This window comes from Pseudomonas sp. IPO3778, from assembly GCF_013386825.1.
Classification (GTDB): Bacteria; Pseudomonadota; Gammaproteobacteria; order Pseudomonadales; family Pseudomonadaceae; genus Aquipseudomonas.
This window is the reverse complement of sequence record NZ_JACARC010000017.1, coordinates 114,303-225,951: the sequence shown is the minus strand read 5'-3', so window position 1 is coordinate 225,951 and position 111,649 is coordinate 114,303. Positions and strand designations below refer to the sequence as shown.

114 protein-coding genes and 7 pseudogenes (2 of these 121 only partly in view) are annotated in these 111,649 nt (G+C 56.1%); 72 read left to right on the top strand and 49 right to left on the bottom strand.

From position 1 onward, the window contains the following. The 34 genes from rpsL to bfr form a co-directional block, all read left to right on the top strand. A protein-coding gene (gene rpsL, locus HX855_RS07560; RefSeq protein ID WP_002555494.1) for a 30S ribosomal protein S12 crosses the window boundary here: on the top strand, positions 1 to 95 show its end. 277 nt of this gene lie to the left of the window's left edge; only the last 95 of its 372 coding nucleotides appear in the window; the start codon falls outside the window, past its left edge; the stop codon is at positions 93 to 95. A gap of 118 nt (positions 96 to 213) precedes the next feature. Beyond that, positions 214 to 684 (top strand): 30S ribosomal protein S7, encoded by a 471-nt coding sequence (gene rpsG / locus HX855_RS07555; RefSeq protein WP_002555493.1) that lies wholly within the window; start codon positions 214 to 216, stop codon positions 682 to 684. Between the two features lie 30 nt (positions 685 to 714). Further along, positions 715 to 2,820, top strand: coding sequence for an elongation factor G (gene fusA, locus HX855_RS07550; RefSeq protein WP_177082987.1), 2,106 nt, complete (start codon positions 715 to 717; stop codon positions 2,818 to 2,820). Positions 2,821 to 2,850: 30 nt separating this feature from the next. Further along, positions 2,851 to 4,044, top strand: a complete 1,194-nt coding sequence (gene tuf, locus HX855_RS07545; RefSeq protein ID WP_048724879.1) for an elongation factor Tu — start codon at positions 2,851 to 2,853, stop codon at positions 4,042 to 4,044. 141 nt (positions 4,045 to 4,185) lie between these two features. Continuing rightward, a complete protein-coding gene (gene rpsJ, locus HX855_RS07540) occupies positions 4,186 to 4,497 on the top strand; it encodes a 30S ribosomal protein S10 (protein ID WP_003210084.1) in 312 nt (103 codons plus the stop codon). An 81-nt stretch (positions 4,498 to 4,578) separates the two neighbouring features. Then, positions 4,579 to 5,214, top strand: a complete 636-nt coding sequence (gene rplC, locus HX855_RS07535) for a 50S ribosomal protein L3 (protein WP_003194649.1) — start codon at positions 4,579 to 4,581, stop codon at positions 5,212 to 5,214. Positions 5,215 to 5,226: 12 nt separating this feature from the next. Next, positions 5,227 to 5,829, top strand: a complete 603-nt coding sequence (rplD, locus tag HX855_RS07530; protein ID WP_003210082.1) for a 50S ribosomal protein L4 — start codon at positions 5,227 to 5,229, stop codon at positions 5,827 to 5,829. Continuing rightward, a complete protein-coding gene (gene rplW / locus HX855_RS07525) occupies positions 5,826 to 6,125 on the top strand; it encodes a 50S ribosomal protein L23 (protein ID WP_002555488.1) in 300 nt (99 codons plus the stop codon). Before rplD ends, rplW begins: the two co-directional genes overlap by 4 nt. 14 nt (positions 6,126 to 6,139) lie before the next feature. Continuing rightward, on the top strand, positions 6,140 to 6,964 hold the full coding sequence (gene rplB / locus HX855_RS07520; protein ID WP_003210080.1) for a 50S ribosomal protein L2: 825 nt from the start codon (positions 6,140 to 6,142) through the stop codon (positions 6,962 to 6,964). A 16-nt stretch (positions 6,965 to 6,980) separates the two neighbouring features. Beyond that, a complete protein-coding gene (gene rpsS / locus HX855_RS07515) occupies positions 6,981 to 7,256 on the top strand; it encodes a 30S ribosomal protein S19 (protein ID WP_002555486.1) in 276 nt (91 codons plus the stop codon). Between the two features lie 13 nt (positions 7,257 to 7,269). Then, positions 7,270 to 7,602: a 50S ribosomal protein L22 gene (gene rplV / locus HX855_RS07510; protein WP_003210077.1), complete on the top strand. Its 333-nt coding sequence runs from the start codon at positions 7,270 to 7,272 to the stop codon at positions 7,600 to 7,602. A gap of 13 nt (positions 7,603 to 7,615) precedes the next feature. After that, on the top strand, positions 7,616 to 8,302 hold the full coding sequence (gene rpsC, locus HX855_RS07505) for a 30S ribosomal protein S3 (protein ID WP_003176422.1): 687 nt from the start codon (positions 7,616 to 7,618) through the stop codon (positions 8,300 to 8,302). 12 nt (positions 8,303 to 8,314) lie between these two features. After that, entirely contained in the window at positions 8,315 to 8,728 is a 414-nt protein-coding gene (gene rplP / locus HX855_RS07500; protein ID WP_003210075.1) for a 50S ribosomal protein L16, read from the top strand. Then, complete coding sequence (gene rpmC, locus HX855_RS07495; protein ID WP_002555481.1) at positions 8,728 to 8,919, top strand: 50S ribosomal protein L29; 192 nt, start codon at positions 8,728 to 8,730, stop codon at positions 8,917 to 8,919. Before rplP ends, rpmC begins: the two co-directional genes overlap by 1 nt. 2 nt (positions 8,920 to 8,921) lie before the next feature. Further along, the gene (gene rpsQ / locus HX855_RS07490) at positions 8,922 to 9,188 is read left to right on the top strand and encodes a 30S ribosomal protein S17 (protein WP_003176419.1); all 267 of its coding nucleotides are present in this window, start codon (positions 8,922 to 8,924) and stop codon (positions 9,186 to 9,188) included. Between the two features lie 23 nt (positions 9,189 to 9,211). After that, positions 9,212 to 9,580: a 50S ribosomal protein L14 gene (gene rplN / locus HX855_RS07485; RefSeq protein ID WP_002555479.1), complete on the top strand. Its 369-nt coding sequence runs from the start codon at positions 9,212 to 9,214 to the stop codon at positions 9,578 to 9,580. 11 nt (positions 9,581 to 9,591) lie between these two features. Further along, a complete protein-coding gene (gene rplX, locus HX855_RS07480; RefSeq protein WP_007896770.1) occupies positions 9,592 to 9,906 on the top strand; it encodes a 50S ribosomal protein L24 in 315 nt (104 codons plus the stop codon). Between the two features lie 20 nt (positions 9,907 to 9,926). Then, positions 9,927 to 10,466: a 50S ribosomal protein L5 gene (gene rplE / locus HX855_RS07475; protein WP_003210069.1), complete on the top strand. Its 540-nt coding sequence runs from the start codon at positions 9,927 to 9,929 to the stop codon at positions 10,464 to 10,466. Between the two features lie 13 nt (positions 10,467 to 10,479). Next, positions 10,480 to 10,785, top strand: a complete 306-nt coding sequence (gene rpsN, locus HX855_RS07470) for a 30S ribosomal protein S14 (RefSeq protein ID WP_003176414.1) — start codon at positions 10,480 to 10,482, stop codon at positions 10,783 to 10,785. 208 nt (positions 10,786 to 10,993) lie between these two features. Next, complete coding sequence (gene rpsH, locus HX855_RS07465) at positions 10,994 to 11,386, top strand: 30S ribosomal protein S8 (protein ID WP_003186040.1); 393 nt, start codon at positions 10,994 to 10,996, stop codon at positions 11,384 to 11,386. 12 nt (positions 11,387 to 11,398) lie between these two features. Continuing rightward, on the top strand, positions 11,399 to 11,932 hold the full coding sequence (gene rplF, locus HX855_RS07460; protein ID WP_010174584.1) for a 50S ribosomal protein L6: 534 nt from the start codon (positions 11,399 to 11,401) through the stop codon (positions 11,930 to 11,932). A gap of 10 nt (positions 11,933 to 11,942) precedes the next feature. Then, complete coding sequence (gene rplR, locus HX855_RS07455; RefSeq protein ID WP_003186037.1) at positions 11,943 to 12,293, top strand: 50S ribosomal protein L18; 351 nt, start codon at positions 11,943 to 11,945, stop codon at positions 12,291 to 12,293. Positions 12,294 to 12,296: 3 nt separating this feature from the next. Next, positions 12,297 to 12,797, top strand: coding sequence for a 30S ribosomal protein S5 (gene rpsE, locus HX855_RS07450; protein WP_003186035.1), 501 nt, complete (start codon positions 12,297 to 12,299; stop codon positions 12,795 to 12,797). Positions 12,798 to 12,799: 2 nt separating this feature from the next. Beyond that, entirely contained in the window at positions 12,800 to 12,976 is a 177-nt protein-coding gene (rpmD, locus tag HX855_RS07445; protein WP_003186033.1) for a 50S ribosomal protein L30, read from the top strand. Between the two features lie 4 nt (positions 12,977 to 12,980). After that, positions 12,981 to 13,418 (top strand): 50S ribosomal protein L15, encoded by a 438-nt coding sequence (gene rplO / locus HX855_RS07440; protein WP_003210066.1) that lies wholly within the window; start codon positions 12,981 to 12,983, stop codon positions 13,416 to 13,418. Beyond that, positions 13,419 to 14,747, top strand: coding sequence for a preprotein translocase subunit SecY (gene secY, locus HX855_RS07435; RefSeq protein WP_003210064.1), 1,329 nt, complete (start codon positions 13,419 to 13,421; stop codon positions 14,745 to 14,747). A gap of 27 nt (positions 14,748 to 14,774) precedes the next feature. Continuing rightward, the gene (gene rpmJ / locus HX855_RS07430) at positions 14,775 to 14,891 is read left to right on the top strand and encodes a 50S ribosomal protein L36 (RefSeq protein WP_002555468.1); all 117 of its coding nucleotides are present in this window, start codon (positions 14,775 to 14,777) and stop codon (positions 14,889 to 14,891) included. Positions 14,892 to 15,020: 129 nt separating this feature from the next. Then, on the top strand, positions 15,021 to 15,377 hold the full coding sequence (gene rpsM / locus HX855_RS07425; RefSeq protein WP_003210063.1) for a 30S ribosomal protein S13: 357 nt from the start codon (positions 15,021 to 15,023) through the stop codon (positions 15,375 to 15,377). Between the two features lie 30 nt (positions 15,378 to 15,407). Further along, positions 15,408 to 15,797, top strand: a complete 390-nt coding sequence (gene rpsK / locus HX855_RS07420; protein ID WP_002555466.1) for a 30S ribosomal protein S11 — start codon at positions 15,408 to 15,410, stop codon at positions 15,795 to 15,797. Between the two features lie 18 nt (positions 15,798 to 15,815). Then, a complete protein-coding gene (gene rpsD / locus HX855_RS07415; RefSeq protein WP_003210056.1) occupies positions 15,816 to 16,436 on the top strand; it encodes a 30S ribosomal protein S4 in 621 nt (206 codons plus the stop codon). Between the two features lie 22 nt (positions 16,437 to 16,458). Then, positions 16,459 to 17,460 carry a DNA-directed RNA polymerase subunit alpha gene (locus HX855_RS07410; RefSeq protein WP_003176403.1) on the top strand — a complete coding sequence of 334 codons (1,002 nt, stop codon included), beginning with the start codon at positions 16,459 to 16,461 and terminating at the stop codon, positions 17,458 to 17,460. A 41-nt stretch (positions 17,461 to 17,501) separates the two neighbouring features. After that, on the top strand, positions 17,502 to 17,888 hold the full coding sequence (rplQ, locus tag HX855_RS07405; RefSeq protein ID WP_003210053.1) for a 50S ribosomal protein L17: 387 nt from the start codon (positions 17,502 to 17,504) through the stop codon (positions 17,886 to 17,888). A gap of 248 nt (positions 17,889 to 18,136) precedes the next feature. Then, positions 18,137 to 19,585, top strand: coding sequence for a catalase (locus tag HX855_RS07400; RefSeq protein WP_177082986.1), 1,449 nt, complete (start codon positions 18,137 to 18,139; stop codon positions 19,583 to 19,585). Positions 19,586 to 19,740: 155 nt separating this feature from the next. Beyond that, entirely contained in the window at positions 19,741 to 20,205 is a 465-nt protein-coding gene (gene bfr, locus HX855_RS07395) for a bacterioferritin (RefSeq protein ID WP_177082985.1), read from the top strand. Positions 20,206 to 20,273: 68 nt separating this feature from the next. On the opposite strand, the gene uvrA is transcribed toward bfr, so the two are convergent. Continuing rightward, positions 20,274 to 23,108 (bottom strand): excinuclease ABC subunit UvrA, encoded by a 2,835-nt coding sequence (gene uvrA, locus HX855_RS07390; RefSeq protein WP_177082984.1) that lies wholly within the window; start codon positions 23,106 to 23,108, stop codon positions 20,274 to 20,276. A 178-nt stretch (positions 23,109 to 23,286) separates the two neighbouring features. On the opposite strand from uvrA, the gene HX855_RS07385 reads away from it, so the two are divergent. Together HX855_RS07385 and HX855_RS07380 are read left to right on the top strand one after the other, a co-directional pair. After that, the gene (locus tag HX855_RS07385) at positions 23,287 to 24,681 is read left to right on the top strand and encodes an MFS transporter (protein ID WP_177082982.1); all 1,395 of its coding nucleotides are present in this window, start codon (positions 23,287 to 23,289) and stop codon (positions 24,679 to 24,681) included. A 9-nt stretch (positions 24,682 to 24,690) separates the two neighbouring features. Beyond that, entirely contained in the window at positions 24,691 to 25,209 is a 519-nt protein-coding gene (locus HX855_RS07380; protein ID WP_003210042.1) for a single-stranded DNA-binding protein, read from the top strand. A gap of 90 nt (positions 25,210 to 25,299) precedes the next feature. On the opposite strand, the gene HX855_RS07375 is transcribed toward HX855_RS07380, so the two are convergent. Then, positions 25,300 to 26,208 (bottom strand): LysR family transcriptional regulator, encoded by a 909-nt coding sequence (locus tag HX855_RS07375; protein ID WP_177082980.1) that lies wholly within the window; start codon positions 26,206 to 26,208, stop codon positions 25,300 to 25,302. Positions 26,209 to 26,311: 103 nt separating this feature from the next. Between HX855_RS07375 and tam the strand changes: the two genes are divergently transcribed. Then, positions 26,312 to 27,073 carry a trans-aconitate 2-methyltransferase gene (tam, locus tag HX855_RS07370; protein WP_177082978.1) on the top strand — a complete coding sequence of 254 codons (762 nt, stop codon included), beginning with the start codon at positions 26,312 to 26,314 and terminating at the stop codon, positions 27,071 to 27,073. 11 nt (positions 27,074 to 27,084) lie between these two features. On the opposite strand, the gene HX855_RS07365 is transcribed toward tam, so the two are convergent. After that, entirely contained in the window at positions 27,085 to 27,636 is a 552-nt protein-coding gene (locus HX855_RS07365) for a cysteine hydrolase family protein (protein ID WP_177082976.1), read from the bottom strand. Between the two features lie 96 nt (positions 27,637 to 27,732). Here HX855_RS07365 and HX855_RS07360 point away from each other — a divergent pair. The 3 genes and pseudogenes from HX855_RS07360 to HX855_RS07350 form a co-directional block, all read left to right on the top strand. Beyond that, positions 27,733 to 28,689, top strand: a pseudogene (locus HX855_RS07360) (GlxA family transcriptional regulator); the annotation flags it as partial. Between the two features lie 194 nt (positions 28,690 to 28,883). After that, entirely contained in the window at positions 28,884 to 29,993 is a 1,110-nt protein-coding gene (locus tag HX855_RS07355; RefSeq protein WP_177082974.1) for a DUF3182 family protein, read from the top strand. Continuing rightward, positions 29,983 to 30,735 (top strand): S9 family peptidase, encoded by a 753-nt coding sequence (locus HX855_RS07350; protein WP_169386431.1) that lies wholly within the window; start codon positions 29,983 to 29,985, stop codon positions 30,733 to 30,735. Before HX855_RS07355 ends, HX855_RS07350 begins: the two co-directional genes overlap by 11 nt. Here the strand turns inward: HX855_RS07350 and HX855_RS07345 are convergent. The 4 genes from HX855_RS07345 to HX855_RS07330 all read right to left on the bottom strand — a co-directional run bounded on the left by HX855_RS07345 (position 30,722) and on the right by HX855_RS07330 (position 35,182). Beyond that, positions 30,722 to 31,702, bottom strand: a complete 981-nt coding sequence (locus HX855_RS07345) for a lysylphosphatidylglycerol synthase domain-containing protein (protein WP_177082972.1) — start codon at positions 31,700 to 31,702, stop codon at positions 30,722 to 30,724. The two genes, HX855_RS07350 and HX855_RS07345, sit on opposite strands and share 14 nt — an antisense overlap. Beyond that, the gene (clsB, locus tag HX855_RS07340) at positions 31,680 to 32,978 is read right to left on the bottom strand and encodes a cardiolipin synthase ClsB (RefSeq protein WP_177082970.1); all 1,299 of its coding nucleotides are present in this window, start codon (positions 32,976 to 32,978) and stop codon (positions 31,680 to 31,682) included. The genes HX855_RS07345 and clsB overlap by 23 nt, the downstream gene beginning before the upstream one ends. After that, positions 32,975 to 33,751: an endonuclease/exonuclease/phosphatase family protein gene (locus HX855_RS07335; RefSeq protein ID WP_177082968.1), complete on the bottom strand. Its 777-nt coding sequence runs from the start codon at positions 33,749 to 33,751 to the stop codon at positions 32,975 to 32,977. Before HX855_RS07335 ends, clsB begins: the two co-directional genes overlap by 4 nt. A gap of 228 nt (positions 33,752 to 33,979) precedes the next feature. Next, entirely contained in the window at positions 33,980 to 35,182 is a 1,203-nt protein-coding gene (locus HX855_RS07330) for an MFS transporter (RefSeq protein ID WP_177082966.1), read from the bottom strand. A gap of 286 nt (positions 35,183 to 35,468) precedes the next feature. On the opposite strand from HX855_RS07330, the gene HX855_RS07325 reads away from it, so the two are divergent. Beyond that, positions 35,469 to 37,583 carry a mechanosensitive ion channel family protein gene (locus HX855_RS07325; RefSeq protein ID WP_177082964.1) on the top strand — a complete coding sequence of 705 codons (2,115 nt, stop codon included), beginning with the start codon at positions 35,469 to 35,471 and terminating at the stop codon, positions 37,581 to 37,583. Between the two features lie 116 nt (positions 37,584 to 37,699). Here the strand turns inward: HX855_RS07325 and HX855_RS07320 are convergent, their stop codons facing one another. After that, positions 37,700 to 41,980: a DEAD/DEAH box helicase gene (locus tag HX855_RS07320; RefSeq protein ID WP_177082962.1), complete on the bottom strand. Its 4,281-nt coding sequence runs from the start codon at positions 41,978 to 41,980 to the stop codon at positions 37,700 to 37,702. A 369-nt stretch (positions 41,981 to 42,349) separates the two neighbouring features. Between HX855_RS07320 and HX855_RS07315 the strand changes: the two genes are divergently transcribed. Next, entirely contained in the window at positions 42,350 to 43,234 is an 885-nt protein-coding gene (locus HX855_RS07315; protein WP_177082960.1) for a sugar nucleotide-binding protein, read from the top strand. Positions 43,235 to 43,400: 166 nt separating this feature from the next. Here HX855_RS07315 and HX855_RS07310 read toward each other — a convergent pair whose 3' ends face one another. The 5 genes from HX855_RS07310 to HX855_RS07290 all read right to left on the bottom strand — a co-directional run bounded on the left by HX855_RS07310 (position 43,401) and on the right by HX855_RS07290 (position 47,468). Further along, positions 43,401 to 44,099 (bottom strand): OmpW family protein, encoded by a 699-nt coding sequence (locus tag HX855_RS07310; protein WP_177082958.1) that lies wholly within the window; start codon positions 44,097 to 44,099, stop codon positions 43,401 to 43,403. A gap of 96 nt (positions 44,100 to 44,195) precedes the next feature. After that, entirely contained in the window at positions 44,196 to 44,717 is a 522-nt protein-coding gene (locus tag HX855_RS07305; RefSeq protein WP_010174646.1) for a DUF3299 domain-containing protein, read from the bottom strand. 11 nt (positions 44,718 to 44,728) lie between these two features. Continuing rightward, positions 44,729 to 45,994: an ABC transporter permease gene (locus HX855_RS07300; RefSeq protein WP_003210004.1), complete on the bottom strand. Its 1,266-nt coding sequence runs from the start codon at positions 45,992 to 45,994 to the stop codon at positions 44,729 to 44,731. A 1-nt stretch (position 45,995) separates the two neighbouring features. Then, positions 45,996 to 46,706, bottom strand: coding sequence for an ABC transporter ATP-binding protein (locus HX855_RS07295; RefSeq protein WP_177046118.1), 711 nt, complete (start codon positions 46,704 to 46,706; stop codon positions 45,996 to 45,998). A 150-nt stretch (positions 46,707 to 46,856) separates the two neighbouring features. Then, positions 46,857 to 47,468 (bottom strand): DUF2796 domain-containing protein, encoded by a 612-nt coding sequence (locus HX855_RS07290; RefSeq protein ID WP_177082957.1) that lies wholly within the window; start codon positions 47,466 to 47,468, stop codon positions 46,857 to 46,859. A gap of 135 nt (positions 47,469 to 47,603) precedes the next feature. Between HX855_RS07290 and HX855_RS07285 the strand changes: the two genes are divergently transcribed. Further along, positions 47,604 to 47,951 (top strand): hypothetical protein, encoded by a 348-nt coding sequence (locus HX855_RS07285; protein ID WP_177082955.1) that lies wholly within the window; start codon positions 47,604 to 47,606, stop codon positions 47,949 to 47,951. Positions 47,952 to 47,954: 3 nt separating this feature from the next. On the opposite strand, the gene trxA is transcribed toward HX855_RS07285, so the two are convergent. From trxA to HX855_RS07270, 3 genes are all read right to left on the bottom strand, one after another. After that, positions 47,955 to 48,827, bottom strand: a complete 873-nt coding sequence (trxA, locus tag HX855_RS07280) for a thioredoxin (protein ID WP_177082953.1) — start codon at positions 48,825 to 48,827, stop codon at positions 47,955 to 47,957. A gap of 154 nt (positions 48,828 to 48,981) precedes the next feature. Further along, complete coding sequence (locus HX855_RS07275; protein WP_177082951.1) at positions 48,982 to 49,638, bottom strand: methyltransferase; 657 nt, start codon at positions 49,636 to 49,638, stop codon at positions 48,982 to 48,984. After that, complete coding sequence (locus HX855_RS07270) at positions 49,635 to 50,093, bottom strand: YbaY family lipoprotein (RefSeq protein WP_177082949.1); 459 nt, start codon at positions 50,091 to 50,093, stop codon at positions 49,635 to 49,637. The genes HX855_RS07275 and HX855_RS07270 overlap by 4 nt, the downstream gene beginning before the upstream one ends. 139 nt (positions 50,094 to 50,232) lie before the next feature. On the opposite strand from HX855_RS07270, the gene nrdR reads away from it, so the two are divergent. From nrdR to HX855_RS07220, 10 genes are all read left to right on the top strand, one after another. Next, positions 50,233 to 50,703 (top strand): transcriptional regulator NrdR, encoded by a 471-nt coding sequence (nrdR, locus tag HX855_RS07265; RefSeq protein WP_010174661.1) that lies wholly within the window; start codon positions 50,233 to 50,235, stop codon positions 50,701 to 50,703. Further along, positions 50,700 to 51,836, top strand: coding sequence for a bifunctional diaminohydroxyphosphoribosylaminopyrimidine deaminase/5-amino-6-(5-phosphoribosylamino)uracil reductase RibD (gene ribD, locus HX855_RS07260; protein ID WP_177082947.1), 1,137 nt, complete (start codon positions 50,700 to 50,702; stop codon positions 51,834 to 51,836). The genes nrdR and ribD overlap by 4 nt, the downstream gene beginning before the upstream one ends. A gap of 34 nt (positions 51,837 to 51,870) precedes the next feature. Further along, positions 51,871 to 52,533 (top strand): riboflavin synthase, encoded by a 663-nt coding sequence (locus HX855_RS07255; RefSeq protein ID WP_010174663.1) that lies wholly within the window; start codon positions 51,871 to 51,873, stop codon positions 52,531 to 52,533. Positions 52,534 to 52,549: 16 nt separating this feature from the next. Beyond that, positions 52,550 to 53,641 (top strand): bifunctional 3,4-dihydroxy-2-butanone-4-phosphate synthase/GTP cyclohydrolase II, encoded by a 1,092-nt coding sequence (gene ribBA / locus HX855_RS07250; RefSeq protein WP_003209987.1) that lies wholly within the window; start codon positions 52,550 to 52,552, stop codon positions 53,639 to 53,641. A 90-nt stretch (positions 53,642 to 53,731) separates the two neighbouring features. Beyond that, positions 53,732 to 54,208: a 6,7-dimethyl-8-ribityllumazine synthase gene (gene ribE, locus HX855_RS07245; protein ID WP_003209986.1), complete on the top strand. Its 477-nt coding sequence runs from the start codon at positions 53,732 to 53,734 to the stop codon at positions 54,206 to 54,208. Continuing rightward, a complete protein-coding gene (gene nusB, locus HX855_RS07240; RefSeq protein ID WP_088424451.1) occupies positions 54,205 to 54,705 on the top strand; it encodes a transcription antitermination factor NusB in 501 nt (166 codons plus the stop codon). The genes ribE and nusB overlap by 4 nt, the downstream gene beginning before the upstream one ends. A gap of 18 nt (positions 54,706 to 54,723) precedes the next feature. Next, positions 54,724 to 55,677, top strand: a complete 954-nt coding sequence (thiL, locus tag HX855_RS07235) for a thiamine-phosphate kinase (RefSeq protein ID WP_177082945.1) — start codon at positions 54,724 to 54,726, stop codon at positions 55,675 to 55,677. A gap of 128 nt (positions 55,678 to 55,805) precedes the next feature. Continuing rightward, positions 55,806 to 56,423, top strand: coding sequence for a GTP cyclohydrolase II (gene ribA, locus HX855_RS07230; RefSeq protein ID WP_177082943.1), 618 nt, complete (start codon positions 55,806 to 55,808; stop codon positions 56,421 to 56,423). Next, a complete protein-coding gene (locus HX855_RS07225) occupies positions 56,420 to 56,839 on the top strand; it encodes a nuclear FMR1 interacting 1 family protein (RefSeq protein ID WP_177082941.1) in 420 nt (139 codons plus the stop codon). Before ribA ends, HX855_RS07225 begins: the two co-directional genes overlap by 4 nt. Then, a complete protein-coding gene (locus HX855_RS07220) occupies positions 56,839 to 57,636 on the top strand; it encodes a cobalamin-binding protein (protein ID WP_177082939.1) in 798 nt (265 codons plus the stop codon). Before HX855_RS07225 ends, HX855_RS07220 begins: the two co-directional genes overlap by 1 nt. A 107-nt stretch (positions 57,637 to 57,743) precedes the next feature. Here HX855_RS07220 and HX855_RS07215 read toward each other — a convergent pair whose 3' ends face one another. The 15 genes from HX855_RS07215 to HX855_RS07145 all read right to left on the bottom strand — a co-directional run bounded on the left by HX855_RS07215 (position 57,744) and on the right by HX855_RS07145 (position 74,750). Beyond that, a complete protein-coding gene (locus tag HX855_RS07215; RefSeq protein ID WP_177082937.1) occupies positions 57,744 to 59,636 on the bottom strand; it encodes a TonB-dependent receptor domain-containing protein in 1,893 nt (630 codons plus the stop codon). Between the two features lie 134 nt (positions 59,637 to 59,770). After that, positions 59,771 to 61,669 (bottom strand): 1-deoxy-D-xylulose-5-phosphate synthase, encoded by a 1,899-nt coding sequence (dxs, locus tag HX855_RS07210; RefSeq protein ID WP_177082935.1) that lies wholly within the window; start codon positions 61,667 to 61,669, stop codon positions 59,771 to 59,773. Between the two features lie 110 nt (positions 61,670 to 61,779). Continuing rightward, positions 61,780 to 62,667 (bottom strand): (2E,6E)-farnesyl diphosphate synthase, encoded by an 888-nt coding sequence (gene ispA, locus HX855_RS07205; protein ID WP_177082933.1) that lies wholly within the window; start codon positions 62,665 to 62,667, stop codon positions 61,780 to 61,782. Beyond that, complete coding sequence (locus HX855_RS07200) at positions 62,664 to 62,906, bottom strand: exodeoxyribonuclease VII small subunit (RefSeq protein ID WP_010174693.1); 243 nt, start codon at positions 62,904 to 62,906, stop codon at positions 62,664 to 62,666. The genes ispA and HX855_RS07200 overlap by 4 nt, the downstream gene beginning before the upstream one ends. 88 nt (positions 62,907 to 62,994) lie before the next feature. Next, positions 62,995 to 64,134 carry a Fic family protein gene (locus tag HX855_RS07195; RefSeq protein WP_177082999.1) on the bottom strand — a complete coding sequence of 380 codons (1,140 nt, stop codon included), beginning with the start codon at positions 64,132 to 64,134 and terminating at the stop codon, positions 62,995 to 62,997. An 89-nt stretch (positions 64,135 to 64,223) separates the two neighbouring features. Continuing rightward, a complete protein-coding gene (locus HX855_RS07190; protein WP_177082932.1) occupies positions 64,224 to 65,156 on the bottom strand; it encodes a FecR domain-containing protein in 933 nt (310 codons plus the stop codon). Further along, the gene (locus HX855_RS33820; protein WP_375140065.1) at positions 65,153 to 65,296 is read right to left on the bottom strand and encodes a hypothetical protein; all 144 of its coding nucleotides are present in this window, start codon (positions 65,294 to 65,296) and stop codon (positions 65,153 to 65,155) included. Before HX855_RS33820 ends, HX855_RS07190 begins: the two co-directional genes overlap by 4 nt. Before the next feature lie 29 nt (positions 65,297 to 65,325). Next, positions 65,326 to 65,523, bottom strand: coding sequence for a hypothetical protein (locus HX855_RS07180; RefSeq protein ID WP_177082930.1), 198 nt, complete (start codon positions 65,521 to 65,523; stop codon positions 65,326 to 65,328). A gap of 236 nt (positions 65,524 to 65,759) precedes the next feature. Continuing rightward, positions 65,760 to 66,149, bottom strand: coding sequence for a hypothetical protein (locus HX855_RS07175; protein WP_177082929.1), 390 nt, complete (start codon positions 66,147 to 66,149; stop codon positions 65,760 to 65,762). A gap of 62 nt (positions 66,150 to 66,211) precedes the next feature. Then, a complete protein-coding gene (locus HX855_RS07170) occupies positions 66,212 to 66,520 on the bottom strand; it encodes a hypothetical protein (protein ID WP_177082928.1) in 309 nt (102 codons plus the stop codon). 61 nt (positions 66,521 to 66,581) lie between these two features. Next, positions 66,582 to 67,217 (bottom strand): hypothetical protein, encoded by a 636-nt coding sequence (locus HX855_RS07165; protein ID WP_177082927.1) that lies wholly within the window; start codon positions 67,215 to 67,217, stop codon positions 66,582 to 66,584. Between the two features lie 3 nt (positions 67,218 to 67,220). Then, entirely contained in the window at positions 67,221 to 71,813 is a 4,593-nt protein-coding gene (locus HX855_RS07160; protein WP_177082926.1) for an RHS repeat-associated core domain-containing protein, read from the bottom strand. A gap of 159 nt (positions 71,814 to 71,972) precedes the next feature. After that, the gene (locus HX855_RS07155) at positions 71,973 to 72,596 is read right to left on the bottom strand and encodes a transcriptional regulator (RefSeq protein WP_177082924.1); all 624 of its coding nucleotides are present in this window, start codon (positions 72,594 to 72,596) and stop codon (positions 71,973 to 71,975) included. A gap of 58 nt (positions 72,597 to 72,654) precedes the next feature. After that, complete coding sequence (locus HX855_RS07150) at positions 72,655 to 73,623, bottom strand: ornithine cyclodeaminase family protein (RefSeq protein ID WP_177082922.1); 969 nt, start codon at positions 73,621 to 73,623, stop codon at positions 72,655 to 72,657. After that, positions 73,620 to 74,750, bottom strand: coding sequence for an aminotransferase class I/II-fold pyridoxal phosphate-dependent enzyme (locus HX855_RS07145; protein ID WP_177082920.1), 1,131 nt, complete (start codon positions 74,748 to 74,750; stop codon positions 73,620 to 73,622). Before HX855_RS07145 ends, HX855_RS07150 begins: the two co-directional genes overlap by 4 nt. A gap of 608 nt (positions 74,751 to 75,358) precedes the next feature. Here HX855_RS07145 and HX855_RS07140 point away from each other — a divergent pair. Continuing rightward, positions 75,359 to 75,670, top strand: a complete 312-nt coding sequence (locus HX855_RS07140) for a DUF6124 family protein (protein ID WP_177082918.1) — start codon at positions 75,359 to 75,361, stop codon at positions 75,668 to 75,670. A gap of 123 nt (positions 75,671 to 75,793) precedes the next feature. On the opposite strand, the gene fic is transcribed toward HX855_RS07140, so the two are convergent. The 7 genes and pseudogenes from fic to HX855_RS07105 all read right to left on the bottom strand — a co-directional run. Then, positions 75,794 to 76,915 (bottom strand): protein adenylyltransferase Fic, encoded by a 1,122-nt coding sequence (gene fic, locus HX855_RS07135; RefSeq protein ID WP_177082916.1) that lies wholly within the window; start codon positions 76,913 to 76,915, stop codon positions 75,794 to 75,796. 184 nt (positions 76,916 to 77,099) lie between these two features. Continuing rightward, positions 77,100 to 77,405 (bottom strand): hypothetical protein, encoded by a 306-nt coding sequence (locus HX855_RS07130; RefSeq protein ID WP_177082915.1) that lies wholly within the window; start codon positions 77,403 to 77,405, stop codon positions 77,100 to 77,102. A 142-nt stretch (positions 77,406 to 77,547) separates the two neighbouring features. Beyond that, positions 77,548 to 78,636, bottom strand: coding sequence for a macro domain-containing protein (locus HX855_RS07125; RefSeq protein WP_177082913.1), 1,089 nt, complete (start codon positions 78,634 to 78,636; stop codon positions 77,548 to 77,550). Further along, entirely contained in the window at positions 78,633 to 79,277 is a 645-nt protein-coding gene (locus HX855_RS07120; RefSeq protein WP_177082911.1) for a DUF4433 domain-containing protein, read from the bottom strand. The genes HX855_RS07125 and HX855_RS07120 overlap by 4 nt, the downstream gene beginning before the upstream one ends. Continuing rightward, positions 79,274 to 79,855, bottom strand: a complete 582-nt coding sequence (locus tag HX855_RS07115; protein WP_177082909.1) for a DarT ssDNA thymidine ADP-ribosyltransferase family protein — start codon at positions 79,853 to 79,855, stop codon at positions 79,274 to 79,276. Before HX855_RS07115 ends, HX855_RS07120 begins: the two co-directional genes overlap by 4 nt. Positions 79,856 to 80,055: 200 nt before the next feature. Beyond that, positions 80,056 to 80,391, bottom strand: a complete 336-nt coding sequence (locus tag HX855_RS33815) for a restriction endonuclease (RefSeq protein WP_305729400.1) — start codon at positions 80,389 to 80,391, stop codon at positions 80,056 to 80,058. 156 nt (positions 80,392 to 80,547) lie between these two features. Further along, positions 80,548 to 81,309: pseudogene (locus HX855_RS07105) on the bottom strand (tyrosine-type recombinase/integrase); the annotation flags it as partial. Between the two features lie 452 nt (positions 81,310 to 81,761). On the opposite strand from HX855_RS07105, the gene HX855_RS07100 reads away from it, so the two are divergent. From HX855_RS07100 to HX855_RS07090, 3 genes are all read left to right on the top strand, one after another. After that, positions 81,762 to 82,094: a hypothetical protein gene (locus HX855_RS07100; RefSeq protein WP_177082907.1), complete on the top strand. Its 333-nt coding sequence runs from the start codon at positions 81,762 to 81,764 to the stop codon at positions 82,092 to 82,094. A gap of 200 nt (positions 82,095 to 82,294) precedes the next feature. Next, positions 82,295 to 82,705, top strand: coding sequence for a VOC family protein (locus HX855_RS07095; RefSeq protein WP_177082905.1), 411 nt, complete (start codon positions 82,295 to 82,297; stop codon positions 82,703 to 82,705). Between the two features lie 87 nt (positions 82,706 to 82,792). Beyond that, positions 82,793 to 84,166: a transposase gene (locus tag HX855_RS07090; RefSeq protein ID WP_177082903.1), complete on the top strand. Its 1,374-nt coding sequence runs from the start codon at positions 82,793 to 82,795 to the stop codon at positions 84,164 to 84,166. Positions 84,167 to 84,598: 432 nt separating this feature from the next. Here HX855_RS07090 and HX855_RS07085 read toward each other — a convergent pair whose 3' ends face one another. Next, on the bottom strand, positions 84,599 to 85,078 hold the full coding sequence (locus tag HX855_RS07085; protein WP_177082901.1) for a DUF6882 domain-containing protein: 480 nt from the start codon (positions 85,076 to 85,078) through the stop codon (positions 84,599 to 84,601). Positions 85,079 to 85,494: 416 nt separating this feature from the next. On the opposite strand from HX855_RS07085, the gene HX855_RS07080 reads away from it, so the two are divergent. The 3 genes and pseudogenes from HX855_RS07080 to HX855_RS07075 form a co-directional block, all read left to right on the top strand. After that, a protein-coding gene (locus tag HX855_RS07080) for an IS3 family transposase (protein ID WP_177082899.1) occupies positions 85,495 to 86,657 on the top strand; the annotation gives its coding sequence in 2 pieces (ribosomal slippage) (positions 85,495 to 85,750 and positions 85,750 to 86,657; 1,164 coding nt in all). A 7-nt stretch (positions 86,658 to 86,664) separates the two neighbouring features. Then, a pseudogene (locus tag HX855_RS33205) lies at positions 86,665 to 86,811 on the top strand (IS5/IS1182 family transposase); the annotation flags it as partial. Beyond that, positions 86,805 to 87,350 (top strand): annotated as a pseudogene (locus HX855_RS07075) (methyl-accepting chemotaxis protein); the annotation flags it as partial. The pseudogenes HX855_RS33205 and HX855_RS07075, both read left to right, overlap by 7 nt. 74 nt (positions 87,351 to 87,424) lie before the next feature. On the opposite strand, the pseudogene HX855_RS07070 reads toward HX855_RS07075, so the two are convergent. Then, a pseudogene (locus HX855_RS07070) lies at positions 87,425 to 87,757 on the bottom strand (IS4 family transposase); the annotation flags it as partial. A gap of 815 nt (positions 87,758 to 88,572) precedes the next feature. On the opposite strand from HX855_RS07070, the gene HX855_RS07065 reads away from it, so the two are divergent. Together HX855_RS07065 and HX855_RS07060 are read left to right on the top strand one after the other, a co-directional pair. After that, the gene (locus tag HX855_RS07065) at positions 88,573 to 89,229 is read left to right on the top strand and encodes an inovirus Gp2 family protein (RefSeq protein WP_177082897.1); all 657 of its coding nucleotides are present in this window, start codon (positions 88,573 to 88,575) and stop codon (positions 89,227 to 89,229) included. Positions 89,230 to 89,302: 73 nt separating this feature from the next. Then, a pseudogene (locus HX855_RS07060) lies at positions 89,303 to 89,473 on the top strand (transposase domain-containing protein); the annotation flags it as partial. A 78-nt stretch (positions 89,474 to 89,551) separates the two neighbouring features. On the opposite strand, the gene HX855_RS07055 reads toward HX855_RS07060, so the two are convergent. Then, positions 89,552 to 90,517: a DUF4365 domain-containing protein gene (locus HX855_RS07055; RefSeq protein ID WP_177082895.1), complete on the bottom strand. Its 966-nt coding sequence runs from the start codon at positions 90,515 to 90,517 to the stop codon at positions 89,552 to 89,554. A gap of 453 nt (positions 90,518 to 90,970) precedes the next feature. Between HX855_RS07055 and HX855_RS07050 the strand changes: the two genes are divergently transcribed. Then, entirely contained in the window at positions 90,971 to 91,654 is a 684-nt protein-coding gene (locus tag HX855_RS07050; protein ID WP_177082893.1) for a hypothetical protein, read from the top strand. A 265-nt stretch (positions 91,655 to 91,919) separates the two neighbouring features. Here the strand turns inward: HX855_RS07050 and HX855_RS07045 are convergent, their stop codons facing one another. Continuing rightward, the gene (locus HX855_RS07045; RefSeq protein WP_177082891.1) at positions 91,920 to 92,399 is read right to left on the bottom strand and encodes a hypothetical protein; all 480 of its coding nucleotides are present in this window, start codon (positions 92,397 to 92,399) and stop codon (positions 91,920 to 91,922) included. A gap of 354 nt (positions 92,400 to 92,753) precedes the next feature. Continuing rightward, positions 92,754 to 93,293: a DUF4339 domain-containing protein gene (locus HX855_RS07040; protein ID WP_177082889.1), complete on the bottom strand. Its 540-nt coding sequence runs from the start codon at positions 93,291 to 93,293 to the stop codon at positions 92,754 to 92,756. Positions 93,294 to 93,426: 133 nt separating this feature from the next. Between HX855_RS07040 and HX855_RS07035 the strand changes: the two genes are divergently transcribed. Further along, entirely contained in the window at positions 93,427 to 93,774 is a 348-nt protein-coding gene (locus HX855_RS07035; protein ID WP_177082886.1) for a helix-turn-helix transcriptional regulator, read from the top strand. 414 nt (positions 93,775 to 94,188) lie between these two features. On the opposite strand, the gene HX855_RS07030 is transcribed toward HX855_RS07035, so the two are convergent. Both HX855_RS07030 and HX855_RS07025 read right to left on the bottom strand, forming a co-directional pair. Then, positions 94,189 to 95,157, bottom strand: coding sequence for a DUF932 domain-containing protein (locus HX855_RS07030; protein ID WP_177082884.1), 969 nt, complete (start codon positions 95,155 to 95,157; stop codon positions 94,189 to 94,191). A gap of 35 nt (positions 95,158 to 95,192) precedes the next feature. Further along, entirely contained in the window at positions 95,193 to 95,576 is a 384-nt protein-coding gene (locus tag HX855_RS07025; RefSeq protein WP_375140064.1) for a hypothetical protein, read from the bottom strand. 391 nt (positions 95,577 to 95,967) lie between these two features. Between HX855_RS07025 and HX855_RS07020 the strand changes: the two genes are divergently transcribed. Continuing rightward, positions 95,968 to 96,198 (top strand): AlpA family phage regulatory protein, encoded by a 231-nt coding sequence (locus tag HX855_RS07020; RefSeq protein WP_177082882.1) that lies wholly within the window; start codon positions 95,968 to 95,970, stop codon positions 96,196 to 96,198. A gap of 30 nt (positions 96,199 to 96,228) precedes the next feature. After that, positions 96,229 to 97,710, top strand: a complete 1,482-nt coding sequence (locus HX855_RS07015) for a YfjI family protein (RefSeq protein ID WP_177082880.1) — start codon at positions 96,229 to 96,231, stop codon at positions 97,708 to 97,710. A gap of 52 nt (positions 97,711 to 97,762) precedes the next feature. Here the strand turns inward: HX855_RS07015 and HX855_RS07010 are convergent, their stop codons facing one another. Together HX855_RS07010 and HX855_RS07005 are read right to left on the bottom strand one after the other, a co-directional pair. After that, positions 97,763 to 98,455: a hypothetical protein gene (locus HX855_RS07010; RefSeq protein WP_177082878.1), complete on the bottom strand. Its 693-nt coding sequence runs from the start codon at positions 98,453 to 98,455 to the stop codon at positions 97,763 to 97,765. A gap of 514 nt (positions 98,456 to 98,969) precedes the next feature. After that, positions 98,970 to 99,608, bottom strand: a complete 639-nt coding sequence (locus HX855_RS07005; RefSeq protein WP_177082876.1) for a response regulator transcription factor — start codon at positions 99,606 to 99,608, stop codon at positions 98,970 to 98,972. Here HX855_RS07005 and HX855_RS07000 point away from each other — a divergent pair. Next, entirely contained in the window at positions 99,589 to 103,920 is a 4,332-nt protein-coding gene (locus HX855_RS07000; protein ID WP_256352943.1) for an ATP-binding protein, read from the top strand. The two genes, HX855_RS07005 and HX855_RS07000, sit on opposite strands and share 20 nt — an antisense overlap. Positions 103,921 to 104,079: 159 nt before the next feature. On the opposite strand, the pseudogene HX855_RS06995 reads toward HX855_RS07000, so the two are convergent. Then, positions 104,080 to 105,066, bottom strand: a pseudogene (locus HX855_RS06995) (IS5 family transposase). A 489-nt stretch (positions 105,067 to 105,555) separates the two neighbouring features. Between HX855_RS06995 and HX855_RS06990 the strand changes: the two are divergent. From HX855_RS06990 to HX855_RS06975, 4 genes are all read left to right on the top strand, one after another. After that, positions 105,556 to 106,101, top strand: coding sequence for a fimbrial protein (locus HX855_RS06990; protein ID WP_177082874.1), 546 nt, complete (start codon positions 105,556 to 105,558; stop codon positions 106,099 to 106,101). A gap of 54 nt (positions 106,102 to 106,155) precedes the next feature. Further along, positions 106,156 to 106,908 (top strand): molecular chaperone, encoded by a 753-nt coding sequence (locus HX855_RS06985; protein WP_177082872.1) that lies wholly within the window; start codon positions 106,156 to 106,158, stop codon positions 106,906 to 106,908. A gap of 56 nt (positions 106,909 to 106,964) precedes the next feature. Continuing rightward, a complete protein-coding gene (locus HX855_RS06980; RefSeq protein WP_177082870.1) occupies positions 106,965 to 109,526 on the top strand; it encodes a fimbria/pilus outer membrane usher protein in 2,562 nt (853 codons plus the stop codon). 91 nt (positions 109,527 to 109,617) lie between these two features. Next, positions 109,618 to 110,595: a fimbrial protein gene (locus tag HX855_RS06975; protein WP_177082868.1), complete on the top strand. Its 978-nt coding sequence runs from the start codon at positions 109,618 to 109,620 to the stop codon at positions 110,593 to 110,595. Between the two features lie 79 nt (positions 110,596 to 110,674). Here HX855_RS06975 and HX855_RS06970 read toward each other — a convergent pair whose 3' ends face one another. After that, positions 110,675 to 111,304, bottom strand: coding sequence for a response regulator transcription factor (locus HX855_RS06970; RefSeq protein ID WP_177082866.1), 630 nt, complete (start codon positions 111,302 to 111,304; stop codon positions 110,675 to 110,677). A 322-nt stretch (positions 111,305 to 111,626) separates the two neighbouring features. Between HX855_RS06970 and HX855_RS06965 the strand changes: the two genes are divergently transcribed. Beyond that, positions 111,627 to 111,649: the 5' portion of an ATP-binding protein gene (locus tag HX855_RS06965; protein WP_177082864.1), read on the top strand. The gene runs 2,683 nt beyond the window's last position; the window shows 23 of its 2,706 coding nt (coding positions 1-23); it begins with the start codon at positions 111,627 to 111,629; its stop codon lies off the right edge, out of view.

The window sequence follows — 111,649 nt, the reverse complement described above, 5'->3', positions numbered from 1 at the left end:
TTCGTTACCACACCGTACGCGGCTCCTTGGATACTTCCGGCGTTAAAGGTCGTAACCAGGGTCGTTCGAAGTACGGTACCAAGAAGCCTAAGTAGTAGCGGCTTTTTGTAAAACTGAATCATCTTATTTTCTGAGTCGATAAGAGTAAGGTCGGAGGCGTCCCGAAAGGGCACTAATTCCGAGCGAACCTGAAGACCGTTTGAGGGCTTATCCATGCCAAGAAGACGCGTAGCAGCCAAGCGCGAAGTGCTTGACGATCCAAAATACGGAAGCCAAATTCTGGCCAAGTTCATGAACCACGTGATGGAAAGCGGCAAGAAAGCCGTTGCCGAGCGTATCGTTTATGGCGCGCTGGAAAAGGTTAAAGAACGCAAGAACAGCGACCCCCTGGAAATCTTCGAGAAAGCTCTCGACGCCATCGCTCCGCTGGTCGAAGTGAAGTCGCGCCGTGTAGGCGGTGCTACTTACCAGGTTCCGGTTGAAGTTCGCCCGTCCCGTCGTAACGCTCTGGCAATGCGCTGGTTGGTAGACTTCGCCCGTAAGCGCGGCGAGAAGTCTATGGCCCTGCGTTTGGCTGGCGAACTGTTGGACGCTGCTGAAGGTAAAGGTGCTGCTGTTAAGAAGCGTGAAGACGTGCACCGTATGGCTGAAGCTAACAAAGCTTTCTCGCACTACCGCTTCTAATTCTAGCTTCACTAATTTTGCGAGGGCTTTATGGCTCGTACTACTCCGATTAGTCGCTACCGTAACATCGGTATCGTCGCTCACGTGGATGCTGGTAAAACCACCACCACCGAGCGCGTCCTTTTTTACACCGGCAAAAGTCACAAGATGGGCGAGGTGCATGACGGCGCCGCGACCACAGACTGGATGGTTCAGGAGCAGGAGCGTGGTATTACCATTACTTCTGCTGCCATTACCGCCTTCTGGAAAGGTTCCGAGAAGCAGTACAAGGATGAGCACCGCTTCAACGTCATCGATACCCCGGGTCACGTAGACTTCACCATTGAAGTTGAACGTTCCCTGCGTGTGCTCGACGGCGCTGTCGTTGTGTTCTGCGGTACCTCGGGTGTTGAGCCTCAGTCGGAAACCGTATGGCGTCAAGCCAACAAATACGGCGTTCCACGTCTTGTTTACGTAAACAAGATGGACCGTGCTGGTGCCAACTTCCTGCGCGTGATCGGTCAGATCAAGCAGCGTCTGGGTCACACCCCGGTGCCAATCCAGTTGGCTATCGGTTCCGAAGACAACTTCCAGGGGCAGATCGATCTGCTGACCATGGAAGCTGTTTACTGGAACGATGCTGACAAAGGTATGGTTCCTCGTCGCGAAGCTATCCCTGCTGAGCTGCAGGAATTGGCTGACGAGTGGCGCAACAACATGGTTGAAGCTGCGGCTGAAGCCAACGAAGAGCTGATGAACAAGTACCTCGAAGGTGAAGAACTCACCAACGTGGAAATCAAGGCCGCTCTGCGTCAGCGTACTATCGCTGGTGAGATCGTCTTGGCTGTTTGCGGTTCCTCGTTCAAGAACAAGGGTGTTCCCCTGGTTCTCGATGCTGTGATCGACTACCTGCCGGCACCAGTTGATATTCCTGCCATCAAGGGTACTGACCCGGATGACGAGACTATCGAGCTGGAGCGTCATGCAGACGACGCAGAACCGTTCTCCGCTCTGGCATTTAAAATTGCCACTGACCCATTCGTGGGTACCTTGACCTTCGTCCGTGTTTACTCGGGCGTGTTGAACTCCGGCGACGGCGTAATCAACTCGGTTAAAGGCAAGAAAGAGCGCGTGGGTCGTATGGTGCAAATGCACGCAAACGCCCGTGAAGAGATCAAGGAAGTACGCGCTGGTGACATCGCGGCCTTGATCGGCATGAAGGACGTCACCACTGGCGAAACCTTGTGCAACGCTGACAAGCCAATCATCCTGGTTCGCATGGACTTCCCGGAGCCGGTTATTTCGGTTGCCGTTGAGCCTAAGACCAAGGATGACCAGGAAAAAATGGGTATCGCTCTGGGCAAACTTGCTCAGGAAGATCCATCTTTCCGCGTCAAGACTGATGAAGAGACTGGTCAAACGATCATCTCCGGCATGGGCGAACTTCACCTGGACATCCTGGTTGACCGGATGCGCCGTGAGTTCAACGTCGAAGCCAACATCGGTAAGCCTCAGGTTTCCTATCGTGAGCGCATCACGAAGAACTGTGAAATCGAAGGCAAATTCGTTCGTCAATCCGGCGGTCGTGGCCAGTTTGGTCATTGCTGGATCCGTTTTGCTCCTGCTGATGAAGGTCAGGAAGGTCTGCAATTCGTGAACGAAGTAGTGGGCGGTGTTGTTCCTAAGGAATACATCCCGGCTATCCAGAAGGGTATCGAAGAGCAGATGAAGAACGGTGTTGTTGCCGGCTATCCGCTCATCGGCCTGAAGGCGACCGTTTTTGACGGTTCTTACCACGACGTCGACTCCAACGAGATGGCGTTTAAGGTGGCTGCTTCCATGGCTACCAAGCAACTGGCCCAGAAGGGCGGTGGTGAGTTGCTTGAGCCAATCATGGCAGTAGAAGTCGTTACGCCTGAAGACTACATGGGTGACGTGATGGGCGACCTTAACCGTCGTCGCGGCATGATCTTGGGTATGGAAGATACGGTTTCCGGCAAAGTGATTCGTGCCGAGGTTCCGTTGGGCGAGATGTTCGGTTATGCGACCGACGTTCGTTCCATGTCTCAGGGTCGCGCAAGCTACTCTATGGAATTCAAAAAATACAACACAGCTCCGGCGCACATCGCTGAAACTGTATCCAAAAAACAAGGCTGATTCAGTCCTTTAGGCAAGGAGTTAATTGTCGTGGCTAAAGAAAAATTTGATCGTTCCCTACCGCACGTCAACGTTGGCACCATTGGTCACGTTGACCACGGTAAAACTACGCTGACTGCTGCTCTGACTCGTGTTTGCTCCGAAATTTTCGGTTCGGCTATCGTTGACTTCGACAAGATCGACAGCGCGCCAGAAGAAAAAGCTCGTGGTATCACCATCAACACCGCTCACGTTGAATACAACTCGCTGATCCGTCACTACGCTCACGTTGACTGCCCAGGTCACGCTGACTACGTGAAGAACATGATCACCGGTGCTGCCCAGATGGACGGCGCGATCCTGGTTTGTTCGGCCGCTGATGGTCCGATGCCACAAACCCGTGAGCACATCCTGCTGTCCCGTCAGGTTGGCGTTCCGTACATCGTGGTTTACCTGAACAAGGCTGACCTGGTAGACGACGCTGAGCTGCTGGAACTGGTTGAGATGGAAGTGCGCGATCTGCTGAGCACTTACGACTTCCCAGGCGACGACACTCCGATCATCATCGGTTCTGCTCGTATGGCTCTGGAAGGCAAAGACGACAACGAAATGGGCACCACTTCCGTACGGAAACTGGTTGAGACTCTGGACAGCTACATTCCAGACCCAGTTCGTGTTATCGACAAGCCGTTCCTGATGCCAATCGAAGACGTATTCTCGATCTCCGGCCGCGGTACTGTTGTAACTGGTCGTATCGAGCGCGGTATCGTTAAGGTTCAGGATCCACTGGAAATCGTTGGTCTGCGTGACACTACCGTCACCACCTGCACCGGTGTTGAAATGTTCCGTAAACTGCTCGACGAAGGTCGTGCAGGCGAGAACTGCGGCGTTCTGCTGCGTGGTACCAAGCGTGACGACGTTGAGCGTGGCCAGGTTCTGGTCAAGCCAGGTTCGGTTAAGCCGCACACCACCTTCGAAGCTGAAGTGTATGTGTTGAGCAAAGAAGAAGGCGGTCGTCACACTCCGTTCTTCAAAGGCTACCGTCCACAGTTCTACTTCCGGACCACTGACGTGACCGGTAACTGCGAACTGCCGGAAGGCGTTGAAATGGTAATGCCAGGCGACAACATCAAAATGGTTGTCACCCTGATCAAAACCATCGCAATGGAAGATGGTCTGCGTTTCGCTATCCGTGAAGGCGGTCGTACCGTCGGCGCCGGCGTCGTAGCCAAAATCATCGCTTAATAAGTGATGTCTTGAAAAAGCCCCCGCTCAGCGGGGGCTTTTTTATTGAGTTGACACCCATATGGGGCGTCTATAGAATTGCGCCTCCTTTTAACGGGCGTGTTGCGCTCGCTGGGAATAGCAGCCGGAGTCTGAAATCCAATGGCAAATCAGCAAATTCGTATCAGGTTGAAGGCTTTTGACCACAAACTGATCGACCAATCCACCCAGGAAATCGTGGAAACCGCGAAACGTACTGGTGCTCAAGTGCGTGGTCCAATTCCACTGCCTACCCGTAAAGAACGGTTCACCGTTCTGGTCTCCCCGCACGTCAACAAAGACGCGCGTGACCAGTACGAGATCCGTACTCATAAGCGCGTGCTGGACATCGTCCTGCCAACGGATAAAACCGTTGATGCACTTATGAAGCTTGATCTGGCGGCCGGTGTGGAAGTACAGATCAGCCTCGGCTAAGACTTGGGTCTTAGTCGTGTAACGCTCTGAAATGGGCGGCCATAGCGGGTGAAAGCCCCGTACACTCATGAGGTTTACAACATGACTATTGGTGTAGTCGGTCGTAAATGCGGTATGACCCGTATTTTCACCGAAGAAGGTGTCTCCATTCCGGTCACGGTCATTGAGATCGAACCGAATCGCGTCACCCAGTTTAAAACTGAAGAAACCGATGGCTATCGTGCAGTGCAAGTCACTGTCGGCGAGCGTCGTGCTTCGCGTGTGACTGCTGCTCAAGCAGGTCACTTCGCTAAAGCAAACGTTGCAGCTGGTCGTACTGTTATGGAGTTCCGTCTTGAAGATGGCGACTACCAGGCAGGCGATCTGATCAACGCTGAAATCTTCGCCGCTGGTCAACTGGTTGATGTAACCGGTCAGTCCAAGGGTAAAGGCTTCCAGGGTACGATCAAGCGTTGGAATTTCCGTGGCCAAGACAACACTCACGGTAACTCCGTTTCCCACCGCGTCCCGGGCTCTATTGGCCAGTGCCAGACTCCTGGTCGTGTATTCAAGGGCAAAAAAATGTCCGGTCATATGGGCGCTGAGCGCGTGACCGTGCAGTCCCTCGAAGTAGTGCGCGTCGACGCTGAACGCAATCTGTTGTTGGTCAAGGGTGCTGTTCCTGGCGCTACTGGCGGCAACCTGGTTGTACGTCCAGCGGCCAAGGCTCGCGGTTAAGGGGAAGCTGACATGCAATTAAATGTAAATGACGCTCAAGCGATCGAAGTTTCCGAACTGACATTTGGCGGCGAATTCAACGAGACGCTGGTTCACCAAGCAGTCGTGGCCTACATGGCCGGCGGCCGTCAAGGTAGCAAGCAGCAAAAGACCCGTTCCGACGTTCGTGGTGGCGGTAAGCGCCCTTGGCGTCAGAAAGGTACTGGCCGCGCTCGTGCCGGTACTATCCGTAGCCCAATCTGGCGTGGCGGCGGTACCACTTTCGCAGCACGTCCACAGGATCACACCCAGAAGCTCAACAAGAAGATGTATCGCGCAGCACTGCGCTCCATCCTTGCTGAGCTCGTGCGTACTGATCGTCTGGTCGTGGTTCAGGACTTCGCTGTTGAAGCGCCGAAAACCAAAGATCTGCTGAACAAGCTGAACGGCATGGGCCTGACTGACGTCCTGATCGTGTCCGAAGCTGTTGATCAGAACCTGTACCTGGCTGCTCGCAACCTGCCACACGTTGATGTACGTGACGTGCAAGGTTCCGATCCAGTTAGTCTGATCGCATACGACAAGGTGTTGATCACCGTGTCGGCCGTGAAGAAATTCGAGGAGCTGCTGGGATGAACCAGGAACGCGTATTTAAAGTTCTGCTTGGCCCGCACGTTTCCGAAAAGGCTACGGTTCTGGCTGACAAGAAAGGCCAGTTCGTTTTCAAGGTTGCAACTGACGCAACCAAGCTGGAAATCAAGAAGGCCGTCGAAAGCCTGTTCAGCGTGAAAGTAGAGCGTGTTACTACCCTGAATGTTCTGGGTAAGAGCAAGCGCACTGCTCGCGGTCTGGGCAAGCGTAATGACTGGAAGAAGGCAGTTATCTCCCTTCAGCCAGGCCAAGATCTCGATTTCAGCAGCAGTGCTGAGTAAGGAAGGGGTGCATCATGGCAATCGTTAAATGCAAACCGACTTCCCCTGGCCGCCGTTTTGTGGTCAAGGTGGTCAACCAGGAGCTGCATAAAGGCGCTCCTCACGCACCGCTGCTCGAGAAGAAATCGAAGACTGGTGGTCGTAACAACAATGGTCGTATTACCACTCGTCACATCGGTGGTGGCCATAAGCAGCATTATCGTCTGGTCGATTTCCGTCGCAACGACAAAGATGGCATCGCTGCCACTGTCGAGCGTATCGAATACGATCCAAACCGTACTGCTCACATCGCTCTGCTGCTGTACGCAGATGGCGAGCGTCGCTACATCATCGCCCCTAAAGGCGTGAGTGCTGGTGACCAGCTGATCGCAGGTGCTTTGGCGCCGATCAAGCCGGGCAACGCTCTGCAACTGCGCAACATTCCAGTTGGTAGCACCGTACACGGCATCGAATTGAAGCCGGGTAAAGGCGCGCAAATCGCTCGTTCCGCTGGTGCTTCGGCTCAGCTGATCGCTCGTGAAGGTGTCTACGTGACCCTGCGTCTGCGCTCTGGTGAGATGCGTAAAGTACTGGCTGAATGCCGTGCGACCCTGGGCGAAGTCTCGAACTCCGAGCACAGCCTGCGTTCGCTGGGTAAAGCTGGTGCCAAACGCTGGCGTGGCGTTCGCCCAACCGTTCGTGGTGTTGCCATGAACCCGGTTGACCACCCACACGGTGGTGGTGAAGGTCGTACCTCTGGTGGTCGTCATCCGGTATCGCCATGGGGCTTCCCGACTAAGGGCGCGAAGACTCGTGGTAATAAGCGTACCGACAAAATGATCGTCCGTCGTCGCAAGTAAATAGAGGGATACGACAGTGCCACGTTCTCTGAAAAAAGGTCCTTTTATTGATCTTCACCTACTGAAGAAGATCGAAGTGGCGGCGGAAAAGAACGATCGCAAACCGGTGAAAACCTGGTCGCGTCGTTCGATGATCCTGCCACAAATGGTCGGTTTGACCATTGCAGTGCATAACGGTCGTCAACATGTTCCAGTTCTCGTGAACGAAGACATGGTCGGCCACAAACTAGGCGAGTTTGCCGGTACCCGCACATATCGTGGGCACGTGGCAGACAAGAAAGCCAAGCGTTAAGGGGTAAGGAACGATGGAAGTAGCCGCTAAGTTGTCGGGCGCTCGAATCTCCGCCCAGAAAGCCCGCTTGGTCGCCGACCAGATCCGCGGGAAGAAGGTGGGCGAAGCGCTCAACCTGTTGGCTTTCAGCAGTAAGAAAGCCGCCGAGATCATCAAGAAAGTGCTGGAGTCGGCCGTAGCCAACGCCGAGCACAACGAAGGCGCAGACGTTGATGACCTTAAGGTCAGCACCGTTTTCGTCAACGAAGGGCGTTCGCTGAAGCGCATCATGCCTCGTGCCAAAGGCCGAGCTGATCGCATCGTCAAGCGGTCTTGCCATATCACTGTCAAGGTTGCTGACAAGTAACGGAGTCGAAGAGATGGGTCAGAAAGTACATCCCATTGGCATTCGCCTGGGAATCGTCAAGGAGCACACCTCCGTCTGGTACGCAGACGGTCGGACTTATGCGGACTACTTGTTCGCTGATCTGAAGGTGCGTGAGTATCTCCAAGACAAACTAAAAAGCGCGTCCGTGAGCCGTATCGATATCCATCGTCCTGCTCAAACTGCACGTATCACCATCCACACCGCTCGTCCAGGTATCGTTATCGGGAAGAAAGGTGAAGATGTTGAGAAACTGCGTCAGGACCTGACCAAGCAAATGGGTGTGCCTGTGCACATCAATATCGAAGAGATCCGCAAGCCGGAGCTCGACGGTATGCTGGTTGCGCAGAGCGTAGCTCAGCAGCTGGAGCGTCGCGTAATGTTCCGTCGCGCTATGAAGCGCGCAGTACAGAACGCCATGCGCATTGGTGCCAAAGGCATCAAAATCCAAGTGAGCGGTCGTCTCGGCGGTGCTGAAATCGCACGTACTGAATGGTATCGCGAAGGTCGTGTGCCACTGCACACCCTGCGTGCCGACATCGACTATGCCAACTACGAAGCTCACACCACTTACGGTGTGATCGGTGTAAAGGTTTGGATCTTCAAAGGCGAAGTAATTGGTGGTCGCCAAGAAGAACTGAAACCACAAGCACCAGCGCCTCGTAAAAAAGCTGCTAAGTAAGGGGTACGCCAAATGTTGCAACCAAAGCGTACGAAGTTCCGCAAGCAGATGACAGGCCACAACCGTGGTCTGGCTCAGCGCGGTAGCAAAGTCAGCTTCGGCGAATATGCGCTGAAGTCTGTAGCTCGTGGTCGTCTCACCGCTCGTCAGATCGAGTCAGCGCGTCGTGCTCTGACCCGTCACGTTAAACGTGGCGGCAAGATCTGGATCCGTGTATTCCCGGACAAGCCTATCTCCAAAAAGCCCCTCGAAGTTCGGATGGGTAAAGGTAAGGGTAACGTGGAATATTGGGTTGCCCAGATTCAGCCAGGCAAAGTCCTGTATGAAATCGAGGGTGTTACTGAAGAGCTGGCGCGTGAGGCTTTCGCCCTGGCTGCTGCAAAGCTGCCGCTCGCCACCTCCTTTGTTAAACGGACGGTGATGTGATGAAAGCGAATGAACTTCGTGAAAAATCCGCACAGCAGCTGAACGAGCAACTGCTCGGCCTGCTGCGCGACCAGTTCAATCTGCGTATGCAGAAAGCAACTGGCCAGTTGGGGCAGTCTCATCTGCTCTCGCAAGTTAAGCGTGACATTGCTCGCGTGAAGACTGTGCTCAACCAGCAGGCAGGTAAGTGATCATGGCTGAAGCCGAAAAGACTGTCCGTACGCTGACTGGCCGTGTTGTCAGCGACAAGATGGACAAAACCATCACCGTTTTGATCGAGCGTCGCGTTAAGCACCCGATCTACGGTAAATACGTTAAGCGTTCGACTAAGCTGCACGCGCACGACGAAACCAATCAGTGCCACATCGGCGACAAAGTCACTATTCGTGAAACTCGTCCGCTGGCCAAGACCAAGTCTTGGGCACTGGTTGATGTTCTCGAACGCGCTGTGGAAGTCTAAGGACTAGGGGTCGGAGAAATTATATGATTCAGACTCAATCCATGCTCGATGTGGCCGATAACAGCGGCGCACGCCGCGTTATGTGCATCAAGGTGCTGGGTGGCTCCCATCGTCGTTACGCTGGTATCGGTGACATCATCAAAGTTACCGTGAAGGAAGCAATTCCTCGCGGTAAAGTGAAAAAAGGCCAAGTGATGACTGCTGTTGTAGTCCGCACTCGTCACGGCGTACGCCGTGCAGATGGCTCCATTATCCGCTTTGATGGCAACGCTGCTGTTCTTCTGAACAACAAGCAAGAGCCGATCGGCACCCGTATCTTTGGGCCAGTGACCCGTGAACTTCGTACCGAGAAGTTCATGAAGATCGTCTCGCTCGCCCCAGAAGTGCTGTAAGGAGATCCGACATGCAAAAGATTCGTCGTGACGACGAGATCATCGTGATCGCCGGCAAAGACAAAGGTAAGCGCGGTAAGGTGCTGAAGGTTCTTGCTGATGACCGTCTGGTCGTTGGTGGTCTGAACCTGGTCAAGCGCCATACCAAGCCTAACCCGATGTCGGGCGTACAAGGCGGTATCGTCGAGAAAGAAGCGCCACTGCACGCTTCTAACGTCGCCATCTTCAACGGCGAAACCAACAAGGCTGACCGCGTTGGTTTCAAAGTAGAAGACGGTAAGAAAATTCGTGTCTTCAAGTCGACCCAAAAAGCGGTTGATGCTTGAACACTGCTAGGTAGAAGACCATGGCACGACTAAAAGAGATTTACCGGAAGGAAATCGCACCGAAACTTAAGGAAGAACTTAAGCTTTCGAACGTGATGGAAGTTCCGCGCGTTACCAAAATCACCCTGAACATGGGTCTGGGCGAAGCGATCGGCGACAAAAAAGTCATCGAGCACGCTGTTGCTGACCTGGAAAAGATCACCGGCCAAAAAGTCGTTGTGACCTACGCTCGGAAATCCATCGCTGGCTTTAAAGTCCGTGAAGGTTGGCCGATCGGCGTCAAAGTGACTCTGCGCCGTGAGCGTATGTACGAATTCCTGGATCGTCTGCTGTCGATCTCCCTGCCTCGGGTCCGCGACTTCCGCGGCCTGAATGCCAAGTCCTTTGATGGTCGTGGTAACTACAGCATGGGCGTTAAAGAGCAGATCATCTTCCCGGAAATCGACTACGACAAGATCGATGCTCTCCGCGGTCTGGACATCACCCTGACCACCACTGCCAAGAACGATGATGAAGGCCGCGCTCTGCTGCGTGCGTTCAAATTCCCGTTCCGCAACTGATTGGAGTAGGACCATGGCCAAGATGAGCATGAAAAACCGCGAGCTGAAACGTCAGCTCACGGTTGCCAAGTACGCCAAGAAGCGTGCAGCACTGAAAGCAATCATCGTTGATCTGAACGCAAGTCCAGAAGCACGTTGGGAAGCTACAGTTGCTCTGCAGAAGCAGCCACGTGACGCAAGCGCTTCGCGCATGCGTAACCGCTGCCGCCTGACCGGTCGTCCACACGGCGTTTACCGCAAGTTCGGCCTCGGCCGTAACAAACTGCGTGAAGCGGCAATGCGTGGTGACGTACCAGGTCTGGTTAAAGCCAGCTGGTAAGTACTTTCGAAGTCTCGGTGGCCAGGATCGCAAGATACTGACCACCGGTGGCCTAGAATCTGGAACAAGCCCCTATTGGGGCTTGTTTCATTTCCGGAGTGTGTCTAAAATACGCGGCTCGCCTGAGCCCGTGTGTTTTATGCCCGGAGATTCTCGGTGACATATGTAGCCGCAAGGCTAATTTTTTTGTATTAGGAGCGTCTAGCCCATGAGTATGCAGGACCCGTTAGCGGACATGCTAACTCGTATCCGTAATGCCCAGATGGCTGAAAAGTCCGTCGTAAGCATGCCATCTTCCACGTTGAAGGTTGCTGTTGCCAAAGTCCTGAAAGACGAAGGCTACATTGCGGGTTATCAGATCAGCAGCGAAATCAAGCCACTGCTGTCCATCGAGCTGAAGTACTTCGAAGGCCGTCCGGTCATCGAGGAAGTGAAGCGCGTTAGCCGTCCAGGCCTGCGTCAGTACAAGTCCGTCGATGATCTGCCAAAAGTTCGTGGCGGTCTCGGTGTGTCTATCGTCTCCACCAACAAAGGTGTGATGACGGATCGTGCTGCGCGCGCTGCCGGTGTCGGCGGCGAAGTTCTTTGCACAGTGTTCTAAGGGGGGATAAGCATGTCACGCGTCGCTAAGAACCCCGTTAAGCTGCCAGCCGGTGTCGAAGTAAAATTCGCAGGTGGCCAGCTTTCGGTGAAGGGTGCCAAGGGCACTCTGGAACTGAACATCCATTCGTCCGTTGAGGTCGTTGAAGAAGCTGGTGAGCTGCGTTTTGCTGCTCGCAATGGCGATCAACAAACTCGCGCAATGGCCGGTACCACTCGTGCGTTGGTAAACAACATGGTCCAAGGCGTAAGCCAAGGCTTCGAGCGTAAGCTCCAGCTGGTCGGTGTTGGTTACAAAGCGCAAGCAAAAGGCACGGTTCTGAACCTGGCCCTTGGCTTCTCGCACCCAGTGGATTACGAACTGCCGGAAGGCATCACCGCTGAGACCCCTAGCCAAACCGACATCCTGATCAAGGGTATCGATAAGCAGCTGGTAGGTCAGGTGGCCGCTGAGATCCGCGACTTCCGTCCACCAGAGCCGTACAAAGGCAAAGGTGTGCGCTACGCGGACGAAGTCGTCCGTCGTAAAGAAGCCAAGAAGAAGTAGGGCATAGCAAATGACCGACAAAAAAGTTACTCGACTGCGTCGCGCTCGCAAAGCACGCCTGAAAATGCACGAACTCGAAGTCGTGCGTCTCTGCGTGTTCCGCTCGTCGCAGCACATCTACGCCCAGGTCATCTCGGCCGACGGCAACAAAGTCCTGGCAAGCGCCTCGACTTTGGATAAAGAACTGCGTGATGGTGCCACTGGCAACATCGACGCGGCCACTAAGGTTGGCCAGCTGGTCGCTACGCGTGCTAAGGCCGCTGGCGTCTCGCAAGTGGCTTTCGACCGCTCTGGCTTCAAGTACCACGGTCGCGTGAAAGCGCTGGCTGATGCTGCTCGTGAAGCTGGGCTGGAGTTCTAAGTTATGTCAAATAACGACCAAAAGCGCGACGAAGGCTACATTGAGAAGCTGGTTCAAGTTAACCGCGTAGCCAAAACCGTTAAAGGCGGCCGTATCTTCACTTTCACCGCGTTGACCGTGGTGGGTGATGGTAAAGGGCGCGTTGGCTTCGGCCGTGGCAAGTCACGTGAAGTGCCTGCTGCGATCCAGAAGGCAATGGAAGCTGCTCGTCGCAACATGATCCAAGTTGATCTGAACGGCACCACTCTGCAGTACGCAATGAAGTCCGCTCACGGCGCTTCGAAGGTGTACATGCAGCCTGCTTCTGAAGGTACCGGTATCATCGCTGGCGGCGCTATGCGTGCTGTCCTCGAAGTTGCTGGCGTTCAGAACGTTCTGGCCAAGTGCTACGGCTCGACTAACCCGGTAAACGTGGTTCACGCCACTTTCAAGGGTTTGAAAGCAATGCAGTCTCCTGAATCCATTGCCGCCAAGCGTGGCAAAAGCGTCAAGGAGATCTTCTGATCATGGCTACCGTTAAAGTAACGCTGATCAAAAGCATGACCGGCCGCATCCCTAACCACAAATTGTGCGTTAAGGGTTTGGGTCTGCGTCGCATCGGTCACACTGTAGAAGTACTTGATACTCCCGAGAATCGCGGGATGATCAACAAGGCTTACTACATGCTGCGTGTCGAGGGTTAATTCGATGAAACTCAATGATCTGAGTCCAGCGCCGGGTTCCCGTCGCGAAAAGCATCGTCCGGGCCGTGGTATCGGTAGTGGTTTGGGCAAGACCGGTGGCCGTGGCCACAAAGGTCAGTCCTCCCGCTCCGGTGGCACCATCGCTCCAGGCTTTGAAGGCGGTCAACAGCCGCTGCATCGTCGCCTGCCGAAGTTCGGTTTCGTTTCCCTGAAAGCCATGGATCGCGCAGAAGTGCGTTTGTCCGAGCTGGCCAAAGTGGAAGGCGACATCGTTACCGTGCAGACCCTGAAAGATGCCAACGTGATCAACGTCAACGTACAGCGTGTGAAAATCATGCTGTCCGGTGAAGTGACTCGCGCTGTCACTATCGGCAAGGGAATCGGCGCCACCAAAGGTGCGCGTTCGGCTATCGAAGCAGCTGGCGGCAAGTTCGAGGAATAAATGGCTAAGCAAGGTGCTCTCTCAGCGCTCGGCAAAGGCGGTATGTCTGAACTTTGGGCTCGTCTGCGTTTTCTGTTCCTGGCGATTATCGTCTACCGAATAGGCGCACACATCCCGGTTCCAGGTATCAACCCGGACCGACTCGCAGACCTGTTTCGACAGAATGAGGGGACCATTCTTAGCTTGTTCAACATGTTTTCCGGCGGCGCGCTGGAACGGATGAGCATCTTTGCACTGGGGATCATGCCGTACATCTCGGCATCGATCATCATGCAACTGATGACCGCCGTCAGCCCGCAGCTGGAGCAGTTGAAGAAGGAAGGTGAAGCTGGCCGTCGCAAGATAAGCCAGTACACCCGCTACGGCACTGTCATCCTCGCCCTGGTCCAAGCTATCGGCATGTCCGTTGGCCTGGCTGGGCAGGGTGTTGCGTTCACTGGTGACTTTGGCTTCCATTTCGTCGCGGTATCCACTTTTGTGGCTGGTGCGATGTTCATGATGTGGCTGGGTGAGCAGATTACTGAGCGTGGTGTTGGTAACGGTATCTCGATGTTGATTTTCGCAGGTATCGTCGCCGGTCTTCCGAGAGCGATTGGGCAGTCTTTCGAGTCTGCGCGTCAGGGTGATATCAATATCTTCGCCCTGGTTGCAATCGGTTTGTTGGCAGTAGCGATTATCGGTTTTGTGGTGTTCATTGAGCGTGGCCAGCGTCGTATTGCTGTTCACTACGCCAAGCGTCAGCAGGGCCGTAAGGTCTTTGCCGCGCAGACCAGCCACTTGCCGCTGAAAGTGAACATGGCCGGGGTTATTCCTGCCATTTTTGCGAGCAGCATTTTGCTGTTCCCGGCTTCGTTGGGTGCCTGGTTCGGTCAGTCTGAAGGTATGGGCTGGTTGCAGGACATCTCGCAGTCGATCGCTCCTGGTCAGCCGTTGAATATTCTGCTGTTTAGTGCAGGGATTATTTTCTTCTGCTTCTTCTATACGGCGTTGATGTTCAATCCGAAAGACGTAGCGGAAAACCTGAAGAAGTCCGGTGCCTTTATTCCGGGTATTCGTCCAGGTGAGCAGTCTGCGCGCTACATTGATGGCGTTCTGACTCGCTTGACCATGTTCGGTGCTCTATATATGACGGCCGTGTGCTTGCTGCCCCAGTTCCTGGTGGTTGCAGCAAACGTTCCGTTCTACCTTGGCGGGACCTCGTTGCTGATCGTCGTCGTGGTTGTGATGGACTTCATGTCCCAAGTACAATCGCACCTCGTTTCGCACCAGTACGAATCCCTGATGAAGAAAGCCAACCTGAAGGGTTACGGCAGCGGCATGTTGCGCTGAGTACCCATAAGGTTCGAGGAGTTGGTGATGAAAGTTCGTGCATCGGTGAAAAAGCTGTGCCGTAACTGCAAGATTATTCGCCGCGAAGGTGTTGTTCGAGTAATTTGCAGCGCGGAACCGCGTCACAAACAGCGCCAAGGCTGAGTGTGATCCGCTTGAAGCCCGGCAGCTAGTGCGCTGCCGGGTTGATTATTTGTTATTACAGCGATATTATCTCGCGCCCTATTTCTTGGCTTCCGGGGCGTAGGTAGCTGTCAATTGGAGTCCCACTGAATGGCCCGTATTGCAGGCGTTAACATTCCAGATAACAAGCACACTGTTATCTCGCTGACCTACATCTATGGTGTTGGTCGCACTACTGCGCAGAAAATTTGCGCAGATACTGGGGTAAACCCAGCCGCAAAGATCAAAGATCTGAGCGACGAGCAGATTGAGCTGTTGCGTGGCGAAGTGGCGAAGTTCACCACTGAAGGTGACCTGCGTCGCGAAATCAACATGAAAATCAAGCGTTTGATGGACCTCGGTTGCTACCGTGGTCTGCGTCATCGTCGTGGTCTTCCAGTACGCGGTCAGCGTACCAAGACTAACGCGCGTACCCGTAAAGGTCCGCGTAAGCCGATCCGCAAGTAATCGCCCACGCGAATCGACAGGAAATTAATCATGGCAAAACCTGCTGCTCGTCCTCGTAAAAAAGTTAAAAAGACAGTGGTTGATGGCATCGCCCACATCCATGCATCTTTTAACAACACAATCGTGACCATCACCGACCGTCAAGGTAACGCGCTTTCTTGGGCTACCTCCGGTGGTTCGGGTTTCCGCGGTTCCCGCAAGTCCACCCCGTTTGCTGCTCAAGTAGCTGCTGAACGTGCTGGTCAAGCTGCGCTGGAATATGGCCTGAAAAACCTCGACGTCAACGTCAAAGGTCCAGGTCCAGGTCGTGAGTCTGCTGTCCGTGCATTGAACGGCTGTGGCTATAAGATCGCCAGCATCACCGACGTGACGCCAATCCCGCACAACGGGTGCCGTCCGCCGAAGAAGCGCCGCGTGTAATCCAGGAGATTGTAAAGAATGGCTCGTTACATTGGTCCAAAATGCAAACTCGCTCGTCGTGAAGGCACCGATCTCTTTCTGAAGAGCGGCGTGCGCGCGATCGAATCGAAGTGCAACATTGAAGCAGCACCTGGTATCCACGGCCAACGCCGCGGTCGCCAGTCCGATTACGGCACCCAACTGCGTGAAAAGCAGAAGGTCCGTCGTATCTACGGCGTTCTCGAGCGTCAATTCAGCGGCTACTACAAAGAAGCTGCTGGCAAGAAAGGTGCAACCGGTGAAAACCTGCTGCAACTGCTCGAATGCCGTCTGGACAACGTTGTATACCGTATGGGCTTTGGTTCGACTCGTGCCGAATCCCGTCAGCTGGTATCGCACAAATCCGTCAGCGTAAACGGCCAAACCGTTAACGTCCCGTCGTACCAGGTTCGTGCTGGTGACGTGGTCGCGATTCGCGAGAAAGCAAAAAATCAACTTCGCATTGTCCAAGCTCTCGATCTGTGTGCCCAACGTGGCCGCGTAGAATGGGTAGAAGTAGACACTGAGAAGAAGTCGGGCGTTTTCAAGAACGTTCCTGCTCGCAGTGATCTGTCCGCCGACATCAACGAAAGCCTGATTGTCGAGCTCTACTCCAAGTAAGGGCTAGAAAATAGGTGCATCCATGCAGATTTCGGTAAATGAGTTCCTGACACCCCGTCACATTGATGTGCAGGTTGTCAGTCCAACCCGCGCCAAGATCACTCTCGAGCCTCTCGAGCGTGGTTTTGGCCACACCCTGGGCAACGCGCTGCGCCGCATCCTGTTGTCCTCAATGCCCGGCTGTGCAGTAGTCGAGGCCGAGATTGACGGTGTGCTCCACGAGTACAGCGCCATCGAAGGTGTACAGGAAGACGTAATTGAAATCCTGTTGAACCTTAAAGGTCTGGCTATCAAGCTGCACGGCCGTGACGAAGTTACGCTGACCTTGTCGAAGAAGGGTTCGGGGGTGGTTACCGCTGCCGATATTCAGCTGGATCATGATGTCGAGATCGTTAATCCCGATCACGTAATCGCTAACCTGGCGTCTAACGGCGCCCTGAACATGAAGCTCACCGTAGCTCGTGGTCGTGGTTATGAACCGGCCGACTCGCGTCAGAGCGATGAAGACGAAAGCCGCAGCATTGGTCGCTTGCAGCTTGACTCTTCGTTCAGCCCGGTTCGCCGTATCGCATACGTGGTGGAAAACGCCCGTGTCGAGCAGCGTACTAACCTGGACAAGCTGGTTATTGATCTGGAAACCAACGGTACTCTGGATCCTGAAGAGGCTATCCGCCGCGCTGCAACCATTCTGCAACAGCAGTTGGCTGCGTTCGTCGACCTCAAGGGTGACAGCGAACCAGTGGTAATCGAGCAGGAAGACGAGATCGATCCGATCCTGCTTCGCCCGGTTGACGATCTGGAACTGACTGTACGTTCGGCTAACTGCCTTAAGGCGGAAAACATTTACTACATCGGCGATCTGATTCAGCGCACCGAAGTAGAACTGTTGAAGACTCCGAACCTGGGCAAGAAATCCTTGACTGAAATCAAGGACGTTCTGGCCTCCCGCGGTCTGTCCCTCGGCATGCGCCTCGACAACTGGCCGCCTGCAAGTCTTAAGAAGGACGACAAGGCGACTGCCTGATCGTCGTAATCACCGAACGTGAGTTTGGTAAGGAATGAACCATGCGTCATCGTAAAAGTGGTCGTCACCTGAGCCGTACCAGCTCGCACCGTAAGGCTATGTTCCAGAACATGGCGGTGTCGCTGTTCGAGCACGAGCTGATCAAAACTACACTGCCGAAAGCTAAAGAACTGCGTCGCGTTGCTGAGCCGCTGATCACTTTGGCCAAGACAGACAGCCTGGCTAACCGCCGTCTGGCTTTCGACCGTACTCGTTCGAAAGCTATCGTTGGTAAGCTCTTCAACGACCTGGGCAAGCGTTACGCTACCCGTGAGGGTGGCTACCTGCGCATCCTCAAGTGCGGTTTCCGCGCTGGTGACAACGCGCCTATGGCGTACGTTGAGCTGATCGATCGTCCAGTTGGCGGTGAAGCTGTATCCGCTGAGTAAGACGTCAGTCTGTAACGAAGAACCGGGCCTAGTGCCCGGTTTTTTGTGCGCGATAGAAAACCGGAATTACCGTGGGCGAATTCGAATCCGGCTTATGACGCTGTTTTGGCTATCCGTTCGGATAGGCCGTTAGATATTCTCTATCGAAGCTCATGATTTAATGAATTTGAAGGTGTCACCTTCCTGGTCAATACTCCCCCCAAGCCGATTAGCCGGCAGTTTCGAGTCTGACCTGAGGAAGATTGAGCATGAGCCAGAATAAAACCCTTACTACCGCCAGCGGCGCCCCGGTTGCCGATAACCAGAACTCCCGCTCTGCCGGTCCACGCGGTCCGTTGCTGCTCGACGATTTTCACCTGATCGAGAAGCTCGCCCACTTCAACCGTGAAAACATTCCTGAGCGTCGTGTTCACGCTAAAGGGTCGGGCGCCTACGGCACGTTCACCGTCACTAAAGACATCACGCAGTTCTCCAGCGCCAAGCTGTTTGAGTCGGTGGGTAAACAAACCCCTACCTTCCTGCGCTTCTCCACTGTGGGCGGAGAGCGCGGTTCGGCTGACACTGAGCGCGATCCACGCGGCTTCGCCTTGAAGTTCTATACCGAAGAAGGCAACTGGGACATCGTTGGCAACAACACCCCGGTGTTCTTCATCCGTGACCCGCTGAAGTTCCCGGACTTTATCCACACCCAAAAGCGCCTGCCGCAAAGCAATCTGAAAAGTGCGCAGATGATGTGGGACTTCTGGTCGCACTCCCCAGAGGCGCTGCACCAGGTCACCATCCTGTTTTCGGACCGTGGCATCCCTGACGGCTACCGTCACATGCACGGCTTCGGCAGCCACACCTATAGCCTGATCAACGCCAAAGGCGAGCGTCACTGGGTGAAGTGGCACTACAAGACCCAGCAAGGCATCAAGAACCTGGCACCGGCTGATGCTGCACGCCTGGCGGGTACCGACCCTGATTACGCCCAACGCGATCTGTTCGGCGCTATCGAGCGCGGTGATTTCCCGAAATGGCGCGTGTGCATTCAGATCATGACTGAAGCCCAGGCGAACGCTCACTACGAGAACCCGTTCGACGTGACCAAAACCTGGTCGCAGAAAGAGTTCCCGTTGATCGAAGTCGGTGAGCTGGAGCTGAACCGCAACCCGCTGAACTACTTCGCTGAAGTTGAGCAGGCAGCATTCGGTCCAAGCAACATGGTCCCGGGTGTTGGCTTGTCGCCAGACCGCATGCTGCAAGGTCGTGTGTTCGCTTACGCGGATGCTCACCGCTACCGTGTCGGTACCAACCACCAGCACCTGCCGGTGAACGCGGCGCGCAGCCCGGTCAACAGTTACCAGCGTGATGGTTCGATGGCATTGGGCACCAATGGCGGTGCGGCTCCAAACTACGAGCCGAACAGCTACGCCGATGCACCGAAGCAGGCGCCTCAGTATGCTGAGCCAGCCTTGGCCCTGACCGGCGCGGCAGACCGTTACGATCACCGCGAAGACACCGACTACTACAGCCACGCCGGTGCGCTGTTCCGCCTGATGAATGATGAGCAGAAAGCCCTGCTGATCAACAACATCGCCGGCGCCATGGCGGGTGTTTCCAGCGACGTGGTTCAGCGCCAGTTGCAGTACTTCTTCAAGGCAGATCCTGCTTATGGAGAAGGGATCGCATCTGCGCTGGGTGTATCGCTTAACTAACTCTAAACGATAAGCAGAACCGCCCTCATTTGGGCGGTTTTTGCGTTATTTCAGCTACTTTTCACCGGAAATCTTCACTTTTCTGCCGTTGGTCCCGTGACCTCCGGGTCATCATGGTTCAAACTACAGACTTTCAAGCAGGGAGATGTAGGGCGATGCAAGGTCACCCCGACGTAATCGATTACCTCAACACGTTGCTGACGGGCGAACTGGCAGCTCGTGACCAATATTTCATTCACTCGCGGATGTACGAAGACTGGGGCTTTACCGAGCTCTATGAGCGTATCAACCATGAAATGGAAGAAGAGGCACAGCACGCCGACGCGCTGATGCGCCGTATTCTGATGCTCGAAGGTACGCCACGTATGCGTCCCGACGATCTGGACACCGGCACCACGGTGCCTGACATGCTCGCCAGCGACTTGCGCCTTGAGTACAAGGTCCGTGCCGCGCTCTGCAAGGGCATTGAGCTCTGCGAGCAGCACAACGACTACGTCACGCGGGAAATCCTGCGGGTGCAATTGAATGACACTGAAGAAGATCACACCTACTGGCTGGAAAAGCAGTTGGGCCTGATCAAGTTGATTGGCCTGGAGAACTACCTGCAATCGCAGTTCTGATTCCTCCGGCGAAAAAAAAGCCCCTGTCACTTACACGGTGACAGGGGCTTTTTCGTGGGCCTGAATAATCAGTCCTTGTCGCGGGCCAGCAGCGGCTTGAGGTAGAAGCCGGTGTGAGATTGCTTCATCTCGGACACCTGCTCCGGTGTGCCGACCGCAATGATCTGCCCACCCTTGGAGCCGCCTTCCGGCCCCAGGTCCACCAGCCAGTCGGCGGTCTTGATCACATCCAGGTTGTGTTCGATCACCACCACGGTGTTGCCGTGGTCACGCAGGCGATGCAGTACATCCAGCAGCTGTTGAATATCTGCGAAGTGCAAGCCAGTGGTCGGCTCATCGAGGATATACAGGGTCTTGCCGGTATCGCGCTTGGACAACTCGCGAGACAACTTCACCCGCTGTGCCTCACCACCCGACAGCGTGGTCGCCGATTGCCCCAACTTGATGTACGACAGACCCACATCCATCAGTGTCTGCAGCTTGCGCGCCAAGGCCGGTACCGCGTCGAAGAACACCCGTGCTTCCTCGATCGTCATCTCGAGGGTTTCGTGGATGTTCTTGCCCTTGTACTTGATCTCAAGGGTTTCACGGTTGTAGCGCTTGCTCTTGCACACATCGCACGGCACATAGATGTCCGGCAGGAAGTGCATCTCAACCTTGATCAGCCCATCGCCTTGGCACGCCTCGCAGCGCCCGCCCTTGACGTTGAACGAGAACCGGCCAGGGCCGTAGCCACGGGAGCGTGATTCCGGCACGCCGGCGAACAGCTCGCGAATAGGGGTGAACAGTCCGGTGTAGGTCGCCGGGTTCGAGCGCGGTGTGCGGCCAATCGGGCTTTGGTCGATATCGACCACCTTGTCCAGGTGCTCCAGGCCCTTGATGCTGTCGTGAGCGGCGGCTTCCAGAGTGGTCGCGCCGTTCAGCGCAGTGGCGCTCAACGGAAACAGCGTGTTGTTGATCAGTGTCGACTTGCCCGAGCCGGATACACCGGTCACGCAGGTCAGCAGCCCCAGTGGGATCTCCAGGTCGACATTGCGCAAGTTGTTTCCTCGCGCGCCCTTGAGGTGCAGGGCCATCTTCTTGTTGCGCGGCGTACGTTTGGCCGGCACGGCGATCTTGACGCGGCCCGACAGGTATTTGCCGGTCAGCGAGTCAGGATGGGCCATTACCTCGGCAGGAGTCCCTTCGGCGACAATATGCCCCCCGTGCACACCTGCGCCCGGGCCGATGTCGACCACGTAGTCAGCCAGGCGAATCGCGTCTTCATCATGCTCGACCACGATCACCGTGTTGCCGATGTCCCGCAGGTGCTTCAGCGTGCCCAGGAGGCGGTCGTTGTCCCGTTGGTGCAGGCCAATCGACGGCTCATCGAGGATGTACAACACACCCACCAGGCCGGCGCCAATCTGGCTGGCCAGGCGAATCCGCTGGGCTTCACCACCGGAAAGCGTGTCGGCACTGCGGTCCAGTGACAGATAGTCCAGGCCTACGTTAACCAGGAACTGCAGCCGCTCGCGGATCTCCTTGAGGATCTTGTCGGCAATCTCCCCACGGCGCCCGGTGAGCTTCAGCGTGCCGAAGTATTCGCAGGCATCGCCAATCGGCAGGTTGGTCACGGCTGGCAGCGTCTTCTCGCCAACCCACACGTGCCGCGCTTCACGGCGCAGGCGGGTGCCACGGCAATCCGGGCACGGCTGGGTGCTGAGGAACTTGGCCAGTTCCTCGCGCACGCTGGCCGATTCGGTTTCGCGGTAGCGCCGTTCCAGGTTCGGCACGATGCCTTCGAACGGGTGTGAACGCTTGACGATATCGCCACGGTCGTTCAGGTACTTGAAGTCGACGTTCTGCGAACCGCTGCCATGCAGGATGACTTTCTGCTGTTCGGCCGGCAGCTCGTTGAAGGGCACTTCCAGGCTGAACTTATAGTGCGACGCGAGCGAACCCAGCATCTGGAAGTAATAGACGTTACGCCTGTCCCAGCCGCGTATCGCACCTTCCGCGAGCGTCAGGTCACCATTGACCAGGCGCTTGATGTCGAAGAATTGTTTAACTCCCAGGCCATCACAGGTCGGGCAGGCGCCGGCCGGGTTGTTGAAGGAAAACAGCTTCGGTTCCAGCTCGCTGATGGCATGGCCGCAGATCGGGCAGGCGAAGCGAGCGGAGAAGATGATTTCTTCGCCGGGTTCGTCGTCCATTGGCGCGACCAGGGCGATACCGTCTGCCAGCTTCAGCGCGGTCTCGAACGACTCCGCCAGACGCTGCTGCAAATCAGCACGCACCTTGAAACGGTCCACCACCACATCAATCGAGTGCTTCTTCTGCTTATCCAGTTTCGGCGCTTCATCCAGCTCATAGAGCTTGCCGTTGATCCGGGCCCGCACGAAACCTTGGGCACGCAGTTCTTCAAAGACGGAAAGGTGTTCACCCTTGCGCTCGCGGATCACCGGCGCCAGCAGCATGAGCTTGGCGCCTTCCGGCTGGGCCAGTACCAGGTCGACCATCTGGCTGACGGTCTGGGCTTCCAGCGGGATGTCGTGGTCCGGGCAACGGGGAATACCCACGCGGGCGTATAGCAGGCGCAGGTAGTCGTAGATCTCGGTAATAGTGCCCACGGTGGAACGCGGGTTATGGGAGGTCGATTTCTGTTCGATGGAAATCGCTGGCGACAGGCCTTCAATGGTGTCGACGTCGGGTTTTTCCATCATCGACAGGAACTGGCGGGCATAGGCCGACAGGGATTCCACGTAGCGGCGCTGGCCTTCGGCGTACAGCGTGTCAAACGCCAAGGACGACTTGCCAGACCCGGACAAGCCGGTGATGACGATCAGTTTGTCCCGTGGCAGGGTCAGGTCGATGTTCTTCAGGTTGTGGGTTCGAGCCCCACGAATCAGGATCTTGTCCAAGATGGCCTCGCACGGCGGGCGTAAATAATGCAGGAGTATACGGCTAAAGACTGGATGAATATACACTGTCAAAGTGCCGGGTGCAGCCTTACATGAAAGCTGCGCGGCAAAGCGCCGCATATACCCTCTCAATCGATGGGACTGGTAGAATCGCCGCCGGTTCACACGAGGTTTTTCCATGCACGATCCCCACAGCGAACGCATGAGTGGCAGCGAGACCCGCGCAGCAAGCGGTCTGGCCCTGGTGTTCGCCTTCCGTATGCTTGGCATGTTTATGGTGTTGCCGGTGCTGGCGACCTATGGAATGGATCTCGCAGGAGCGACCCCGGCCCTGATCGGCCTGGCCATTGGCGCCTATGGCCTGACCCAGGCGTTGTTTCAGATTCCGTTCGGGATCATTTCCGACCGTATTGGCCGCCGGCCGGTGATCTACCTGGGGCTGATCGTATTCGCACTGGGCAGTGTGCTCGCGGCCAATGCCGACTCGATCTGGGGCGTGATCGCCGGGCGTGTCCTGCAAGGCGCCGGGGCGATTTCCGCCGCCGTGATGGCGCTGCTTTCCGACCTGACCCGCGAACAACACCGTACCAAGGCCATGGCGATGATCGGCATGACCATCGGGCTATCGTTCGCCGTGGCGATGGTGGTCGGCCCGCTGCTGACCCGCGCGTTCGGCTTGCACGGCCTGTTCCTGGCCACTGGCGGCATGGCGCTGTTCGGCATCGTGATCGTCGCGTTCATGGTGCCGCACTCCACCGGGCCGCTGCAGCACCGTGAATCAGGCGTAGCACGGCAGGCCCTGTTGCCGACGCTCAAGCACCCGGACCTGCTGCGCCTGGATTTGGGTATCTTCGTATTACACGCGATGCTGATGTGCAGCTTCGTCGCGTTGCCCCTGGCCCTGGTGCAAAAAGCCGGGCTGCCCAAGGAGCAGCACTGGTGGGTGTACCTCACCGCGCTGCTGATTTCGTTCTTCGCCATGATCCCGTTCATCATCTACGGCGAGAAGAAACGCAAAATGAAACGAGTTCTGCTGGGTGCCGTCGCGACATTGATGCTCACTGAGCTATTCTTCTGGCAGTTCGGCGACAGCCTGCGGGCGCTGGTGATCGGCACGGTGGTGTTCTTCACCGCGTTCAACCTGCTGGAGGCTTCATTGCCTTCGCTGATCAGCAAGGTTTCACCGGCCGGCGGTAAAGGCACGGCGATGGGCGTGTATTCCACCAGCCAGTTCCTCGGTTCTGCTCTGGGCGGAATCATGGGTGGCTGGATGTTCCAGCATGGCGGTTTGTCGGTTGTGTTCCTGGGATGCGCCGGGCTGGCTGCACTTTGGCTAGCCTTTGCTGTTACCATGCGTGAACCCCCGTACGTCACAAGCCTGCGTCTGCCGTTATCGCCCGAAGCGATTCGTGAAGCCGGTCTGGTAGAGCGCCTGAAGGCCGTCGTTGGGGTAACAGATGCAGTCGTGGTTGCTGAAGAGGCGGCCATTTACATCAAATTGGACACCGAATTATTGGATCGCGCGACGCTCGAGCAACTGGTCAACCCAGTGCCGACAGCGCGCCCAGCCTAGGAGAACGTTATGGCCCGTGGGGTTAACAAAGTCATATTGGTCGGTACTTGCGGCCAGGATCCCGAAGTTCGCTACTTGCCGAACGGTAACGCCGTGACCAACCTGAGTCTGGCGACCAGCGAACAGTGGACCGACAAGCAAACCGGCCAGAAGGTCGAGAAAACCGAATGGCACCGTGTGTCGATGTTCGGCAAGGTGGCAGAGATCGCCGGTGAATACCTGCGCAAAGGTTCGCAGGTCTACATCGAAGGCAAACTGCAGACCCGCGAGTGGGAAAAAGACGGCATCAAGCGTTACACCACTGAAATCGTGGTCGACATGCAAGGCACCATGCAACTGCTGGGCGGCCGTCCACAGGGCGACCAACAGGGCCAGGGCGGCATGTCCAACTCGGCACCGCGCCCACAGCAGCAGTCCCGTCCGCAGCCAACTCAGCAGCCACAGCGTGAGTCGCGTCCAGCGCCACAGCAGGCGGCTCCTCAGCCTGCAGCTGACTTCGACAGCTTTGATGACGATATCCCGTTCTAAGGTCGCTTGAGACCCGAACAGTAGCGTCACACCAGAAAACCCCCGATGGCCTTGGCCCCGGGGGTTTTTCGTTTTGGCCTCGGCAACCCGCTACACATCGGTAGACGCGGTGCTTACCACCAACTCCCTAAACCGCTCCAATACCGACGACCTGTCACCCACCCGCGTCGCCAAATGCAACGGCGCAACGAGACTCCGGCACTCCGACAGCTCACGATAAACAATACCGTCGCCCCGCAACCGCTGCATGGACGCTGGCACGATCGAAACCCCAAGCCCTGCTGCCACCAGGCTCAACGTCGCCGTCATACGCGGCGCCTCTTGAACCACTTGCGGACTGAAACCCGCCTCGCGACACGCCACCAGAATCGCGTCATACAACCCCAAACCCACCCGGCGCCGATACAGCACAAACGCCTCGGTGGCCAACGCCGCCAACGGCAGCGGGGTCGACGGGTCGATAGCCAACGGATGATCCGTGGGCAGCGCCAGCAACATCGGCTCCACCAGAATCGGCTCGTCCTGCAATGCCTGCGCCCCGCTCAGCGGCGAGCGGATAAACGCCGCGTCGAGTTTTTCATGCAGCAACGCATCCAGCAGCTCACCGGTGCCGGCTTCTTCCAGCACCACCGAAACGCCGACAAAGGTTTCCCGAAACAGGCGCAGCACGCTGGGCACAAACGGATGCAGGGCGGCAGAGCTGGTAAAGCCAATGGCCAGGCGTCCACGTTCACCACGGGCCGCGCGGCGCACAATGTCGGCCACGCCGTCGACGCTGGCCAAAATATGCCGGGCTTCCTCCAGCAAAGCCAAACCCGCCGTGGTCGGGCGCACGCCCCGTGGCAGGCGCTCCATCAGCACCACGCCCAACTCGGCTTCCAGGCTTTGCAGCAGGCGCGTCAGGGGCGGTTGTTGCATGCCAAGGCGTTCCGCCGCGCGGGTGATATAGCCTTCCTCGGCAATCGCGACGAAGGCCTTGAGCTGCCTGAGTTCCAGCATAGGAATACTTTTGAGGTATGGGAGATGATCAATCCTGGCATTTGTTCTCATGGATCACAAGATTTAGGCTGTCGTCACTCCTCACAGAAGAAGGAATGCCGCAATGACCTGGTCAGCCAAGCAATATTCGATGTTCGAACAACAGCGCACCCGTCCCGTCCGGGATTTGGTAGCGGCTATTCCTGATGGCGATGTACGCAGCGCCGTCGACCTGGGATGCGGCCCCGGCAATTCCACCGAGGTGCTGGCCGAGCGTTTTCCGAAGGCATTGGTCACCGGCATGGACAGCTCCGATGACATGCTGATCGATGCCCGCAAGCGCCTGCCCGCGCTGAACTTTGAATTGGCTGACATCGGCGCCTGGAACCCGGCGCAGAAATTCGACGTCATCCTCGCCAATGCATCGCTGCAGTGGCTGCCTGATCACGCCACGCTGTACCCGCATTTGGTCGATCAACTGACACCTGGCGGCACCCTGGCGGTGCAGACGCCCGACAACCTTGATGAACCGGCCCACAAGCTGGCGCGTGAAGTGGCGGCGGATGGCCCGTGGGCCGCCAAGATCGGCAGCGTCAAACACAACGAACGCCATACCGCGAGCTACTACTTTGAACTGCTGAGCAAACACTGCTCCACCGTGGATGTATGGCGCACCACGTACCACCATCCGCTGGCAGGCTCTGCCGCGGTGGTGGAGTGGTTCAAGGGCTCGGCGTTGCGTCCGTTCCTGGCGCCCCTGACCGAGTCGGAAAAGAGCGCCTTCCTCGATGAGTACCTGACGCGGATCACCCAGGCCTATCCGGCGCTGGCCGATGGCACGGTGTTGCTGCCATTTCCGCGCCTGTTCATCATCGCAACCCGCTAAAAAACGAACGATCAGTCGGCGGCCAAAAACTGTGCCGCCGACACCACGCTCGCATAAGCAAACCCCAACGACGACATAAACGCCGCATGTGCCTGGGCCGCCGGCACGGTGGTGCCGTTGAATTCCAGGTCCCGGGTGGCGCAGGCGTCGTGGATTACCGTGACGCTGTAGCCCAGATCCGACGCGGCACGCACCACAGCGTCGATGCACATGTGGCTCATGCTGCCCACCACCACCAACTCAGTGATGCTGCGTTGTTCCAGCAACGCCCGCAGGTTGGTTTCGCGGAACGCATTGACGAAATGCTTGAGCACCACCGGCTCATCCGCCTGGTTCAGCACCTTGGGGTGCAGGTGTGCACCTTCCGAACCCGGGGTGAAGAAGGGCGCATCGTCAGCGGTGAATTCGTGGCGCACATGAATCACCGCATCGCCCGCCTGGCGAAACGCCTGGAGCACTTGCTGCGCCTTGTCTGCTGCTGCGTCCACACCGTCAAGTGGCCACTTGCCCTGGGGGAAGTAGTCGTTCTGGATATCGATTAGGATGAGCGCTTGCTTGGCCATGTTGGGTTTCCTTGTGATGATTGATGCGTCCAGTATCTTGGCTGGCGTGGCGCCTGGGGATTGGCCGCACCGACAATAACAGAGGGAAAACTGACAATGGCGATCGTCGAGCTTGGCGTGCTGATCTACAGCGGTGCGCAAATGGCCGCCGTGCATGGCTTGACCGACCTGTTTGCTGTCGCCAACCGGATTGCGGCCGAGCATCAGTCCGAGCAACTGCCGTCATTGCGCATCAGCCACTGGCAGGCCGAAACCGGCAACGCGCCGACCCGTGTCTTCGACAGCCAGCCCGGCACCGGGCAAGCACTGACGGCCTTGCTGATTCCGCCGTCCATCGCCGGGTTTTCCGAAGGCCAGGCCTCCACCGCGCTGCTGGACTGGCTGCGCCAGCAGCATCGCACCGGGACGATTCTGGGCGGGGTGTGCGTGGGCTCGATCCTGCTGGCGGAAAGCGGACTGTTGGACGGTCGCAGCGCCACCACCCACTGGACGTCGGCCAAATCCTTCGCCGAGCGTTACCCGGCGATCCACCTGGAAGCTGACAAACCCATCGTCGACGACGGCGACCTGATCACCACCGCCGGGCTGATGGCCTGGTCCGAACTGGGCCTGCGCCTGGTCGACCGCTTGCTCGGCCCGAGTATCGCTGCCAGCACCGCGCGTTTCCTGGTGGTCGAACACAGTGACAGCGCCAGCGAATGCGGCAGTAACTTTGCGCCGATCCTGGCCCATGGCGACGGCGCGATTCTCAAGGTGCAGCATTGGCTGCAGGCCAGCGGGGCAGTGGATGTTTCATTGGCGGCGATGGCGCAGCAGGCCGGGCTTGAGGAGCGCACGTTCCTGCGGCGGTTTCGCGCCGCCACCGGTTTGAAACCCACCGAGTACTGTCAGCACCTGCGGGTCGGCAAGGCACGGCAGATGCTCGAGTTCACCAACGGCACTATCGATCACATCGCCTGGACCGTCGGTTATCAAGACCCCGGCGCCTTCCGCGCCACCTTCAAAAAAATTACCGGGCTGGCGCCAAGCGATTACCGCAGCCGTTTTGGCGTGCACCGGCCAGGCCCCAAGCCTGAATCGTGCAGAACACCGCGATGTGAGACCCACGTCGTGCAGAATAAAACAGGCCAAGTGCTATCGCTGTTTCCGCAACCGATTGATTCCCGGCGGGTTTAACCAAACGCAGCCTTGGCCTGATCTCTGCAACCCTCTCCCTACACACATGGCAGGACAGCCAAGGGGGACGCATGACCCCGACAAATCGCAAGAAAATCGTGGTGGCGCATTCAATCCGACCGGACGCGCCGTTGCACGAAGTCGAAACCAACCGCGCCCTGGCCCGCTGGTTGGCGCATATCCTCGGCCTCAAATACGGCGGCAGCTATAACCCTGAGCTGCACCGTGGGCGCGACCTCTACCTGTTACCCACTCAAACGCTCGTGGGCGCGGCCCAGGCACGGCAGTTTGGGGTCAAAGGTCCCGAGGATTTGTGGGGCGGTTATGTCGACCACGATTTCATCTGCACCAAGGCCATCAGCCACGGTTTGCTGAATAAAAACGCGGTGTCCCCTGAAGGCTGGTCGCCCTTGTTTTCCGAGCGCATCCGCACTGTGGTGCTGGATGGCTTGAGTGTGCACGCCATGGAAGACGCGCGGCCGGCAGCCACCCATTTGCTGTACACCGGCCCGATCCGCCTCAAGCCCGTGCACGCCTGCGCCGGTCGTGGCCAGGAAGTGATCCGCAGCCTCGATGAGTTCGACGCCATTCTCGCGCGGCCCGATGCGGCGCAACTGTTCAGCGACGGCGTGGTGCTGGAGCAGGACCTGCACGACGTTGTCACCCACAGTGTCGGCCAGAGCTTTATCGGCGATCACGTCATCAGCTACTGCGGTGATCAATACCTGACCCGGGACGGGCAGGGCGAAGAGGTCTATGGTGGTTCTAACCTGCTGGTGGTCCAGGGCTACTACGAAGACCTGCTCAAGCTCGACCTGCCCGATGACGTGCGCCTGGCCATCCAGCAGGCGCAGGCCTTTGATAACGCGGCGGATGAAGCCTACCCCGGGTTCTATGCCTCGCGGCGCAATTACGACATCGCCCAAGGCCTGGACAGCGATGGCCAGCGCCGCAGCGGCGTGCTGGAGCAATCCTGGCGCATGGGCGGGGCCAGCAGCGCGGAAGTCGCGGCGCTGCAAAGCTTCGTCAACAACCCCGGGCTGAAGGCGATTTATGTGTCTTCGGTAGAAACCTACATCGACCAGCCTCTGCCGGCTGACGCGATTGAGGTGTACCGGGGCCCCGCAGAAAACAGCGACTTTCTTCTCAAGTACGTGACGGTCAAATCTTATGACGGCTAGAAGCGAAACCATCGCCATTGATATCGACGACGAACAGATGAGCGGGACGTTCCTCAGTCCCAAATCGAAAGTGCCGGGGGTGTTGTTTGTCCACGGCTGGGGCGGTAGCCAGGAGCGTGATCTGGAACGCGCCAAAGGCATCGCCGGGCTGGGTTGTGTGTGCCTCACCTTCGACTTGCGCGGCCACGCCGGCAACGGCATTCCGCTGTCCCGCGTCACCCGTGAAGACAACCTGCGCGACCTGCTGGCTGCCTACGACCGCCTGCTGTCACACCCGGCCATCGACACCTCGGCGGTGGCGGTGGTCGGCACCAGTTACGGCGGTTACCTGGCGGCCATCCTCACCTCGCTGCGCCCGGTGCGCTGGCTGGCGCTGCGGGTGCCGGCGCTGTACCGCGACCAGGAATGGCTCAAACCCAAGCGTGACCTGGATAAAGCCGACCTGATGGATTACCGAGGGACGTTCGTGCACGCCGAGACCAATCGCGCGTTGCATGCCTGCGCGGCGTTTACCGGTGACGTGTTGATCGTCGAATCCGAAACCGATGACCACGTGCCTCACGCCACTATCATGAGCTACCGCGCCGCCTGCCAGCAGACGCATTCGCTGACCCACCGGATTATCGATGGCGCCGACCATTCCCTGAGCGACCCCATCTCCCAGCAGGCCTATACCTCAATCCTGGTGGACTGGATCACCGAGATGGTAGTGGGCGAACGCCTGAGCATCATTCAGTCGTAGGCGTCTTCTTCACGCGCAGCGCCTTGGCCTTGGCTTCCACCGCGAGGTACATCACCAGGGCCACCAGCAGCGGCAGGATGAAGTAGATCGCGCGGTAGGCGATCAAGCCTGCGAGCAAACTGCCGCGGGACGCTTCGTGTTGCAGCAGGGCGATAAACACCGCTTCCAGCACCCCGAGCCCCGCCGGGATATGCGTGACCACCCCGGCGATGCTGCTGATCAGCAACACCCCGAGCACCACCGGGTAATCCAGTTGCTTGGGCAGCAGGGTAAAAATCACCGCCGCCATCAGTGTCCAGTTCAGCGCGCCGAGTGCCAGTTGCAGCACGGCCATGCGCAGCGAAGGCAAGCTGATTTCAATCCCGCGCACCGACCACGCGCGTTTTTTCGACAAGCGACACGCCAGCAGATAACCCAGGCTCGCCAGCACCAGCAGCACGCCCACACCTTGCAGCGCGCCACTGCTGAGCTTCCACCCCGGCGGCAAGGTCACCAGCCCGCTGCTGAACACCGCACCGGCGATCGCCATGTAGCCGAACCAATTGGTGGCCAGGCTTAACCCGAGGATTTTCGCGATATTCCCGCTGCTCACCCCCAGCCGTGAATACAGGCGATAGCGCATGGCGATGCCGCCGACCCAGGCGCTCAGGTTCAGGTTGAACGCATAGCTGATAATGCCCACCGGCAAGATCTGCTTCCAGCGCAAGGGCTGGCGGATGTAGGTGCGGCCGATCAGGTCGAAACACGAATACACCAGGAAACTGCACAGCGTCAGCGCTCCGGCGATCAGCAAGGTGCGCAGCTTGAAATTGCCCAGGGTGTCGAACACTTCGCTCCAGTCGATACGCCGGGCGAGCAGGGTGAACAGCACAATCAGCACCAGGAAAAACACCACCGTCAGTGGTTTTTTCCAGCGTTTCAAAAAGCCGGGGCTGGCGCTGTGTTCAGCGGTGCGGGCTTGGGTCATGATCCGGGCGCTCCTCATGAACGAAGGGTTTCAACCTCGGCTTATGGGCCGGCAGCCAGCCGGTCCACGACGGAAAATGCCGCAGCACGTGGAACACCACAAAGCCCACCGTGACCCGCCAGAACCAGCCCCGGGGCGTGCGGTTTTCCGGCATGGTCTTGCAGTGGTGTTGACTGAGGTATTCCAGGCGCTCGAACAACTGCCGATTGAATCCACGATCGCGAATCAGCACATTGGCCTCAAGGTTCAGCGCCAGGCTCAGGGGGTCGAGATTGCTCGAACCCACAGTGCTCCATTCCTCGTCCACCAAGGCCACCTTGCCGTGCAACGGGCGCTGGCAGTACTCGTGGATCACCACCCCTTCCTTGAGCAAATAGTCATACAGCATGCGCGCCGCCAGCTTGGCCAGCAGCACATCCGGCTGGCCCTGCATGATCAATTGCACCTGCACCCCGCGCCGCGCCGCATTGCGGATTTCCCGCAGCAAGCGGTAGCCGGGGAAGAAGTAGGCGTTGGCAATCACCACCCGCCGCTGGGCTTTGCGCAGGGCGTGCAGGTAGGCCTCTTCGATGTCAGTACGGTGTTGCAGATTGTCCCGGTAGATCAGCCGCACCAAGCCATCGCCTTCGCCGGCGGCCCAGGGCGACGGCCGTTGCTCTCGCCGCCAGCCGCGCCGTTTGCGTACGCGCCGGCCACTTTGTGCGAGGGCGAAATGATGCAGGTCGGCCACCGCCGGGCCTTGCACCTGCACGGCATAATCCTGCTTGGCCTCGGGGCCGAAATCCCCCAGATGGTCGGCCGAAAAATTGATCCCGCCGATAAACGCCACGGTCGCGTCCACCACCACAATCTTGCGGTGCAAGCGGCGGAACCAGTTGGTGCGAAAGCCCAGGGTCTTGCTCGCCGGGTCGAACATCTGCACCGTCACGCCGGCCTGACTCAGTTCACCGAGAAACCCCGGGCTCAGCTCGCCGCAACCAAAGCCATCAAGGCTGGCGACCACCTTTACGCCACGCTGCGCCGCCTCGATCAAAATGCCTTGAAGCTCATGGCCGACCTTGTCTTCAAACAGAATAAAGGTCTCCAGCAAGATCTCCCGTTGGGCCTGGCGCATCGCCTCGAACACCTTGGGGAAGTACGCCTCGCCGTTCTCCAGCAGCTCAACCTGGTTGCCGTTTTGCCAGCCGTAATCTAGGTCACGGGCCGCAGCATCGTCCGGCGGTTGATCGGTCGCGATGTGTTCCACCGCAACCTTCTCCAGCGGTGCGCTGTTCATAGCTCGATCTCCACCGACAGCGGCGCATGGTCCGACAAATGCGACCACGGACGGCTGGTCAGGACTTGTGGCTGATGCACCTTGAGGTTGCGCACGTAGATGCGGTCCAGTGGCAGCAACGGCAAGCGCGCGGGGAAGGTGCGGGCCGGTTTGCCCTGGGTTTCGATAAACACCTCCCGCAGCCCGCAGTGGGCGAGATCGGCCCGCTGGCGCCAGTCATTGAAGTCACCGGCGACAATCACCGGCGCGTCGGCGGGAATCTCGGCGATTCGCTGGGCGATCAATCGCAGTTGCTGTTGGCGATGCACCTCCCGCAGCCCCAGGTGCACACAGATCGCATGCACCTCCTGCGCGTTGCCCGGCAGGCGCAGCACGCAATGCAGCAGCCCGCGGCTTTCGTGGCCGCTTTGGGAGATATCGAGGTTGTCGTAGCGGATGATCTGGAATTTCGACAGCAACGCATTGCCGTGGTCGCCGTGGGGGTATACCGCGTTGCGACCATAGGCAAACTGCGGCCAGATGCTGTCGGCGAGGAATTCGTACTGCGGCATGCTCGGCCAGTTGCTATAGCGCTTGGGATGGCGCTCGTGGGTGCCGTGGATTTCCTGGAGGAACACCACGTCGGCGGCCACGCTGCGAATCGCCTCCCGCAGCTCGGGCAGGATGAAGCGCCGGTTGAGCGCGGTGAAGCCCTTGTGGGTATTGACCGTCAGCACCCTGAAGCGGGTGATGGCTTCGGTGGGCGTGGTCGGCATCAGCTCCGGGTGGGTCATGGTTGCTCCCGTGGGTTGGGTGTCGAGTGACCTCCGTTTTTGGATGACTGTGGGATTTGGCGGAAAGTTTCGGCGCCCTTACAGGCGGTACACAGCAAAATGTGGGAGTGGGCTTGCTCGCGAAAGCGGTGTGTCAGTCAACCGAGATATCAACTGATCCGCCGCCTTCGCGAGCAAGCCCGCTCCCACACAAGCCTTTCCCACATTAAATTTTGCGTCGTTGCGGAATCAGTGCCCGCCAACCACGCGGCTCGAGCGCTCGCCATACACCGGCCCCAACCGGTCCAGCCGCCCGCTCCAGGCCGTCAGCGCCAAAGCCACCAACACCACCAAACCACCTATCCAGGCGGTGTGGATCAACCCCATGTGGGCGACGATCAAGCCACCGGCCCACGCACCGCCGGCAATCCCCAAATTGAACGCTGCGATGTTCAAACCCGAGGCCACGTCCACCGCATTCGGCGTGTGATGTTCCGCCTGGCGCACCACGTATACCTGCAAGCCGGGCACGTTGCCGAAGGCGACCGCGCCCCACACCAGCACAGTGGCCAGGGCCAGCCATGGATTACCCGCGGTGAAGGTCAGCACGAACAACACGGCGGCGAGCAGAGCGAAGATGATTTTCAGGGCGCTGATGGGGCCGCGTTTGTCGGCCAGTTTGCCGCCCCAGATGTTACCGATGGCCACCGAGATGCCGTACACCAGCAGCACCAGGCTGACGGTGCCGGCGCTGAAACCGGAGATGTCCTGAAGGATCGGCGCCAGGTAGGTGAACGCGATGAACGAGCCGCCATAACCCACCGCCGTCATGGCGTACACCAGCAGCAGCCGTGGTTGTTTCAGCACTTGCAGTTGCTGCAACAGCGACGCCGGTTTGCTGTGGGGGATATTTTTCGGCACGTAGATCAGGCTGCCGATGAACGCGATCAAGCCCAAGGCCGAAACGGCGAGGAAGGTTTCGCGCCAGCCGAAGTGCTGGCCGATAAACGTCCCCAGCGGCACACCGGTCACCAAGGCAACGGTCAGGCCGGTAAACATGATGGCAATCGCGCTGGCGGCTTTTTCCTTGGGCACCAGGCTGGTGGCGATGGTCGAGCCAATCGAGAAAAACACCCCGTGGGCCAGGCCGGTGACGATCCGCGCCAGTACTAGGGATTCATAACTCGGCGCCTGCCAGGCCAGCAGGTTGCCGAGGGTGAACAACACCATCAGTGACAACAGCAGCAGTTTGCGCGGCACTTTGCCGGTCAGCGCAGTGAGCACCGGCGCGCCGATGGCCACGCCCAGGGCGTAGAGGCTGACCAGCAGGCCGGCGGACGGCAAGTCGACACCAAGGTCGGCGCCGATGGTGGGTAACAGGCCAACGATGACGAACTCGGTCGTCCCGATGGCAAAAGCGCTGAGGGTCAGCGCGAGCAAGGCAATGGGCATGGCTGCAACTCCGGTGGGTTTCAATCAGGAGCGCAGTCTCGGGTGTTGGCTTGTGCGGAAAAAGACAGGGATTGGCATTTGATATTTGATCCTCGCGCAAAGATCGTTCCCACGCTCTGCGCGGGAACGGCGTTTTGGACGCTCCGCATCTGCCTTGAGGTGGTGACGCGGAGCGTCACAGGCTGCATTCCCACGCGGAGCATGGGGACGATCAGGAGCAGCGGGGGAACGATCAGGATTAAAACCCGTCAGTTCCTTACAGACCCTTCTGAAGGAGCCCGGTGTTTTGTTGAATTTAAAGACTGTGCTACTGCTCGCCGCGCTGCTGTTTTGCGGGAATGGCGCGCTGCAAGCGGCCACGGCCCCCGCGGCTCCGGCCCCCGCCGCCCCGGCCAAGCCGGAACTGCTGGTGGAAGGCGGCCTGCTCGGCGCCATCAGTTCCAGCATTGACAACGTGCAGGACAAACTCGACCTCAACCAGAACCTGGTCGACGCCTGGCGCCTGCGGGCCGATCGGGCGGCGGACGAGGTGGACAAGCTGGTCAACCAGCCGTCCGAACGTTCCTCATGGAGCGTGGCCGGGGACTTCCTGTTGTTGTCCGGGGTGTGGATCGGCGCCTTCGCCGCGCTGACGCTGCTCGGGCGGTATATCGTCAGACGCCTGAGCCGGCAGCGGCATATCGCACCCCGTCAGCGCCTTCAGGCGCTGCTGGGCTACCTGATTCCTTACACCGTCCCGGCGTTGATCTGCCTGCCATTGACGCTTTACGTCAGCCACTTCCTGCCCACTTCGGTAGGGCGCGCGCTGGCGCTGTGTTTTGCCTATGCCACCAGCAGCGGTATTTTCTCCACCTCGATCCTGCTGTGCGTCATCGTTATGTTCAACGTCGGCCACAAGCGCCCGGCTGTGCAGATTATTCGTGACTACTGCCCCAAGCCGCTGTTCCTGATCGGCTTCCTCGCCGCCCTCAGTGATGCACTGACCAGCCCGCAGATCGCCCGCCAACTGGGGGGCAATATCACCGCCAGTGTTGCGATTTTCACCGGGCTGTTTGCCTCGGTGATTTTCGGCATGCTGGTGATTCGCCTGCGTCGCCCGGTGGCGCATTTGATCCGCAACCGGCCCTTGGCTCAACGCTTGAAACACCCGGCGGTGCAGCAATCCCTGCGGGTGTTTTCCGGCCTGTGGTATTGGCCGATCCTGCTGATGGTGCTGGTGTCGGCGATCAACCTGATCGGCGCCGGAGACGACAGCCAGAAAGCCCTGCGCTGCGCGTTGTTCACCACGATTCTGCTGATCGGCACGGTGTTCCTCAGCACCGTGCTGCAGCACCTGTTCCAGTCCCGCAGCACGGTGGCGGTGCAGCGCAGCAGCGCCTACAAGGAGCGTTTTCTCAGCTTGTTGCACGCGTTGTTGCGCATCGTCATGGCCGTCGCCTTTATCGAAATCCTCGGGCGCATCTGGGGCGTTTCGCTGTTTGAGTTTGCCCAGCGCAACTCCGTGGGCCGGGCCATCAGTGATTCGTTAAGCAGCATCGGCCTGATCCTGTTGGTGACCTGGCTGTTCTGGGTGGTGCTCGACACGGCGATCCAGGAAGCGTTGAAACCGCCGGTCAACAAACGCTCCAGCCGCCAGCCCAGCACGCGGGTGAAAACCATCCTGCCGCTGCTGCGCAACGCGGTGAAAATCATCCTGGTGGTGATCTGTGCGATCACCACCATGGCCAATCTGGGGATCAACGTCGCACCGCTGTTGGCAGGTGCCGGTGTGGTGGGGTTGGCCATCGGTTTTGGCTCCCAGCAACTGGTGCAGGATGTCATCACCGGGCTGTTCATCATCATCGAAGACACCCTGTCGATTGGCGATTGGGTGGTGCTCGACTCCGGCCATGCCGGCACCGTTGAGGGCCTGACCATCCGTACCCTGCGCCTGCGGGACGGCAAGGGGTTTGTGCACTCGGTGCCGTTCGGCCAGATCAAGGCCGTTACCAACCAGTCGCGGCAATTTGCCTATGCGTTTTTCTCGGTGCAGTTCACCTATGACACGGATGTCGACAAGGCTGTGGACTTGATCCGCGAGGCGGGGCAGTCGATCCGCGATGACGTGTTCCTCAAGTACAACCTGCAAGGGCCACTGGAGGTGTTTGGCGTCGACAAGATGGACCTCAACGGCGTGGTGCTGACGGCGCAGTTCCGTACGGTCTCGGGCGGGCAATATGCGGTGAGCCGGGCGTTTAACCAGCGCTTGAAAAAGCTTGTGGATAACTGCGCCTTTGTTCACTTCGCGCAAACTTATCCACAGCAGGTGATGCTGCCGCAGCGAGTCGGGCAACAGATGGATGAGCCGGAGGAAGAGGTGCCTTCGCCGGTGGTGCTGACGGAGCAGCCAAGAACCCAATAGTTTTTATGGTGGCAGTACTGGCCTCATCGCAGGCAAGCCAGCTCCCACAGTTGGAATGCGATCAAATGTGGGAGCCGGGCTCGCCCGCGATGAGGTCGGCACAGGCGCCACACACTTCAGTGCCTGATCAGTTTTTCTCGCACCAACCCGGCCTCCTGCTGATCCAACTCCAATAGCATCAGCTGCTTGCCCGCAACCTCCACCGCCGCCGGCAAACCATCCCGGTACACCAGCCGATTGCCGCTCAACGCCGGCACCTTGCTCCCCGGCAGCAGCGTGCCCACCAGGTTCAGCGGGTCGGCGCCGCACACCGCAATCAAGCTTCCATCGTGGGGCCGCCGCCGAACTTCCCGCAGCAGCGGAATCGCTTCCGGCAACGCAAACTGTTCCCCCGCCAAACCACTCACAAACCGCCCGCCGCGAATCTCGCCCCGGGCTTCCAGCCGATGGAAGCTGCGCAGCAATTCCCGCCAACTGGGCAGCCAATCCGCCTCACGCTCCAGCAGGCGCCAGAACACCACGCCGTAGCGGCGCAGCAGGGTCATCGCCACATGCTCCAGCGTTTCGGCCGAGTGAGCCGCCGGGCGCGTGCCGTCCGCCTCCGGTGCGCGCCGCACCAGCGCCCAACGCCCGGCATCGTCCATCCCGCCCACAAACGGGCCACGCCCACGTCGACTGGTGCGGGCCTGGCGTTTGCTGGCGGGTGTGGTCAGGGCGCGCAGGCCGGCGAAGCTGTCGGCGTTGGCCAGCCCGGCACCCACCAGTTCCTGCAGGGCGGTTTCCAGTTCGCTGCGCAGCAGATGGGCTTCGTGGGTCAATTCATCGAAAAACAGCGCGCCGTTTTCCCGCAGCGCTTGATGGACTTTCTGTGCCTTGGGCGACAGCGCGGTGCTGTCGGGTGCTTCGGTCAATCCACTCCACAACGGCACCTGGCTGCGGGGCAACAGCACCACCGGCGTGCTGCGCAGGGCGGTCACGCCGGCCTTGTTGCTCAGGCGGGTCCATACCACCTTGCCACTGCGGCACAAGTCGTCCAGCCAGTGGGGCGAGTAATCCTTGATCCGCGCGCTGAGCAAATCACTGTCCCAGGCCGACGTGGCCGCAGCGTACCCTTCAAACTGCGCGACGATCTGCGGCAACACCGCGCTGCCCTGGCCGCGAGTGCCGTCTGAAAGATGCTGCCAGTCGAACAGAAATCGCATGAAGTCCTGCAACGCCACCGGCTCGATTTCCCGGCGCAGGCGTTTGACCGTGTAGCGGTGAATGCGCGCCAGCAGGTGGCGCTCGCACCATTGTTCTTCGGCTGCGCCAGGGCTGAAGTGGCCGCGCAGTACGTAGCCTTCGCTTTCCAGCCGCGCCAGGGCCTGTGACACGTCGGCCACCGGCAAGGCCAGGGGCGCGGCGATCTCGATCAACGTCAGCGGTCCAAAGCCACTCAGGCGCGCCCGCAGCACTTCCACCAGCGCTTCGTCGAAGGTCCAGGGCTCGTCGAAACCGGGCAACAACGGCAGGTCATTCGGGTAGATCGCCTTTAAACAGCTCAAGCGTTCCACCGCCGCCCAAACGGCCCGGTCGGTACCGATAGGTAGACGGTGGGCGCGTCCACCGTCGGCCAGGGTGTGCAGCCATTCGGCCCACTGCGGCGTAACCTCGGGTTCGGCGATGCACGCCAGGCTCATCAGCGCCTCATGCATCTCGTCCAGACTATTGGGCGCCGGCCAGGCTTCCTCGCCCACACCGGCGATGGCCTCGGCATCCAGCGCGCCGAGGTCGTCGGTGCTTTGCGGGTCGCTCCAGCGCCGGTTGAGCACGGCTTGGGTACGGCGCTCTTCAAGGGGCGCGTCGTCGAGAAAGGTGTAGGGGCGGGCGCTGAGAATCTCTGCCGCCAGTGGCGAGGGCGCCGGCAGGTCGCGGCTGATCAAACGGATTTCGCCGCGCTCCATGCGCCGCAGCAGGGCCAGCCAGCCTTCGCTGTCCATGGCCTCGTGCAGGCAGTCGTCGAGGGTTTGCTCCACCAGCGGGTGTTCCGGCACTTCGCGCTCGCCGGCGAGGTTTTCCAGGCAGGCGATCTGGTCGGGGAACACACTGGCGATCAGGTCTTCACTCTTCATGCGCTGGATCTGCGGCGCCACTTTGCGCCCGCCGGTATAGCGCGGCAGTGCCAGCGCCACCCCGGCATTCCAGCGCCAGCGCACACCGAACAGCGGCGCATCCAGCACCGCCTGGATCAGGATGTGCTCGGCCGTGTTGCTGTTCAGGTAGCGCCACACCTCGTCCAGCTCAAAGCTGTGGCTGGTGGACAGCGACAACACGATCGCATCCTCGCTGGCGGCGGCTTGCAGTTCGAAGTTGAAGGTGCGGCAAAAACGCTTGCGCAACGCCAGGCCCCAGGCGCGGTTGATGCGGCTGCCGAACGGCGTGTGGATGATCAATTGGGTGCCGCCGGACTCGTCGAAAAACCGCTCCATGATCAACGTGTCCTGGGACGGCAGCGCGCTCAATGCCAGCCGCGCCCGCGCCAGGTAATCCAGTAGTTGTTCGGCGCTGGCGAGGTTCAGGCCGAGGGTGCCGGTGAGCCAGTCGAGCGCCGGTTGCAGGTTACCCGGCGTGGCGGCGAGTAACTCGTCGAGTTGCCCATGCAAACGTGCCACGGCAAACGATAACTCCGCACTGCGTCCTGGCGCTTCACCGAGCCAGAACGGAATGGTCGGTGGCTGGCCGTGGGCGTCCTCGACCCGCACCTTGCCGGTTTCTACCCGCAGGATCCGATAGGAGGTGTTGCCCAGCTGGAAGATATCCCCGGCGATGCTTTCCACCGCGAAGTCTTCGTTGACGCTACCGATGTTCAGGCTTTGCGGCTCCAGCAGCACGCTGTAGTCGGCGTTGTCGGGGATGGTGCCGCCGCTGGTCACCGCAGTGAGTTTGGCGCCACGCCGGCCGCGCAATGTTCGGGTGATCGCGTCGCGGTGCAGGTACGCGCTGCGAATGCCCTGGCGACCGTTGTAGCCTTCGGCGAGCATCTGCAGCAGCGCCTGGTAGTGGCGTTCGTCCAGGGCTGCATACGGCGAGGCGCGGCGGATCAGCGTGAGCAGTGCGTGTTCCTGCCATTCCTGGCAGCTGACTTCGGCGATGATCTGCTGGGCCAGTACATCCAGCGGCGCGACCGGGATCAGCAACGTGTCCAACTCGCCCCGGCGCACGCAGTCGAGGAGGGCGGCGCATTCGATCAGGTCGTCACGGGTGGTGGCGAACAACCGGCCCTTGGGCGTGCCGCCAACCTGGTGGCCGGAGCGTCCGACGCGTTGCAGAAAACCGTTGATCGAGCCGGGTGAGCCAATCTGGCACACCAAATCGACATCACCGATATCAATCCCCAGTTCCAGGGACGCGGTGGCGATCAGCACTTGCAGCTCGCCGGCCTTGAGCCGTTGTTCGGCGTCCAGGCGTAGCTCCTTGGCGAGGCTGCCGTGGTGGGCGGCGACGGCGGTTTTGCCCAGGCGCTCGCTCAAGTGCCGCGCCAGACGTTCGGCCAGGCGCCGGGTGTTGACGAAAATCAGCGTGGTGCGGTGTTCTTTGGCCAGTTCGGCGAGGCGGTCGTAGACCCGATCCCACACATCGTTGGCCATCACGGCCGAGAGCGGCACGGGCGGTACTTCGATGTCCAGATCCCGGGGGCGTGCGTGGCCGATATCGACGATCTCGCAGGGCCGGTCGGTGCCCACCAGAAAGCGCGACACGGCGTCGATAGGCTTTTGCGTGGCCGACAGGCCGATGCGGGTCAGCGGTTCGCTGCACAAACCCTGCAAGCGCTCCAGCGTCAGGGCCAGATGGCTGCCGCGTTTGCTGGCGGCGATGGCGTGGATTTCATCGACGATCACCGTACGGATGCTGGCGAGCATCTGCCGGCCGGAATCCGAGCCCAGCAGCACATAGAGCGATTCCGGGGTGGTGACCAGGATGTGCGGCGGGTTTTTGCGCATCAGGGCGCGGTCTTTCTGCGGGGTGTCGCCGGTACGCACGGCAGTGCGGATCGCCAGCGGCGGCAGGCCCAGGCGTTGCAGGTGGTCGGTGATGCCGGCCAGCGGGTTTTGCAGGTTGAGCTGGATGTCGTTGGACAAGGCCTTCAACGGTGAGACATAGACCACCAGCGTCTGGTCTGGCAGTTGGCCGCCATTGGCCAGGGCCTGGTGCACAAGGTCGTCGAGCACCGCGAGAAACGCGGTCAGGGTTTTGCCGGAGCCGGTGGGTGCGGCGATCAGCGTCGAGCGGCGCTGGCGGATCAGCGGCCACGCCTGGGCCTGGGCGGCAGTCACCGACGGGAACGTGCTGCGGAACCAGGCACTGACGGCGGGGTGGAAACCGTTCAAGACCGTGTTCGTTGATTCAGGAAGGTTCATGCCCAATTTATGCGGCCAGCCCGGCGAACTTGCAACCCCGGTACGCATTCCTGTGGCGAGGGAGCTTGCTGTGGCAAGGGAGCATGTTGTGGCGAGGGAGCTTGCTCCCGCTGGAGTGCGCAGCGCTCCCGCTTTTTTGGGGCCGCTACGCAGCCCAGCGGGAGCAAGCTCCCTCGCCACAGCAAGCTCCCTCGCCACAAAAGGCTCTCTCTACCTAAAGCACCCTGGCCGCAATGGGCGGCGCACTTTATAAGTGACGGTTGCGCTACAAACCCGCAAAATGCAACGATTCTGGCAAATGCCAACGGCATGGCTCACAAGCCTGTCGATAATAACCATCGTTCCAAACAGACCGGGCCTGCTCAATCTATGCGAATGCGCCTTATGTTACTGGGCGGCGGGAATGCCCTCGGGCAGGCGCTGATTCGCCTCGGTGCGGAGGAAGACATTGGTTTCCTCGCCCCCAAACCGCCCCAAGACGGCTGGGATGCCGCGAGTCTCACGCAACTGCTCGACGACACCCGTCCCGATGCCTTGATCAATCTCGCCTATTACTTCGACTGGTTTCAGGCGGAGACGGTCAACGAAACGCGTCTGGCCGCCCAGGAATACGCGATCGAGCGCCTGGCCGAACTGTGCCAGCACCACAGCATCACCTTGTTGCAGCCCTCCAGCTACCGGGTGTTCGATGGCTCCCGAGCCACCGCCTACAGCGAAAAAGACGAACCTGTACCCTTGGGTCTGCGAGGCCAGGCGTTGTGGCGCATTGAACAGAGCGTACGCGCCACCTGCCCGCAGCACGTGCTGTTGCGGTTTGGCTGGCTGCTGGATGACAGCGTCGACGGCACCCTCGGGCGCTTCCTGGCCCGTGCCGAAAAACCTGACGAACTGCTGATGGCCGACGACCGCCGAGGCAACCCGACGCCGGTGGACGATGCCGCGCGGGTGATCATTTCGGTGCTCAAGCAACTCGATTGCGCCGCGCCGCTGTGGGGCACCTACCACTACGCCGGCCACGAGGCGACCACCCCGCTGGCGCTGGGGCAGGCGATCCTGACCGAAGCGCGCAACTTCCACCCGCTGGCCGTGGAAGCCCCGACCGCCCAGGCCCACGCGGCCCGCCCGGATGCCGCCGACGAACCGCAGCACGCGGTGCTGGCCTGCAAGAAAATCCTCCACACCTTCGGCATCAAGCCACGGGCCTGGCGGGCCGGGTTGCCGGCGTTGCTCGACCGGTTTTACCGGCATAGCTGAAAACAACACAAAGCAAAATGTGGGAGCGGTTTATGTGGGAGCCGGGCTTGCCCGCGATGCAGTCAACTCGGTTTGTCAGTTACACCGAGGTGATGCTATCGCAGGCAAGCCCGCTCCCACACAAACCCCTCCCACATTTCGTCAGGCGGCGTTGCTTAACGCGTGTTTAGAACTTGTAGCCAATCCCCACCATGTACACCATCGGGTCCACATCCACGTTGACCTTGGCCCGAGTGCCCTGGCCAAGCGCGTTATTGTCCACGGTGGCCTTGGTGCTGATGTCGATGTAGCGCGCCTGGGCGTTGATCATCCACTTGTCGTTGATCATGTAGTCCGCACCGATCTGCGCGGCCCAGCCCCAGGAGTTTTCCGCCTTGAAGTTGCTGAAGCCAGCCTCCTGGGCACGACCGCCGACGTGTTCGTCGTAGATCCAGGTGTAGTTGATACCGGCGCCCACATACGGCTGGAAGGCCGACTTGCTGTCCAGCGGGTAGTACACGACGCTCAGGGTCGGCGGCAGGTGTTTGAGCGAGCCGAGCTTGCCGTTGGCGGCGCCCAGGGCGGTGTTCTTGATCTTCACATCGTGCTCGAACGGCGTGGCCGCCAGCAGTTCGATACCCCAGTGGCTGGTGAACATGTAGGCGAAGTTCAAGCCCAGTTGGGTGTCGCTACTCATGGTTGCCTTGCCGCTCAGGTTGGTCCCGGCCAGCGGGCCCTGGTCAACCTTGACGCTGCTGCTGTCCGCCTTCGGGTTGACGGTGATGGCACCGGCGCGAATCAGGATGTCGCCCGCTTCGTGAGCGTGGGCAACAGGGGCGACGAGGGCGAGCGCGACAAGCGACGCGCCGAGCAGGGACTTGTTCATGGGAGCTCCAAAGGACGTTATTAATGGCTTGTGTCCAATGGTAAAGATCGTAACGTTCGGGCTTTTGACTCAGCTCAATGAAAGCGCAATCACGGGTTATTCCTGCAACTCGTACACGTAGATCTTGTCGGCATCCATCTGGTAACCGGCATCGGCGAGTTCGCTGCTGGACGGTTTGACCTGCATCTGGCCTTCGATCCAGTACGGCTGATACAGCTCGTCGAGCTTCACGCCGATCTCGCTTTTGACGTGCACGATCTGGTTCGACGGCGGGGGCGGCACGTGGATGCAGGCGCCGAAATACGGCACCAGCAGGAACTCCGTGGTGCGACCTTCTTCGCTGACTTCCAGCGGCACGATGTAACCCGGCAGGCGGATGTGCTTACCGTCGAGGCTTTGCACCACCGGCGCGTTGGGCAGGTCTTGCTTGGCGGCGGGCGCAGATTCCACCGACAGCGCATCGGCCATGCCCGACAGGTCGTGCAATGGCTTCATGTTGGGGATTTCCGGCGGCGCGTCCGGCGGGATCATCTCCTGCCACGACAGGTCTTTGGGCTGGTCTTCAGCCCAGGCGGGCAGGGCCACCAACAGCAACAATGCAAGCACGACGCGACGCATCAACAGCTTCCTCATAAACGTATCGACAGGCCGTCGGCCAACGACTGCCGGTAGGCGCGCCAGGCCGGTACGCTGCCCATCAGCAGGGCGGCGACGAGAATACCGCCGAGCAAGGTCCATTCATATTCGCTGGGCAGCGACAGCGGTAGGTCCAGCCCGTAGTTGGCCTGCAAATACCCGCGCGACGCGGCGATGCACACGTACAACAGCCCGACGCCGGCGATCACGCCCGACAACGCCAGGGCGAACGCTTCGAAGATCAGCAACGTTGCAATGTGCCAGGGCCGAGCGCCCACCGACCGCAGGATCGCCATTTCCCGGCGCCGCTCATTGAGGCTGGTGAGGATCGCAGTGAGCATGCCGATCAAGCCGGTCAGCACCACGAACAGCGAGATCACGAACAGCGCTTTTTCGGCGGTGCCCATCATGCTCCACAGCTCTTGCAGGGCCACGCCCGGCAGGATCGCCAGCATCGGCTCGCCTCGGAATTCGTTGATCTCCCGTTGCAGGGCGAAGGTGGAAATCTTGTTGTTCAGGCCGAGCATGAACGCGGTGATGGCTTGGGGCGTCAGGTCCATGTTGCGGGCCTGGTCGGCGCTGATCCGGCCTTTGCCCTGGGCCGGTACGCCGTTGTGCCAATCGATGTGAATTGCTTCCATGCCGCCGAGGCTGATGTGCAGCGTGCGGTCCACCGGAGTGCCGGTGCGCTTGAGAATGCCGACCACGGTGAACGGCTTGTCATCGTGCTTGACCAGGCTGACTACCGCCACGCCGTGGGCCAATACCAGCTTGTCGCCGAGTTTGTAATGCAGCGCATCGGCCACTTCGGCGCCGAGCACCACTTCAAAGGGATCGGTGGCGAAGGCGCGACCGCTCGCGAGTTCGAGGTTCTGCCGGCGGCCGTATTGATAGTGTTCGAAGTAGGACTCGTTGGTGCCCATCACCCGGTAGCCACGGTGTGAGTCGCCCAGGGAAATCGGGATCGCCCATTTCACCTGGGGGTTGGCGGCAAAGTGCTCGTAGCTGTCCCAGCGAATATTGTTGGTGGCATTGCCGATGCGGAAAACCGAATACAGCAGCAAGTTGACCGAGCCGGAGCGCGCGCCGACGATCAGGTCGGTGCCGCTGATGGTGCTGGCGAAACTGGCGCGGGCTTCGGTGCGTACCCGTTCCACTGCCAGCAACAGGCACACCGACAGGGCGATGGCGAAGGCGGTGAGGATCGCGGTAAAGCGGCGGTTAGCCAGGCTGGCCATGGCTAGACGAAACAAATACATCTCAAACCTCTACGGGCGTGGCGGCGCGATTGAGTTCGGCCAGCGACAGGTTGCGGTCGAACAGCGGCGCCAGGCTCTGGTCATGGCTGACGAACAACAGGCTGGCGCCTGCTTCGCGGCACTCGGCGAACAGCAACTGGATGAAGGCTTCCCGGGCGTCGTAGTCCAGGGCTGAAGTCGGCTCGTCGGCGATCACCAGTTCCGGCTGGCCGATCAACGCGCGGGCGGCGGCCACCCGTTGTTGTTGGCCGATGGACAGGGAGTCAGCGCGGCGTTCCAGCAGGTTTTTGTCCTTGAGGCCCAGGTGGGCGAGCAAGGTTGCGGCGGCCTGATCGACGCTGCCGTGACGCTGGATCGCCCGTTGCGCCCGCAGCTTGGAGAAGTGGCAGGGCAGCTCGACGTTCTCGCGCACCGAGAGAAATGGCAGCAGGTTGAACTGCTGGAAGATGTAGCCGGTGTGGTCGACCCGGAAGCGGTCGCGGGCGCCGGCCGAGAGTTCGGTCAGTTCCTGGCCCAGCAGGCGAATGCTGCCGCGACTGGGCTTTTGCACACCGCCCAACAGGCCCAGCAGGGTGGTTTTGCCACTGCCGCTCGGGCCCTTGAGGAACAGGGTTTCCCCCGGCTCCAGGCGAAACGTCGGGATGTCCAGCAACTGTGGGTGACCGGGCCAGTTGAAGCCCAGGTCAGACAGTTCGATAAGTGCTTGGGTCATAGGAAATCAGTGGTCTGGCTCGATTTGGATGATGACACCGATCAACTGTGGGAGCTGGCTTGCCTGCGATGCAAGCGCCTCGGTATTTCTGAAACACCGCGGCGATGCCATCGCAGGCAAGCCAGCTCCCACATTAACCGGGGCATGAACTCAGAACTTGAGGGCAGCTGCTGTGGCCGTCGCTTCCACACCCTGCTGGCCGCTCGGGCCAATGAGTTGTACCTGAATTTTCTGGGTGGCGGGGAAGGTCTTGAATACCTGGGTCAGGTCGAGGTTGCTCAACGCGGTCGGCGTGGCGCAGGTGAACTGGTAGTGAGCGTGGATTTCGCTGTGGTCGTGATGATGTTCGTGGGCGGCGGCGCCTTTGCCATCGGTGGCGTGGTCGTCATCGTCGTCGTCATGGTCGGCTTCAGGCTTGTCGCCGAACAGCGGGCTGTTCAGTTCCTGGGTGCTGATCACGCAACCTGCGGCCTTGGGCAGGCTGAACAGCACCAGCGGTTGCTCGAGTTGCTTGCGGGCGGCGGCGACCTTGGCTTTGTCGGCCGCCGTAGTGGCCAAGTGTTCAAAACCCACCAGGTTCATCGCCGGGCTGTCCAGTTCCAGCTCCAGGGCCTGGCCGTCGAGCACCGCGTTGAGGCGGCCCACACCGTGTTCGTGGGCACCGAGGCTGCCGTGCTCGTGATCATGGTCGTGCTCGTCGGCAGCCTGGGCGATGGCCAGTGGCAACAGGGCAAACGGCAAAGCGAGCAGCAAACGGCGCATGGTGGAGCTCCCGGATAAAGATGAAAGTTTTGTTATGTGATCTTATAACAATTTTGCGGGGAGTTTGACCGCCTGCTTGGCGTAGCGCAAGACGCGTGGGAGCATGCTTGTCAGAAAAGTGCGGGAGTGAATGCGATGTTGAGAATTCGTGGAACCGTCGGTGATCTGCCGGTGGACTTGACCCTGGAGCTGGACGACGGCGACTGGGCCCGGCTGGGCGGGCAGTTGCAGGCCAGCAAAACCCCGAGTACCGAGCCCGTGGTGGCACCGGCCGCGGGTAACCTGGACGAAAGCCTGTGGCAGGCCGCACAGGACCTGTTGCGCAAGGCCGGGCAACTCAACGGGCTGGAATTGCTGGATCAGCTGGAGGGCTTGGCCGGCAGCGCCTCGGCGGGCAAGCGCCTGCTGGTGCGCTTGCGCCATAGCGCCAAGGTCAAAGTGGCCAGCGGCGGGGATACGCCGCTGTACAGCTGGATCGAGTAACGCTTAATACAACGCGGCAAACAGCTTGCGGCGGTAAACCGTGACAAGCGGGTGATCGTTGCCCAGCAATTCGAACACCTGCAGCAGCGTCTTGTGGGGCAGGCCTTCGCTGTAGCTGCGGTTGCGGATGAACAGCTTGAGCAAGCCGTCCAGCGCGGCGTCGTATTGCTGACGTGCCAACTGCTGCACCGCCAGTTGATACACCGCTTCGTCATCCTGTGGGTTTTGCGCCAGGCGGGCTTTCAAGTCGGCAGCATCCGGCAGGTCGGCGGCCTGGCGCAGGAAGGTGATCTGCGCCTTGGCACCGGCCAGGGCGGCCTTGTGATCATCGCTCTTGACCGCATCGAGCACGGTTTGCGCTTCATTCAGCTCGCCGCGTTCAGCCAGGCAGCGCGCGTACAGGATCAGCGCGGCGGCGTTGGTGTTGTCTTCACCCAGCAAGGTGACCAGCACGGCCTCGGCCTCGGTGATACGGCCTTCGGCAAACAACGCCTGGGCCTGTTCCAGTGGATCGGGAGCGGCTGGCGGCGGCATTTGCACATGGGGCTCCAGCATCGCGCGCACGGCGGATTCGGGCTGGGCACCGGCAAACCCGTCCACTGGCTGGCCATCCTTGAACAGCACCACCGTCGGCAGGCTGCGAATGCCGAAGCGCGAGACCACGTCCGGCTCGGCATCGCAATCGACCTTGGCCAGCAGCAACTCACCCTGATAGCTCTCGGCGATCTGCGCGAGCATCGGCATCAACGCCTTGCACGGCGCGCACCACTCGGCCCAGAAATCCACCAGCACGGGTTTTTCGAAAGAGTTCTGGATCACCGCCTGGTCAAACGTGGCGGTGGTGGCGTCGAAGATGTACGGCGTGGGCTCACTCATGGGGTATCTCGAAGAAAGCAGGGGGATGAGGGCAACTATAAGGGTTGGTGGGGTTGGCTGAAAGCGGGGCGGTCTCAGGATCGCTATCGCAGGCAAGCCAGCTCCCACAGGGGAATGCATTTCAACTGTGGGAGCGGGCTTGCCCGCGATGCTCTCAAGCGCGCCGCGAATGGTACAGGCTCACCTTGCGAAACTCCCAGGGCTCGGCCAGGTCGGGCAGGGTCAGGGCGTCGAGGATGTCCAGGCGCTGATACTCCGGGTGCTGGAAGTCCCGCACCCGGGAGTCGGCGACCAACGCTTCGCGGCCACGGCTGAGGAAGTGGTCCAGCAGTGGCAGGTTCGCCCGGTCGTACAGCACATCGGCCACCAGGATCAGGTCAAACCGATCAGCTTCGGCGAAGAAGTCTTCTGAATAACCCAGTGTTACGCCGTTGAGTTCGGCATTCGCCCGGCAGGCGGCGAGGGCCAGTGGGTCAAGGTCGCACGCCACCACTTCCAAAGCGCCGGCTTTTACTGCGGCGATCCCGGCAACACCCGAACCCGCGCCGAAATCCAGCACCCGCTTGCCCGCGACCCACTCGGGGTTGGCGGCCAGGTACCGGGCCAGTGCCAAGCCGCTGGCCCAGCAAAAGCACCAGTAGGGCGGTTCATGCAGGATGCGTCGGGTTTCTTCGGGGCTGAAGGCGCGGTCCATGTTGTCGGCGTCCAGCAGCCACAGCGACAACGCGGTGCCCGGCAGCGGGCAGGGCACCAGGTGGGCGTCGCCGATCAGTTCGCTGAGGGCGCGTTGCAGGTCCAGCGGTGGCGTCATGGTGCGGGAACGAGTTGCAGCGGGCCGGTGGTTTGGGTGATTGCTTGGGTGATGCGTACCGGCGGCAGGTGCAGGATCAACTGGCCGGACTGGCTGGCGCGGCCCCGCAATTCAACGCGGGCACCCGCCGGGAACGCTTCGGGGTTGAAGCGCAGGCGGAAGGCCAAGGGCTTGTTGTTGCCGATCAGCACGCTGCTGGCGAGCAGTTGTTGCGGGCGCGAGCGGTCGTCGATCACCAGCAGCGCCAGTTCGACTTCCGCGCCAGCCGGTACACCGTTCAACAGGCCGCTGACTTCACGCTGGTAGGCGGGCAGCGGTCCCAGTTCTTCTTCCACACCCGGCAGTTTTTTCTCTTGTTGGGGCGCCGGAGCGGGCGCTGCGGGTTTTGGGGTATGGCTGCTGCAGGCGACCAGGAAACCAAGCAACGTGAGTAAAACAAGTGGTCGTAACTGCATGTACGGCTCCAGAAAGGACAAAATCCGTGGCTTAAAAAATATGAAACATAATAGTCAGCCTATATACCGTAAAGGCTATGGCTTGTCTTGCCACGGGGATGCGCTACCATGGCCCTCCCATTTTTTGTTGCCTGTCACCATGCACTGTCCCTTCTGCGGTGCCAACGACACCAAGGTCATTGACTCGCGTCTGGTCGCCGAGGGCGAACAGGTGCGTCGCCGGCGTGAATGCCTGGCCTCTGGCTGCGGTGAACGTTTCACCACCTTCGAAACCGCCGAACTGGTATTGCCACGTCTGATCAAGACCGATGGCAGTCGCCAGCCCTTCGACGAAGAAAAACTGCGCGCCGGAATGCAGCGCGCTCTGGAAAAACGCCCGGTGAGTGTCGAGCGGCTGGAAGCGGCACTCGTGCATATCAAGCACAAGCTGCGGGCTACCGGCGAGCGCGAAGTCAAATCCCTGGTGGTTGGAGAACTGGTGATGGCCGAGCTGCAAAAGCTCGACGAAGTCGCCTATATCCGTTTCGCCTCGGTGTATCGACGTTTCCAGGACCTCAACGAGTTCCGTGAAGAGATCGACCGCCTGGCCCGTGAGCCAGTAAAAGAATGAACCCACCTTCGGCAGAACAAGCGGTACTCGACGCCCATTACATGGCCCGCGCCCTGGAATTGGCACGCAACGGCCTGTACACCACGCACCCCAACCCACGGGTAGGCTGCGTGATTGTGCGCGACGGGCAGATTGTCGGCGAAGGCTGGCACGTGCGTACCGGCGAGCCCCACGCTGAAGTCCATGCCCTGCGGGCTGCGGGCGATAAAGCCCGAGGCGCCACCGCCTACGTGACCCTGGAACCGTGCAGCCACCATGGGCACACGCCGCCGTGCGCCGATGCATTGGTGAATGCCGGTCTGGCCCGGGTGGTCGCGGCGATGCAGGACCCGAATCCGGAGGTCGCCGGGCGTGGCATGCGTCGCCTGGCCCAGGCCGGGATCGAGACCTACAGCGGCTTGCTGGAAAACGAAGCGCGGGCGCTTAACCCGGGCTTCCTCAAGCGCATGGAACATGGCCTGCCGTTTGTGCGGGTCAAGTTGGCCATGAGCCTGGACGGTCGCACCGCGATGGCCAATGGCGAAAGCCAATGGATCACCGGCCCGGCGGCCCGTGCGGCCGTGCAACGCCTGCGGGCCCAGGCCAGTGTGGTGCTGACCGGCGCCGACACGGTGCTGGCCGACGGCGCCCGCCTGACGGTGCGCGCTGCCGAGTTGGGCCTGGATGAAGCAACCACGGCCCTGGCGATGTCTCGTCCACCGCTGCGGGTGCTGATCGACGGCCGCCTGCGGGTGCCGCTGAACGCGCCGTTCTTCAAGGCTGGCCCCGCGCTCGTCATCACCTGCGTGACGCCGGACAACCAGTACCCCACCGGCCCCGAGTGCCTGGTGGTACCGGGTGTCGAGGGCCAGGTCGACCTGCGTTCCGCCCTGGTGGCCCTGGCCGCCCGTGGCGTCAACGAGGTGTTGGTGGAAGCCGGCCCTAGCCTGGCCGGTGCCTTCGCCCAGCAAGGCCTGGTGGACGAGTACGTGATATTCGTCGCCGGCAAGTTCCTCGGCTCCGCTGCCCGGCCTTTGTTGGACTGGCCGCTTGAGAAACTGGCGGATGCCCCCCAACTCAAGATCACTGAAATGCGCGCTGTGGGCGACGACTGGCGAGTCACTGCCATTCCTGTGCCATCAGCGAGCGTATAATTCCCGGCCTGCGCCACGTCTTCAGGAGAACGGCATGTTCACCGGCATTATCGAATCCATCGGCAGCATCCGTGCAATGACCCCAAAAGGCGGCGACGTACGCCTGCTGGTTGAAACCGGCAAGCTCGACCTGAGCGACGTCAAACTGGGCGACAGCATCGCTGTCAGCGGTGTGTGCCTGACCGTCATCGAGTTGCCTGGCAACGGCTTTGCCGCCGATGTCAGCCGGGAGACCCTGGACTGCACCGCGATGAACGACCTCAAGAGCGGCAGCCCGGTGAACCTGGAAAAAGCCCTGACCCCGACTACCCGTCTGGGCGGGCACCTGGTCAGCGGCCACGTCGACGGTGTGGGCGAAGTCGTCGCCCGCAGCGAAAACGCGCGCGCCGTGGAATTCCGCATCCGCGCACCCAAAGAGCTGGCCAAGTACATCGCCCACAAAGGCTCGATCACCGTCGACGGCACCAGCCTGACCGTGAACGCCGTGAATGGCGCGGAATTTGAACTGACCATCATTCCCCACACCCTGAGCGAAACCATCATGGCGTCGTACCAGCCGGGTCGCCGGGTAAACCTGGAAGTGGACTTGCTTGCCCGTTACCTGGAGCGCCTGTTGTTGGGCGATAAGGCCGCAGAGCCGACCGGCAGTAACATCACTGAAAGTTTTTTAGCCGCTAACGGCTACCTTAAATCCTGACCCAAGGGGGTGCCGCGTGGCGCTCAACAGCATCGAAGAACTGGTTGAAGACATCCGCCAAGGCAAGATGGTCATCCTCATGGATGACGAAGACCGCGAGAATGAAGGCGACCTGATCATGGCCGCCGAGTGCTGCCAGCCGGAACACATCAACTTCATGGCCAAGCACGCCCGCGGCCTGATCTGCATGCCGATGAGCCGTGAGCGCTGCGAACTGCTGAAGCTGCCGCTGATGGCGCCGCGCAATGGTTCGGGGTTTGGCACCAAATTCACCGTGTCCATCGAAGCCACCACCGGTGTCACCACCGGCATTTCCGCTGCTGACCGCGCCCGCACCGTACAAGCCGCCGCCGCGAAAGACGCCAAGGCTGAAGACATCGTGAGCCCCGGCCACATCTTTCCGCTGATGGCCCAGCCGGGTGGCACCCTGGCCCGCGCCGGCCACACCGAAGCGGCCTGCGACCTGGCGCGCATGGCCGGTTTCGAGCCGAGCGGTGTTATCTGCGAAGTGATGAACGACGACGGCACCATGTCCCGTCGCGCCGAGCTGGAAGAATTTGCCGCGCTGCACAACATCAAGATCGGCACCATTGCCGACCTGATTCACTACCGGATGATCCACGAACGTACCGTTCAGCGGATTGCCGAGCAGCCGCTGGACAGCGAACTGGGCCAGTTCAACCTGGTGACCTATCGTGATTCCGTGGAAGGCGACGTGCACATGGCCCTGACCCTGGGCACCATCTGCGCTGAAGAACCGACCCTGGTACGGGTGCACAACATGGACCCGCTGCGCGACCTGCTGATGGTCAAGCAACCGGGGCGCTGGAGCCTGCGGGCCGCGATGTCTGCGGTGTCCGAGGCCGGCAGCGGTGTGGTGTTGCTGCTGGGCCATCCGCTGGATGGCGACGTGTTGCTGGCGCATATCCGCGAAACCGCCGACCACGCGCCGGTGAAAAAGCCGACCACCTACAGCATCGTCGGTGCCGGTTCGCAGATCCTGCGGGACCTGGGCGTGCGCAAAATGCGCCTGATGAGTGCGCCAATGAAATTTAATGCCATATCCGGTTTCGACCTGGAAGTAGTAGAATACGTGCCCTCCGAATAAAGGCCGGCGTTGTTTACCCCTTGTTCGCGGTTCAAATATCACTGAGGGGCGCGCACCAAGCGCGTCCCGGCTCTTTAAGAGATTTGTCGAATGACCCTGAAGACCATCGAAGGTACCTTCATCGCCCCTAAAGGCCGCTATGCCCTGGTGGTTGGCCGCTTCAACAGCTTCGTGGTTGAAAGCCTGGTAAGCGGTGCCGTGGATGCCCTGGTTCGCCACGGTGTGAGCGAAAGCGACATCACCATTATCCGCGCTCCTGGCGCCTTCGAAATTCCGCTGGTTGCGCAGAAAGTTGCACAGCAGGGTGAATACGCGGCGATCATCGCCCTGGGCGCGGTCATTCGTGGCGGTACTCCGCACTTCGAATACGTGGCTGGCGAATGCACCAAGGGCCTGGCCCAGGTGTCCATGGAGTTCGGCGTGCCGGTCGCCTTTGGCGTGCTGACCGTTGACTCCATCGAGCAAGCCATCGAACGTTCCGGCACCAAGGCCGGTAACAAAGGTGCTGAAGCTGCCCTGTCCGCCCTGGAAATGGTCAGCCTGCTGGCGCAGTTGGAGGCCAAGTGATTAGCGACGACAGCGATCAGTTCAACCCCCAGGACCCGCGCCCGGCAGACGCCGGCAAGCCGTCGAAAAGCGAAAAGCGTCGTTCGGCCCGCCAGCTCGCAACCCAGGCCCTGTACCAGCGCCACATGGCGAAAACCTCGTTGAACGAAATCGAGGCGCAGTTTCGCGTCGACAACGATTTCAGCGCGGCCGATGCCAGCTACTTCCACGACATCCTGCACGGTGTTCCGGCCAACCTGGCCGAGATCGACGCTGCACTGACGCCGTGCCTGGACCTGGCGATCGACGAGCTCGACCCGGTTGAGCTGGCCGTACTGCGCCTGTCCACCTGGGAACTGCTCAAGCGCGTCGACGTGCCGTACCGCGTGGTGATCAACGAAGGGATCGAACTGGCGAAAGTCTACGGTTCCACCGACGGTCACAAGTTCGTCAACGGCGTGCTCGACAAGCTGGCCCCGCGCCTGCGTGAAGCCGAAGTGAAGGCGTACAAGCGCTAACTGGCGCTTGCTGGCGCCATGGGCGAGTTTGAGCTGATCCGCAATTACTTCGCCGCCGCGCCTTGTGCGCAGGGCGGCGAAGGCGTTGCACTGGGGATTGGCGACGACTGCGCCTTGCTGGCGGTTCCCCCCGGGGAGCAACTGGCGATTTCTACTGATACCTTGGTGGCCGGCGTGCATTTTGCCGACCCCTGCGATCCGTTTCTGCTCGGCCAGCGCTCGCTGGCCGTGGCAGTCAGCGATCTGGCGGCCATGGGCGCCAACCCCCTTGCGTTTACCCTTGCCCTTACCACCCCGACGGTTGATGCCGGTTGGCTGCAACGCTATGCCCAGGGTTTGAACGCCATGGCCCAGGCTTGCGGTGTGGTGCTGGTAGGCGGCGACACCACCCGTGGGCCGCTGAGCCTGACCCTGACCGTGTTTGGCCGGGTGCCGGCAGGCCAGGCCTTGACCCGCAGCGGCGCGCGGCCTGGCGACCTGCTGTGTGTGGGCGGCGAACTGGGCAACGCCGCGGGTGCATTGCCACTGGTACTGGGGCTGCGCACGGCAGAGGCCGCTATCGCCGAGCCACTGCTGGCCCATTACTGGTCGCCGCAACCGCAGTTGGCGCTGGGTTTGGCGTTGCGGGGCAAGGCGACGTCTGCGATGGATATTTCAGACGGTCTGTTGGCGGATTGCGGGCATATCGCCAAGGCGTCGGCTGTCCGCTTGTTGATCGAACAGCAAGCGTTGCCGTTGTCGGCGGCCTTGCTCGCGTTTGTCGGCGAGGCGGATGCCCGGGTGGCCGCGTTGAGTGGCGGTGACGACTACGTGCTGGCGTTTACCTTGCCGCCTGCCGAACGGGCGCCACTGTTGGCTGCCGGCCTGCCGGTACATGTGATTGGTCGGGTCGAGGCGGGGCAGGGTGTTGCCCTGCTGGATGGGGCTGGCCAGGACATCACACCTGCCCTGCGTGGCTATCAACATTTCTGAAAAGCATAGAACCAAGCTGAAGGCCAATCGAACCTATTGATCTTTATCAGCGACAATTCAGCTTAAGCGTCTGTAGGAACCTGCTGTTACAATCTACGCCCTGTGAAATCTGAAATCAGGAGCACACGGTGCCCGTCGTTTTCGTTGCCGCTTCCAAGCTGCCAACCCCTTTTGCCACGTTCACCATGAATGGCTTCCTTGAAGAAGCCACCGGGCGCGAACACGTTGTTCTCAGCCTCGGTGATGTGGCCGACGGTGCTCCGGTCCTCGGCCGTGTGCACTCCGAATGCCTGACCGGCGACGCCCTGTTCAGCCAGCGCTGTGACTGCGGCTCGCAACTGGAAGCGGCCCTGCAGGCCATCGCCCGCGAAGGCCGTGGCGTGTTGCTGTACTTGCGTCAGGAAGGCCGTGGTATTGGCCTGCTGAACAAGATCCGCGCCTATGAGCTGCAAGATGGCGGCGCCGACACCGTGGAAGCCAACGAGCGCCTGGGTTTTGCTGCCGATCAGCGCGACTACGCCATCTGCCTGCCGATGCTGCAGCACCTGGGGGTTAAATCCCTGCGCCTGATGACCAACAACCCGCGCAAGGTCAAAGCCTTGACCGAGATGGGCATCACCGTCGCCGAGCGCGTGCCGCTGCACACCGGCCACAACCCGCACAACAAACTCTACCTGGCCACCAAGGCCAGCAAGCTCGATCACATGATGGGCAACGAGCACCAGGGCGAGGCCGACCGGGCGTGACGCGCGGCCAGGTCAAGCGACGACTGTCGTTTAACTGGTGGCAATACCTGGCATTGGCGCTGGCGCCGTTGTTTGTGATCAACCTGGTGTTTGGCAAGTCCGAACCCTTGCTGCCGGTGCTGGCGATGCCGTTTTTCATCGCCGGCGTGGCCTCGATGTTTGTCAGCCTGCGCTACTTCCATGGCTATAAACATGCGCTGATTGCCACCGGCAAAGCCCTCGATACCCCCGAAGAACCGGCGGCCTGGATCACCCTCGCGGCCCGTCGCCGCGTGGCGTTGCTGGTGGCCGCGCTGCCGGCCTGGGTCGGCGCGTTGGCGGTGTTTGTCGGGCTGGAAGCGGTGCCGCTGTTTCTGCTGGCGCTGTCGACCCTGGTGCTGTTCTACCTCTACCGCATTCCGCGTCAGTTGGGCTGATGCGCGCCTGGCTGGCGGTGTTACTGCTGGTCGTCGCGGGCCAGGCCGTGGCCGTTGAGCGGGTTGTCAGCCTGGCCCCTTCCTTGTCTGAAATCGTCGTTGAACTGGGCGCCGCCGATTTGCTGGTGGGTGTGCTGGACGGCGGCGAGCGGCCACAGGCGTTGGCGAGCGTGCCGTCGGTAGGAAACTACGGGCAGTTGGACATGGAGCGGCTGCTCAGCCTCAAGCCCGACCTGATCCTGCTCTGGCCCGGCAGCGTCGGCCCGGCCCAGCGTGAACAGTTGCAACGCCTGAACATCCCGGTGTTTGTCGCCGAACCCCACAGCCTCGAACAACTCACCTCACACGTCGAAGCCATTGCCCGGCAACTCGGGCGGGCTGACGCGGGCCGGCAATTGGCTGCGCAGCTGCGTCAGCGCCTGGCTGAATTACGCCAGCGCTACCACCGGGCCGAGCCATTGCGAGTGTTTTATCAGGTGTGGAACCAGCCGCTGTACACCGTGGGCGGCGGGCAGATCATCAGCGATGCGCTGGGTGTGTGCGGGGCGCGCAACGTGTTTGACGACCTCAAGCTGCCGGCGCCGCAGGTCAGCATTGAGTCGGTATTGCAGCGCAACCCCGAGGTGATCCTGGCGGGTGATCAAGCGCAACTGGATGCCTGGAAGGCCTGGCCCCAGGTGGCGGCTGTATCTGCCGGGCATTTGCTGGTGGTGCCCGACAAGGGCCTGGAACGGCCCAGCGGGCAGATGCTGGAAGCGGTGGCGCGGTTGTGTCAGGTGATTGCACCGAGTCTGTGAGACCGCTATCGCAGGCAAGCCAGCTCCCACATTTGACCGCGTTCATTCATGCGGCGCGGTCAAATGTGGGAGCCGGGCTTGCCCGCGATGGGGCCGGTGCAGACGACTTAGAGTTCCGGCGTCCAGGTCACTCCGAACATCAATGCACGGCCTTCTTCCCGATAGCCATATTGCTGGCCTTGGTACTGATACAGCGCCCGGCTGTAGCCCTTGTTCAGCAGGTTATCGAGCTTCATTTCCAGCGTGACCTCATGACTCACTGCCCAACTGCCCCGCAGCCCGAACAAGCCATAACCGCCCAAGGGTTGTTGGTTGGCCGCATCGTCGTAGCTGCTGCTGACCGCCTGCCAGCTGGCACCCACGCTGAACCGGTCGAATTGGCGATCCAGGTCCAGGCTCATGGTGCGCCGGGCTCGCCGTGCCAGTGCGCGCCCGGTGTCGCGGTCCCGTGGGTCGATCAGGGCAATGCCGAGGCTGCTTTGCCAGCCAAACAGTTCTTGCTTGAGCGCCGCTTCGAAGCCGTTGATACGGGCGGAGCTGACGTTTTGCGGACCGCCGCTGGCGAACACAATCGCGTCCTGAATGTCGGTGCGGTACAGCGAGGCTTCGAGTCGGCTGGTGTCGCTGAGTTGGCTGCGCCACTGAACTTCATAGCTTTTTGAGGTTTCAGGCTTGAGGTTCGGGTTGCTGTTTTTCCCGTAGCTGTCAGGGTAGTACAGGTCGTTGAACGTCGGCGCCCGAAAGCCCTCGCTGTAGCTCAGCAACAGATCATTGTCCGGGTTCAGCGGCAGGGTGAAGGTGCCGCTCCAACTGTTATGGCCGCCAAATTGCTGGTTATCGTCGCGGCGCAGGCCCAGTTCGGTGGAGAAGGATTGCGCCTGGAAGCGGTGCTGGATAAACGCAGCGCGGTTCCAGCGACTGTCTTCATTCAGTTGGGCACTGCTGTTGACCTGGTCCTCGTACCAGTCGCCGCCCAGGATCAGGCTGTTCTGCTCGTTCAGTGTCAGGTCGTTCTGCCAGTTCAGCGAATTGCGGTAGGTGTTGAACACGCTGCGTTCGGTGCTGAGCTTGTCCAGGGTCTCTTCACGGTTTTCGCTGTGACCTGCTTCCAGCCGAGACTTCCACACGTCATTGATACGGGCGTCGATATAGCTGCTGACGCTGCTTACGGTGAAGTTGGAATAGGGCTTTTGCTGGAAGCTTTGATAGGTCGTGGTATCAAAGCGACCGAACGGGTTATCGAATTCGCTTTTGCCGCGGTTATCCAGCACGTTCACGCCCGCTTCGATGTCGTCGTTGAGGGCATGGCTCAGGCTGAAACTGATGGCCTGATTGCGATAGGCATCATGGTCGCGGTCGCTGGGGTAGGAGGTGTGAGTGCGATTGATCCCGGCCGTGTCATCCAGGCTGGCGTCCAGGTTGAAGCGGGTTTTTTCGTCGCCGCCGGACAGGCCGAGGCTGCGTTCCCATGTCTGGTTGCTGCCGAATCCCACATGCAGGCGGGGTTGCAGGCCGGACTCACTGCCGCGCCGGGTGAAAATCTGGATCACCCCGCCAATCGCATCGCTGCCGTAGATCACCGAGCGCGAACCGCGCAGTACTTCCACCCGCTCGATCTGCTGGATGTTCAGGTGCTGCAGGTTGCTGTCACCGGAGGTTGAATTGCCGATGCGCTGGCCGTCCACCAGCACCAGGCTTTGGGCCGATTTGGTGCCGCGAATATAAATGCTCGCCAGGCTGCCGCGCCCGCCCGCTTGTGAAACCTGTACGCCGGGCACGCGGCTGAGCAGATCGGTCACGCTGGAGGGTTGCAGACGGTCGATGTCATCGCGGGTGAAGACGGTGTTGGCGGCGCTGCTGTCGTTGCGCGCCTGGACCTGGCGGTTGGCGCTGATCACCACGTCGGGCAGCTTGAGGGCGTCGTCGCGTTCGAAGCTGTCGGCGAGCAGGTCGGTGGCGGGGAGCAGAAGAAGGGGGAGGGCAAAGCGCAGGCGATTCATGGGCTGTCCGTAGCGTCAAGGCAATACAAAACCAATGTGGGAGCTGGCTTGCCTGCGATGCAGGCACCTCGGTGTGTCAGTAACACCGAGGTGCTGCTATCGCAGGCAAGCCAGCTCCCACATTTGATTGTTGTTTACAGGTTCAAGAGTGCCATGCGCTGACGAACCGACGCTTCAATCCCCGCCTCATCCAGCCCGCACTCGGCCAGCATCTGCGCCGGCTTGGCATGCTCGACATACACATCCGGCAAGCCCAGGTGCAGCACCGACTTGAGGATGTTCTCCCGCGCCAGGAACTCACTGACCGCCGCACCGGCGCCGCCCATGATGGCGTTTTCTTCGACGGTCACCAGCAGCTCATGACTGCCGGCGATCTCGCGCACCAGGGCTTCGTCCAGGGGTTTGACGAAACGCATGTCCACCACGGTGGCGTCGATCTTCTCGGCCACTTTCAAGGCTTCGGCCAATTGCACGCCGAACACCAGCAAGGCAACGCCGCTGCCCTGGCGACGGACAATGCCCTTGCCGATTTCGATAGGCTCAAGGTCCTTTTCGATCACCGCATTCGGGCCATTGCCGCGCGGGTAGCGCACAGCCGCCGGGCCGTTGTACAGGTGGCCGGTGCTGAGCATCTTGCGCAGTTCGTTCTCGTCACTCGGGGTCATCACCAGCATGCCGGGGATGCAACGCAAGTACGACAGGTCGAAGCTGCCGGCGTGGGTCGGGCCGTCTTCGCCCACCAGGCCGGCGCGGTCGATGGCGAACAGCACGTCGAGGTTCTGCACCGCGACGTCATGAATCAGTTGGTCATAACCGCGCTGCAGGAACGTGGAGTAGATCGCTACCACCGGCTTGGCGCCTTCGCAGGCCATGCCAGCGGCGAAGGTCACCGCGTGCTGTTCCGCGATGGCCACGTCGAAGTAGCGCAGCGGGAAACGCTCGCTGAACGCCACCAGGTCGGAACCTTCCTTCATCGCCGGGGTGATGCCCACCAGGCGCGGGTCGGCGGCGGCCATGTCGCACAGCCATTCGCCAAACACGCCGGAATACTTCGGCCCGCCGGGCTTCTTCGGCGCGGCGGCGGGGGCGTTCAGCGGCTCAAGCTTGGTGATCGCGTGGTAACCAATCGGGTCGACTTCCGCCGGGGCGAAACCTTTGCCTTTCTTGGTGACGATGTGCAGGAACTGCGGGCCCTTGAGGTCACGCATGTTGCGCAGGGTGGCGATCAGGGTGGGCAGGTCGTGGCCGTCGATCGGGCCGATGTAGTTCCAGCCCAGCTCTTCGAACAGGGTGCCGGGAACCAGCATGCCCTTGGCATATTCTTCGGTACGACGGGCAATTTCCCACGCGCCAGGCAGACGCGAGAGCACCTTCTTGCTGCCTTCACGCATGCTGGCGTACGTGCGGCTGGAGAGAATTTTTGCCAGGTAATTCGACAGGCCACCGACATTGCGCGAGATCGACATGTCGTTGTCGTTGAGGATCACCAGCATATTGGCGTCCACTTCCGGCGCATGGTTCAGCGCCTCGAAGGCCATGCCGGCGGTCAACGCGCCATCACCGATCACCGCTATCGCCTTGCGATCGCTGTTCTGCAGGCGGGCGGCAATGGCCATGCCCAGCGCTGCACTGATGGAGGTGCTGGAGTGGCCGACGCCAAAGGTGTCGTACTCGCTCTCGGAGCGACGCGGGAAGGCGGCGATGCCATCCTTCTGGCGCAGGCTGGCCATGCGCTCGCGGCGTCCTGTGAGGATCTTGTGCGGATAGGCCTGATGACCCACGTCCCACACCAGCCGGTCGTCCGGGGTGTCGAACACGTAATGCAGCGCGATGGTCAGCTCGATGACGCCCAGGCCGGCACCGAAATGCCCACCGGTCTGGCCGACTGTGTAGAGCAATTCCAGGCGCAACTCATCGGCCAGGGTTTCCAGCTCGGCTTCACCCAGGCGGCGCAGGCCGGCTGGCGTGTTGGCACGGTCCAGCAGGGGCGTGGCCGGGCGCTTGCGGGGAATCTCTTGGAACGTCGTGGGCATCAGGCGAATCGTTATAGGTATAGAAGAGGCGGCAGTTTACCTCAAGCATCGCAAACTGCCCACGCAGAGCGCCGAACTTGGCTGATATGCAGTGGAAAAGGCCGGTGCTGTCAGTGGCGGCGTTCGACGATATACCGCGCCAGGTCACGCAATGGCTCGGCTGCCGCGTCGAAAAGTCGCAGGGCATCCAGGGCCTGGTCCCGCAGCTCAAGGGCGTAGGCCTTGGCGGCTTCCAGGCCGAGCAGCGAAGGATAGGTCGGCTTGTCCCGTGCGATATCGGCGCCTTGGCGTTTGCCCAAGGTCGCGGTATCACTTTCAACGTCGAGAATATCGTCCTGCACCTGGAACGCCAGGCCGATGGCCCGCGCGTAAGTCTGCAAGGCCGCCAGCTGCGGCGCTGCGGCACGGCCACTGGCCAGGGCGCCGAGGTGCACGGCGGCCTCGATCAACGCGCCGGTCTTGTGGCGGTGCATGTATTCGAGGGCTTGCTGATCGAGCTTCAAACCGACCGAGCCCAGGTCAATCGCCTGGCCGCCCACCATGCCGGCCGGGCCTGCCGCCAATGCCAGCGCGGTGACCATGCGCAAGCGGATCTCGGCGTTGACGCTGCTCAGACGCGGGTCCAGCAACGCGCTGAACGCCAGGCTTTGCAGGCCGTCTCCGGCGAGAATCGCACAGGCTTCATCGAAGGCTTTATGGGTAGTGGGCTGGCCGCGACGCAAGTCGTCGTCGTCCATCGCCGGCAAATCGTCGTGTACCAGGGAATAAGCGTGAATCAACTCCACCGCACAGGCGGCGCCGTTGGCTTCCTCCGCCTGGGCGCCGAGGGCTTCGCAGGCCGCGTAGGCGAGCAACGGCCGCACGCGTTTGCCGCCGTTCATTACGCTATAGCGCATGGCCTCATACAGGCGAGCCAATTCAGGGGTGGGCGCAACAAACAGCGGTGCCAGCGCAGCATTGACCCGGGCCTGGCTGCCGGCCTGATAAGCGTCGATCATTCAGGCTGTTCCGCGTCGAAAGGTTCTTCGGCCAACTCCCCGTCGCGTTCCAGCAACACCTGGACCTTCTGCTCCGCCTGCGCCAGGGCGCTCTGGCAGTCGCGGGTCAGGCCGATGCCTTGCTCGAATGCGGTCAACGAGTCTTCCAGCGACAACTCGCCGTTCTCCATACGCTCGACCAGAGCTTGCAGGTCGGCGAGGGATTGTTCGAAATCGAGTGCAACTTTTTTGCGGGCCATGGCGGCTATTCCGGTAGACGGTAAACCGGCGCGACACTAGCAGACATGGGGGATTGGGGCAAATGAGTGGGGGGAATTGTCTTGGAAATCAGTCACCTTGGGTGTTGATTTGGTAACGGGTACTACGGCCGCCGCCGGGTAACCGAACCAGGCAGTTTTTTTCCAGAAGATCGGCCAGATGTCGAGTCGCCGTGGCCTTGGACACGTTGGCCACGGCCTGATACTGGGCGGCGCTGATCCCATGCTCAAAGCCCTTGTCGCCGCCGTCGAGCAGGCGATTCAAGACTTTGGTCTGTTCAGCGCTGAGTGCGTGGTCCCGATGCCGTTGCCAGAAGCGACTTTTGCCCAGCACCCGGTCAATCCGCGCCATGGCCTGCTGCAGGCTACGAAGCAGGGTTTGCAGGAACCACTCAAGCCAACCGGTGACATCCAGCGTGGCTTTTTGACTGGTTTCCAGTGCGCGGTAATAGCCGGCCCGGTCTTCAAGGATGCTCGCTGACATCGCGTAGAAGCGGATCGCTTGGTTCTCTGCCTGGGCGAGCGCGAGGTCAGTAATCGCCCGCGTCAGACGACCGTTTCCATCATCGAAGGGGTGCAGGGTGACGAACCAGAAATGCGCCAGGCCTGCGCGCAGCAATGGGTCGAGTGCTGAATGATTTAGGCTGGCTTCAAACCATTCGATGAACTCGTCCAACGACTGCTCCAGCCCTTGGCGGGGCGGCGCCTCGAAATGCACGGTGGGTCGGTCCAGTCGTCCCGACACAACCTGCATCGGCTCATCGCCCCTTAGCGCGCCTACGTTCAAGGCGTGCGTGGAAAAGCGGGCTTCCTCGGCGGGAAATAACCATCGATGCCAGCTAAATAGGCGGGTTAGGGTAAATGGCTGAGCAAACTGTTGTGTGGCGTCCACCAGCAAGTCCGCCAGGCCCTCGCTACGTCGGCTCACGGGGCTGTCTTGCAATTGCTCCAGGCCAAGGCGCCGGGCCAGAGAGGAACGTACCAAGCCCACATTCAGTTGCTCACCTTCGATTGCCGAGGAGGTCAGGATATTTTGCAGTAACGCATCCAGTTCATTCTCCGAACTCTGCGCCTGGCTGACCGAACCGAGCATGCCCAGCAACTTTCCTTGCGCCTGCGTGCACTCGCGCAACACTGGTGCGAGGCGCTCCGGTTGCCAGTGAAAGTGCGGCCAGTCAGGTTGTTGCCAGATCCAGTTCGGGTGATCCATGGCGGTGTGCTCGGTGGGTGAGCCGAATAGAAGGCTTATTCGGCTCATTCGGTGAGCCGATTGTGCAAGCTATTCGGCTCATCGTCCAGTCAGCCGCGCACGATCAACACCCGGTGGGTGAGGGCCGTGGTGCGCAGGTTCTGGCTGCTGATCAGGGCGTCCAAGGCACTGTCGACTTGATTCAGGTTGAAGCTGGCGTTGATGGTGCGTTGCCCGACTTTATCGTCGAGCCAGATCACATGGCCGCCTTGATAGCGCACCAACTCCTCAAGCACCTCGCGCAAGGGTGCGTCCCGCACACGTAGCTGGCCGTCTCGCCAGGCCAGCAGGCGTTCGGCGTCGACGGCTTGGGGGGCTTGAACATGCCCGCTCACCACGCGCAACTGTTCGCCCGGCTGCAGCAGTTGATGTTGCCCGGCGGCGGCCACTTCAACGCTGCCAAGCAGCAGAATGACCTCGTCGGACTTGTCGTTATGCGCGACGGAAAACTCGGTGCCCAACGCCCGAATCCGAGTGCTGCCGGCTTGCACAATAAAGGGTCGACTGTCGTGGCTGACTTGCAGATACACACGGCCTCTTCGCAGATTTACCCGGCGTTCATCGGAGGTGAGGTCGATATCCAGCGCGCTGTCGCTGTCCAGATGCAGGTGTGAACCGTCGGCCAGGGTGATGTCCTGTTGTTGCCCGATTCGGGTGGTGTAGTCACTGCCCCAACTGCTGATCGGCGGGGTTCCCAGCCATATCGCGCCGGTGGCGAGTATCAGGCAGGCAGCGGTGGCGTAGGTTCTCCGTCGTGAGATCGGCCGACGGCGATCTTGTTTGCGTGCTGCTCGGGAGGGGCGATCCAGCAACTGCCAAAGCGTCTCGGCGTTTTGGTAGGCGTGGGCATTCAGGGGGTCTTCGCGCCACTGCGCAAACGTATTGAGCTCCTGAAACGTCACGTTTTCCCCACGCAGGCGGGTAAACCAGTCCAGGGCTTGCTGGTCACGTTCGGACGGCGAAGGGGTGGGCTGATCGTTCATCGGGACTCGGTGGCTTGCGGGGTTGTGGAGCGGTGGGGCGTGGCGTTGTTCAAATGTCGCCCCACCGCCCGGGCATCAATATTCAGACGGACGGTAATCTTCTTGTAGCTTAATTGTTCAGCCCGGGCCAGCAGAAACACTTCGTGAGTGGGCGAGGGCAATCTATCGATTAGGCGTTGCAGGTGTTCCAGTTACTGTTGGTGATGGCACTGTTTTTTATGGGGGCATCGCCGGTGAGGATTTGCAATTCACGCTCATCGTTGATTCCTCGCACGCTGTTGTGCCGAGTATGGTCGATGCTCAGGTTATTGGTGATGCGGTAGAGAAAAGCGCGGACGTTGCCGATCTTGGCGACTTCGCTGTTCATCAGGCGGATGAAGGTCTTGCACGGTCGTTGGTGGTTTCGCGGCGGTTTATCCGGGGGGCAGTACGGCAGGAGTTCGCCAGGGTAACGGCGATAAAGCGGGCCGAGGTTGCGATTGCCAGGGGGCGGGCATGACGTTTTCGGGTAGTGGTTGAGGCGGGTGATGGAGGGGATGAGAATTTGTCGCAAGAAGGGCGGGCTAGCTTCATGGCTGACCGCGGGTATTAACTATAAGCAGACTATGCCCAGGTTACGCAGTCATGGTCATCCATGTTGGCGACGAATGTTTGGTCTAGGTCAGTGACCCAGAAAGGATAACCCGTTGTTTCAGATAAAATACTAGTAAGATTGTTGGCGCTGCCTACCCTCCATGCTCTCTGGGATGAGTCAAAAACAATTAAAATCAGCGAGCCACTATGAATGATATCTGGTATCTCCTTCCAAAAATTTGGATTGTGTTGCTCGTTTTTTATATTGAGATCGCTAGGGTCAAGTACTTTTTGTTTGGTTCTAAAAAATCTCTCGCTAAGAGATGTAATCAGTGATTCGACCTCGTTAGGTGCCAGCTTTTTGACTTCTATATTTAAGGCGATTATAGCCTCGTCGATTTCTTTTTCTAAGTAATTCATTGTTGTAATCTCATTGGGTAAATTTATTAGGGTTTCTGGTTTTTAGTGGGAGCCTTGACGGATTATCTATAGGGTTTAGGCTTCCAGGATTTTAATCCGACCATATGCCTTTCTATGTCATCCATATCATCCTCTCCAAGAGTATCGTCAAAATGCTTTGATATTATATTTCGGATCTGTGCGAGCCGTCTTGTGATGCCGAAATCATCGATAAAATCGGTGGTTTCTTTCCGGTATTCTTCCAGGGCAAAAGGCTTGTCTGCATAAAAACTACCCATGTCGCGCAAGGAAATAAGTATGAACTCAATTTCTGATAATACTTTCAGTGCTTCCATTCCAGTTAGCGCTATATCTTTGTTTTGCTCTAGCATTGTTATTTGCTTCCATGGGTTTTATGTTTGGGTGACAGTTTCTGCTTGCTGGAGCTAAAAGTTATGAAGGGCTTTGCAGATAGTCGTAAATGTCGTTTTTTGTTATTTCTTTTATTTCTATTTCATTTATTTTGGATAGAATGATTTTTTTATGTTCTGAATGACATATTAACTGAATGGCCCCGTAAGTCTCACCATTGAAAAATCGGATAGATAAAGTTGAACTGTTGAATAGTATTAGTCTGAAATCATCTATTGCTGATATGTAATCGAGAGCGCTTAATTTTTGCGAGAGCTCAGCGATTCTTTCGTTTTGTATCATCAGCCGTATTGAGTTGCAAGCGCTACCCAGCGTTGATGGGTCTGTTTCCGTAGAGGGCGTGTTTAATTGTTTTATGTAGGAATATACCGACGTTACTTCATTTTTCAGTAAAATATCTCTAGGTCCCGCTTTTTTTGAAAATTCCCTTATGGTCAGATATTCCATAGTCTTGCTGTATGGCTTTATTCCATACGTGCCCCATCTTACCGTGAATGGCCACTTTTCCTTGAGTAAAAACTCAAGCTTGCACCACGAAGGCCAAGCTTCTTTGATTTCGTGATTAAGTAAGGTGAGTGTTAGAAAGTCCTTGTCGTCACTGTGGGTGACCTGATCCCAAGGATAAATGCCGTCCTCACATATAAATACCGTGTTCATTCATTATCTCTTGAAATATGTGTGTGAGTCGTCGCCAATGGCTAGAGGTACTTTACGTTCATCTATGAGAACCTCAGTGTTGAAGTGTGGACCATGATTTCCTTTTGTATGACCTAAAGAGTGCTCGCGAATCTCGATTATCCGATCCTTTAACTCAAAAACATATACCCTACCTTGAATGTAACGGTCTTGATCCTTAATTGTTTCTCGACGCAAACGTTTAGGTGGTTGATTTTTTTGAATTCCTGCAATTTTTTTTGCCCTCCTGAATGCCCCATTTCTTGAGAGCTTACTATCGGATCCTTTAGGCGGCTCTACGTCGCCTTCGTTTACCTTGGCTTTGCTCGCTGGGTCTTCAGCACGGTGTTTCGGCTTACATCCATCCCCTCCCGGACAGGTATTCAACCCCAACGGATCCACCCACCCCGTCGGGTTGGGTACGTACTGGTATCCGTTCAGCCCGCCCGCCAGCTTTTCGGGATCAGGCGTCAGATAGCGGCCAATGTCCGGATTGTAGTAGCGATGGCGGTTGTAGTGCAGCCCGCTTTCCGGGTCGAAGTATTGGCCCTGGAAGCGCAGCGGGTTGGTGACGGTGTTGACGTCCAGCTTCGCGATTTGGCCGTAGGCGCGGTAGTGCGCGGACCAGACGATTTCGCCGTCGGGTGCTGTGAGTTCTTGTGGGGTGCCGAGGTGGTCGAGTTGGTAGTGGAAGGGTTCTGCTGCTTCCGGGCCGTAGCCTTTCAGCAGCGCTAACGGGCGGAAGCTGTTGGGTTCGTAGAGGTAGCTTTGGTGGTGATCGGCGCTGTGCTCGGCGATCAACATGTCGCCTTGCCAGAAAAACTCGGTGGTTTGGCCTCTTATCGTTTTGGTGATGCGCCGACCGAACGGGTCATAGCGGTAGCTGGCCTGTGTGCCGTCCGGTTGGGTGACGGCGATCAGTCGGTGTTGGCAGTCGTAGCGGTATTCGGTAACTAACTGCTGCGCCCGGCCCCGGCGTTCCAGTAGGAGATTGCCGAAGGCGTCGTAGTCGTAATGACGATCGCCTTGCATCAGCAGGCGGTTGCCTTTGATCACACTCGGGCCAACGCGGTCTTGCATCAGCAGGTTGCCCGCCGGGTCGTGGGCGAAACGCTCTTGCAGGTAGTGCGAGTGGTTGGCGCGGGTCAGGCGGTCGAGCGGGTCGTAGTGGTAGTCGTGCTGGCCTTTGCGGGTGTCGAGGATGCGGGTCAGGTTGCCGCGTTTGTCGTAGTCGTATTGGCGGCGTTGGTGGCGTTGTTCCTGTTGGGTGATGGCATGGGCGTGCAGGCGGCCCTGGTCGTCGTAGTGGTAGTGGCTGAGGAGCTGGCCCTGCTGGCGCTGGTGTTCGCGGCCGGATTTGAACAGGTGCGAGGTGAGCGGGTTGCCATTCAGTTCGACGGTGGCGAGGTCGCCACCTTTGTCGTGATGGAAGGCCAGGCGGTTGTTGTCGGGCAGACGCAGGTAGTTGAGTTGCCCGCATTCGTCGTAGCGGTAGCGCAAGGTGCCCCAGCCTTGATGTTCGGCGGTGAGGCGGTTTTGCAGATCGTATTCGTAGTGCAGCGGCCAGTGGCCGTCGTCGACGCCTAGGAGGTTGCCGAGGCGGTCGTAGGTGTAATCGACAACGCTGCGGTCGGGCAGGGTTTTTCGTACAAGGCGACCTGCTGCATCGCGCTCATATCGGGTAACCAACTGGCGGCCATCATCACCGTACTCGGTCTTTTCCAGCAGGTGCCCGGCGAGGTCGTAGGCATAAGCCGTGCGGCGCCCATCAAACCCGGTTTCCTGCTGGATCAATCCGTTGGCGTGGTAGTCGAGCCGATAGGTTTCGCCGACTTCGTTTTCAATCTCGGTCAGTAGCAGCCGGACATTGTCGTAACGGTAGTTGAGCTGCGTGCCATCAGGATTAATCCGACGGCTGATCAGGTGCAGACCGTCGGCATACTCGTAGCGGGTGACGTGGCCCAGTTCGTCGCGCTCGGCGGTGATTTTTCCGTACGGGTTGTAGCTGAATTCGCGAGTGGCGCCGCCCGGCTGAATCACTTTCAGCAAACGTCCTACGGCGTCCCATTGGTATTGGGTCAGAGCACCGTGCTCATCCTCGCAAGCCACCTGCCGTCCCAGGTCGTCATAGTGATAGCGCCGCACACCACCATTGGCCAGCTTCTCTTCGATAAGCTGGCCACGCTCGTTCCAGATAAAGCGCTGGCTGCTGTTGTCCGGGTGCCAGACGCCCGTGAGCTTGCCGTGTTTGGTGTAGGTGTATTCGGTGTAATTGCCGTCCGGATCGGTCTTGCGGGTGATATCGCCTTGATCGTTACGCTGGTATTTCCAGACGGCATCGCCACGGCGTACGACTCGGACGAAACCGTTGTCATGCTCGTAGGACGTGGGCGCATCGTCCCCGGGAAACAGCGCAATCAACCGACCGGCTTCATCGTATTGATACGCCGTCACCGCCCCCAACGGATCCTGCTCGACCGTCAGCCGGCCTTTGTCATCGTAGGATTTGAAGTGCTCCGCGCCGTCCGGATCAATCCGTTGCACCAGCCGCGCGCGCTGGTCGTGGACGTAGACTTCCTGGCTGCCATCGGCGTTGTGCACGGTGACCGTGCCGTTGTCGTCCCACACATACCGCGTGTTCATCTGGGAAAAACTGGCCCAGTGGCGGATACACCTTGCAGATTTACCAGACCGTTCCCACTCCCAGAAGAAACTCGCCCCACCGGCCAGTTGCCTCTCCAGGATCACCTGCTGGTCGTCGTACCGATAACGCTCGCTTTCGCCGACAGCGTTGGTCGCTTCAATCAACCGCCACGCTTCGTCGTACCGGTAGGAAACAACGTTCTGCTCGGTAACCCAGTCCAGCTCCTGCTGCACCTGATAGTCGACTGCAACGATATGCCCGCGGTCATACCGCAGCAGCAATCCCTGGCCGACGTGGTTATCAATCCGCTGAATCCGCCCGGAATAGTCGCGGGAAATACGCAGCCGGTTGTCGTACACATCGCTGATCGACGTCAGCACCCCGTCGCGGAAATGGTAGAAAAGGGACGCCTGAGCCAGTACCCACTCATCAGGCAACGCGCCCAGATAAATCGCCGCTTCCGCCAGGCTATTGGTGATGGCTGGCCGCGTAGCAGAGGGCAGGGGAAACGTAGTGCTGCGGTTTTCGTGATCGGTCCAGACCACCGTTTCACCGCTAACCACCAACCGCTGAGCCAGTGCATGACTCCAGCCAAACCCCAGCCCGCAATCCACTTCCACCGCACTGCTGCGATACAACCGCGTCCAGGCAAACGGCAACACGCCATCCAACGATCCATCTGTGAGGGTCAGCAGCTCCTCACCGGTAACCATCGACACCGGGCAGCCATTGGTGGCGGTCTTGTCTGCGGGAGCGGCCGCATCGCCGCCGGGGTTCTTGGCAGAGGAGGGCGCATCGTCGACATGCGCTTTCTCCCGAACCACGGTGTTCTGACGCGGCCCCCAGCGCATCTGCACACCACCCTTTTTCAACCCCTCAACGGCGCCCCGAACCGCTACTGTCTTGTACCGTCCCACTGCCCCCATAAAGCTCTGAAGAACACTGAATATGCCCTTCACAAACCGAATGGCCGCCTCAACAATCCGGGCGCCATACCTGAGCGCACGCGAGCTCAAATAGGCGATACCCGCCGCCGGCAACACAACCGTCAGCAAAGCCGCTACCAACAAATCGATCAGCAACGACACCACAAACCCGGCCACCGCCTCGGCGGTACTGCCGGCAACCTCGCTAGGCGGCAACGCCGACAGCCAAATCATCGCCGTGCGCAGCATCAGGTACAGCGCCGCCTCATCACTGGCCAGTAACATGGCTTGTTCCATCACCTGTGGCGCAGTGCGGGCCAGTTCCATCAGCTCGCTGGCTTTGGCTCCCAGGCTTTCAAACAGCTTGCCCGGATCCTTGAAGATCTCCTGCACCTGCTTGATGGCGTCCCACACGCCAGTAATTGCTGCCCAACTTCCCGCCAACACGCCAGTGCCGATCGCGCTCGACGTGGACCTTTCCCAATGCGGTCTGAAACCGTTCCATTGCTTGCGAAGCCAGCTTTCCAGCTCAGCGGTCAAACCGTCGTAAGACGAAAACAGCGCCTCGACCTGCTCCTGTGAAACCCCACCCTGCACCCGCACCCGATAGCGTTTGCCGGCCACACAGTGGTGAGAGCCTTTCCCCTGTTCATCGAGCATGACCACGGTAGAGCTGCCGTCACCCAGCCCAATCACCTCAACCGGAATACCTCCCAGCGGCACGTCATACACCGACTCGAACTTGCTCTCGATCTCCAGTACGCCGCCGACCTCACAGCGCACCACCGTCGAGAAATTGTCATCGGTCATGCTCACCGACTGGCTCGAATCCCCCACCCGAATGATTCGGTCCATCCCCAGCAACGACGGCAAGTCTGCTGCATGGCTGACCTTGTCCAGCGCCTGCGAATACCAGGCGCCCACCTGCTGGCGATACACCGCCAGGCTCTGATGAAAGCCATCCAGTTCGTGTTGGATATGGGCGATGTGGGACGAAGAAGCAGTCATCCGTGACGTCTCTGCAAAGGGGAGGCGTCGGAGTCTGCAACAGCAAAATGGGGGCTGGACGAGTGGTCCGGAAATTCAGATTGGGCTTACGAGGAGGGAGATTTTTTCCGTGCCGAGCGGCTGCCCGGCACTACAGAAAACAGCGATTCAACGGATTGACTACTGCGGTACATCCACCTGTGCTGCCGCCCGCAGATAGTTGTAGACGCTGGCCCGGGAGATCTTGAAATAGTCGCCGATGTAATCGGCAAAGTTACGCACATCCAGCAACCCATGAACCCGCGCCTGGACCAGCACCTGAATGATCTCGCCACGGCCAAAATCGCCGGGCCGCAGGTTATTCGTTGCCGCCAGGGCTTCAATGATCTCGTTGAGTTTTTCGCGCCAGTCACTGCTGAACAGCGCTTCGGGCCGAGCCTTGGATTGCTGGCCCACAGCAAAACCACTGAGCAACTTTTGCACCTGGGAAAGTGCCGTCACGTCGAAGTTGAGGCACAACAACGTACGAATCTCTCCGCGCTCGTCGCGGGCAACCATGGTGATCGAGCGCAACTGCCGACTATTGGGGCCGGTCTTTTCATACGGCCCCACCACGTCGGGCCCAGTTGCGAGTTCCGGCAGGTCAGTGATCAATGATTCATCCCCCACCTTGCGCCGGGAAAAACCATTGGCGATGTGCACAATGCGCCCGCTCTGCACGTCGTGAACCACCGCTTCCAGATCCGGGAAGAGCAGGGCGGCGATGCCATCGGCGGTTGCCTTGATAAATGCGATATCGACCATGTGGAAACCGGACACTGGAAATGAGGAAGACGATTGTACGCAGGCGCCCGAACAGTTGTCAGTTCGCCGCCTGCAAGCGTGCCACTGCCAGGGTTGCCAGGGCCACATCCTGAGCCGCCAGCCCTGTGAGGTCGGCGATGGTCAGGTCATCGTCGCTGAAACGCCCTGGCACCTGGCCCGCCAGTACCTGCCCGAGAGAAACATCGGCATCTTCGGTAATCAAACGGGCACGTACCGCGTGGCCCATTTCGCCATGGTCCAGGCACTGGTGGTGGTCGTCCGTCATGATCACCCTGGCCCGCTTAAGCAGTTGCGGGTCCAGCTCCTGCTTGCCCGGGCTGTCGGCGCCCAAGGCGACAATATGTGTGCCCGCTTTAACCGCCGCCGAAGGCACAACCCTCTCTGTCGAAGGCGTGCAGGTAATCACCACATTGCAGTGTGCGAAAACCTCTTCTACGGTGTCGGCCGCTTGCGCATTCAACCCTTGGTGCCCAAGGCTTTTCGCCAACTGCTGCGCCTTGCCAAAACGGCGCCCCCAAATAAACACCCGCTTGACGCCGAGCAGCTCACACGCCCAACGGGCCTGCAATTGCGCTTGATGCCCGGTGCCAATAATCCCCAGCGCACTGACCTGCGAAGGTGCGCCTGCTTTGGCCGCCAAGGCACCCGCGGCCGCGGTGCGCCAACTCGTCAGCCAACCTTCATCATTGAGTACCGCGAGGGTTTTGCCGGTGTGGGAATCAAACACCAACACCAGTCCGTTATTGGTCTCCAGGCCGCGGGACGGGTTCTGGTAAAAGCCCATCGCCAGCTTGACCACAAACACTGAACCGTCCTTCATATAACCGGACTTGATATGACAGTCCCCCGGCGGGTTTTCAAACAGCAGTACCCCAGGAGGCGGCGCTACCACGCGCCCTTGGGAATGACTGATCAATGCCTGTTCCACCGCCTGCAGCATGTCCTGGCGCAATAGGGCGGTGCGTAACTCGCTTAAGCCATACACCGCCAGCGGCACCGGGCTCATCGCGGTTGCCCGCGCAGGTAATCGGCAAACACCGCCAAGCCTTCTTCCATATGCGCACGTCCATAACCGATACGGAACCGGTCCTGCGGCACGGGGCCCAGCGCCGAGTGGTAGATGCTCGAAGGCAGCAATAACACCCCGGTGCGTTCCACCAGTTCACTGCAAAACCGCTCCACACCTTCAGGCCCCAGGTAACGCGGGTAGGCAATGCATCCGCCATCCGGTCGATACCACTCAAACCGCTCGGCGAACTCGGCGAAGAACCCGTCCAGCAAGGCAATGTTGTGGTGCATCAAGGTATGAATCCGCGCCAGAATCTTTTCCCGCGCCTTCAACGCAATAATCGACAACACCTCGCTGGGCCCGGCATTGCAGATCGACAGGTAATGTTTCATACGCTCCATGCGCAGCAGCAGGTCATGATCCTGACAGGCGATCCAGCCAATTCGCAGCCCCGGCAAGCCATAAGGCTTGGACATCACTGCCAGCGACAGCCCGCGTTCATACACATCCGCCACGGCCGGCAGTTGTTCGCCAAGCCCGAGCAGGCGATAGGCTTCGTCGCTGAACAGATAAATCCCGTGCTTGCGGCACAGCGCCACCAACTGATCGAAGCGCTCGCGCTCCAGAATCTTGCCCGTGGGGTTGTGCGGAAAATTGATGGAAATCAGCTTGGTATTCGGCCGGATAGCCGCGGCCACTGCATCGATATCCAGCGTCCAGTTCTGAGCGGGGTCCAGCGGTACGCCGCTGACCTCGCACAGGCTCAGAGGGATGGTTTCAGCAGACTGATAATTGGGCGTGATTACAATCGCGTGGTCGCCTTTGTCCAGGAGGGCGTGCATGGCCACGTATAACCCTTCCTCGGCGCCGGCAAAGCACAACAAGTCCTTGGGCGTCATCTGCTCATAGGTCGATGCGATGACCTCCAGCAACGCCGGCAAGCCCCAGGTTTGGGTGTAGCCGAGCGACAGATTTTCGAACGCCTTCCTGTCCTCCGCATCCGCCATTGCCAGCAGTTCCTTGACCGTCAGGCTCTGAGCATCGGACGCCGTCATGTGATAACGCGCGGAAAATTCCCACTTGGAAAAGTAGGTTTCGAGCTTGAAATCCGGAAGGGTGGCCATGGTGCTTTCCTGGGGATGAACGGGTAGGAAAGCCGATACTAGCGAGAGGTATACGTTTTGTCTAATTTATAGTTATTGTGTAATTCTGCTGCATTGTCCTTGGGCCTCTTTCAGGCTGAACTCAAACTCGACCAATTTCCCGTGCATCTTCTGCAACGCTTCAATCTGCCTCATTAGTTCTTGTTTCTTGCTGGCAATTGCCCTGTCCGCCAGCTCCCAGGGCAACCCGTCACCGTGATGCCCACCTAGAGACCCCTGCAGAGCCAAGAAGTGGCAGTGATTGGGAATGGCCAGGAGGACTCATCCCTTTCATTTGCAGGACGTTTCCTAGAGAATTCCAAGCGCTTGCGCCAGAAAAATCCCGCGACTAGTCTGCGTTCCGTCACCGCATATTCGGTGATCGGGTTTAGTCGCCCGGATAACGCTAGGCGTACAGCGCCATCTCAAAGCCAGGTATTTATCGCCTGCACTTTATGGTGGCTGTGCGCAGGGCACCTTCGGGTGCGCCGGTGCCTAGCGGCCGGTCGACTAACCTGCGTACAGCTGCCACCTTCTGATCGTTTAGTCGCGAGAAGTTAGTGGTTCAACTCACTGCTAGGAGTTCTACCATGGTCAAAGTTACCCCCGATCCACCCGCATTCCACAGAGCCATACTCAGCGACACTGATGCCTCCCGCCGAGCGGTCGATCGTTACCTCAAAGCGCCGGACGCACAGCCTTCACCCAATCCGTTTACCGTTGATGACGAACTGAGTTTCGAAGATGCTCTGGCTCATGCTGCCGAGTTGTTGCATTGCGCCGTAGCGACCGCCCAGGCGTCGACCGAGCCGCTGAATGGTTCGCAGCGGGCGGTGATGCATTTGGTGGAAATGTCGAAGGTGGTGGTGGATCGAGCGCTGGACTGTTTGCAGCCGAGGTGAGGATCCTCGGCCGACGCTGAGGTAGCGATGCATTTGGTCAGCAACCTACTGACCAAATGCTGATCAATACGGCTCATGGGCGCAAATCCCGGCAGACGATCGCCATGGATTAAAGCGGTCCCCTCAGGCGTATGGCTTGAAGTCATTGCTGTCGCGAGTGAGTAGCTGCATCAGTTTGGGATGAATGAAGAGCTTTTCCTTTCCAACCTGCACCTCTTGCAGAACGTTAATGGCGACTAGCTCTTTGAGGTAGCGGGAGGCCGCTTGACGCTGTGCAATCTGTTTGTCGACTACGTTGCTGATACGGCAGTAGGGCTGTTCGAAAATGACGTCTACCAGCTCGCGGGAATAGGTTTTCGGCAACTGCTCACGAACAAACTGGGAGGTGTGCTCGGACAGGCTGCGAATAGCGGCAATTTTTGCACAGGTCCAGCGTGCTGTTTCCTCCACGGCGCTGAGCATATACAGCAGCCAGGGCTCCCAGGCTTGTTCGCGAGTGACGTCTAGCAACAAGCGGTAGTAATCGGCCCTATGGGCAATGATGTAACGGCTAAGGTAGAGAATCGGTAGATTCAGCAGGCCTTCCTGGATCAGGTACAGGGTATTGAGCACTCGCCCGGTACGGCCATTGCCGTCGGTGAATGGGTGAATGGCTTCGAATTGATAGTGACCTACTGCCATACGTACCAGTGGATCCAGGTCGGTCTCGTTGTGCAGGAAACGCTCCCAGTCGGCGAGCATGTCACGCAAGCGATCTTCGCCTTCCGGTGGGGTATAGATGATCTCTCCGGTTCGGTCATTGGCTAACTGGACACCTGGCACCCGACGTATATCCATGTTCACGCCCTTCAGCGTGCGGCAGATTTCGACTGCAGTACCTGTGGAGAGTGGGCGTTCGGCCAACGATTGATAACCTTTTTGCAGAGCTCTGCGGTAGCGCAGTGCTTCCTTGGTCGCTGGATCGGCATGGCTATCTCCATTCTGAGCATGCTGAAAAAGCAAGTCCGTGGTGGTGACGATACTTTCGATCTCCGAACTGTCCTTGGCTTCCAGCAACGGGATGGTGTTGATCAGCATTGTCTGGTTCGGGATCAACTCCGCCGCCTGCTTCAACTCGGCCAAGGCTGTGCGGGCCTCAATGCAACGTTTGAGCACTGCACGGGTTTCCAGCTCAGTGGCCGGAGGCAAGGGGGGAAGCTGGTTATAGGGCTTGTCAGCCTGCCAGGGGGGGGGGGATGTGGTCATGGATGGGGGCCTGGTCTTTGAAGTTTCCATCTGAAGGCAAGGAGGGCTCATCAGAGCGCCCTTTCGTAGGGTCAGTGTAAACAGGTGCGCATTACGTGTCGCTGTATTTTGATTTCTGCGACACGACATGTTTTTGTGTCGTTGGCGGCGACACGTTCACCCAACGCGTTCTTGAAACGAGGTTTTAGCGACGTATAGGGCGGGGGGCTGCGAATGGAAAGAGTGCTTGAGTACTTTTGGAGCGGTTGGCAAGTTCCCTGAATAGTCCGATGCTTGATAAGTGCAGTACTTTTTTCCAGGCATTAAAAAGCCGGCTTGTGGTTAGCTTTTTATCGATATAGGCATTTGAAAATAAACAACTTATCGTTTTTATAAAGTCTTCGGTTCCCCCACTTTTTGCGTTTTTTGCCTGATTTTTTTCCGGCAAAAGACCGGCTTTTTTAGCAGGGTTTGCTCCGTATTTTCTTTCCGTTTTGCATTGAACTGTCATCGGAAAAATATCGGGTACTTTGAGTTGTTCAGTGCCTATCCGTTTCTTAGAATCGTACGGATTTATGCTTGTAGGCTACAGCAGCTGAAACAAGACCCTTAGGGCAGACTGTTTCCAGCCTGCACAAAAAAGCTGACATTCCCTAGCAGGTAGCCATCTCAGGTCTGAAACTACTGGAGGTAAGGCGTTTGAGCGCAATATCAAGCGACTGATCGTCAAACAGCTTGCTTTTGCGAGAGGCAGCAGCAGTTCCACCATCCCAATGCCTCAACGCTTCGCGCACGGCAGGAACGCTCGGGGCAACCCCTCTCTGGCTCAGCAACCAATCAACCGTTGCCAATAACTCCATGCCAAAGGGCGACTCAAAGCCATCGATCAGCTCGACGGTGCGCTCCAACGCTTGGGAATACTCCTTGGCTTCTGTTTTGAGATAGGTTTGCAGAAAGGATTTACGCTCTTCGTCAAACCAGATCACATCACTGATTCCTGCATCACTGATGCGTTTGTCGCAATGCAGATAGCTACCATCAAGATTATTGAGCAGATGCTCCAATCGATTGGCATACGGACCGTATTTATGAGCTACAAACTTAAGGTTCAGAGGGTTCTCTGTGTCCGGTAGCTTTTCTATGGCGCGCTCCAGGAACCAGGCCAGCTTCTGAATCTCAAGCAGGCTGCATTCCATACCTAAAACCCAATAGCGTCGAACCAATTCGGCAATGAGCGCGCGAGCAGGCGTGAGCTTTTCCACTCCGTTACGTTTGGCGACATTCAGATACTGGCTGGAAGGTTCGAACACTAAGACATCCACATCCAGATCACTTAACACACCAATAATCTGTTCGCGAACTTCAGGCCATTTCAAGCCACCGTTACCGGCGCCCAGTGGTGGGACGGCCACAGACTTGACCTGATTTTCAATCAAAAAACGGCGCAGATCATGCAAGCCTTCCGTCACCCAAGCCATCTGCGAAGGTGATCGCCAGTGACGTTTGGTAGGGAAGTTTACGATCCAGCGGGGGCCTTCCAGTTCGTTGACTGCAGTTACGTGAACTTTGCCTGTCTCCACTTCGCCAGCCTTGCAGGCAGCTGAGTACAGACGGTAATTCTCCGCAAAGCGCTCTTTGAACATCAGCGCGATACCTTTACCCATCACGCCAACGGTATTCACCGTGTTGACGAGGGCTTCGGTCTTGGCTTCCAGAAGGTTACCTTGGGTAAATCTGATCATTGGAAATACCATCCCGGACGCGCATGAACAGACAACCTCAGACCTCTAGCGGCGACGTCCTGCTCTATGCGTTCTTTCATTGCATCGGTGTAGCACATGATGCCAAGGAGTCCTGTAATCGGTAGGTGATGGTGAATCAGCGCTTCGGCCTGATAACGCTCCATCTTTCGAGGGTCATCAGGATCACGTTTGAAGTCGCGCCGTTGAAGGATCGGCCAATCGATCTCGCCGAGATTCGCCAGATCACTGTAATAGTTTGTCCAATCCGGGTAGGCATGTGCGTTTGTGAAGACGAACGGTAGGCCAAGCTGTTCGACGCGGTACAGGCTGGAGACCAGAATTACGATCTCGTCGTTGCTGCGCTGCTGAACACTCCACCCAGAATGAATATTTTTCATCATCACTGAGAAGGGGGTGAAATAGAAGGGTACGTAGTCGGCCAGTACCCCCCCCGGTGCTACCAGAACGTGCCGGGATCGGCGCTTGTCGATCAAGTCAGCGTTGCCAATGTTCACGTACTGCGGCGCCTGCACGTCCGAATTTGCGCAGTGTAGACCGTTGTCCAGAATCCAAGGCAGGTTATCGCGGTGGACGATACGCCAAATCAGAGCCTTCTCTGGATTCAGTCTGCTATAGATCATTTACGAAACATTCCCGGATTCACGGTGAGACGTACCTTAACACCTGCCTTGCGCATTTTTTCCGTGCAGAGGCTCTCGACCTCAGAATTTGGGACAAAAAGCATAGAAAAGTCTTTCGGCGCGACGATACCAGGCGCGAGGCATTCTGCCATGCAGATGCTTTTGCAATCGGAGTCCTGATAGTCCCGAGTACTCATGACCTCCCATCTGATGGTTTCGAAGCCTTTGTCGTAGTCAAGTAGCTGAATTTCATCGTTTGCCAGTGGGTGGCGAGGAATGACCTTCCAACCGTTTTGTTTGGCAAATGATCGGTACACCGAGATCAGTACAAATTTTGATTTCGGTCTGTTGATCTGCACGCTTCCATCAAAAGGATTTGCAGCAAACCAATGAAAGGGCACATAGCGGTTAAGCTCGAGGGCTTGGCGCTTCTTCAGAATTTCACTGTCTGCTACGTCTGTGAAGACGGTGAGGTCGGTGCGAGGTTTCAAGCCTTCCTGAAAAATGCCATCGAGGTTTTCAACCGAGGTGAGGTGGTAGAGAAGCTTTTGTTCCTTGATGTTTCTGACGTCCGGCATGTTGGTCTCCTTGACCTATGCACCTATCTGAGCAGGCTTCAGCCCTACATTTTTCCGAGTTAGCTAACGGCAACCTTCATTCAGTAGGGGTTGGTAAAGCATTCCCTATGACTCTATTGTGCCATTATTCGGATCCGCAAATGCGATGTGAGATTCGCCTGTTCACCTGAAAATGCACGTCTCACTCCTCGTCAAAATAATCACTTCCAGTGCAAGCAATCGCAACAATTGTGATCTAGCGCCCACTTCATGATTCGCCAGCGCTTGGCCAGAACGTAGATCTTCCCAAGCCCCAGCTTGTCGAGCGACATAATACCGTCGATACCGGCGTCACCAGGGCCGCCTTGACCAATTACCAAGGCAGCAATCACCATGTTTTCAATTTCGCTGATGAAAATTCCAAACCCGCAACAGCGATGCAGATGATGGTGCCGCAGCCCACGGAAGGACTGCATCTGACTGACAGTCAGGCATGCCCCAGTCATCGCTTCACTGCCTTCACCTGACTCAGGATCTCGCGGCGCCGGTCTCGTCATCCAGCGCAGCCTCCACCCGCCCACTTCCTCGGAAGTGCTCAGGAGGCCAGATCATGAGGTGCCCAAGCTCTTGGCCGTAAGGAGCCGCCAGTCCCGCGTTAGCGGACAACCCTCACAGGTCGCAGGGGCCTTGATCCCTGATAGCACTCAACATCCATGCGAGCGAGCGCCAGTAAGGATCAGTAACTGAGCCGCGACAGAAACGTGGCTGGGGTCTTTGCGCAAGGCTTCCACGAGCTTCGGTAGGTCCTGCCATTTCAGCGCAGGATGATGCTGGCGTTTGCGCGCTTTCTTCTTCTCATGCCGGCTGAGCAGGTTCTCCAGATGGCCACGCCAGTGTGCCGGGTTCTCTCCAGTCCTGAGACCTCGGGCTCTGGCAGCATCCAGGATCTGTTCGATTTGCCCACGTACTTCGTCAGCCGTCCGCGTTTTGGTTGACCATAGTGGCTGCAGGGCTTTGATCAGATGTTTGGTCTCAATTTGATCAGCCGATAGTTTCCCAATGGTGGGGAAAGCGTAAAGCTCAAGCTTCCGTAGCCAGCCCTTGCGCCATTTCTCCGACCAGCTCAAGCCATGGGCATCTCGGTAGTCGGCGGCCAGTTTCTCGAAGGTAATCAGCTGTGCCATTTCTCGGCGTTCAGCTTCACGCTGAGCGGCTTGTTCAGCCTGTCGTTTTGCTAGGGGATCTGTGCCGTTGAGGATCTGGACTTTATGTTCATACGCGGCTGCGCGGGCTTTTTTCAGGTCGAGTTGAGGATAGCCACCCAACCCCATCTCTCGCCGTTTTCCGTGTAGCTGGAAGCGCAGCACCCAAAATTTACGACCTGAGTCCTTGATGACCATGCGTAATCCATCGCCGTCTTCATAGGTTCCTGGCTCGGTCAGGTTTTCGACTTGTTTCGCGGTCAGCTTGCCCATTTTTCTACCCTCAGTTCCCCCACCAGTTCCCCCACTTAGCTGCGGAAGAGGGTGGATCAAAACGGAAGTCACAGGAACGAAAGTAGGCTGAAACCATTGATCTAGCAAGGCTGTCGCGATTTTCAGTAGATGGGGATGGCTTTCAAAAAGACATTAAAAAGCCGGCTTGTGGGCGGCGTTTTGTATGATTCAACTATTTGTTTTTAATGATTATTTGGTTTTTATTTATTTTTGCCCCCCCATCTATCCCCCCATTCGCGCGTTGCGTGCGGCTATTGTAGCTATCGCCGGGTTTAGCCGTTCGTGTGAAATAGAGCGTGGCAGTAATCGACTAGTCCTAGGCCTGACGAGCCTAGGCTGCCCCGAACCCGTTCTCGCGCCTGGATACTGCGAGCACCAGCCATGCTGATAGAATTAAGCAGGTTTTACAACGCGCCCCTCTGAGGTAAAGCATGATTAAAGAATTGATGGAAGAAGAGATGCGCCGAGCGTTGTTTGGTAACGCAGAGGTGCCTGCGTCGGTTAACACGCCCGATGTGAAAGAACTCTATTCGGCTGGCGTGACACTACCACCGGCGAACGCCGCGACGAAAAAGAAGGTTTCGAAGGCCTTCACGCCAAGGCTAAGGGTCATCCTCCGGGTAGGAAATGAATTCGAAGGTGAAACATACGAGATAATCCATGAGGCCGATACTCTGAGCACTCTCCTGGCAGAGCAGGAAGCTACCAGGGCTGCGAGGAAAAAGTTCAGGTATGTGGAAGTGACATCGGTCATGTCGATGTGACAGTGACCTCACTCAGCTCGCACCAAGACTTTGCTGTCAGACCGTGTGTATGGCCGGTCACGTCGAACTGAGCGTCCAACGACAGGCCACTATCAACCCAAAGCTGCCCCTCACGGAGGGCAAGAATCGGCCGATTGTGTTGAAAAAGTCGACGTTGGTATGCTCAACCCCTCTCATCGACTTGTTTTGGATATGTGCTCATGTTGACTGGCTTGAATCACCTTACGTTGGCGACTGCGAACCTTCCTCGCAGTATCGAATTTTATGTGGGGCTACTCGGTTTTAGGCTGGCTGCTCGCTGGGAAACGGGGGCCTATCTTACCCTTGGCGATCTCTGGCTTTGTTTGTCTTTCGATGAGAACTGTGCCTCGGAAAAACACCCTGATTACACTCACTATGCATTTTCGGTGGGGCAGGACGATTTTGAAGGAGTAACTGTTTGCTTGCGGTTACGGAACGTTATCGAGTGGAAAACCAATTCGAGCGAGGGTGACTCATTTTATTTCTCAGACCCCGACGGGCACCGACTGGAAGTGCATGTCGGCAGTCTGGCTTCGCGGCTTGAGCAATGTCGGCGCCATCCATACGCAGGTATGGAGTTCTTTGACTGACAGTTTTCGATCGATTTATTGAACAAGTAGCTCTCCTACCGGGCTTGCGGCAAAATATACACATCGGCTAGCGGGAGCGTACGCAGCATGATGGGACAGTTATCGAGTGGGCAGGATCGACTGTTTTACTCGTTCAACCTTGAAGATCACATCCCAGCAAATCATCTTCTGCGCAGCATTGATCGGTGTCTCGATCTGGGCGACCTGCGCCATTATCTCACCGATTTCTATAGCCCGATTGGGCGCCCTTCAATTGATCCTGAACTGATGATTCGCATGCTGATCGTGGGCTATTGCTACGGCATTCGCTCAGAGCGGCGGTTGTGCGAAGAGGCCCATTTGAACCTGGCGTATCGCTGGTTCTGCCGGTTAAGCCTTGAAGATGAAGTCCCCAATCACTCGACCTTTTCCAAAAATAGACACGGCCGTTTTCGGGACAGCGATCTGTTTCGCTGGCTGTTCAATGAAGTGCTGCATCGTTGCATGGACGCAGGCTTGGTCAAAGGTGAAGGCTTTGCCGTAGACGCCAGCATCATCAAAGCGGATGCCAGCCGGCAGCGCGGTGTACCGGGTGATGAACAGGTCAACTGGAGCGATCCGGCCCTGAGCACCCGCGCCGTGCGTGAGTATCTTGAGGCACTCGATGAAGAGGCTCTGGCCGAAACGCTACCGAAGCGCCTGTCGTTGACTGATCCTCAAGCCCGCTGGACCGCAGCTCCAGGTGGCCCAGCGTTCTTCGCTTACTCCACGAATTATCTGATCGATACCGAGCACGGCGTGATCATGGACCTGGAACCCACACCAGCTCATCGAACCGCAGAAGTCGAGAGCACCAAGACGATGATTGAACGGGTCGACGCGCAGTTCGACATCAAGCCGGAACGCCTCATTGGCGACACCGCTTACGGCACCGCGCCGATGCTGGCCTGGATGGTGGAGGAAAAAGACATCGAGCCGCATGTGCCGGTGTGGGACAAAACCGAGCGCAAGAACGACAGTTTTTCGAGCACCGATTTCCACTGGAATGAAGAGGCTGAGGAATACTCCTGCCCGGCCGGCAACCCATTGCGCAGCGAATGGCGAGCCTTCAAAAATGAGCGTTCACACGTCACCAAAGCCAACACCATCATCTTCCGATCCCGGCAAACCGACTGCATTGCCTGTCCGATGAAATCCAAGTGCTGCCCCAATACTGCGTTCCGCAAGATCGCTCGCAGCGTCCATGAAGCCGCGCGCGATGTGGCTCGGCGAATCGCAGCGACACCTGCGTACGTGCGCTCTCGCCACGAACGTAAAAAGGTCGAAATGTTGTTTGCCCACCTCAAGCGCATCCTGAAATTTGATCGCCTGAGACTACGTGGCATGAGTGGCGCGACTGATGAATTCACGCTGGCCGCTGCGGTGCAGAACCTGCGACGGTTGGCCAAATTTTCATCTCAAGGGCCACCAGTCACGGGATAGGTGCGCCTGCACCAAGCAAAAAACCTCAAATTAACCCAATAATAGAGCAGCAAAGGTCATCGAAGGGCCGAGAAACCACTCAATGTGGTGAGTAGGTTCTCCGATGGTGGTCGTACCTGAGTTCAGGCCAGCTGAAAATCCGACTGTTTTCAACAGAATCGGCCGATAACTGCCTATCGCGAAGGGCAGATATCGACCCATAGTTGCCCTTCATATAGGGCAGCCTGCGGCCAGAGTCAGCTACCCAAGAGCTGGTTCCGCACAGGAGATTCGTTCGAGCGTTGGTCGGGGCTTAGTTACTCGCGTGTCAGGGCAAACAGACCCCCTTCCTGTAGTGGCAGACAGTTTGCTATACGCCTACCATCCAACGAATTACAGTGAGCCGGTAATGTGCGTCGATCAAGCACACATCAGTGTCCAGGCGCTCATGCATCAGTGCTTAATGCGCTTCAACTCGGTAGCTGCCAGGTAAATCGTCGGTCCATCGGACGAAGAAGGTGCTCGGTAACAACCCACTGCTTTCAGGTGTTGAACCGCAAAGGCAGCAAGCTCCCAGGCCATGGCTTCATCCTCGATAGAAAAAGCTTCTTCGTCGCCAAATAACTCAAAGCCCGTAATGGCTTGTAGCTCCTTGAGCGGCGACGCCCGCTCGCGAAGTGCATCAGGCACGGTGGGGTTACTCCAAGCCCATTTCCAGCTTGATTGCTTCGGTAAAAAGGAGCCGATATTGATAGTCAGCGCTTCGGCGACCTTCCTGTCCAGTTCATCGAAAAAGCTGAGGGAGGCGGTGTCCTGATCGAGCCACCAGCGCGCCATGCCACCCAAACCGTACTGTTGCTGTAATGCTTCCTGCTTGCTCATCAACGCGGCCATGGCCATTTCGAGCAGCACCTCAAAATTGTCTTCCGACATCAAATCTTCCTTGTTGATTAACGCCCGCGCGCCATTGAACCCGGACATCTATACATAATTTGAGCTGTTTCTGCCTCATTGCATTGTCTGCTTTCTGGCCCATAGGCATAACCAACAGCTATCGACCCATAGCTGTCATTAAATTGAGGTAACGAAGCGGGTTTCGAGGCCTACACTTACTGGCGGTAGCGCATTAATCAATACGACGGCGTCGCCTTGGTTAAGGTAGATCAATGAGTCACCGGTCTCGAACGTAACTCTGAATCCGGCTAGCCAAGGCTCTTGCCCGTTGAAAGAGTCAAGAATTCCCTCAACTGCGCAAATTTTTGTGTTCTCAAGGTGGGTTGCTGATTGTAGTGGTCTAATGAAACCGGACACCCTTTTAGGCGAGAATACTCGCCAGATCGAGGTGTCAGATGACCAAACAACGCCGTACCTTTTCCGCTGAATTCAAACGCGAGGCTGCCGACCTCGTGCTCAAGCAAAACTATAGCTTCATCGAAGCCAGTCGTTCGCTGAGTGTTGGTGAGTCGGCGCTGCGCCGCTGGGTCGACCAGCTTCAGCAAGAGCGCACCGGCGTCACGCCCCAGAGCAAGGCCCTGACACCAGAGCAGCAAAAAATCCAAGAGTTGGAAGCTCGGATTGCTCGCCTCGAGCGTGAGAAATCAATATTAAAAAAGGCTACCGCGCTCTTGATGTCGGAAGATCTCGAGCGTACGCGCTGATCAATCAGCTAAGCGTCCATGAGCCTGTTGACTGCTTGTGCGAGGCGTTTGAGGTCGCTCGTTCGGGGTACTACGCGCATCGTCTAAGGCGGCGAACTCCAGATGTTGAGCGGCTCAGGCTGCGTAGCCGAGTGAGCGAGTTGTTCACCCATGGCCGAAGTGCTCCCGGCGGTCGAAGCATCACGTTGATGATGCAAGAAGAAGGTGAGCAAATTGGACGATTTAAGGTACGCAGGCTGATGCGTGAGTTGGAGTTGGTCAGCAAGCAGCCAGGATCACACGCCTATAAAAAGGCGACAGTAGAGCGGCCGGATATCCCAAATATATTGAACCGAGAATTTGATGTCGAAGCGCCCAACCAGGTCTGGTGCGGCGACATCACCTACATCTGGGCACAGGGGAAATGGCACTACCTTGCGGTTGTCATGGATCTTTACGCTCGCCGAGTGGTGGGCTGTGCGTTATCAGAAAAGCCGGATGCAGACTTGGTGATCAAAGCGTTGGACGTGGCTTACGCGCAGCGTGGCAAGCCGCAAGGTCTGCTATTTCACTCAGACCAGGGATCGCAATATGGCAGCCGCAACTTTCGCCAGCGGCTGTGGCGTTATCGCATGCGTCAGAGTATGAGCCGCCGAGGAAACTGCTGGGATAATGCGCCGATGGAGCGGGTTTTTCACAGCTTGAAAACAGAGTGGATACCAACCACTGGTTACATGACCGGCCACCAGGCTCAGAGAGACATTAGCCAGTACCTGATGCATCACTACAACTGGATCCGACCTCATCAATTTAACGATGGATTGGCCCCAGCGAAAACGGAAGAAAAACTCAAAACCGTGTCCGGGATGAGTTGACCACTACAAACCGAAGCGCCGAAAGGAAGAAATTGAATCTAGCATCAACCGGTACATGACAGCACTCGATACTGCGGATCGGCAAGAGCCCGCATCCTCTGAAGCCAAGGCTGTGCGGTTGGCAGAGAAGATCGTCAAGTTGAAAGCGCAAATCATATTTCTGCTGAGACGGAGAAGTTTGCCGAGCAGAGCACTCAGGTCATTCAAGAGACCGCCAGCGAGATGCGCCGAATTGCCGAAAACATCGGGGCGTCTGCGCGCTTGGTGGGACAACTGGGAGATCGCGCCAAGCAGATCACCGCGATCGTCAATACCATTCGTGGGATCGCTGACCAGATCAACCTGCTGGCACTCAATGGCGCCATCGAGGCCGCCCGCGCAGGGGATCAAGGGCGAGGGGTTGCCGTCGTCACCGACGAGGTCAGGCAACTGGCGGGGAGCACCAGTCGCTCAACGGCGGAAATCGCCGAGGTGATCAGCATGATACTCGCCGAGACACGGGGCGCGGTAGTCAGTATGAATGCCACCCAGGAAGGTGCGCAGCGCGGCGTTACGTTGGCCGATCAAGCCGGTTCGGTGATTTTGCAGATTCGCAACGGCACCAGCGACGCGGTCGAGGCTGTGAGCATGTTCGCTTCCAAGCTCGATAAATCCGAAGTGATTCCAAAGACCACGATCAGCTGGGTGGGGTAGAGCCTCGAGCTACGCCTTGGCCTTGACGTCGAACAGAGTATAGAAAAAGTGCCACTCAATGAGTGTGCTGCTGTTCACTTAAGCGGAGCAGCCTTACGGTCTACCAGAAACCGGGTTTTTGAAATTTTCACCGTTCTTGGCCTCGAAGGTCTTGGGCGGTGATCCAGAAACAGTTCCCCAACTCCTGCCCTTAACTCAGCCAAACGTCTTCCTGTGGCTAAAATCGGATTGGCCGCTGCCATCACGACCAATTGCACTGCAATGTGCTGACAAGTCGGTTTGAAACGGATGTCTGAGGGCGCTCGGCCAAACGCCACCGGAGCCTGACTGGCCTCTCGACGAATCACGTTGTAAGCCAACAAAAGTCCCCAAACTACCTGATAGATAAGCTCGACTTTTTTGCTGCGTTTTGGTCAGCGGCAACACGCTGACCACCAGCGCGGCTTTTGTGGGTTGTTCACTGTGATGACCCTACTGCTTTTTTTCAAAAGCATGTCACTCGCTGGCGTAGGCGGGTAATGCGTTCAACCGTGTCGGCTATGCTTTTTTCTTATTGCCATTGATTCGTGCACCGAGCATAGTCCGCGCCAGCAAGCCCCTGGAGCCCTTGAATCGCCCCTAGTTTCGTTGACATCTCGAAGCCTTAAAATGAGGCCCATTAGGAGGTGGAATCGCCCTGGGGTTCATAGACACCTTTATCTACTCAAATGGCCCGTCCCGAAGTTCCGCATGCGTATCGGCTTGAGCCGCAGATGTTGTCTGTCCTTGCTGAGGTAGGTCATTGCATTGATGACGTTTGCAGAGGCCTGAGCATCGTTGCGATTGAACACAAAGTGAAGCTTTGTAAAATACAGCCCTCGGCGCCACGATACCTAATGTTTCGAGATCATCTTGTTATATGTTTTTTTACCAGACCTATTAGTTCTCTCCGGACATATGTTTGCGCCTTGTAGTTCTGGATGCAATGCTTGAGTGAGAAGCTTTATGTTCTCGGTATTGGTAATACGATTTGTAGCACGGTTGACGGTGTTATTTGCACCAATTAAATAAAATTGATTGTTGTTCTACACCCTTCTAGGTTAAATGTTGTGGATGGTATTGGTAGCTAGGCATTAGGCAGTCGGCGTTTATGGACGCCGACTCTGCTCAAGTATGATTTGGGTATGCTGTAAAACCAAACCTGAAGTCGGGATATGTATAGACAATACATTGGAGTCCTGACATGCATCGCCACCCTACCAATACGAATCTTAGCCTTCACTACGGTCCGGTTTTTTTAGGGAAGCCAATACAGGTAGATAAAGGCCCATTTATTCAGGAGTACCTAAGTCGTCTTGACGAGACAATACAACGGGCTCTTGAGCAATACTCAAGAGTCTTTGCGTTCAGAGTTGACTTGCGGTTGCCAACGAATACTCAGTTGCCTGCCTGTGCTTATACAAATCAAGTGATTGATCGCTTCATGGAGTCCTTTAAAGACAAGATCAGGCGTAACCGTAGAATGGCACTTCTCAGATCCCCCAAAAGTCATGGTAGCTGTGTCAGGTACGTATGGGCACGTGAAATAGGGCAACACGGTTTGCCCCATTACCACTTGGTGATTTTGTTAAATAGAGATGCGTTTACTGTGCTTGGAAACTTTAAGTCCAATAGCGATAACATATTCCATCGGCTGGAGTCTGCTTGGGCGAGCGCTCTGAGGCTCTCTGTGGAGGCCATTAGCGGGGCTGTTCATATACCTGACAATCCTGTGTATTACCTGGATCGTGGTCAGTCAGAGGGCCAGAATGAGCTGTTCAAAAGAGCGAGCTACCTCTGCAAAGCTGCGACCAAGGTTTACGGGGATGGTAATCATGCTTTTGGCGCAAGCAGACTCTGACGGCCCAGTCTCTAGTCCCCCAGTCACTCGCGGTTAGTCGTTGGGGAGCTATTGGGTCCTGCATTACTTACCTGGCTCCACCTTGTTTGGTAAACGTGCGGCCACGATCATGAGTTTGATCAAATCGGCGCGGCTCAACGGGCATGATCCGTATGCTTATTTGAAAGACGTGCTCACGCGCCTGCCCACGCAGCGGGCGAGTGAGATTGCGCAGCTGCTGCCGCATAGGTGGAAGTCGGTTTAGTTGTGCAAGACGGGATGCCTGGACGCGTACCCAGCATTACCTTGTTCAAACCAAGTAGGTCGCAAATAGCCCCATTGATTACCACAAGCTGGATATGAGTTTACTCCGCTCAGACCAATGCATACCCGCAGGCTGAGGATGCTGGGTTTCAGCAAACTGAACTAATTCAGGTTGGCTCGCGAGCCAATAGTCTCGGTACTTGCTAATGATCAGTTCGAGTTCACCACAAATGGTCTGCATCTGATCATCAAGGTAGTCCAGGATCGAGGAGAACTGAACCTCATGCATTTCATTGCCCCAGTCTGGATACCACCGCCCATCGGCGACGATCCGTTCGATAGATGGGATAGACCAAGTAATGCCGATGAGCGTTGACGTACGCTGCATACGCTTATAAATGTCGCGCAGCTTGCGCTCATATTTGTGATAACCCAAAGGGTTGGACGGATTATACGAACCATCCCCGTCGACTGGCCCCTCCTCGTCACGCCGATACCTCTCAACGTGAAGGCGAACAAAATCATGGTGCAGGGAGGTGATGGATATTAGGTCATGATCCATTCGCCTGAGCCGCTTCGCGTACTCGTATTTGGCGATAGCTCCCTCAGCTCTGAAAACATCAGCGGAGGAGAAGTTGAACGATACTGACTGGGCCGCAACTGAGTCGTATTTGCGGTGGTTTTTTCTAACCTCCTCTTCAATGGACTTTAGGTACACGCAACCAGATTTGGCGTCGACCAGTACAAGGAACACCGGCATCTCGTAATTCAGCCACATGTTGAGTGTTGACGTCTTTATGCTCACCCTGTGGTGGTCTTCGTCCTGCAAGCCTGAACTTTCCGTCCCTTTTAGCTGAATGGCGACGACCTGCCCAAGAATTCGATTTTCGGGGCTTGCGAACTCTAGCAGGAAGTCGATTCCGTAATCGTTCTCCGATAGATCTCTTAGCATCCACGCAGGCGACAGGGCCGAGCGCAATATGTTCTTGGCGGCGTTGTCCGTGATGTGTGAAGAAGATCTATCAGGATAAGGTGCTTCTGTCATTTTGCTCTCGGATGACTGGCGGCGTTCATTTCCGTAGGCCGCTCAAGGGCCAAGAAGGTAGCACCTTGGCGCCAATCCCGGAACCTGGAGGCGTCCGCTAGGATAAAGTTTTTTCACGGACTGATTGTGCAACCCAACACACGTCCCAAAGACCCCGACTCATAAGGTTCGAATCAGCATCAGCCGTTTACGGCGGCATATCCTCCTTTCCACAAAAGATCGTCGCTCCCGTTGAATGGCTAATTGGCATCACTGTATATTAATTCAGGCCATGGATTTGTTCTTGCCAGGTACTGCCAATGAAAACTTGGAAAAGCGATAATTATGACTATTTTGACGCCTTTAACCGATGACAATGTGTTGGAGAACATTGATGACGTAATTAGAAGGTGGGGATAGTGCACAGCACCGATTTTCATTGAGCAGGTTAGTAAAAGCGGAAAAGTCACTGGCGTGATCGAGCTAATGGGCTCTAGTTTTTTCGCTGTTCGTGGTGGAATGTATTTTCTGGTGACAGCGGCCCACGTATTCCAAGGTCGAGATTTGAGGCGTGCTTACGGGGTGAATATTAATAGGAAATGGGGAATGTTGAATGGCATGCCGTTCATCACGTGCCTAGTGAATGATTTAGCCATTGCACCGCTGAACGAGGCCTGGTTCAGAAGGGCTGGGGTAGACCGATTGAAAGCGGTTCCTCTTGACGACTTAGAGACTGAATACTCCTCGATTGGGCGTTGGGTAACTGTGGGGTATCCGAAATCGAAAAATGGGTTAAACCCGCGACTCAATCAAACAGACATTCATACTCATGGAACGAGCTTTACTGATCGTCTTGAAAAGCCTACTGCCAAAACTCACTTCGCAAACCCTGTCGGGTTTCGGTTTGATAAAAACAAGGTCATAGATACGAAAATGAAGTCCGCGAATCCTCCAAGCTTCAGTGGCACAAGCGGGGGGCCTGTATATGAAATACTGGAACTAGTCGACTTTGATGGTTTCTCAAGGTGGAAGTGCCGGCTAGAAGGCGTTTTCATCGGGTGGCACAAGCGGGAAAAAGAGGCCTTGGCAGCACGCGTGCAACCTCTCAAGGCAATGATGGATGAGGTGGTTGATTACATGGGTAAAAAAAGTGTTTGAAAGAACAGCCCTATTTTTCGATCCGGCGGGCCACCAGCCTGTACCCACATCCAGGATTGGCTAGTCGGGTCCTGATCTTGTTTTTTACCTCGGTTCAGCCGCGACCAAGGTCTTCGGTGATGGTCAGCACGGATTTGGCTGTAGCAGGATTTAAAGTATTGAAACGGCAAAAAAATACCTCTAAGTGACCTGTCTATTATAGAGAGGCGCGGTGTCATCCTGCGCCTTTCTATAAGGATGCTGATCGTGCCGTGGCGTAATGCGCCTAAGGCAGCTTGCCTGCACGGCACCAGTCTTCCCACTCACTCGATTGATCGGCAGTGACCATGGCGTCTTCTCCTTCCTCTTGCCTATAGGCGTGCACCCAAGCGTCCAGGCACTGATCGGCTTTGACCGGGTGGGCGCTGACTTTGTTTTTGCTTTGCTGTTCTTTGAGTCTGTTGATTTGGGTCAAGCGGCCAATGAATTGATATTCAAAGCAGGCAAAGTTCTGACAAGTGTTTTGCACTTGGATCTCCCATGTGCTTTGGCTCCGCTCGATGGCCTCTTTAGATTGAGCCGTTTGCCCAGGCATTGCCATAAGCTCAGTCAGCGACTTATCGATGCCTTTCTTGTAAGTCATTATGGATTGCCGGTAGCAGTCGTTGGTTGCTTGCTGGGTCGCTTTACTGTCGCAATAGCTGGCCGCGTGCGCGGCGATGCTGCTGAACAAAAGCGGTAACATTAGTATTTTGAGCAATTTCATGTTTCATGCCTTTGTATAGATAAGTGATTCGTTGCTCGCGCGTATGCGAGGCGACTGTCCCCGTCGCCTTGATGACAAGGCGAGTAGTGGGGAACGTATTGGTGTGTGAGGTGGTGCAGGCTGCGATACGCGTGAGTAGGCGCGAAGGTCGGTATTTAATCCATCCCCGCGAGAACGCCCAGCCCGATGATCAGCGCGGTCAGGAGTAATCCGTCTCGGTGGTCTAAGGCAATGGTCAACGTCCGCAAAGCCATGCGCTTTACCCAGCCGACCGTGGTAGTTAATCGAGGCATCTGTAATCCCATGGAGTGCTTCCACAATGGTAGGAAGCACCGTTGGTATAGTGAGGCGTTATCAAGCGAATAACGTGATCGCGAAGCTGCCGAGCCAGACGATGAAGTACGCCAGGTTCTGATTCAGCATCTTGGCCCGTTGGTACAGGTAGACCGGCACGATAAACACCCAGCCCTTGAGGCGGCGGGTTTCGTGCCCGGCATTCTTCAAGCGCTTTTCATCGAACAGACTCAAGGCGATGTTCAAGAGCACGGTGAGGTACCAGTAATGGCCCTCACTCAGTGCCCGCTGACCGCCCCCGGTGGCTCCAGCGACAAAGGCCTCTACCAGGTAGCCCAGCAGTGGCGCGAACGCCAGTAGCCAGACCACCGTGTTATTGACGTTAGCGCCGGTGAGGGGCGGCGGTGAGGTCGCTTGCAGGTGTTGGAGAAACTCGGTCTTTTCGACCTGAATCCAGTTTTCCAGTCCGATCTTCCAGATAAGGCTGCCGTAAGTCAGCTTGCCTGAGCGAATCAGTTCGACGATTTGCTGTTCACTGGCCGGCTGGCGCTGGCCTTTTTCTTCGTAAAACCATTGTTGACTGCTTGTTGCTTGCGGCATGGAAAAGGTCCTTGGTTTTTGATTATTGGCACAAACAGATGAATAGCAACCTATTGGGTTGATATTCAACTTTTTGAGTTCTTCATGTCAATGAGGTGATGCCCAACCATCCAGGTTGAGATGGGGAGGGGATGTGATGGATACTGATCAGACGTTTTTGGCGGGTGTGGTGGGCCGTGCAATTGCTAAACAACGCATTCGCAGTGGCTTGACCCAGGAAGAAGTGGCCGAACGCTTAGGGATCGGCAATGAAGCCGTGTCCCGGATCGAGCGAGGTGTGGTGGTGCCCAATATTGAGCGGTTGGTGGCGTTTGCCAGCATCTTTGATTGTGAGGTGGCAGATCTGTTGACCGAAGCCAGTTCACGTCCCGATGATCAGGCGAATCGGATCAGTCGGTTGCTGGCGCAGCTGGATCACGAGGATCGGTTGATGGTGGTGGAGCTGGTTGAGCGATTGGCTGAGCGGTTGAAGAAGGAGTGATCGCGAGATAACTCTTACAGGTTATGGGGAGCGCTGCTGGAGTCCTGGTTGAACAGAGCACCGCACCTTAGGCAGAGATAGTCATAGCGCCTGAACTGGTATTTCTGCACGTCTTGGGCAAACGCCACCATCGAGCTGCATCCAGCTATAGCCGCAGAGATGCCGTCACCTAGCAACTCTAAGAACTGTACCAAATGACTCTCATGCCTTGCTTGCGGTCTGATGCCGCCAGCAAAAGGAGGAGAGTCTTGGTTCATGCTGCTTAATACACTCTCAATGGTCCCAATGAGCATGACAGCTGTGTTGGCGTTTTCCTTGGAGAGCACCGCTACTGATTCGCAGATAAGGCAGTGGGGAGTCATATCTTCGCTTCCGATTCTGGGTGAGTTAATAGGTTGATCAGGGGCAATCCCCTCATGCCACCAATTGCAATGCGCCGTTGAGTGCTCGCTGTTTGATGACCGCGCCCTGGCCAAACCACGCGGTGTCCATGCGGTATTCATTACTGCGTGCCCGGCGTTCGTGATCGACATACTCGGTAACCGCATTGAGTAGCCCCCAGGCTGTCCCTTTCGCGGCTGCCAACTCCGCGCCTCGGCCCTGGCCCTGATACATGTTCAACACCTTGTTTAAAGCTCGCTCATTCGAGAGCCCCGCATGCTCGGGCTTACCGGTGTGTGCTTCACACAACACACTGCGCAGGTAGTCGTTGGTTTCATGATCTTTTACGGGGCGTGCGGCGAGTGCGCGCATGCGGTACATAAAATCGTCCCACTGCGACACGGTGATCCCCAATTGCTGTTTGACGGCACGCGGATCGAAGCGCGTGCTGTGCGGTACTTTGATCGCCGGGCTGGCGCCGTTGATGGCAATCGTCAGGGTGTTATTGCAGACCACACGAATGGTGGTCGGCGTTGCGGTGGTGGCGAGCGTGCCGTCGCAAGAGGTGGCCAACAGCAGGTAGCCATTCACTACGTCATTGCCTTTGATCGCAGTCGACTGCCCGGTGCGCGCCAGCGCCCAGAGCTTGCGCCCACCTTTCAACACGCCAGCGGTTTCCAGCTCATAGCCAGAGCGTTCGGTCAGGTCTCGATAAAACTCCAGAGCCTCACGGGGCTGGACCACCTGGTAGCGCTGTGAAACCACCGACAGTGGTGCCTTGGTGTCGGAGCGAAACAGCACCTTCTGTTCAGGGAAGGAGTGAATGCTACCCAGTGGACCGACACTATCAGCTCTGTAATGCACCGGGCTTTCTTGGATCTGCCAGTTCATACCGGCTTCTCGTTGCCACACTTCCAATGGTTGTTTTTCAGTGAGGCGGCTGCCTAGGCCATGCCAAGGGGTAGCTCCGATGTAAGCCATTTGATCAATGAGGTGTGCCATGGTGAAACTCCGGAAGTATTTGTTACTGAGATTGTTTAAAGGCTGAATTGGTAATGACACTGGGCGCAGTGGTAGTTGTTGAATATTCGATCATCAATCTGTTCGCCAATAGCAGCACCAGCCATGCCTCCGGCACCAGCACCAATTAGTCCCCCAAGAATCGCACCGGCGATACCACCTAATGTGATGCCCAGTGGACCACCGGTTATTCCTATTGCAGCGCCAAGTTCTGCTCCTTTAATGGCTCCGGCAACACCACTAGTTCCTCCACCGATTACACCGATAGTTCCACCAGTTTTCTTGCCGAGGTCTTTGGTTGATACGTGTGTGGAGTGACAGTTAGGGCATGTAATCAGCATATTTTCAGTCCGATGATAAGTTATCGAGTTATGCGCAAGGGCATAACGCTGGTCATTCACGGTGATGATTCAGGCCTGAATATTGTTTATATGGGACCTACAGGCACACGTCGCCTGATCAAGGGGCGACGCTGGCGGCGCCGCTCATTTTAAGCCGTGAGCAGCGGTCATTTTTCGCTGAGGATGTCCTGGTCCACCACCGGGAGGCTTCATGCGGTGTGATGCAAGTCTGGCATACGTCCCTACCGCTACTCCCGCTACTGGTAGCGGGAGTAGCAACGGAGTCTGTCAGTATTTGGTGCACGTTATATTTTTCCGAAAACTGGCTGTAAGCCTTATAGATAAAGGCTTGCAGCGCGGTTTTTGGGTCTTAAAACATTACTTTAAGCACCTGGCGTACAAAAACAGACAATCCCGTTAAATTGGCCCCCGAGCTTTGGAGGCCATCAATATGGATCACGAAAACACCAGCACACCAGCCCTGAGAGTTCTCAGGCTGAAACACGTAATGGACCGAGTGGGACTGAGTCGTTCGACTATATACGACCGGTTGAACGAGCATTCCCCTCGCCATGACCGGACGTTTCCCCGCCCAGTCAGCCTCGGAGGTGCCGCTGTCGGATGGCTTGAGGCTGATATATCGGATTGGATCAAATCAAAATTGAATAAAACAGACAGTTGATGTCACAGACAAGTAGAGCGAGAACGGAAGATGTATAGAAACTATTTGAATTTTTCTGCAATTGACTCAGGTGAATTTCCAAGTCTAATTGGCCTGTCACTGATCAGCGCAGCGGTACATGAGGTGAGTGCAAATGTTAAGGCTCCACTACCGCTCATATTCTCTTCTGCGCTCACGGCGATGTCGGTAGGGTTGCAGGGGTTGTACGATGTAAAAAAGCCAAATGGCGGTACTGTTCCTTGTTCTTTAATGATTCTGACTATCGCGAATTCGGGCGAGAGAAAGTCCACGGTTGAAAATATATTCCTTGCTGGGCTTCGACGGATTCAAGATCAAATGGCCGATCGTTATGCTGGCGAGCTTTCAGTATGGAAAACCAAACTAAAAATATGGGAGTTGAAAGATAAAACGATTCAAAGAAATATTGTCAATCGTGTCAACAAGGGCGCGGATACGACTGAAGATGAACGACGGCTTTTTGAGCATGCCGCAATGAACCCAAAGAAACCTAGAAAGTTCAAAATGCTGTACGAAGATTCGACCTCTCAGGCGCTTTTTCGCGGATTGCATCAGGACTTTCCCAGTGCAGGATTGATCTCGGGCGAAGGAGCTGGCGTATTAAATGGGCCGGCGTTAAATGATTTGACTAAACAGAATTCAATTTGGAGTGGCGACTCAGTGGTAGTTGATCGAGTGACTACTGAAAGTTATCAACTCGATGATGCTCGCCTTACAGTGTCTTTAATGGTGCAGGAAAGTGCTTTTACAGGTTATATGCAGGTACGAGGTGAAACCTCTCGCGGCTCAGGTCTTTGGGCTCGGTTTCTGGTCTGCCAGCCAGCGTCGACACAAGGTAGTCGTCGTATTGACGGTGTCGCAATAAACAAAGAACACTCTGAGTTGTTTTCTGAGCGACTTTGTCACTATGTCGAGCGAAATATTGAGCTACTAGGGAAAAACAAGCAGCGAAGAGAGGTCATTAGTTTTTCGCTTGAGGCTGCTCAGCGCTGGGTACAGCTTGGCAATGAGATAGAAACACAGATCGGTCAGATCGGTCGTTTTAAGTCAGCAAGCGATCATGCATCAAAATTGGCAGATAACATTGCCCGTTTAGCAGCGCTGTTTCATTGCTTTGAAAAGTTTGAAGGGGATATTTCAGTTTCTACATTAAATATAGCGATAAGCATTGGTAAGTGGTACTCGAATGAGTTCCTGAAATTGTTCGATGTAGAGGGGCAGAAAGAGAACGATGTAAACGAACTTGTGGATTGGCTGGTTAGTAAGTGTGGCATGCACGAGCCTTTCATAAGAAAAAACATTGTCCGGCAGTATGGCCCTAGTCGGCTCCGAGAAAAGAAGCGGTTAGATGATGCGCTGGCATTACTTCAGATGCGTGGAGTCGTTCAAGTGGGGTATGGTACAGGTGGACTTTTAATCAATCTGTGCCCCAGTGGAGGGGCAGGGGTTTGGGGTTACACTAAGCAAGGGCGTGGGGGCGAGCGGGGTTTTTGACCCCGCAATGCTGAATCCAGGTGGCTAAGCTTATCAAGTCTTCATGCCCAACTTAACGCTGGCGTTTATTGGCGTTTTTAATATAAGTGGTTTTTGCGTTTGCGTTGTCTTCAATGGTGTTATAGATGACAGCATGAATCGCATTTTTGTCCAGCTTTTGGATTTTTAATTCCTCTGATATGAATGCGGATAGCGTTGTGCTGATTGATTCCGCTACATGAGAGATTCCTTGCCATCCAAGTCTTGGTTTTTCCAAAGTTAGAAGCTCAACTATTTTTTCAACTATTTTCTGTTGAATGGCGGATTTTGCAAACCCTGCCTTCCGTGCTTTTTCGATAGCAGTCGTTTTGCGGTGATGTGCAAAGCCACTAGCTAAGCCGTAGAAGTATGCGGCTCTTTCAGTTGCCGCCATTGCGTTCACTAGGTTTTTGTTGTGTATTTCTATCTGGGTCATGACTGTATAAACGCATGCGCAGTTAAAGGCAGTTTCTGTTTGTTGCTGCCATGTTCCTATGTCCATTGTTATCTTGCTGTTATCTGTTGCTAAGCAGTCTTTGGTGAATGCCAGGGTTTCTATATTTTTTCGAATGCTGGCTAGCTTCTTTTTCAAATCTGAACCTGGGTAAAGAACCGCTTGAAGCTCTTCGAGGTTGCTAATGAGGCTGGCTGTTATTTTCTGTGTGGTTGTGTTTTCTAATACCGTTAATACACTTTCAGGCTCTACGTATTCTTCAGAGTGCGACATCATTCCATCTCTCAGCTTCCGGGTTCTCAGGTAGTAAATGAGCTTACTTCGATTGAGGTGCTTGCGAACAAGTACGCTCCATCTTGTCACGCTCATCACGCGCCAGCGTCATTTCGCAAGCCGTCCTTTCATTGTGAGGGCATTTTCCCGACCAGTCACTAAATGAAGGGGCGGCAAACTTCAGGCTATTCAGCCCAATCGGTCATCATTGCGCGGCGTTTTTCGAAAAAGTCCCCTCTAAAACATGCCGCCTCGGCTTTGTCTTGACGTACGTGTGCTAACGCTTGCTCACATACCTCTCTGGGATAGTTCGTTGACCCACAGGCCCGGTCTCGAAAAGGTGAGCGAAAGCCGTGGAGCCTCATGTGGTTTGGTAGAATCAGATGCCATAGAAAATATGTAGGAAGACTCTGGCATATCTGTGGATAATGCGAACTTGGGGCTCAGAAATTCGGTAGGTCTTCCTATTTCATCACTTCCTGTCGGGATGGTATCGGGATGAATGTGTAGTGCACTATTCGCTAAGGTTTGTGCTGCGGGCATATTGATAGAGATCTGCATCTGTTGTGATCCCTAGCTTTTTTTTTGCTGATATTTTTGTCCAGCTTACTGTTTTAATACTTCTAGAGAGCCTTTCTGCGACTTGTGTCGGGCCCAAGCCTGTTGCTAAAAGTCGAACGACTTCAAGTTCTTTAGGTGAAAGTTTTATTAGAGCGCTGTCAGGATTTAAGATCGAGGCGTCGGCCAATGCTTTACGGAAATAAGGGCTAATATATGTTTTGTGCTTTATAACGGTTTTGATCGCTACTATTAATTCTTCTAGATTCGCATTCTTTTCTACTACGCCACTAACACCAAGATTCAGAATGCTAAGAATCAAGCTCGGGTTCTGCAGTGAAGTAAGGACGACAATTTTTAGCTCAGGATAAATCCGCCTGAATCGCCCGAGCATTGTTAGGCCATCTCGCTGGCTACGCGGCATGGCGAAGTCGGTTATCAGCAAATCGCAAGGTATGTTTTTTAAAACCACTTCAAGCTCTTCGGGGCTTTCCGCCGTGCCGACGACTACCCCGATGCCGTTTTTTTCAACTATAATTTTCGCACCTAATAAAATAATCGGATGATCATCTGCAATGACGATTCGAGGCTGCATTTCAACTCCCATTTCAATTATGGTGACGCGGTTTGAAAATAAATTAGAATTGTTATCAGTAGCGTCCTGTTTTGTGTTGCGTGTGCTATTTTTGACAGTTTTTTTGTTGTTCTGCGGTGCATCAAGCAACGCAGATGAATTTGATATTAGCACGGTTGAGCGAACCTTCCTTGAACAAAATCAAGAGTGGGTGGTTGGATACGTTGATGTTGAATTAGACAGTGAAAAAACGTCCGCTAACTTTAATTACGGAAACGAGTTGCTAACGGCCATAGCTAAGCAGCTGAAGGTAAAGTTGGTTTTTAAAAAATTTACATCTATAACGGATCTAGATGCGGCACTTTGTCAAAAAAATATTGATGTTGCTGCGGACGTTTCTATGACCAGTCGACGTTCACCCTGCGTAACCTTTTCGGAACCATATTTCAAAATTCCTGCATTGATGATTGGTTCTGAAAAAAACGTCGGTGGGGCCTCCGTGGAAGACTTACTAACGTTGCGAATTGTGACAGTTCAAGGTGATTCAGCCGCTGAATGGCTGAAGATTTTGCATCCAAATACTTCAGTACGAGAAGTGGCTAACTTAACAGACGCGCTAAAATTAATAAATGTGGGCAGTGCTGACGTTATTGTTGAAGATGGCGCCGCAGCTTATCCAATTCTGCGTGGATTGTTCGCCCTGCAGCTGGGAGTTCAATCTATTCCGGAACTCGAAACGCAGTTGTGTTTTGCTTTTCGGAAGGATGAAGCGCTTCGCGGTGCGCTGATCAATAAAGCTGTGCACAGGATTTCTTCCGCTACCATCTCAAGACTTGAGTCTCGTTGGCTGAACAGTAAGCAATCTTCTTCAGCTTTATTTTTAAGTGACGAAGAGCGTCAGTATCTCGAAAATTTACCTGTCCTGAGGGTTGCATACGATCCTGATTGGAAACCAGTCGCTTTTATTAATAAGAAAGGCAGGGAAGACGGCTTAGCCGACGAGTATTGGCGTGAAGTAGTTGCCAAGCTGGGATTGAAAACGGAATTGATTCCTGCCTCTACCTGGAAACAGCTGCTGTTTAAAATGTCCTCGGGACAGGCTGACGTAATTCTGCCTATCAAATATGCCGAGAGTAGTTACGGTCAGGTGCTTTACTCGCGACCTATTATTTCATTAAGTAATGTCATCGTCACGTCCGGGACTAGGGTATCCAGCCTGACTGAGCTCAACGGAAAGGCCATCGTAGTTAGCGATCCCCTTTATCTACGAGATCAACTGAAAGCTTTGGTACCTTTTAGTTCGATTAAAATTGCAGACTCTCCTTCCCAGGCTATGCAAATGGTCGTTGATGGTTACGCATTCGCCTATATAGGAAACCTCTCGATCATCCACCCCCTGATGCTTGAGCGCTTCTCAGGAGCTTTGCAAATTGTCGCACCTGCTGAAATATCAGGCGATTTATCTATCGGGGTAATCGCCGACTACGAAAGATTAGTGCCGCTGATCAATCGTGTATTACGCACCGTTACCAAAGAGCAGCGTAAGGCCTTCAATACGAAATGGCTACACACAACTCAACAGGAGGGAGTCTCTTGGATTGCAATTAAACAATCGCTTGGAGTTGCCATTTTAGTTGTGATCTCAATCGGTTTGTTGTTGGCTTTTTTCTATCGTCGTTTGCGCAAAGAAATCGACCAACGCCGTGATGCGGAGCGCGCTGTAGGCGACCAGCTGCAGTTACGTGACGCGCTGATCGAGACCTACCCATATCCAGTCGTTGTCAAGGATGTAGATAAGCGCTATTTTCTGATCAACCATGCTTACGAGGCGGCGTTTTCAGTCAATAAAAATGAGTTGCTTGGTAAAACTACGTTAGAAACCCAGCATTATCCAGGGGACTGGTCCATTACTATTGATGAGCTCGCCACTCAGGTAATGAGAAAACGTGAGAACTTCCAATCGGAGTTCACCATGAGTAACGGTCGAGGAGAAATGCGTACTTGGCTGTACTGGATGAAGCCTTTTTATCGCGCTAATCAGTCGCTGGCCGGAGTGATGGTGACATTGGTTGATATTACTCATATTCGACAGGTCGATGAGCGGGCAAAGTCACTTGAGGCACGTTTGGACCGCATCACCACTAATCTTTTGGTTGGGGTATTTGAAGCCCACCAGGTGCCTAGGCAGTTGCCAGTATTTAGTTATCTCGCAGGCCCTATTGAGGAGCTGTTGGGTAGTAAAATTGACGACGTTTTAGCTGACTCTGCGCTGCTTTTTGACACCATTCACCCTGATGACCTTTTGGTTCTGATGGCTGACATGGAGAGTAAAGCTGCAAGCCAACAACCCATGCGTGCTTTTTTCCGTTGTCGGGCAAAGGGCCGTGAAATGCACGTGCGTGTTGACGCAGTACCAGGAGATACCTCTTCCGGTTCGGTAATTTGGAATGGTGTATGGGTGGATGTTACCGAGGCTAGGGAGAAGTCCTTGAAGCTATCCCTGGCCAAAGAAGCTGCGGAAGAAGCGGCGCATGCGAAATCTCAATTTCTGGCGACAATGAGCCACGAAATACGTACTCCTATGAATGGTATCCTTGGCCTTCTGGAGTTGCTGCACTCCAAGTCCATGAGTCCCGATCAGCAGCAAATTATGCAGATGATTGACGAGTCAGCGAAGTCTTTGATGACGGTGCTCAACGATGTACTCGATCTGTCAAAGATCGAGTTTAACCAATTTCAACTCCATCACCAGAAAACGGATCTTCGGGCCTTAATCAGCAGTGTTATGGGGATCATGGCGCATCAGGCGCACGCGAAAGGACTTCGAGTGAGGGTGGTCATTAGTCCTGCATTGGCGAGCAGTATTGATGTAGACGACATGCGCCTTCGCCAGATCCTGCTCAACCTTTTAAGCAATGCGATAAAGTTCACCGCTGTCGGAACAGTATTGGTAAAAGTCGCCGTTACCCGTTCAACGTCGGATGCACAGAACCTTGCGATCTCGGTTAATGACACCGGGCCGGGGATGAGCAATTCGCAACGAGAGCGGATTTTCAAGCCGTTCACTCAGGGCGACGCATCAATTACCCGGCGATATGGTGGGACCGGGTTGGGTCTAGTGATCAGCCAGCACTTGGTGCGGCTGATGGGGGGGGAGCTGACACTGGATAGTGAGGAGGGTACGGGTACTCAAGTAACTATCGCGTTACCGGTCAGCGCGTCCAGCGGCGATTACCAGGCCAGAACACTATCAGGCAAGCGTGTGTGCGTTGATCTGGCTGACGGTGAGGACCGGGAAGAACTCAACTATCTGTTATTGGCGCTCGGTGCGACTTCGGTACCCGCAACGGAATTCGATTCCACCAGCTCCTGCGATTTGTACTTCTTTGACGATCCCGAAAAAATCCAAGAGGTGTCAAGCGGACTCCCTATAGAGGTTAGGGATATTCCGATATTATCTGGGTGGCAAGATACCGGTACCGGGTATCCAACCTTGAGCAGTAACCCCTTTATGTGGGGCAGCGTCGTTTACGTGTGCAACGAGTTATTAGGAACTACCATCAACAATTCAATTTCCAGCCATAGAACAGGAGTTGATCAACGGCCGCTGATCCTTGTGGCAGAGGACCATCCCATCAATCAGGCGTTGATTAAAGGTCAACTTGACCGATTGGGTTTCGATTGTGAGATTGCTGCAAACGGTAGTGAAGCACTTCATCAGTTCAATGAGCATACCCACTGCATGTTGATTACCGACTGCTATATGCCGGTGATGGACGGCTATTCACTTGCTCAAAAGGTGCGAGGCAAGCTCCATGGTCAACACCATTTTCCGATCCTGGCAATGACGGCAAGCATTCTGGTGGAGGAGCAGCAACGCTGCGCTTCAGCAGGGATCGACGAGTGTTTGTTGAAACCGCTGAACTTGAATACCTTGCGCCAAGCGTTAAGGAAATGGCTGCCTGACTCGAAGGCCCTCTTACAGGAGCCGCTCAGCGAAACAGAAGTGAACCCAGATTTTCGAGCGCTGCTCGCCTTACTGGATGAAAGCCCTGAGTTCAAGGAATTGATCGATGGCTTCGTTGAAACCAGCATCGTGGATATGGCTTACATCAGTAGCCTTTCTATACATCAGGATCAGCAGAGGTTGCTGGAGCAACTGCATCGGTTACGTGGAGGGTTGCGTATGTTTCGTTTATCCGAATTATCCAAACGCTCGGAGCGTCTTGAAAGTGATATTGCGCGGGGTGACACAACCATAACGCCCGCGAGTCTGGCAGGGTTTCTGAAGGATGTACGAGTGATGCTAGAGTATCTGAAAAAAATCGGATAGAACGCTGGATCAACCGTCGCCGTTCATCTCGTTAGAGCAACAATGCGCCGCTCTGGATCACCCCAGATTCTCTAGGGAATGCGCGGCAAGTTGAAAATCTTGTGGCGTTCGGCGTTATTTCTCACGAATTGTGCCGTGCGCACTAACTTGTCGGGTTTGTTAGCCCTTTTCTCCGTATTGCACGCTTAAATCGCCCATACCCATCAGCTGTTTTCGAGCCATCCACAGGTTTGATAAAGCGAACAGCGTGGTCAGATGAGCGGTGCTCCTCATCCGCCCACTAAAACGCACTTTGACATAACCAAATTGCAGTTTGATCACCTGAAAAGGGTGCTCGACCTTGGCCCGCGTCTGAGCTTTTCAGTACTCGATCTTGCGTTGGACCTTATACAGCAGGCTGCGTCTATTCAACTTGGAATAGGTGCTGCGGTGAACCGCGACTTGCCAGATCACTTTGCGATTTTCATGCCCTTCACGTTTCTAGACACCGGTGTATCCAGCGTCCGTATACACCGCGTGTTCTTCGCCATGCAGCAGCTCGACCTGCGTGAGATCGGCCACATTGGCAGCGGTGCCATGGACGTGATGAACCAATCGCGACTATGCATCGGCGCCAATATAGGCCTTCATACCGAAGAAATACTGGTTACCTTTCTTCGTCTGATGCATATCGAGATCGCGCTTTCCTTCCTCGTTCTTTGTCGAGCTGGGGGCATGAATAATGGTCGCATCGACGATGGTGCCCTGGCGCAGCGACAGGCCTTTGTCCTGCAAATAGCCATTGATGACAGCGAGGATTGCAGCGCGAGCTTATGTTTCTCCAGCAAGTGCCGGAAGTTCATGATCGTGGTGTCTTCAGGGATTGGCGCACTCAGACTCAAACCCGCGAACTGGAGTATGGGCGTGATTTCATACAGTGCCTCTTCCATCGCTGGGTCGCTCAGGGAGAACCAGTTTTGCAGCAGGTGAATGCGTAGCATAAGTTTCCAACGGATAGGGTTGGCCCTCGGGGTAATACGGTTCGATCAGCTTCAGCAATCCGTTCCAAGGCATGACCCAGGGCATGACATAGTCCATCTCGGTGAGAAACCGTTCGCGGCGAGTTTGCTTACGTTTGCCGGCGTATTCAAAGTCGGAAAAGCTCATCATGGCTCATGAAGGGCTTGGGCTAGTTGTTGAGGCTGGATTTCAGCACGATTGAGGATTTGTTCTTTCCCTAAAGGATAAATTATTTTACAAGAATAATGATTTTTCGGGATATTGCGAGCTTTAATAAGTTGCTTGTACTGTTAACAAAGACTTTAAATTTAATATAAATCAAGCTGTGGTCGTAATCAAAGATAAAAAGCTTTAATTTAAACAGTAAAAAGAAACATTTATACGTAATGATTTAACTACAATGGATTAATGTTTGACGTTTTTATATGGAGTTTAAAATTGATTGTAGCTCATGTAAAAAATTACGGATAAAGTTTGCGGTGTGGCGATGAATGTTTATTGCCCTTAATATACTAATAAAAAACCAGAATATTCTTGGTTTTTTTCAAAAGCCAAAAAGCTATGATATGAAGCCTAATCCCATAGGTTAGTCAGTAAATGGCATTGAGATTAAACACATAGGAGTATATATAAATCATGAGTGCTTTCAATTTTAAAAAGTTTAGTTCGGTATGTTTACTTGCGTCGGGCATAGCAGTTTCTGTCGGAGCTTCGGCTGCATCTGGAGGTGTAATTAATGTTACCGGTAAGGTCACTGAAACTTCTTGTGTTGTAAGCGCATCAGCGGTAACTATTAGCTTGCCAACGGTGGATAAATCGGTATTGGCTGTTCTAGCCAATACGTCAGGAACTACGGGTTTTATAATCAACGTGACAGGTTGTGACGCGGCTTTAGGAGTTACCGCAAGGTTCACTCCCGATGCAAATACAACATCGAGCGGGAACCTAAAAAATATGACAACAGAATCAGCAACCAGCGCTTCTGTGCAAATACTTGATCAGAATCGTAACGTTATTAACATCCAGACAGATGATGAAACTTCTGCTGCAGCAAGGCGAGTAGTGGCAAGTTCTACAGGAACTGCGAACCTTCAGTACTACGCTCAGTATTATGCTGAAACTGCCAATACGACTGTAGGTGACCTCACGGCCTCTGCTAACTTTACTTTGTCGTACCAGTAGTATCAAGCCCGAGGTGACTCTCGGGCGTTTCGAAAATACGATTAGAGTGTCTCAATGAAAGATATAAATTTTAAAGTAATAGTCATTGCATTTTTTTTGACTTTTACAACTGGTAAAATTTTTGCGTCCGTTCAAATTAATGCTACTCGTTTGATATATCCAGCAACAGAGCGAGAGATAACGCTCCAACTTACGAACGTAGGTACGGGGCCCGTGCTAATGCAGTCTTGGATTGATGATGGAGATACTGATGCAAAGCCACAAGACGCTAAAGCACCATTTTTATTAACCCCACCTATTTTTCGTTTAGACGAGAAAAAAGGACAGACAATCAGGATTATCTTCACAGGCGCCAATCTACCGAGCGATAGGGAATCAATATTTTGGTTCAATGCGCTGGAGATTCCGGCGCTACCGGAGGATAAGTCAAAAAATTATCTGCAAATAGCTCTTCGAAATAGACTTAAGCTTTTTTATAGACCTTCTAATTTATTAATCTCTTTAGAGCAAGCAGTAAAAAAAGTAATTTGGAGTCTTGATATAGATAAAAGTGGTAATTGCGAGTTAGTGATAAATAATCCGTCACCATACTACGTTTCTTATACAAAAGTTGAAATTTTAGGCAAAAAAAGTAAGGACTTAATTGATGGATTTATGATAAGGCCTTTTAGTGAGAAGAGAGTAGATATAAAGAAATTTTCTGCAAGTAGTGGGGCGTTAAAAGTTAAATACATATGGATGAACGACTTTGGACCAGGGCCTAGTTTTGAAGCGGATCTCAAAAAAACTCAAACTAATTCAAACTAAATGCATTGCTAATGTCTGCGAAAGACTGAACGCCTTTGTGCGAGATTAATTTTATCATGAGATTGAAAGCCACAGAAAAAAATTTTATTAAATTTATATATTTAGTTTTTTTTCAATTACTGTCTTGTGCGTTCAGTGTTAAGGCTGAAGACGGGAATCTAGACCAATATAGCAATACTGAATTTAATCCTACTTTTTTACAAGACAAAACTGGCAGGTCTGTTGATTTAACAATGTTCTCAAAAAAGAATTACGTCATTCCTGGAAGCTATAGTTTGGATGTTTTTGTTAACAATGAAAGAATCGGTAGAAAGACAGTAACGGTGTTAGAGGCTACAAGAAAAAAAAATAGAAACTTGTATTGCTTTGAAAAAAAACAGATTTCAAACCTTGGTATAGATTTTAATAAATTGAGCATAGTCAAAAAAGACTCAAACAAAAAATTGAATAGCTCGTGTGTTTTTATTTCCGAGTTAGTGCCTAACTCCTCTGTCGAGATAGACATATTTAATCTTAAAGCTTTTTTAACAATTCCACAGGCTTATCTGCAAAAAAAAGATTTCAGTAGTATTGATCCGAAAGAATGGAAGTCGGGTATAAATGCAGGATTTTTAGACTATAGTCTGAATTCATTTGATTCAGAAAGTGGCGGTTCAAGACAAAGCCAATTTACTGCTGGATTAACGGTGGGATTAAATTATGGAGAGTGGAGACTGAGACACAATGGGAGTTATAATAAAAGTCAAATTGAAAATTATAAATCGACTAGTACATACGACGCGATTAGTTCTTACGCTCAGCGAGACGTCACAGGAATTAAATCGCAATTAACTGTAGGTGAATACTATACCGCGTCTGATTTATTCGATAGTGTGCCTTATACTGGTTTTCAAATAGCCAGCGATGACCGTATGCTTCCGGACTCTCAGAGAGGATTCGCTCCCACAATTCGAGGTGTTGCACAGTCAAACGCACAAGTAACGGTACGGCAAGGTGAGAGCATAATATATCAGTCGTCCGTTCCGCCCGGACCTTTTGTCATAGACCAGTTGTTCAGTACGGGCTATGCAGGAGATTTGGATGTATCGATAGTTGAATCCGATGGTAGAAGTAGAACGTTCACGGTTCCTTATTCTAGCGCGGTTCAGCTGTTAAGACCGGGGACGACAAAGTTTAATATTACTGGGGGGCGTTATAGAGGCAAGAAATTAGAAAATGCTCCTTACTTTATGCAAAGTACTTTGCAGAGAGGGCTATCGGATACATATACCGGATATTTGGGGAGCATTTTTTCAGAAGATTATTTTTCTGGGCAGGCAGGTGTAGCGGTAAACACAAAAATAGGTTCTTTGGCTTTAGATATTACTCATTCGAGAGCTAGTTTCACGACGCGCCTCGATGATGGCACTGGAAATACAAAAGGCAACAGCTACAGGATAACATATAACAAAATTATAGAATTAACGAAAACTAATTTTACAGTAGCCAGCTATAGATTTTCCAGCCCTGGGTATATGTCCTTTGCAGATTTTGCAGCTAGGAAAACTGATGAAAGTATTATGGCATATCCTCAGAGAAGTAGGGCTCAATTAAATATTAGCCAGCCGTTGGGTCGTAGGCTGGGGAGCATCTACATTACGGGATCAGCTCAAAATTATTGGAATAAGTCCTATGGGAGCGATGTGGCTTATCAGGCAGGTTATTCTAATGCTTTCAATTGGGGTAGTATGGATGTATCCGCTAGTAGGGCACGTTCAAATTTAGGTATTATAGAAAACGAATATACTTTAAGTTTGTCGATACCTCTGGGTGGACGTGGATCTACTTATTTGCATACATCCGTTAACTACAGTGATCAAGGTTCAAGAAGTATTCAAAATAATATTTCAGGAACTATCGGTGATGAAGCTGACCTGAATTATGGTCTGTATGCGGGCAAAAATATTGATGAACAAACGAGTGATAACAGTCACGGAGTTAACTTGCAATATCAGAACCCTTACGCGAGTTATATGGCTAGTTATAGCGCCGGATCCAACTATAATCAAAAAAGCATTGGGGTTAATGGCAGCTTTACAGCGTATTCTGATGGTATTAGCTTTAGTCGCCAACAAGGAGAAACACGAGTACTCATTCAAGCTGAAGGGGCTGAAGGCGCCAAACTGTCAAACACTGGTGGTGGAGTAATTGGAAAAAATGGATTTGGAGTCGTATCTAACTTGATGCCATACAGGGAGAACCAAGTTTCGATAAATCCAAGGGGTATATCGGAAAACGTTGAATTGGATGCGACATCGCAAGCAGTTGTACCGCGATACGGCTCGATAGTTAAACTGAAATTTTCGACCAAAACAGGAGCGCCAGTAATTTTAAAATTAAATAAATTAAATGGCGGAGCTATACCGGTTGGATCTGAAGTAAAAGACATAGGGACTGGTTCAATGACTTGGATCGGCCAAGAGGGCAGATTATTTTTAAGAGTCAGTTCTACTAAAGGGACACTGCAAGTAAAATGGGGGCAGCGGAATGATGAAAAATGTTTAGTCAACTATGAGGTAAGTACGACGCCACGCAAAGGGGATGCCATATATCCTGAGTACAATGAGATATGCATTTGATCTGTATCACAGACCAAATGCTGAGAGATGATGCATTTAAAGCCACACTATAATGTTCAAAACTGAATTTAAGAGTGCGATGAACTAAATGATGAAAATTCTAATTCCGTTCGCTTTTGGTTTTGGTTTGATATTGAACGCCAATGCTAGCTGCAGTTTTAATTCGGGTTACTATTTACAAGAACGTAATATTGTACTTAGTACCAGTACCATAAGTGTTCCAATTAACGCAGCTGCTGGGACAGTCTTAACAACCGGTGAAGTAGCGGCTTCTCCTGGTGCTTTTGCTACGTGCACTGGTACCAACAGTTATCTTTACAACGGCACTGGTACAACTGTGACCGCTGGAGGATTGAATAACGTTTTTCCTACAAATATTGCTGGGATAGGCATCAGGTTTTACAGGCGAGATAATAGTGGAAAATATTATGTTTTTACTAGTCAGTCAACAATAACCGGGCAGGATAGCTCTCCATCTTGGAACTGGTACAACAATGGTAATTACTACTGGGGGGCGGATGTAGTTACAACTGGTGGTACTGTACAAAATGGAACATTTGATCGCAGTTTAATGTCAACATTTACGGTGGGAGGTACAAAATTCGTCCAAAATACTGTTAGCGCATTCACTGTGACTGCCAGAGCCTGTACTCAAACTAGCGCAGCAACTATTAATTTAGCCTTACCTCCTGTTGCTAAGACAGATTTTGGGCAGAACGGAATTCCGTTAGTTAGTGATAAGTCAAATAATTTTAATATAATTTTATCATGCGATTATGGGATAAATGTTAATTTGAGCATAGCCAATAACGGAGGTGCAACAAGCAACATTCTAAGTAACTCGGTGGGTACGAATATGGCCACAGGGGTTGGTATTCAGCTATTGAAAGGAACAAGCGAATCAAGTTCTGTTTTTCCGTTAGGGGTGAAGACTTTGATCAGTACAACTGCTTCATCCGGAGCTGGCTTAGGTGTAACTATCCCTTTCATTGCTCAATATTACAAGACCGGTGTTATGACTGCCGGTCTTGTTAACGTATCTACTACATACACACTCACTTATGAGTGAGTTAGGTATGCAAGATTTTTACATGACCGTAAAGATTTCGCCTTTTACTCTAAAGCTATTCCCTAGAATAGCTTTCATTTTAGAGAATTTCTTTAGCGTACTGATATAGCTCAGCATCTGAGGTAATTTTTAATTTTCGTTTTGCTGATACTTTTGTCCAACTTATTGTCTTTATGCTTCTGCATAATTTAGTGGCTACATCATTTGGCGACATACCAGCTGAGAGTAATCTAATGACCTCAGTTTCTTTTGGGGACAGAGTGGACAATAAATCAGCCCCAGCATTCAATGATACATCAGCAATTTTTTTTGTAAAAAATGGACTAATGTACACCTCTCCGTCAATTACCTTTTTTATTGAATTCATTAGCTCGTTTATATGTTCACTTTTTTCTACAATTGCTGATACTCCATAGTCCAGCGATTTTAAAACGAGGGACGCATTTTGCAGACTTGTTAACACAATTAATGGAATATCACTATATATCCGCCGAATTCTTTCAATTAGATTAAGCCCATCTAATGTGGCGTTTGGTAAGGAAAAGTCGGTAATTATTAGGTCGCAAGTATTGTCGTTTAAAAAGGTTTCTAACCCATCAAAGTCTACAAATGTGCCCGTGACTTTATATGTCGAGTTCTTCTCCAGAACAATCTTAGTTCCAAGGAGTACGATTGGATGGTCATCAATTATAACTATATTGAACTTCATAGGATTTCACTTCTCGCTTTTAATAAATTAGCTTTAAGTTGCTAAATAAGTAATTTCTTTCGTGCTTCCATATTGACATCACTGGGTGTTTAGAAGTTCATCAGCTTTCAAAATTTTTGCCCGAAAAATGTTATTTGTAGAAAATTGTTTTAAAGGCTTAAAGGCTTAAAGGCTTAAAGGCTTAAAGGCTTAAAGGCTTATTGGCGTGATGATATTGCTTGATCGTAATGCAGAGTGGGTATTTGATGTTGGAAGGCAAGAAGCTAAAGTATTGAATTACTCTCTGGTAGCATATTTTTGAAGATTAACTATAGGGTCTGAGATGATAGATATAAAAAGAGTTTT

What these genes read in the sequence shown, in the direction of transcription:
- rpsC (WP_003176422.1), top strand. Translation starts at nt 7,616, where the DNA reads ATGGGTCAGAAAGTACATCCCATTGGCATTCGCCTGGGAATCGTCAAG.
- HX855_RS07255 (WP_010174663.1), top strand. Translation starts at nt 51,871, where the DNA reads ATGTTCACCGGCATTATCGAATCCATCGGCAGCATCCGTGCAATGACC.
- HX855_RS07015 (WP_177082880.1), top strand. Translation starts at nt 96,229, where the DNA reads ATGTATAGAAACTATTTGAATTTTTCTGCAATTGACTCAGGTGAATTT.
- nrdR (WP_010174661.1), top strand. Translation starts at nt 50,233, where the DNA reads ATGCACTGTCCCTTCTGCGGTGCCAACGACACCAAGGTCATTGACTCG.
- HX855_RS07115 (WP_177082909.1), bottom strand. Translation starts at nt 79,855, where the DNA reads ATGCCGGACGTCAGAAACATCAAGGAACAAAAGCTTCTCTACCACCTC.
- rplX (WP_007896770.1), top strand. Translation starts at nt 9,592, where the DNA reads ATGCAAAAGATTCGTCGTGACGACGAGATCATCGTGATCGCCGGCAAA.
- HX855_RS06990 (WP_177082874.1), top strand. Translation starts at nt 105,556, where the DNA reads ATGAGTGCTTTCAATTTTAAAAAGTTTAGTTCGGTATGTTTACTTGCG.
- HX855_RS07275 (WP_177082951.1), bottom strand. Translation starts at nt 49,638, where the DNA reads ATGACGCCACCGCTGGACCTGCAACGCGCCCTCAGCGAACTGATCGGC.
- HX855_RS07140 (WP_177082918.1), top strand. Translation starts at nt 75,359, where the DNA reads ATGGTCAAAGTTACCCCCGATCCACCCGCATTCCACAGAGCCATACTC.
- rplF (WP_010174584.1), top strand. Translation starts at nt 11,399, where the DNA reads ATGTCACGCGTCGCTAAGAACCCCGTTAAGCTGCCAGCCGGTGTCGAA.
- tam (WP_177082978.1), top strand. Translation starts at nt 26,312, where the DNA reads ATGACCTGGTCAGCCAAGCAATATTCGATGTTCGAACAACAGCGCACC.
- rplD (WP_003210082.1), top strand. Translation starts at nt 5,227, where the DNA reads ATGCAATTAAATGTAAATGACGCTCAAGCGATCGAAGTTTCCGAACTG.
- HX855_RS07220 (WP_177082939.1), top strand. Translation starts at nt 56,839, where the DNA reads ATGCGCGCCTGGCTGGCGGTGTTACTGCTGGTCGTCGCGGGCCAGGCC.
- HX855_RS07085 (WP_177082901.1), bottom strand. Translation starts at nt 85,078, where the DNA reads ATGTCGGAAGACAATTTTGAGGTGCTGCTCGAAATGGCCATGGCCGCG.
- HX855_RS07145 (WP_177082920.1), bottom strand. Translation starts at nt 74,750, where the DNA reads ATGGCCACCCTTCCGGATTTCAAGCTCGAAACCTACTTTTCCAAGTGG.
- HX855_RS33815 (WP_305729400.1), bottom strand. Translation starts at nt 80,391, where the DNA reads ATGACGAGACCGGCGCCGCGAGATCCTGAGTCAGGTGAAGGCAGTGAA.
- HX855_RS07410 (WP_003176403.1), top strand. Translation starts at nt 16,459, where the DNA reads ATGCAGATTTCGGTAAATGAGTTCCTGACACCCCGTCACATTGATGTG.
- HX855_RS07030 (WP_177082884.1), bottom strand. Translation starts at nt 95,157, where the DNA reads ATGGCACACCTCATTGATCAAATGGCTTACATCGGAGCTACCCCTTGG.
- HX855_RS07215 (WP_177082937.1), bottom strand. Translation starts at nt 59,636, where the DNA reads ATGAATCGCCTGCGCTTTGCCCTCCCCCTTCTTCTGCTCCCCGCCACC.
- HX855_RS07045 (WP_177082891.1), bottom strand. Translation starts at nt 92,399, where the DNA reads ATGAAATTGCTCAAAATACTAATGTTACCGCTTTTGTTCAGCAGCATC.
- HX855_RS07345 (WP_177082972.1), bottom strand. Translation starts at nt 31,702, where the DNA reads ATGACCCAAGCCCGCACCGCTGAACACAGCGCCAGCCCCGGCTTTTTG.
- HX855_RS07000 (WP_256352943.1), top strand. Translation starts at nt 99,589, where the DNA reads ATGACGATTCGAGGCTGCATTTCAACTCCCATTTCAATTATGGTGACG.
- HX855_RS07330 (WP_177082966.1), bottom strand. Translation starts at nt 35,182, where the DNA reads ATGCCCATTGCCTTGCTCGCGCTGACCCTCAGCGCTTTTGCCATCGGG.
- HX855_RS07375 (WP_177082980.1), bottom strand. Translation starts at nt 26,208, where the DNA reads ATGCTGGAACTCAGGCAGCTCAAGGCCTTCGTCGCGATTGCCGAGGAA.
- HX855_RS07355 (WP_177082974.1), top strand. Translation starts at nt 28,884, where the DNA reads ATGACCCCGACAAATCGCAAGAAAATCGTGGTGGCGCATTCAATCCGA.
- HX855_RS07165 (WP_177082927.1), bottom strand. Translation starts at nt 67,217, where the DNA reads ATGAACACGGTATTTATATGTGAGGACGGCATTTATCCTTGGGATCAG.
- thiL (WP_177082945.1), top strand. Translation starts at nt 54,724, where the DNA reads ATGGGCGAGTTTGAGCTGATCCGCAATTACTTCGCCGCCGCGCCTTGT.
- HX855_RS07100 (WP_177082907.1), top strand. Translation starts at nt 81,762, where the DNA reads ATGATTAAAGAATTGATGGAAGAAGAGATGCGCCGAGCGTTGTTTGGT.
- HX855_RS07020 (WP_177082882.1), top strand. Translation starts at nt 95,968, where the DNA reads ATGGATCACGAAAACACCAGCACACCAGCCCTGAGAGTTCTCAGGCTG.
- HX855_RS07335 (WP_177082968.1), bottom strand. Translation starts at nt 33,751, where the DNA reads ATGACCCACCCGGAGCTGATGCCGACCACGCCCACCGAAGCCATCACC.
- HX855_RS07350 (WP_169386431.1), top strand. Translation starts at nt 29,983, where the DNA reads ATGACGGCTAGAAGCGAAACCATCGCCATTGATATCGACGACGAACAG.
- fusA (WP_177082987.1), top strand. Translation starts at nt 715, where the DNA reads ATGGCTCGTACTACTCCGATTAGTCGCTACCGTAACATCGGTATCGTC.
- rplB (WP_003210080.1), top strand. Translation starts at nt 6,140, where the DNA reads ATGGCAATCGTTAAATGCAAACCGACTTCCCCTGGCCGCCGTTTTGTG.
- trxA (WP_177082953.1), bottom strand. Translation starts at nt 48,827, where the DNA reads ATGAGTGAGCCCACGCCGTACATCTTCGACGCCACCACCGCCACGTTT.
- HX855_RS07290 (WP_177082957.1), bottom strand. Translation starts at nt 47,468, where the DNA reads ATGCGCCGTTTGCTGCTCGCTTTGCCGTTTGCCCTGTTGCCACTGGCC.
- rpsG (WP_002555493.1), top strand. Translation starts at nt 214, where the DNA reads ATGCCAAGAAGACGCGTAGCAGCCAAGCGCGAAGTGCTTGACGATCCA.
- HX855_RS07160 (WP_177082926.1), bottom strand. Translation starts at nt 71,813, where the DNA reads ATGACTGCTTCTTCGTCCCACATCGCCCATATCCAACACGAACTGGAT.
- clsB (WP_177082970.1), bottom strand. Translation starts at nt 32,978, where the DNA reads ATGAACAGCGCACCGCTGGAGAAGGTTGCGGTGGAACACATCGCGACC.
- rpsH (WP_003186040.1), top strand. Translation starts at nt 10,994, where the DNA reads ATGAGTATGCAGGACCCGTTAGCGGACATGCTAACTCGTATCCGTAAT.
- HX855_RS06975 (WP_177082868.1), top strand. Translation starts at nt 109,618, where the DNA reads ATGAAAATTCTAATTCCGTTCGCTTTTGGTTTTGGTTTGATATTGAAC.
- rpsJ (WP_003210084.1), top strand. Translation starts at nt 4,186, where the DNA reads ATGGCAAATCAGCAAATTCGTATCAGGTTGAAGGCTTTTGACCACAAA.
- HX855_RS07150 (WP_177082922.1), bottom strand. Translation starts at nt 73,623, where the DNA reads ATGAGCCCGGTGCCGCTGGCGGTGTATGGCTTAAGCGAGTTACGCACC.
- bfr (WP_177082985.1), top strand. Translation starts at nt 19,741, where the DNA reads ATGCAAGGTCACCCCGACGTAATCGATTACCTCAACACGTTGCTGACG.
- rpsD (WP_003210056.1), top strand. Translation starts at nt 15,816, where the DNA reads ATGGCTCGTTACATTGGTCCAAAATGCAAACTCGCTCGTCGTGAAGGC.
- secY (WP_003210064.1), top strand. Translation starts at nt 13,419, where the DNA reads ATGGCTAAGCAAGGTGCTCTCTCAGCGCTCGGCAAAGGCGGTATGTCT.
- HX855_RS07295 (WP_177046118.1), bottom strand. Translation starts at nt 46,706, where the DNA reads ATGACCCAAGCACTTATCGAACTGTCTGACCTGGGCTTCAACTGGCCC.
- rplR (WP_003186037.1), top strand. Translation starts at nt 11,943, where the DNA reads ATGACCGACAAAAAAGTTACTCGACTGCGTCGCGCTCGCAAAGCACGC.
- rpmC (WP_002555481.1), top strand. Translation starts at nt 8,728, where the DNA reads ATGAAAGCGAATGAACTTCGTGAAAAATCCGCACAGCAGCTGAACGAG.
- rplN (WP_002555479.1), top strand. Translation starts at nt 9,212, where the DNA reads ATGATTCAGACTCAATCCATGCTCGATGTGGCCGATAACAGCGGCGCA.
- HX855_RS07380 (WP_003210042.1), top strand. Translation starts at nt 24,691, where the DNA reads ATGGCCCGTGGGGTTAACAAAGTCATATTGGTCGGTACTTGCGGCCAG.
- HX855_RS07170 (WP_177082928.1), bottom strand. Translation starts at nt 66,520, where the DNA reads ATGCTAGAGCAAAACAAAGATATAGCGCTAACTGGAATGGAAGCACTG.
- ribE (WP_003209986.1), top strand. Translation starts at nt 53,732, where the DNA reads ATGACCCTGAAGACCATCGAAGGTACCTTCATCGCCCCTAAAGGCCGC.
- HX855_RS07155 (WP_177082924.1), bottom strand. Translation starts at nt 72,596, where the DNA reads ATGGTCGATATCGCATTTATCAAGGCAACCGCCGATGGCATCGCCGCC.
- HX855_RS07005 (WP_177082876.1), bottom strand. Translation starts at nt 99,608, where the DNA reads ATGCAGCCTCGAATCGTCATTGCAGATGATCATCCGATTATTTTATTA.
- HX855_RS07320 (WP_177082962.1), bottom strand. Translation starts at nt 41,980, where the DNA reads ATGAACCTTCCTGAATCAACGAACACGGTCTTGAACGGTTTCCACCCC.
- rplV (WP_003210077.1), top strand. Translation starts at nt 7,270, where the DNA reads ATGGAAGTAGCCGCTAAGTTGTCGGGCGCTCGAATCTCCGCCCAGAAA.
- fic (WP_177082916.1), bottom strand. Translation starts at nt 76,915, where the DNA reads ATGACCACATCCCCCCCCCCCTGGCAGGCTGACAAGCCCTATAACCAG.
- HX855_RS07055 (WP_177082895.1), bottom strand. Translation starts at nt 90,517, where the DNA reads ATGACAGAAGCACCTTATCCTGATAGATCTTCTTCACACATCACGGAC.
- HX855_RS07040 (WP_177082889.1), bottom strand. Translation starts at nt 93,293, where the DNA reads ATGCCGCAAGCAACAAGCAGTCAACAATGGTTTTACGAAGAAAAAGGC.
- HX855_RS07270 (WP_177082949.1), bottom strand. Translation starts at nt 50,093, where the DNA reads ATGCAGTTACGACCACTTGTTTTACTCACGTTGCTTGGTTTCCTGGTC.
- rplW (WP_002555488.1), top strand. Translation starts at nt 5,826, where the DNA reads ATGAACCAGGAACGCGTATTTAAAGTTCTGCTTGGCCCGCACGTTTCC.
- HX855_RS06980 (WP_177082870.1), top strand. Translation starts at nt 106,965, where the DNA reads ATGAGATTGAAAGCCACAGAAAAAAATTTTATTAAATTTATATATTTA.
- HX855_RS07180 (WP_177082930.1), bottom strand. Translation starts at nt 65,523, where the DNA reads ATGAACAGCGAAGTCGCCAAGATCGGCAACGTCCGCGCTTTTCTCTAC.
- rpsQ (WP_003176419.1), top strand. Translation starts at nt 8,922, where the DNA reads ATGGCTGAAGCCGAAAAGACTGTCCGTACGCTGACTGGCCGTGTTGTC.
- rpsK (WP_002555466.1), top strand. Translation starts at nt 15,408, where the DNA reads ATGGCAAAACCTGCTGCTCGTCCTCGTAAAAAAGTTAAAAAGACAGTG.
- rpsM (WP_003210063.1), top strand. Translation starts at nt 15,021, where the DNA reads ATGGCCCGTATTGCAGGCGTTAACATTCCAGATAACAAGCACACTGTT.
- HX855_RS07200 (WP_010174693.1), bottom strand. Translation starts at nt 62,906, where the DNA reads ATGGCCCGCAAAAAAGTTGCACTCGATTTCGAACAATCCCTCGCCGAC.
- HX855_RS07120 (WP_177082911.1), bottom strand. Translation starts at nt 79,277, where the DNA reads ATGATCTATAGCAGACTGAATCCAGAGAAGGCTCTGATTTGGCGTATC.
- rplQ (WP_003210053.1), top strand. Translation starts at nt 17,502, where the DNA reads ATGCGTCATCGTAAAAGTGGTCGTCACCTGAGCCGTACCAGCTCGCAC.
- HX855_RS07310 (WP_177082958.1), bottom strand. Translation starts at nt 44,099, where the DNA reads ATGAACAAGTCCCTGCTCGGCGCGTCGCTTGTCGCGCTCGCCCTCGTC.
- HX855_RS07300 (WP_003210004.1), bottom strand. Translation starts at nt 45,994, where the DNA reads ATGTATTTGTTTCGTCTAGCCATGGCCAGCCTGGCTAACCGCCGCTTT.
- rpsE (WP_003186035.1), top strand. Translation starts at nt 12,297, where the DNA reads ATGTCAAATAACGACCAAAAGCGCGACGAAGGCTACATTGAGAAGCTG.
- HX855_RS07130 (WP_177082915.1), bottom strand. Translation starts at nt 77,405, where the DNA reads ATGACAGTTCAATGCAAAACGGAAAGAAAATACGGAGCAAACCCTGCT.
- rplC (WP_003194649.1), top strand. Translation starts at nt 4,579, where the DNA reads ATGACTATTGGTGTAGTCGGTCGTAAATGCGGTATGACCCGTATTTTC.
- HX855_RS07065 (WP_177082897.1), top strand. Translation starts at nt 88,573, where the DNA reads ATGCATCGCCACCCTACCAATACGAATCTTAGCCTTCACTACGGTCCG.
- HX855_RS06985 (WP_177082872.1), top strand. Translation starts at nt 106,156, where the DNA reads ATGAAAGATATAAATTTTAAAGTAATAGTCATTGCATTTTTTTTGACT.
- rpmD (WP_003186033.1), top strand. Translation starts at nt 12,800, where the DNA reads ATGGCTACCGTTAAAGTAACGCTGATCAAAAGCATGACCGGCCGCATC.
- rpsN (WP_003176414.1), top strand. Translation starts at nt 10,480, where the DNA reads ATGGCCAAGATGAGCATGAAAAACCGCGAGCTGAAACGTCAGCTCACG.
- HX855_RS07285 (WP_177082955.1), top strand. Translation starts at nt 47,604, where the DNA reads ATGTTGAGAATTCGTGGAACCGTCGGTGATCTGCCGGTGGACTTGACC.
- HX855_RS07365 (WP_177082976.1), bottom strand. Translation starts at nt 27,636, where the DNA reads ATGGCCAAGCAAGCGCTCATCCTAATCGATATCCAGAACGACTACTTC.
- ispA (WP_177082933.1), bottom strand. Translation starts at nt 62,667, where the DNA reads ATGATCGACGCTTATCAGGCCGGCAGCCAGGCCCGGGTCAATGCTGCG.
- rplP (WP_003210075.1), top strand. Translation starts at nt 8,315, where the DNA reads ATGTTGCAACCAAAGCGTACGAAGTTCCGCAAGCAGATGACAGGCCAC.
- HX855_RS07315 (WP_177082960.1), top strand. Translation starts at nt 42,350, where the DNA reads ATGCGAATGCGCCTTATGTTACTGGGCGGCGGGAATGCCCTCGGGCAG.
- rplE (WP_003210069.1), top strand. Translation starts at nt 9,927, where the DNA reads ATGGCACGACTAAAAGAGATTTACCGGAAGGAAATCGCACCGAAACTT.
- HX855_RS07305 (WP_010174646.1), bottom strand. Translation starts at nt 44,717, where the DNA reads ATGCGTCGCGTCGTGCTTGCATTGTTGCTGTTGGTGGCCCTGCCCGCC.
- HX855_RS07125 (WP_177082913.1), bottom strand. Translation starts at nt 78,636, where the DNA reads ATGATCAGATTTACCCAAGGTAACCTTCTGGAAGCCAAGACCGAAGCC.
- HX855_RS07190 (WP_177082932.1), bottom strand. Translation starts at nt 65,156, where the DNA reads ATGAACGATCAGCCCACCCCTTCGCCGTCCGAACGTGACCAGCAAGCC.
- ribD (WP_177082947.1), top strand. Translation starts at nt 50,700, where the DNA reads ATGAACCCACCTTCGGCAGAACAAGCGGTACTCGACGCCCATTACATG.
- HX855_RS07385 (WP_177082982.1), top strand. Translation starts at nt 23,287, where the DNA reads ATGCACGATCCCCACAGCGAACGCATGAGTGGCAGCGAGACCCGCGCA.
- rpmJ (WP_002555468.1), top strand. Translation starts at nt 14,775, where the DNA reads ATGAAAGTTCGTGCATCGGTGAAAAAGCTGTGCCGTAACTGCAAGATT.
- HX855_RS07195 (WP_177082999.1), bottom strand. Translation starts at nt 64,134, where the DNA reads ATGGATCACCCGAACTGGATCTGGCAACAACCTGACTGGCCGCACTTT.
- HX855_RS07175 (WP_177082929.1), bottom strand. Translation starts at nt 66,149, where the DNA reads ATGAATTACTTAGAAAAAGAAATCGACGAGGCTATAATCGCCTTAAAT.
- HX855_RS07090 (WP_177082903.1), top strand. Translation starts at nt 82,793, where the DNA reads ATGATGGGACAGTTATCGAGTGGGCAGGATCGACTGTTTTACTCGTTC.
- HX855_RS07400 (WP_177082986.1), top strand. Translation starts at nt 18,137, where the DNA reads ATGAGCCAGAATAAAACCCTTACTACCGCCAGCGGCGCCCCGGTTGCC.
- HX855_RS06970 (WP_177082866.1), bottom strand. Translation starts at nt 111,304, where the DNA reads ATGAAGTTCAATATAGTTATAATTGATGACCATCCAATCGTACTCCTT.
- HX855_RS07095 (WP_177082905.1), top strand. Translation starts at nt 82,295, where the DNA reads ATGTTGACTGGCTTGAATCACCTTACGTTGGCGACTGCGAACCTTCCT.
- HX855_RS07010 (WP_177082878.1), bottom strand. Translation starts at nt 98,455, where the DNA reads ATGTCGCACTCTGAAGAATACGTAGAGCCTGAAAGTGTATTAACGGTA.
- rplO (WP_003210066.1), top strand. Translation starts at nt 12,981, where the DNA reads ATGAAACTCAATGATCTGAGTCCAGCGCCGGGTTCCCGTCGCGAAAAG.
- dxs (WP_177082935.1), bottom strand. Translation starts at nt 61,669, where the DNA reads ATGCCCACGACGTTCCAAGAGATTCCCCGCAAGCGCCCGGCCACGCCC.